The 115,343-nt window shown below is 58.6% G+C and carries 101 protein-coding genes and 1 pseudogene (1 of these 102 running past the window's edge); 50 read left to right on the forward strand and 52 right to left on the reverse strand.

All coding sequences use genetic code 11. The annotated features are described in order from the left end of the window. Positions 1-294 (reverse strand): GDP-mannose 4,6-dehydratase (locus IVA80_RS05590; RefSeq protein WP_247426367.1); only part of this gene is annotated, 294 nt, incomplete at its 3' end. Between the two features lie 499 nt (positions 295-793). Here IVA80_RS05590 and IVA80_RS05595 point away from each other — a divergent pair. From IVA80_RS05595 to IVA80_RS05625, 6 genes are all read left to right on the forward strand, one after another. Then, positions 794-1,432, forward strand: a complete 639-nt coding sequence (locus tag IVA80_RS05595) for a hypothetical protein (RefSeq protein ID WP_247426370.1) — start codon at positions 794-796, stop codon at positions 1,430-1,432. A 312-nt stretch (positions 1,433-1,744) separates the two neighbouring features. Beyond that, on the forward strand, positions 1,745-3,034 hold the full coding sequence (locus IVA80_RS05600; protein ID WP_247426373.1) for a site-specific DNA-methyltransferase: 1,290 nt from the start codon (positions 1,745-1,747) through the stop codon (positions 3,032-3,034). 14 nt (positions 3,035-3,048) lie between these two features. Continuing rightward, the gene (locus IVA80_RS05605; protein ID WP_247426377.1) at positions 3,049-3,603 is read left to right on the forward strand and encodes a DUF5681 domain-containing protein; all 555 of its coding nucleotides are present in this window, start codon (positions 3,049-3,051) and stop codon (positions 3,601-3,603) included. Next, the gene (terL, locus tag IVA80_RS05610) at positions 3,600-5,024 is read left to right on the forward strand and encodes a phage terminase large subunit (RefSeq protein ID WP_247426380.1); all 1,425 of its coding nucleotides are present in this window, start codon (positions 3,600-3,602) and stop codon (positions 5,022-5,024) included. Before IVA80_RS05605 ends, terL begins: the two co-directional genes overlap by 4 nt. Positions 5,025-5,440: 416 nt before the next feature. Next, on the forward strand, positions 5,441-6,274 hold the full coding sequence (locus tag IVA80_RS05620; RefSeq protein WP_247426383.1) for a YqaJ viral recombinase family protein: 834 nt from the start codon (positions 5,441-5,443) through the stop codon (positions 6,272-6,274). Then, complete coding sequence (locus IVA80_RS05625; protein WP_247426386.1) at positions 6,258-7,415, forward strand: ERF family protein; 1,158 nt, start codon at positions 6,258-6,260, stop codon at positions 7,413-7,415. Before IVA80_RS05620 ends, IVA80_RS05625 begins: the two co-directional genes overlap by 17 nt. A 641-nt stretch (positions 7,416-8,056) precedes the next feature. On the opposite strand, the gene IVA80_RS05630 is transcribed toward IVA80_RS05625, so the two are convergent. Beyond that, the gene (locus tag IVA80_RS05630) at positions 8,057-9,298 is read right to left on the reverse strand and encodes an acyltransferase (protein WP_247426391.1); all 1,242 of its coding nucleotides are present in this window, start codon (positions 9,296-9,298) and stop codon (positions 8,057-8,059) included. A gap of 205 nt (positions 9,299-9,503) precedes the next feature. On the opposite strand from IVA80_RS05630, the gene IVA80_RS05635 reads away from it, so the two are divergent. The 3 genes from IVA80_RS05635 to IVA80_RS05645 all read left to right on the forward strand — a co-directional run bounded on the left by IVA80_RS05635 (position 9,504) and on the right by IVA80_RS05645 (position 12,204). Then, positions 9,504-9,923, forward strand: a complete 420-nt coding sequence (locus IVA80_RS05635) for a hypothetical protein (protein ID WP_247426393.1) — start codon at positions 9,504-9,506, stop codon at positions 9,921-9,923. A 197-nt stretch (positions 9,924-10,120) separates the two neighbouring features. Further along, complete coding sequence (locus tag IVA80_RS05640) at positions 10,121-10,450, forward strand: hypothetical protein (protein WP_247426396.1); 330 nt, start codon at positions 10,121-10,123, stop codon at positions 10,448-10,450. Between the two features lie 584 nt (positions 10,451-11,034). Beyond that, positions 11,035-12,204, forward strand: a complete 1,170-nt coding sequence (locus IVA80_RS05645) for a glycosyltransferase family 2 protein (protein WP_247426399.1) — start codon at positions 11,035-11,037, stop codon at positions 12,202-12,204. A gap of 120 nt (positions 12,205-12,324) precedes the next feature. Here the strand turns inward: IVA80_RS05645 and IVA80_RS05650 are convergent, their stop codons facing one another. Then, positions 12,325-12,717, reverse strand: a complete 393-nt coding sequence (locus IVA80_RS05650) for a DCC1-like thiol-disulfide oxidoreductase family protein (RefSeq protein ID WP_247426402.1) — start codon at positions 12,715-12,717, stop codon at positions 12,325-12,327. Further along, entirely contained in the window at positions 12,698-14,350 is a 1,653-nt protein-coding gene (locus IVA80_RS05655) for a hypothetical protein (protein WP_247426406.1), read from the reverse strand. Before IVA80_RS05655 ends, IVA80_RS05650 begins: the two co-directional genes overlap by 20 nt. A gap of 420 nt (positions 14,351-14,770) precedes the next feature. On the opposite strand from IVA80_RS05655, the gene IVA80_RS05660 reads away from it, so the two are divergent. Next, entirely contained in the window at positions 14,771-16,234 is a 1,464-nt protein-coding gene (locus IVA80_RS05660) for a lipopolysaccharide biosynthesis protein (RefSeq protein WP_247426409.1), read from the forward strand. Between the two features lie 183 nt (positions 16,235-16,417). On the opposite strand, the gene IVA80_RS05665 is transcribed toward IVA80_RS05660, so the two are convergent. After that, on the reverse strand, positions 16,418-21,658 hold the full coding sequence (locus tag IVA80_RS05665) for an Ig-like domain-containing protein (RefSeq protein ID WP_247426412.1): 5,241 nt from the start codon (positions 21,656-21,658) through the stop codon (positions 16,418-16,420). Positions 21,659-22,668: 1,010 nt separating this feature from the next. Here IVA80_RS05665 and IVA80_RS05670 point away from each other — a divergent pair. Beyond that, a complete protein-coding gene (locus tag IVA80_RS05670; protein ID WP_247426416.1) occupies positions 22,669-23,667 on the forward strand; it encodes a glycosyltransferase family 2 protein in 999 nt (332 codons plus the stop codon). Here the strand turns inward: IVA80_RS05670 and IVA80_RS05675 are convergent. After that, on the reverse strand, positions 23,656-24,846 hold the full coding sequence (locus IVA80_RS05675; protein ID WP_247426420.1) for a glycosyltransferase: 1,191 nt from the start codon (positions 24,844-24,846) through the stop codon (positions 23,656-23,658). The genes IVA80_RS05670 and IVA80_RS05675 overlap by 12 nt on opposite strands. Positions 24,847-24,864: 18 nt before the next feature. Between IVA80_RS05675 and IVA80_RS05680 the strand changes: the two genes are divergently transcribed. After that, positions 24,865-26,004: a glycosyltransferase gene (locus IVA80_RS05680; protein WP_256467345.1), complete on the forward strand. Its 1,140-nt coding sequence runs from the start codon at positions 24,865-24,867 to the stop codon at positions 26,002-26,004. 64 nt (positions 26,005-26,068) lie between these two features. Here the strand turns inward: IVA80_RS05680 and IVA80_RS05685 are convergent, their stop codons facing one another. After that, entirely contained in the window at positions 26,069-26,887 is an 819-nt protein-coding gene (locus IVA80_RS05685) for a glycosyltransferase family 25 protein (protein WP_247426425.1), read from the reverse strand. A gap of 277 nt (positions 26,888-27,164) precedes the next feature. Here IVA80_RS05685 and IVA80_RS05690 point away from each other — a divergent pair, with 277 nt between their 5' ends. After that, positions 27,165-28,832 (forward strand): putative Ig domain-containing protein, encoded by a 1,668-nt coding sequence (locus IVA80_RS05690; protein ID WP_247426429.1) that lies wholly within the window; start codon positions 27,165-27,167, stop codon positions 28,830-28,832. A gap of 10 nt (positions 28,833-28,842) precedes the next feature. On the opposite strand, the gene IVA80_RS05695 is transcribed toward IVA80_RS05690, so the two are convergent. Next, on the reverse strand, positions 28,843-29,973 hold the full coding sequence (locus IVA80_RS05695; RefSeq protein WP_247426431.1) for a polysaccharide pyruvyl transferase family protein: 1,131 nt from the start codon (positions 29,971-29,973) through the stop codon (positions 28,843-28,845). Between the two features lie 310 nt (positions 29,974-30,283). Here IVA80_RS05695 and IVA80_RS05700 point away from each other — a divergent pair, with 310 nt between their 5' ends. Beyond that, the gene (locus IVA80_RS05700; protein ID WP_247426433.1) at positions 30,284-31,084 is read left to right on the forward strand and encodes an FkbM family methyltransferase; all 801 of its coding nucleotides are present in this window, start codon (positions 30,284-30,286) and stop codon (positions 31,082-31,084) included. Positions 31,085-31,165: 81 nt separating this feature from the next. On the opposite strand, the gene IVA80_RS05705 is transcribed toward IVA80_RS05700, so the two are convergent. From IVA80_RS05705 to IVA80_RS05730, 6 genes are all read right to left on the reverse strand, one after another. Further along, on the reverse strand, positions 31,166-32,122 hold the full coding sequence (locus IVA80_RS05705) for a GDP-L-fucose synthase (protein ID WP_276006876.1): 957 nt from the start codon (positions 32,120-32,122) through the stop codon (positions 31,166-31,168). Beyond that, positions 32,103-33,185 (reverse strand): GDP-mannose 4,6-dehydratase, encoded by a 1,083-nt coding sequence (gmd, locus tag IVA80_RS05710; RefSeq protein ID WP_247351167.1) that lies wholly within the window; start codon positions 33,183-33,185, stop codon positions 32,103-32,105. The genes IVA80_RS05705 and gmd (IVA80_RS05710) overlap by 20 nt, the downstream gene beginning before the upstream one ends. After that, complete coding sequence (locus IVA80_RS05715; protein ID WP_247426435.1) at positions 33,182-34,738, reverse strand: lipopolysaccharide biosynthesis protein; 1,557 nt, start codon at positions 34,736-34,738, stop codon at positions 33,182-33,184. The genes gmd (IVA80_RS05710) and IVA80_RS05715 overlap by 4 nt, the downstream gene beginning before the upstream one ends. 13 nt (positions 34,739-34,751) lie before the next feature. Then, positions 34,752-35,852 (reverse strand): glycosyltransferase family 61 protein, encoded by a 1,101-nt coding sequence (locus tag IVA80_RS05720; protein ID WP_247426437.1) that lies wholly within the window; start codon positions 35,850-35,852, stop codon positions 34,752-34,754. Between the two features lie 170 nt (positions 35,853-36,022). Continuing rightward, complete coding sequence (locus IVA80_RS05725) at positions 36,023-37,372, reverse strand: glycoside hydrolase family 16 protein (RefSeq protein ID WP_247426439.1); 1,350 nt, start codon at positions 37,370-37,372, stop codon at positions 36,023-36,025. Positions 37,373-37,581: 209 nt separating this feature from the next. Continuing rightward, a complete protein-coding gene (locus tag IVA80_RS05730; RefSeq protein ID WP_247426442.1) occupies positions 37,582-38,706 on the reverse strand; it encodes an acyltransferase in 1,125 nt (374 codons plus the stop codon). Between the two features lie 141 nt (positions 38,707-38,847). Here IVA80_RS05730 and IVA80_RS05735 point away from each other — a divergent pair, with 141 nt between their 5' ends. Continuing rightward, the gene (locus IVA80_RS05735; RefSeq protein ID WP_247426445.1) at positions 38,848-40,164 is read left to right on the forward strand and encodes a hypothetical protein; all 1,317 of its coding nucleotides are present in this window, start codon (positions 38,848-38,850) and stop codon (positions 40,162-40,164) included. Here the strand turns inward: IVA80_RS05735 and IVA80_RS05740 are convergent. After that, positions 40,154-41,254: a glycosyltransferase family 2 protein gene (locus tag IVA80_RS05740; RefSeq protein ID WP_247426447.1), complete on the reverse strand. Its 1,101-nt coding sequence runs from the start codon at positions 41,252-41,254 to the stop codon at positions 40,154-40,156. The genes IVA80_RS05735 and IVA80_RS05740 overlap by 11 nt on opposite strands. A gap of 289 nt (positions 41,255-41,543) precedes the next feature. Here IVA80_RS05740 and IVA80_RS05745 point away from each other — a divergent pair, with 289 nt between their 5' ends. From IVA80_RS05745 to IVA80_RS05770, 6 genes are all read left to right on the forward strand, one after another. Next, the gene (locus tag IVA80_RS05745; protein WP_247426450.1) at positions 41,544-41,948 is read left to right on the forward strand and encodes a hypothetical protein; all 405 of its coding nucleotides are present in this window, start codon (positions 41,544-41,546) and stop codon (positions 41,946-41,948) included. Between the two features lie 432 nt (positions 41,949-42,380). Then, positions 42,381-43,364 (forward strand): NAD-dependent epimerase/dehydratase family protein, encoded by a 984-nt coding sequence (locus IVA80_RS05750; RefSeq protein WP_256467346.1) that lies wholly within the window; start codon positions 42,381-42,383, stop codon positions 43,362-43,364. Between the two features lie 642 nt (positions 43,365-44,006). Beyond that, the gene (locus IVA80_RS05755) at positions 44,007-46,424 is read left to right on the forward strand and encodes a polysaccharide biosynthesis tyrosine autokinase (protein ID WP_247426456.1); all 2,418 of its coding nucleotides are present in this window, start codon (positions 44,007-44,009) and stop codon (positions 46,422-46,424) included. 236 nt (positions 46,425-46,660) lie between these two features. Beyond that, positions 46,661-47,392, forward strand: coding sequence for a hypothetical protein (locus IVA80_RS05760; RefSeq protein WP_247426458.1), 732 nt, complete (start codon positions 46,661-46,663; stop codon positions 47,390-47,392). 265 nt (positions 47,393-47,657) lie between these two features. After that, positions 47,658-48,908 (forward strand): hypothetical protein, encoded by a 1,251-nt coding sequence (locus tag IVA80_RS05765; protein ID WP_247426461.1) that lies wholly within the window; start codon positions 47,658-47,660, stop codon positions 48,906-48,908. Between the two features lie 54 nt (positions 48,909-48,962). After that, entirely contained in the window at positions 48,963-49,634 is a 672-nt protein-coding gene (locus IVA80_RS05770; protein WP_247426463.1) for a hypothetical protein, read from the forward strand. Positions 49,635-49,772: 138 nt separating this feature from the next. Here the strand turns inward: IVA80_RS05770 and IVA80_RS05775 are convergent, their stop codons facing one another. Next, positions 49,773-51,383 carry an undecaprenyl-phosphate glucose phosphotransferase gene (locus IVA80_RS05775; protein ID WP_247426466.1) on the reverse strand — a complete coding sequence of 537 codons (1,611 nt, stop codon included), beginning with the start codon at positions 51,381-51,383 and terminating at the stop codon, positions 49,773-49,775. A gap of 456 nt (positions 51,384-51,839) precedes the next feature. Between IVA80_RS05775 and IVA80_RS05780 the strand changes: the two genes are divergently transcribed. Then, positions 51,840-52,133 carry a hypothetical protein gene (locus IVA80_RS05780; RefSeq protein WP_247426469.1) on the forward strand — a complete coding sequence of 98 codons (294 nt, stop codon included), beginning with the start codon at positions 51,840-51,842 and terminating at the stop codon, positions 52,131-52,133. Positions 52,134-52,217: 84 nt separating this feature from the next. Here IVA80_RS05780 and IVA80_RS05785 read toward each other — a convergent pair whose 3' ends face one another. Beyond that, positions 52,218-53,651, reverse strand: coding sequence for an undecaprenyl-phosphate glucose phosphotransferase (locus IVA80_RS05785; protein ID WP_247426472.1), 1,434 nt, complete (start codon positions 53,649-53,651; stop codon positions 52,218-52,220). A 651-nt stretch (positions 53,652-54,302) separates the two neighbouring features. Between IVA80_RS05785 and IVA80_RS05790 the strand changes: the two genes are divergently transcribed. Continuing rightward, positions 54,303-55,040 (forward strand): metallophosphoesterase, encoded by a 738-nt coding sequence (locus tag IVA80_RS05790; RefSeq protein WP_247426476.1) that lies wholly within the window; start codon positions 54,303-54,305, stop codon positions 55,038-55,040. A gap of 85 nt (positions 55,041-55,125) precedes the next feature. Here IVA80_RS05790 and IVA80_RS05795 read toward each other — a convergent pair whose 3' ends face one another. Further along, positions 55,126-55,389 (reverse strand): hypothetical protein, encoded by a 264-nt coding sequence (locus tag IVA80_RS05795; protein ID WP_247426479.1) that lies wholly within the window; start codon positions 55,387-55,389, stop codon positions 55,126-55,128. Between the two features lie 491 nt (positions 55,390-55,880). Here IVA80_RS05795 and IVA80_RS05800 point away from each other — a divergent pair, with 491 nt between their 5' ends. The 8 genes and pseudogenes from IVA80_RS05800 (at position 55,881) to IVA80_RS05835 (ending at position 61,045) form a co-directional block, all read left to right on the forward strand. Beyond that, a complete protein-coding gene (locus tag IVA80_RS05800; RefSeq protein ID WP_247426482.1) occupies positions 55,881-56,147 on the forward strand; it encodes a hypothetical protein in 267 nt (88 codons plus the stop codon). A gap of 128 nt (positions 56,148-56,275) precedes the next feature. Then, on the forward strand, positions 56,276-56,647 hold the full coding sequence (locus IVA80_RS05805) for a hypothetical protein (protein ID WP_247426485.1): 372 nt from the start codon (positions 56,276-56,278) through the stop codon (positions 56,645-56,647). A gap of 61 nt (positions 56,648-56,708) precedes the next feature. Beyond that, positions 56,709-56,891: pseudogene (locus IVA80_RS05810) on the forward strand (transposase); the annotation flags it as partial. A gap of 78 nt (positions 56,892-56,969) precedes the next feature. Continuing rightward, positions 56,970-57,116: a hypothetical protein gene (locus IVA80_RS05815; protein WP_246230636.1), complete on the forward strand. Its 147-nt coding sequence runs from the start codon at positions 56,970-56,972 to the stop codon at positions 57,114-57,116. Beyond that, complete coding sequence (tnpB, locus tag IVA80_RS05820) at positions 57,113-57,460, forward strand: IS66 family insertion sequence element accessory protein TnpB (protein WP_247426488.1); 348 nt, start codon at positions 57,113-57,115, stop codon at positions 57,458-57,460. The genes IVA80_RS05815 and tnpB overlap by 4 nt, the downstream gene beginning before the upstream one ends. 73 nt (positions 57,461-57,533) lie before the next feature. Beyond that, positions 57,534-59,109 (forward strand): IS66 family transposase gene (locus tag IVA80_RS05825; RefSeq protein WP_247426814.1). Its coding sequence is split into 2 segments (ribosomal slippage): positions 57,534-58,310 and positions 58,312-59,109, totalling 1,575 coding nucleotides; the frame shifts between segments, so codons are not numbered across the junction. 1,050 nt (positions 59,110-60,159) lie between these two features. Further along, positions 60,160-60,315 (forward strand): hypothetical protein, encoded by a 156-nt coding sequence (locus tag IVA80_RS05830; protein WP_247426490.1) that lies wholly within the window; start codon positions 60,160-60,162, stop codon positions 60,313-60,315. A 571-nt stretch (positions 60,316-60,886) separates the two neighbouring features. Continuing rightward, positions 60,887-61,045 (forward strand): hypothetical protein, encoded by a 159-nt coding sequence (locus IVA80_RS05835; protein ID WP_247426493.1) that lies wholly within the window; start codon positions 60,887-60,889, stop codon positions 61,043-61,045. Between the two features lie 68 nt (positions 61,046-61,113). Here IVA80_RS05835 and IVA80_RS05840 read toward each other — a convergent pair whose 3' ends face one another. Both IVA80_RS05840 and IVA80_RS05845 read right to left on the reverse strand, forming a co-directional pair. Then, positions 61,114-61,632, reverse strand: a complete 519-nt coding sequence (locus IVA80_RS05840) for a hypothetical protein (RefSeq protein ID WP_247426497.1) — start codon at positions 61,630-61,632, stop codon at positions 61,114-61,116. A 130-nt stretch (positions 61,633-61,762) separates the two neighbouring features. Beyond that, on the reverse strand, positions 61,763-61,936 hold the full coding sequence (locus tag IVA80_RS05845) for a hypothetical protein (RefSeq protein ID WP_247426500.1): 174 nt from the start codon (positions 61,934-61,936) through the stop codon (positions 61,763-61,765). A 779-nt stretch (positions 61,937-62,715) separates the two neighbouring features. Here IVA80_RS05845 and IVA80_RS05850 point away from each other — a divergent pair. Then, entirely contained in the window at positions 62,716-63,033 is a 318-nt protein-coding gene (locus tag IVA80_RS05850) for a hypothetical protein (RefSeq protein WP_247426503.1), read from the forward strand. A gap of 719 nt (positions 63,034-63,752) precedes the next feature. Here IVA80_RS05850 and IVA80_RS05855 read toward each other — a convergent pair. Beyond that, a complete protein-coding gene (locus IVA80_RS05855) occupies positions 63,753-63,989 on the reverse strand; it encodes a hypothetical protein (RefSeq protein WP_247426506.1) in 237 nt (78 codons plus the stop codon). Positions 63,990-64,284: 295 nt separating this feature from the next. Continuing rightward, on the reverse strand, positions 64,285-64,728 hold the full coding sequence (locus IVA80_RS05860; RefSeq protein ID WP_247426509.1) for a hypothetical protein: 444 nt from the start codon (positions 64,726-64,728) through the stop codon (positions 64,285-64,287). Between the two features lie 982 nt (positions 64,729-65,710). On the opposite strand from IVA80_RS05860, the gene IVA80_RS38310 reads away from it, so the two are divergent. Continuing rightward, entirely contained in the window at positions 65,711-65,845 is a 135-nt protein-coding gene (locus IVA80_RS38310; RefSeq protein WP_256467347.1) for a hypothetical protein, read from the forward strand. Between the two features lie 268 nt (positions 65,846-66,113). Here IVA80_RS38310 and IVA80_RS05865 read toward each other — a convergent pair whose 3' ends face one another. Together IVA80_RS05865 and IVA80_RS05870 are read right to left on the reverse strand one after the other, a co-directional pair. Continuing rightward, on the reverse strand, positions 66,114-66,482 hold the full coding sequence (locus IVA80_RS05865) for a hypothetical protein (RefSeq protein WP_247426512.1): 369 nt from the start codon (positions 66,480-66,482) through the stop codon (positions 66,114-66,116). Between the two features lie 1,953 nt (positions 66,483-68,435). Then, positions 68,436-68,774 carry an H-NS histone family protein gene (locus tag IVA80_RS05870; protein WP_247426515.1) on the reverse strand — a complete coding sequence of 113 codons (339 nt, stop codon included), beginning with the start codon at positions 68,772-68,774 and terminating at the stop codon, positions 68,436-68,438. A gap of 1,150 nt (positions 68,775-69,924) precedes the next feature. On the opposite strand from IVA80_RS05870, the gene IVA80_RS05875 reads away from it, so the two are divergent. The 3 genes from IVA80_RS05875 to gmd (IVA80_RS05885) all read left to right on the forward strand — a co-directional run bounded on the left by IVA80_RS05875 (position 69,925) and on the right by gmd (IVA80_RS05885) (position 72,539). Continuing rightward, entirely contained in the window at positions 69,925-70,317 is a 393-nt protein-coding gene (locus IVA80_RS05875; RefSeq protein ID WP_247426518.1) for a VanZ family protein, read from the forward strand. Positions 70,318-70,653: 336 nt separating this feature from the next. Next, positions 70,654-71,112 (forward strand): transglutaminase-like cysteine peptidase, encoded by a 459-nt coding sequence (locus IVA80_RS05880; RefSeq protein WP_247426521.1) that lies wholly within the window; start codon positions 70,654-70,656, stop codon positions 71,110-71,112. Between the two features lie 335 nt (positions 71,113-71,447). Further along, the gene (gene gmd / locus IVA80_RS05885; RefSeq protein WP_247426524.1) at positions 71,448-72,539 is read left to right on the forward strand and encodes a GDP-mannose 4,6-dehydratase; all 1,092 of its coding nucleotides are present in this window, start codon (positions 71,448-71,450) and stop codon (positions 72,537-72,539) included. A 170-nt stretch (positions 72,540-72,709) separates the two neighbouring features. On the opposite strand, the gene IVA80_RS05890 is transcribed toward gmd (IVA80_RS05885), so the two are convergent. Continuing rightward, a complete protein-coding gene (locus IVA80_RS05890) occupies positions 72,710-73,468 on the reverse strand; it encodes a methyltransferase domain-containing protein (protein WP_247426528.1) in 759 nt (252 codons plus the stop codon). Between the two features lie 612 nt (positions 73,469-74,080). On the opposite strand from IVA80_RS05890, the gene IVA80_RS05895 reads away from it, so the two are divergent. Then, positions 74,081-76,045, forward strand: coding sequence for an acyltransferase family protein (locus IVA80_RS05895; protein ID WP_247426532.1), 1,965 nt, complete (start codon positions 74,081-74,083; stop codon positions 76,043-76,045). Between the two features lie 129 nt (positions 76,046-76,174). Here IVA80_RS05895 and IVA80_RS05900 read toward each other — a convergent pair whose 3' ends face one another. From IVA80_RS05900 to IVA80_RS05915, 4 genes are all read right to left on the reverse strand, one after another. Beyond that, positions 76,175-77,482, reverse strand: a complete 1,308-nt coding sequence (locus IVA80_RS05900) for a WcaI family glycosyltransferase (protein ID WP_247426535.1) — start codon at positions 77,480-77,482, stop codon at positions 76,175-76,177. A gap of 59 nt (positions 77,483-77,541) precedes the next feature. Beyond that, a complete protein-coding gene (locus IVA80_RS05905; protein WP_249809714.1) occupies positions 77,542-78,516 on the reverse strand; it encodes a GDP-L-fucose synthase in 975 nt (324 codons plus the stop codon). 270 nt (positions 78,517-78,786) lie between these two features. Further along, positions 78,787-79,059: a hypothetical protein gene (locus IVA80_RS05910; protein ID WP_247426538.1), complete on the reverse strand. Its 273-nt coding sequence runs from the start codon at positions 79,057-79,059 to the stop codon at positions 78,787-78,789. Positions 79,060-79,269: 210 nt separating this feature from the next. Then, on the reverse strand, positions 79,270-80,184 hold the full coding sequence (locus IVA80_RS05915; RefSeq protein ID WP_247426540.1) for an ABC transporter substrate-binding protein: 915 nt from the start codon (positions 80,182-80,184) through the stop codon (positions 79,270-79,272). A 339-nt stretch (positions 80,185-80,523) separates the two neighbouring features. On the opposite strand from IVA80_RS05915, the gene IVA80_RS05920 reads away from it, so the two are divergent. Together IVA80_RS05920 and IVA80_RS05925 are read left to right on the forward strand one after the other, a co-directional pair. Beyond that, the gene (locus IVA80_RS05920; protein ID WP_247426543.1) at positions 80,524-82,023 is read left to right on the forward strand and encodes an undecaprenyl-phosphate glucose phosphotransferase; all 1,500 of its coding nucleotides are present in this window, start codon (positions 80,524-80,526) and stop codon (positions 82,021-82,023) included. A 40-nt stretch (positions 82,024-82,063) separates the two neighbouring features. Next, positions 82,064-83,179, forward strand: a complete 1,116-nt coding sequence (locus IVA80_RS05925) for an acyltransferase (RefSeq protein ID WP_247426546.1) — start codon at positions 82,064-82,066, stop codon at positions 83,177-83,179. 25 nt (positions 83,180-83,204) lie between these two features. On the opposite strand, the gene IVA80_RS05930 is transcribed toward IVA80_RS05925, so the two are convergent. Then, positions 83,205-84,161: a glycosyltransferase family 2 protein gene (locus IVA80_RS05930; protein WP_346347970.1), complete on the reverse strand. Its 957-nt coding sequence runs from the start codon at positions 84,159-84,161 to the stop codon at positions 83,205-83,207. A gap of 41 nt (positions 84,162-84,202) precedes the next feature. On the opposite strand from IVA80_RS05930, the gene IVA80_RS05935 reads away from it, so the two are divergent. After that, a complete protein-coding gene (locus tag IVA80_RS05935) occupies positions 84,203-86,170 on the forward strand; it encodes a right-handed parallel beta-helix repeat-containing protein (RefSeq protein ID WP_247426552.1) in 1,968 nt (655 codons plus the stop codon). A gap of 2 nt (positions 86,171-86,172) precedes the next feature. On the opposite strand, the gene IVA80_RS05940 is transcribed toward IVA80_RS05935, so the two are convergent. The 11 genes from IVA80_RS05940 to IVA80_RS05990 form a co-directional block, all read right to left on the reverse strand. Continuing rightward, positions 86,173-86,736, reverse strand: coding sequence for a putative colanic acid biosynthesis acetyltransferase (locus IVA80_RS05940; protein WP_276006899.1), 564 nt, complete (start codon positions 86,734-86,736; stop codon positions 86,173-86,175). Then, on the reverse strand, positions 86,723-87,892 hold the full coding sequence (locus IVA80_RS05945; protein ID WP_256467348.1) for a glycosyltransferase: 1,170 nt from the start codon (positions 87,890-87,892) through the stop codon (positions 86,723-86,725). Before IVA80_RS05945 ends, IVA80_RS05940 begins: the two co-directional genes overlap by 14 nt. Positions 87,893-87,899: 7 nt before the next feature. Continuing rightward, positions 87,900-89,135: a hypothetical protein gene (locus tag IVA80_RS05950; RefSeq protein ID WP_247426557.1), complete on the reverse strand. Its 1,236-nt coding sequence runs from the start codon at positions 89,133-89,135 to the stop codon at positions 87,900-87,902. Beyond that, on the reverse strand, positions 89,132-89,962 hold the full coding sequence (locus IVA80_RS05955; protein WP_247426560.1) for a glycosyltransferase family 2 protein: 831 nt from the start codon (positions 89,960-89,962) through the stop codon (positions 89,132-89,134). Before IVA80_RS05955 ends, IVA80_RS05950 begins: the two co-directional genes overlap by 4 nt. A 36-nt stretch (positions 89,963-89,998) precedes the next feature. Continuing rightward, a complete protein-coding gene (locus IVA80_RS05960; protein ID WP_247426563.1) occupies positions 89,999-91,429 on the reverse strand; it encodes a lipopolysaccharide biosynthesis protein in 1,431 nt (476 codons plus the stop codon). Positions 91,430-91,884: 455 nt separating this feature from the next. Continuing rightward, on the reverse strand, positions 91,885-92,652 hold the full coding sequence (locus IVA80_RS05965; RefSeq protein ID WP_247426567.1) for a hypothetical protein: 768 nt from the start codon (positions 92,650-92,652) through the stop codon (positions 91,885-91,887). A 5-nt stretch (positions 92,653-92,657) separates the two neighbouring features. Beyond that, complete coding sequence (locus IVA80_RS05970) at positions 92,658-94,910, reverse strand: polysaccharide biosynthesis tyrosine autokinase (protein ID WP_247426570.1); 2,253 nt, start codon at positions 94,908-94,910, stop codon at positions 92,658-92,660. Between the two features lie 264 nt (positions 94,911-95,174). Next, positions 95,175-95,789: a hypothetical protein gene (locus IVA80_RS05975; RefSeq protein WP_247426573.1), complete on the reverse strand. Its 615-nt coding sequence runs from the start codon at positions 95,787-95,789 to the stop codon at positions 95,175-95,177. Positions 95,790-95,921: 132 nt separating this feature from the next. After that, positions 95,922-97,325: an O-antigen ligase family protein gene (locus IVA80_RS05980; RefSeq protein WP_247426576.1), complete on the reverse strand. Its 1,404-nt coding sequence runs from the start codon at positions 97,323-97,325 to the stop codon at positions 95,922-95,924. Positions 97,326-97,355: 30 nt separating this feature from the next. Beyond that, positions 97,356-97,937 carry a hypothetical protein gene (locus IVA80_RS05985; protein ID WP_247426579.1) on the reverse strand — a complete coding sequence of 194 codons (582 nt, stop codon included), beginning with the start codon at positions 97,935-97,937 and terminating at the stop codon, positions 97,356-97,358. Between the two features lie 161 nt (positions 97,938-98,098). Continuing rightward, entirely contained in the window at positions 98,099-99,301 is a 1,203-nt protein-coding gene (locus tag IVA80_RS05990; RefSeq protein WP_247426583.1) for a polysaccharide biosynthesis/export family protein, read from the reverse strand. 274 nt (positions 99,302-99,575) lie between these two features. On the opposite strand from IVA80_RS05990, the gene IVA80_RS05995 reads away from it, so the two are divergent. The 3 genes from IVA80_RS05995 (at position 99,576) to IVA80_RS06005 (ending at position 101,891) form a co-directional block, all read left to right on the forward strand. Beyond that, positions 99,576-100,112, forward strand: a complete 537-nt coding sequence (locus IVA80_RS05995) for a hypothetical protein (RefSeq protein ID WP_247426586.1) — start codon at positions 99,576-99,578, stop codon at positions 100,110-100,112. A 74-nt stretch (positions 100,113-100,186) separates the two neighbouring features. Continuing rightward, the gene (locus IVA80_RS06000; protein WP_247426590.1) at positions 100,187-100,462 is read left to right on the forward strand and encodes a hypothetical protein; all 276 of its coding nucleotides are present in this window, start codon (positions 100,187-100,189) and stop codon (positions 100,460-100,462) included. 160 nt (positions 100,463-100,622) lie between these two features. Then, the gene (locus IVA80_RS06005) at positions 100,623-101,891 is read left to right on the forward strand and encodes a hypothetical protein (protein ID WP_247426593.1); all 1,269 of its coding nucleotides are present in this window, start codon (positions 100,623-100,625) and stop codon (positions 101,889-101,891) included. Positions 101,892-101,902: 11 nt separating this feature from the next. On the opposite strand, the gene IVA80_RS06010 is transcribed toward IVA80_RS06005, so the two are convergent. Beyond that, positions 101,903-102,526, reverse strand: coding sequence for a transglutaminase-like cysteine peptidase (locus IVA80_RS06010; RefSeq protein ID WP_247426596.1), 624 nt, complete (start codon positions 102,524-102,526; stop codon positions 101,903-101,905). Positions 102,527-102,718: 192 nt separating this feature from the next. On the opposite strand from IVA80_RS06010, the gene IVA80_RS06015 reads away from it, so the two are divergent. Then, positions 102,719-103,453 (forward strand): metallophosphoesterase family protein, encoded by a 735-nt coding sequence (locus IVA80_RS06015; RefSeq protein ID WP_247426599.1) that lies wholly within the window; start codon positions 102,719-102,721, stop codon positions 103,451-103,453. A gap of 5 nt (positions 103,454-103,458) precedes the next feature. Next, positions 103,459-104,178, forward strand: a complete 720-nt coding sequence (locus IVA80_RS06020) for a hypothetical protein (RefSeq protein ID WP_247426601.1) — start codon at positions 103,459-103,461, stop codon at positions 104,176-104,178. Positions 104,179-104,192: 14 nt separating this feature from the next. Here the strand turns inward: IVA80_RS06020 and IVA80_RS06025 are convergent, their stop codons facing one another. Next, positions 104,193-104,660: a hypothetical protein gene (locus tag IVA80_RS06025; RefSeq protein ID WP_247426604.1), complete on the reverse strand. Its 468-nt coding sequence runs from the start codon at positions 104,658-104,660 to the stop codon at positions 104,193-104,195. A 159-nt stretch (positions 104,661-104,819) separates the two neighbouring features. Here IVA80_RS06025 and IVA80_RS06030 point away from each other — a divergent pair, with 159 nt between their 5' ends. Beyond that, the gene (locus IVA80_RS06030; RefSeq protein ID WP_247426607.1) at positions 104,820-105,212 is read left to right on the forward strand and encodes a hypothetical protein; all 393 of its coding nucleotides are present in this window, start codon (positions 104,820-104,822) and stop codon (positions 105,210-105,212) included. Positions 105,213-105,931: 719 nt separating this feature from the next. After that, positions 105,932-107,092, forward strand: coding sequence for a hypothetical protein (locus tag IVA80_RS06035; protein ID WP_247426611.1), 1,161 nt, complete (start codon positions 105,932-105,934; stop codon positions 107,090-107,092). Positions 107,093-107,103: 11 nt separating this feature from the next. Here the strand turns inward: IVA80_RS06035 and IVA80_RS06040 are convergent, their stop codons facing one another. Then, positions 107,104-107,373: a hypothetical protein gene (locus IVA80_RS06040; protein WP_247426612.1), complete on the reverse strand. Its 270-nt coding sequence runs from the start codon at positions 107,371-107,373 to the stop codon at positions 107,104-107,106. Positions 107,374-107,602: 229 nt separating this feature from the next. Between IVA80_RS06040 and IVA80_RS06045 the strand changes: the two genes are divergently transcribed. Further along, entirely contained in the window at positions 107,603-108,040 is a 438-nt protein-coding gene (locus IVA80_RS06045; RefSeq protein WP_247426613.1) for a hypothetical protein, read from the forward strand. Positions 108,041-108,158: 118 nt separating this feature from the next. Here the strand turns inward: IVA80_RS06045 and IVA80_RS06050 are convergent, their stop codons facing one another. Both IVA80_RS06050 and IVA80_RS06055 read right to left on the reverse strand, forming a co-directional pair. After that, positions 108,159-108,437 (reverse strand): hypothetical protein, encoded by a 279-nt coding sequence (locus tag IVA80_RS06050; RefSeq protein ID WP_247426615.1) that lies wholly within the window; start codon positions 108,435-108,437, stop codon positions 108,159-108,161. A gap of 363 nt (positions 108,438-108,800) precedes the next feature. Beyond that, positions 108,801-109,175: a hypothetical protein gene (locus tag IVA80_RS06055; protein ID WP_247426618.1), complete on the reverse strand. Its 375-nt coding sequence runs from the start codon at positions 109,173-109,175 to the stop codon at positions 108,801-108,803. Between the two features lie 177 nt (positions 109,176-109,352). On the opposite strand from IVA80_RS06055, the gene IVA80_RS06060 reads away from it, so the two are divergent. Then, positions 109,353-109,718, forward strand: coding sequence for a VanZ family protein (locus IVA80_RS06060; RefSeq protein ID WP_247426620.1), 366 nt, complete (start codon positions 109,353-109,355; stop codon positions 109,716-109,718). A 32-nt stretch (positions 109,719-109,750) separates the two neighbouring features. Here the strand turns inward: IVA80_RS06060 and IVA80_RS06065 are convergent, their stop codons facing one another. From IVA80_RS06065 to IVA80_RS06075, 3 genes are all read right to left on the reverse strand, one after another. After that, entirely contained in the window at positions 109,751-110,035 is a 285-nt protein-coding gene (locus IVA80_RS06065; protein WP_247426622.1) for a hypothetical protein, read from the reverse strand. Positions 110,036-110,325: 290 nt separating this feature from the next. After that, positions 110,326-110,748, reverse strand: a complete 423-nt coding sequence (locus IVA80_RS06070) for a hypothetical protein (RefSeq protein WP_247426624.1) — start codon at positions 110,746-110,748, stop codon at positions 110,326-110,328. Positions 110,749-111,028: 280 nt separating this feature from the next. Beyond that, a complete protein-coding gene (locus IVA80_RS06075) occupies positions 111,029-111,184 on the reverse strand; it encodes a hypothetical protein (RefSeq protein ID WP_247426627.1) in 156 nt (51 codons plus the stop codon). 650 nt (positions 111,185-111,834) lie between these two features. Between IVA80_RS06075 and IVA80_RS06080 the strand changes: the two genes are divergently transcribed. After that, complete coding sequence (locus IVA80_RS06080; protein ID WP_247426631.1) at positions 111,835-112,008, forward strand: hypothetical protein; 174 nt, start codon at positions 111,835-111,837, stop codon at positions 112,006-112,008. Positions 112,009-112,133: 125 nt separating this feature from the next. Here IVA80_RS06080 and IVA80_RS06085 read toward each other — a convergent pair whose 3' ends face one another. The 3 genes from IVA80_RS06085 to IVA80_RS06095 form a co-directional block, all read right to left on the reverse strand. After that, positions 112,134-112,580, reverse strand: a complete 447-nt coding sequence (locus tag IVA80_RS06085; RefSeq protein WP_247426634.1) for a hypothetical protein — start codon at positions 112,578-112,580, stop codon at positions 112,134-112,136. Positions 112,581-112,721: 141 nt separating this feature from the next. Then, on the reverse strand, positions 112,722-114,449 hold the full coding sequence (locus tag IVA80_RS06090) for a chemotaxis protein (RefSeq protein WP_247426637.1): 1,728 nt from the start codon (positions 114,447-114,449) through the stop codon (positions 112,722-112,724). Positions 114,450-114,454: 5 nt separating this feature from the next. Further along, positions 114,455-115,343: the 3' portion of a chemotaxis response regulator protein-glutamate methylesterase gene (locus IVA80_RS06095; RefSeq protein ID WP_247426640.1), read on the reverse strand. It continues 203 nt past the right edge of the window; the window shows 889 of its 1,092 coding nt (coding positions 204-1,092); its start codon lies off the right edge, out of view — the gene reads right to left on this strand; the stop codon is at positions 114,455-114,457.

Below are 115,343 nucleotides of genomic sequence, written 5' to 3' on the forward strand. Positions count from 1 at the left end.
GCGGTAGTTCACGGTGATCCAGTAGCCGTAGAGCTTGGCGACGCCGTAAGGCGAGCGCGGATAGAACGGCGTCGTCTCCTTCTGCGGAATCTCCTGCACCAAGCCGTAGAGCTCGGAGGTCGAGGCCTGGTAGAACCGCGTCTCCTTCTCCATGCCGAGGATTCGGATCGCTTCCAGCAGCCGCAGCACGCCGATCCCGTCCTCCAGCGAGCACAGCTCGGCGCCATGCATCTTGATGGTCGCGGTGAGCCCGTTGCTGCGGATCACGTGGGTGTTTTCGCTCGTCGGCGACATATCAAACAGAATCCGATCTATTGTCCACAGTCAACAATTTAGATCTGGCGCGGCGGCTTTCGCCGGCTGGTCACAACCGAAATGAAGACTGCCCTGCTCCAGCTGTGGAAGTTCACTTGGATGAGCGTGGGCCAAAACGGAATGGGAAGGGCCGGAATCTTGCACAAGGCGCTGTACCTGTTCAGCAACTGGAGGCGATCCAGATTCTTAATTCACCAGCCCAGGGCGCGCTGTGTTTAGGAACCTCCCAATCGCCATCCCTGCAATTTTTGAATATGCAGCGTGATTTTCGCCAGAATGCAGGGATACCGCGATCTTAGTCTGCCGAAACAAGCATATATCTGCACTCACTAGGTGGCATTCTCCCTAATTGGAACAGCAGGGAGGCTTCGTGACCGGCAGCAGGGACGGTGCTAAACTCGAACAGAAACATCGGGCAATCCCCCTGGCAGCCGGCGGCTGCGCTTTGACCTGCCAGCGAACGCGCCTCGAGCAATAGGTGACACAGATGCCGGCCAGGCGATCGGATGATGAGACGGTCAACGAACTGCTGAAGTTGGCTGGTGTTTCGACCGGTGATCGCAAGGCGCGTGCTTGGATCGAAAGTGCGTTAGCAGCTTCTCGCGCTCTCGCCGCCCAAGAACCGCGACCGTCCCCCGCCAAACACAACGCACCGCTGGAAGCAATTGAGCAGGCCACTGACCGGTTAATAGCCGCCCTTAACGCATTGAGAAATCAAGGACATGCCCATGTAGGTTTCTGGAGATTTGCAGCGCGCGGGCCTCTTGGCGCCCCCAGCTTCGAGACGCCCGTCGTCATGTCTACCCTGCAAGTCATACGCCGCGCGGCGCGCGCGGCGCGCATGACCCAAACGGGTCGCCCGCGGAACTATCGCAAACAGCACTTGGTGAACCTGGCGCTCGCATTTTGGGCAAGGTTTTCGCCCAAGCGACCGAGCAGCGACGCGAAAAACCAGTTCGTGGACTTTGCCAGCGTGTTCTACGAGCGGGCGACAGGAGTGTCGATCGAGGGCAAGGGACACGGCATTGAGAGGCAAATCAAAGTGGCGTTGCGACGGCTGCCGATTGAAGCGCAGCGCGCAACACTGCTGCACGTAAGTCCGTCGAAGACTGCCTGAGCTCATTCTTCTCACGGGTTCGGCATCCTGTGCAACTTAGGGCAGTGTGCTTCGCCTTCGACCAAGCCCGCAGCAACGCGAGCCGGGCAAAAACGTGCCAAGGGGTCGACGTCGGCAATCGTGAAGATCTAGTTCTTCCAAAGTCAGTGCGCGCCTGGAGCCAAAGATTGCCTCCTGGTAGCACTGCAGCGATCGTCGCTGGCCGTCGGGGCCGCCGACGGGACAAAATTCACCGCAAATCGTCTTGAGTTTCGTCCTTCACTTGCGGTCCACCACGGGCATTGTTGCACTTTGCAATCACTGGAGTGCTCGATGTCAAAGACCGACTCGGACCGACTGACGGTCGAACACTTGTCCCCTCAGGACCTGAGGCCGAACGTCAGCAACACCAAACTTCACCCCAAACGGCAGATTGAAAAGATTGCCAAATCGATCAAACGGTTCGGCTTCGCCAACCCCGTGCTGATTTCGGATGACATGGAAATCATCGCGGGTCACGGCCGGGTGGAGGCTGCGAAGCATCTCGGGCTGAAGCTGATCCCTGTTGTACGCCTGTCCGGCCTCACCGCCGTGGAACGCCTCGCCTACACCCTCGCGGACAACCGGTTGGCAGAGTTTGGCCGCTACGACCGTAAGCAACTGGCGATCCAGCTCGAGCAGCTCACGCATCTCGCATTTGACGATGTTGAAGTGACAGGCTTCTCCCTGGGAGATATCGACATTCGTCTCGACCGACCCGTGGAGCAGAACGGCCACCCTGTCGGTCCCGACGACGCATTGCCAGCGCCAGAGAGGCGGATAGTGTCGCGCCGGGGTGACCTCTGGAAGCTGGGTGGTCATTACCTCCTGTGCGGCGATCCCACCAGCGCCACCGATGTGCGACGCCTCATGGGCGGCCAGCAGGCCGAGGTGGTTTTTCTTGATCCGCGCCGGAATCTTGGGGCCAGCGCGAGGTCGGAAATGGAGGTCACTGAGGTCCTCTCGTCCTCCCTGCGGCTTGCAAAAGGAGCCTCCAAGCCGGGGACGATCATATTCGTGTTTTTGAGTGGGCTGAATTACGAGTTGTTCACTGCGGCAAGAGCCGAACAGCTGCCGCTCGAAACCGTAGTGGTTTGGGCGAAGCGCGGTGCTGGAATGGGTGGTCTCTATCGATCGCAGCATGAGCTGATCGCCGTTCTCAAGAATGGCGACGCTGCCGATCTCAGCTCCTCCTCGCTAGCCCAGCACGGTCGTCATCGCAGCAATCTCTGGAAGTATGCCGAGGGCGCCTCCTTAGCGGGCCACGACGAAACGTTGTCGATGCACCTCACCTGTCGGCCCGTTGCGCTCATCGCCGACGCCATCCGGGACGTGAGCGGCCAGGGCGCCATTGTCCTTGATACGTTCGCGGGTAGCGGCAGCACGCTGATTGCCGCCGAGAAGACCGGGCGACGCGCCTATCTGCTCGAGGTCGAGCCCGCCTGCTGCGACGTCATCATCCGTCGCTTTCACCGCTACACCGGCCAAGCCGCACAATTGGGTGGTGAAGGCCTGACCTTCGGCGACGTCGAAAAAAACCGGCTTGCCGACCGCATAAGGCTTGAGCCCCTCGATCAACCATAACCCAAATAGGTTGCATGGCACGCAAGTCAAGCACGCAAGGTTCTCGGCCCGGCAAACCGGCCTTTAATCCTGTCGCCCCCTCCTTGCCTCCTGCGGACGAGCCGTACAAGGTTGGGCCAGGACGTCCGCCAAAACAGCATCAGTTCAAGCCCGGACAGAGCGGCAACCCCAAGGGCGCCAAGCGGAAGGCGCCATCGCTCATCCCCGATCTCAAGGAGCTATTCGAGCGCGCATTCAACCAGAAAGTGAAGCTGGCGCAGGGGGAGCGGGAGCGAGTCATCACTATGTGGGGCGCCGGCATGCAGCAACTCGCCGTTCAGTTTGCGAAGGGAGACCGGCATGCGCGTCACGATGCTTTCTGGATCGCCGAACGCTTGGGCTCTGAGTTTTTGGGGCCAAAAAAGATCCTCGGTGATGTTCTCACCGGAGATCGTCAGGCCATCCTAGACGCTTATGTCGCACGGCAAACGCAGCCTTCGGTCTCCTCAGCGCCGTCCCCGGTGCTCGCATCACCTGAGTTGTTGGATGACGAGCCACCAGACGAAACCGACAAAGTGTCACGCACATGACCGCGCCGACACGTATCGAGCCAGCTCCAGACCTCGTCCTGCAAGCATTACTTGCCCATGATTTAACGGCGTTTACGCAATTTGCTTTTGGCGTGGTGCGGCCGGGGATCCTGTTCAGACCGAACTGGCATCTCGAGGCCGTCACCTACAAACTGTCCCAAGTCGCTGCAGGTCGCATCCGACGTCTCATCATCACGCTGCCCCCGCGCTCGCTGAAGTCGCTGTGTGCATCGGTGGCGTTGCCGGCATGGTTTCTCGGACATTCCCCCTGGGAACGCGTGGTCGTGATCTGCTACTCCGATCTTCTTGCGCGCACCCACGCGAGCGACTTCCGCCGCCTGGTGAATGATCCGCTCTATCTCGCTAGCTTTGCCAGAATGCGCATTGATCGTGAGACCGACCGCGAGATCGTAACCACCAAGCGTGGCAAACGCATCGCGACCTCGATCGAGGGAACCCTCACAGGGCTCGGGGGAAACCTCATCGTCATCGATGATCCTCTTAAACTTGGCGACGCCATGTCGGACACGGTGCGGGCGCGCGTCATCGAGTGGTACCGCTCCACCCTGCTTTCGCGCGGCGATGACAAGACCACCACGCGTATCGTTGTGGTCATGCAACGGGTCCATCAAGACGACCTTGTCGGCTACCTGCAGGAGCAAGGTGGCTTTGACGTCCTCAATGTTCCTGCAATTGCGCAACACTCGCAAACCTATGACCTCGGTCGTGGCCGCACCTACAGGCGACAGCGGGGTGAGCTCCTCCACCCTGCGCACGAGTCGGTCGAAGTGCTGCGCGAACTGAAGCGTGAGATGGGGCCAATCGCTTTTTCGGCACAATACCAGCAGAATCCGACCCCGCCTGGCGGCACGATCATCAAGAAGAGATGGCTCGTGACCTACGATCAGATCTCATCTGAGCCTGGCGATCGCATCGTTATGAGCTGGGACATCGCTCTGAGCGAGACCGAATCTGGCGATTATTCCGCCTGTGTCGTTCTGCTGGTTCGCAAGGAGATCGTATTTGTTCTCGAGGTGGTGCGTGGCCGGTTTCCGTTCGAAACCTTGAAGCGAAAGATCATGGAGATCAAACGGAGGTACCGATCATCAACGCTTTTGATCGAGGTCTCTCCGATCAGTCTGGGCCTCATTCAGAGTCTGCGCGAGCAATCCATCAATGTGACGCCCTACAAGCCGGGCACTGACAAGCGTGCGCGATTGATTGCGCAGACCGATCTGTTCGCCGGCGGATCAGTCCGGCTTCCCGGACGCGCCGGATGGCTGGAGGAATTTGTGGCCGAGCTGCTCGCATTCCCAGGTCGCCACGATGACCAGGTTGACGCGCTCACCCAAGGCCTCGCTTGGGGCCGTGAGCACTGGAGCAGTCGAACCTTCATCGGCACTTACCGGGGAGCCTGTTAGGTTGGGTGCGCGCGATGGGGCGCCGTCGTGCGGCGGCACGGCTCCGCCTTCGTGAGAACTGCTCGGCGGCGGCGGTGCTGCCGGGGTTGGTCAGACCTTCTGCTTTTTTACTTCCCGGCGTTCCGCAGACGAACACCCGGACCGCCGCCGTTCTCATCGATGAATTCGACGCCTCCCGCCTCAAGTGCCCGCCGAAGAGCTTCCTTATTCGCGGCAGTCACCGGGATCTGTCCATCCATAACTTCCACCCTGCGGACGGTCGCGACGCCCACTTTAGAGGCCTTGGCCAGATCTAGTGCGCTCCACCTTAGCAAGGCGCGGGCTGCCCGCAGCTGTGCGCTAGTGAGCTTCATGATCAGCCTTGACTTTTTCATATGATATTGTATAATTAATACAATGCATGAGGAGAGCTCTTGATGTTTGATAGCACCAAACAACTAGCTGATTCATCGGGCCGCCGCGCCTTTGTCGGTGGCTCGGACGCCAGGATCATTATGGGAGTAGATGAAGACAAGCTCGTCCGTCTTTGGCGCGAAAAGCGGGGGGAGGTCGAACCCCAGGACCTGAGCCAAGAACTGATTGTCCAACTCGGCAGCATTACTGAGGACCTCAACCGAACCTGGTACGAGCGCAATAGCGGCCACACGGTCGAAGCCATTCAGCAAAAGGTCCGACACCCGATCCACAAATGGATGGGCGCGACACTCGACGGTCGCGTTCAGCAGACGGGAGCCGTGTTCGAAGCCAAGTTCATGCTGCCCTGGAATTTTTCTGAGGAAGCAGCCGCCGAAAAATATGTGGCTCAGCTGCAGCACAACATGTGGGTCATCGCCGCCCGCTCGGCCGTGCTCTCAATCATCACCGGTGGCGGCAAATGGGTTGAGATCACTATCCATGCCGATCCACTCTATCAGCACCTGCTGCTGACAGCCGAGAGGAAGTTTTGGCGTTGCGTTCAGAGTGGCGAGCCGCCTGTTCTGTTCAACATCGAAACGCCACGACCCCGGCTTGAGGCGATCAGGGTCATGGACATGTCCTCCTCCAATCACTGGGCGGAGCTGGCCGCCACCTATCTTCGAACCCGTGAGGCACACGGAGAGCATGAGCTCGCCAAGACTGAACTGAAGAAGCTCATCCCGGAGGACGCCAAGGAAGCCGCAGGCCACGGCATCAAAGCCAAGCGCTCCAAGTCGGGCGCAATCAGCTTCGAGGCGCAGCCTACGGAGGGCGACCATGCAGCAATCCAGTGAGCGGATCGGCGCCATCGCTGCAGCCCTCGCCCGGGCCCAAGCCGAACTGACGAACCCAGAGAAGACACTGACCGCGGTTATCCGCTCGCCGTTTCCGCGCGAGGACGATCGCACCTTCCGTTACGCCTCCCTTGCCTCCGGTCTTGAGATCGTTCGCAAGACCTTAAGCCAGCAGGAGATCGCCACCATCCAGACCACCCGGATCGAGGCCGCCACGGCCCAGATCCATCTCACGACACTGCTTGCCCATTCCTCCGGCGAGTGGATCTCGTCGGAGTGGCCGGTCTGCGCCGCCAAAGACGTGGAGGCGCCGCACCGGATGGGGGCAGCCCTCACCTATGCACGGCGCTATGCGCTGTTCGCCCTGGTCGGGATCGCCGGGGAGGACGATCTGGATGCTCCCGACGCGCTGGGCAGCCCATTGAGCGCGGAGCCGCAACCACGTCTCGGCGCAACAGCCAGGCCGGCCAAGGGCGTTCTCAACCGTGCGACGGTGCTAGACCCACCGCGCTCGGCTGAGCTCCGCGAGCAGCTGTTGAGTCAACTCGAAGCTCTGCAGGCTGACGAGGCCCTCCTCGCCTGGGCCAAGGCCAGCCTGCCGTTCAAGAACACCCTTCTGGAGGCGGATGCCCGGCTGGTCGAGTCCGCCTATCAAACCAAGTTTGAGGACCTCACCAGTTCGCCTGGCATCGAGGTCGAACCAACCGCCGAGCCATCGCCGGAGTTGCTCACGGGTGCCGCCGCAGTCACCGACCCGGCGCTGCAACCTTCGGGACAAGAGGCTGGGCTCACTTATCCCAAAGAACCTCCCCGCAAGCGAAGCAGGGCCCATTTGTTGTTCGTCCGACAGCAGCCCTGCTTGGTTTGCCAGCAAACCCCGTGCGATGCCCACCACCTGAAGTTTGCCCAACCCAGGGCTCTCGGCCGCAAGGTCAGCGATGAGTTCACCGTCCCCTTGTGCCGCGCCCATCACCAGGAACTCCACCGGCACGGCAATGAAAAAGCCTGGTGGGTCAACCTGCAGATCGCGCCATTGCCAGTGGCGCAGGACTTGTGGTCGGCGAGCCCCGTCCACGATTCGGCCAACATCACGCGGGCGGCATTGCCCGTGAACCTTGGACCGGAGGGCCTACCGCGATGAACGAGCCTTTCCAAACGGCGCGGCAGCCGACCGCGATCGCGCTGCCGGTCGAATTGGCGGTGTTGGCGCCGCCCTATCGCCCGCCGCGAGAATCTTGACGACTGATGCGCTGCGGCAGGCGATCTTCGCGGACGTCGTGCCACGCCACGATCGGCCACCGAGTGGGCTGCTGGTGATCGAGGTCACCGAACTCTCCTGGAAATCCAAGGCTAAGGAGTGTTGCGCCACAAACTTCTGGAAATCTATCCGCAAAAAGCGATCTTACGGCGGGTCGACCTGTGCGGAATTGCCGCCGAGTGCGGCGGTAGCGGATCGGGCCGGCTCAAGGCCCCTCGCGTCGACTTGAGGCCAGGCCCGGCATAGACACGCATCGGGACAAGATCAGAGCGACACAGGCTCGATCTTCGCAACCCGCAAACTTCTAACTCCGACCGTATTTCTCCGGCAAAAGTGGAAGGTGCGACGGCCAAAGCGGTCCGCTTGGTCCACGATATCAAAGTGCTACACGGAGGCCTTAGCGCTGGAGCCGGTCGGCGAGCGCGAGATGTAGGCGGGACTGTCACAGTTGTCGATGCAGCAAGGGCGCGTCCCGGACCCGATAGGCCGCTCGGATCGCCACGCGTCCCAATAGCAAAGGTCTTTCAGGACGATGAAACGGCCTTTGCGTCGGCGTGGTCACGAACGGACGCCTGTTCGCCCGCGCGCTCGTTAGACTTGGAGTTGCGCAACAAGAACAGAGCTCTCCAATCGAGCCGGTGGCCAAACTCAATATAGCGATAGCTCAAAGCGCTCAGCGCGAGCACTATTGCGAGATACGGCAATGACAATCGAAGCGTGTCTTTCAACGAAGAAGTATCCGGCGGGATCATTTCGACCATGACGATCGAATGCCATGCATAGATGCTGTAGCACATGCATCCTATGACTTGAATTGCCCATGATTCGAATACACGATTTGCCGACCATGCCCCGCACAGCACCGCAAGCAACACCATGGAAAACCCGGCGCAAAATACCGTTGTATAGAGAATGCTCACGGCCCAGGGGCCGTGATCCTTGAGAAATATGGCCGCAATCATCAGCAGCCCCCCGGGCAGCAGCCCATGCGAATGGAATTGCCTGAGCGAGGCGCTGTCCCTGGACTTGACATAAAGATCGCAAACCAACATTCCGAAAATGAATTGGTAGCACGACCCGAAGATGCCGCCCACAAACGGGCGAAATATGCCGATCCGGTCGACCGCGATAAGATTTCCGGCCACCACGAAGGCTGAGCAGACGATCACGCTCAACAGCACCAGCCTTTCGAGGCTCCACCGCGCGATCAGAAGGATCAGCAGCGGAAACAAAAGGCTAAACCAGACTTCAACACCGACGGACCACAACACGGGATTGGACGGAGGCATAAATCCGTGCGGCACAAAAATGAAAAGTGTCGATAGGAGTCCGCCAAGCTCCATATACCAGCCATGCGATCCAGCGGGAGATTTGGCATGGAGTGCAACCGTCACGAGGACGACGATATAGTAAAGCGGAAGCAACCGGGCAGCGCGATGCCAATAGAAATCCGGAAAGTCCGCCAGCCGATTGATCGCTTTCTTTTTCGTGCGATAGGGAAGGTACAGAACGAATCCAGAGAGCACAAAAAAGATATTTACGCCCAAGAAGCCGTGCTTCGCGACAGTGGCAAGAAGACCATTGGGATCGAGCTCGCCGGGAAACGACGGCGTGCTCGATGTAAACGGAACGAACAGGTGAAAGACGATCACCATCATAATGGCGAGTCCACGAAGGCCGTTAACGGCCCCGATCTTCTGCGCGCCGCTTTCTGCGATCGCGGCGGAACCTGGAGATTGTAATAACAAGATCGGCGATCTCGGCATTTCGTGGTTTGCTATTTGCAATACTGGCCAGATTGAACGGCCTGTCAATCGACAGTGCTGCCACATCAATCATCAGGACACGATACTGAACGAGCGCGGCCCAGGACGAACGCGCGAACAACGTGCCTTCAAATAGTCAACTACGGGATATAGACGGCAGGAGGCTTGCTTTGGGGCATAATTGTGAGAGCGCACGTATAGCTTGATGACAGGGCTCCTTATCATATTTGTTCTGCTCGCGATTGGCTTCGCTGCCGGCTATGGCACGCGCGAGCTAATCTCGCGCAAGCGACACGCGGAGTACCTGCATTTACAGCCGTACATTTCGCCCGCGCTCAGACCCAAGCAATCATCTTCTGATGAACGCACCAAGACGCTACATGCCGCGTCTGAACCGCCAATGGCTGAAAGACGACGGACGAACCACGACATCACGCGCTCGTTTCAGGACATTTCCATTCACGACCGCAAGCCAGAAAACCCGGCAAGGCCTGCCGGCGGAAACTTGCATCTGGTTCAGGCTCATCGGCCTGAGCCGGACGCTGGATCTTTGCAGCCCGCGAATTTCGAACAGAGCCTCGAGGAGTTGGTCGCACTCCTGCAGCGCCGCAGGCAGGACGTCTAGTCCACTTTACTTCCGAGTCGGTTGATCAGAAGTCTTTCGCCGTGTCTGCGAGTCGCTTTTTACAGCGTGGTAGTGCCGACTGCTTTGAAGCCGCTGCCCATTTTCGCGAAAGTGGCAGCCACAAATTGACTAGCAGGCGCAGTTAGAAAGTGGTATCTTTCTAGCGGCTCTGTGGTTGAAATGCGACGATCCCCCGTGTGCAGGACATCCTTGGCGCACATGCAGGAGGGTGGATTTTGATCTTGCTGTTGATAGCAAGCGGCGTGGTGGGTCTTCTTTTGGGACGCGCCTTTCGCGCGTTCGTCCTCATTCCCGCAACGATGCTAATCATGGTTCCAGCGTGGTATTTGGGCACTGAGCAGGGTTTGTTGACTGGTGCGGTTTCATTTGTCGTCAGCGCTGTGGTCATGCAGGTGGCGTATTTCGCGAGCCTGCTAACCAATCTGCTTCGCCAGAACCTCTCCCTGCTCGATCAAGTACAGTCGGAGGCATCCCCGCCGTTGCCTGAATCACGAGTCGTACTCTAGTCAATCACTGGCGCGACAGTGGGCATGCATGCCGAGGATTTCGTCACATTGCGACGTGCCCCGGATAAGCCTCAATCTCGTTTGGTCGCGCGTGCCACGGATGATATTTTCCACGTCGACAGGGCCGTCGGTCTGCCCGTCGACCGGTTGCATTGTGGTCCCTGTCGGGATTTGCCAGTCGGTGCACCGCCGGTCATAGTCCGGCGTGCGAACACTTCGAAACCGTCAGCGGAACGTCTGGTCCCCCGCCACCTCAGCGCACGTCGCATTCCACACTGGACGCCACCTGAGCTCGATCTCCTCAAGAACTAGTAGCATTAAATCAGCAGTGACTCGCGCTGTTTGGGGATTGATGACAACGGCGAGGCGGATCTGGAACCGGCGCCTGTGAAATCCCCGGCCGATATTTCTCCATTGTGCAGAACAAGCGCAGAGATGGCCTCGCCAATGGACTTATGAAATGCAGATCAATTCGCTGAACCGATATGACTGCCGTCGATGGCACCTATCTTCTCTTCGCCGTCTTTGGCGTGTCCTGTCTTAAGATTGCTCCAACGTGTGTTTGGTTGACTGGAGGATCCAAGATGGAACTGCTGGCGAGAGCAGCGGCAGCAGGACGCCGTAGCGGCGCATGGGACGCATCGCAAGAGTCGATCGAAACGGATCAAGCGGCTGTAGCTCTCTCGATGCCAACACGATTGCGGCCGAAGCAGCGTCCCGGTCCCGTCATTCACCGGATCGATACCCGGCCGCTCGATATCGGCGCCGACGAGATCGTGGCGGTCGGCAAACTCCGCAATGAGATGCTGCGACTACCCGATTTCCTGCGCCACCATCGCCGGCTCGGGGTCAGACGTTTCCTCGCGATCGATGATCGCTCGGACGACGGCACGCGAGAATTCCTCCTCGATCAGCCAGATGTTCACGTATTCGAGATCCGCGAGCCGTTTGCAGAATCACGTGGTGGCGCGCATTGGACCAGCGCCGTGCTCGACCAATTCGCGCCGGGACGGTGGGCGCTGACGCTCGACGCCGACGAGCTCTTTGTCTACCCCGGCTGCGAAAATTTTGATCTTCGATGGCTGTGCCGCTACCTGGAGAGCGCAGGCGCGGATTGCATGACTGCGGAGATGATTGATATGTATCCACGCGTGCTCGGCGGCTCGGAACGCTACCGCGCCGGAGAGAGCCTTGTCGCATTCTGCCCCTACTTCGATTCAGATACCTATGTGAAGCGCCGTCGGCGCGGCTTTCCGACGAACTACCTGATTGGCGGAGCGCGAGCGAGACTGTTCTATGATGAGCCGATGCCGTCGAAGATCGCGCTCTACGACGCGCTCGTACGGCTGCTTGAGCCCTACGGACTGGAGCGGCTTCTGCCTGCAGTCAACATCACCCGCTGGGAGCCACCGCTGCTTACTAAGGTGCCGCTCGCGCGCTGGTTGCCCGGCCGTCGCTATATCGCCGCCGGTCACCTGATGGCCCCGCGCGGCAAGCCAGGGGACGTCACCGGCGCCCTGCTCCATTTCAAGTTTCTCCACGACTTCACAGACAAGGTCGCCATCGCCGTCCGCGAGGGGAATTACTACCGCGGATCGGTCGAGTATAAACGCTACGCGGAGCGGCTCGCCCAGGATCAGTCATTCGAACTCACCTATCCAAAAAGCCGGATCTACCAATCGTCGGATGATATTGTCAGTTGCGGTCTGATGCGCTTCTCCCCGGCCTACCGGGCCGCGATGCGACAACCCTAACCATCGCTTCCGAAACATTGGGCGCGATAGACTCCTTTTCTCGACTCGTCACCGGCTCCATCGTTCCACTTGATGAACTTGTTGGAAGACCGGTACCTGCCGTTCTGGAGCATGCACTGATCAGAGCTCACCGATCAGCTTGCGGCCGAGCAGCCGAAGGAGAAGTTTCCTTCCACGCACGAGCGTCGGATAAATTGCCCGTGCAAGGCGCGGCCGGGAGAACACGAGCCGATTGACCCGGTTGAAAAATGTCGCTTCGCCGGCAAGCGTTGCCAGCAGATACATTGCCTCGGCCCCATAGTGATACCGCCCACGCCAGCGAACCACCATGCCTTCATTAAGATCGAGGTTGTGCGCGCGGATCTCGCCTAAGATCGGATGTTCCGAACGCGCGTCGATCAGGTGGACACGCTGCCCCTGCTCCCGCAACTGATACAGCAGGACATAACGGCTGCATAACGGGCATTCGCCGTCATAAACCACCCAGATCTCGTCATCGCCATCTTGGGTCAATTCGATAGTCCGTCTGCTTCCGCACGTCGCGCACAAGTTTGCCTTCGGCAAGACCGAGGCATACCGACTCTACTACGTAGTGATAGGCGACAATGTCGTCCATGCTCAGCTTGTTGAATTCGCTGTACATCCATGGATTGGCGAGCATGTGGTGCGGATAGGCATAGAAGCTGTTACTGTCCTTGACCCAGGGATAGATGCGGAAAAAATGGTCTGTCTCGCGGACCAGTTTCTCCACAGCGTCCATGGCTACTCCTGTGTCCTGACGCGGAAGAATCTCCGGGCCGCAGGTGGTCGCGTCGTGCCAGGTGGTAAGGTCGTGGTTGTTACCGCCAACGCGAGCCCGGAAATGGTTTTCGGGGATGTACATGGTTCCGGTCCCGATCATGTACGAGTAGATGCCGAAATAGGTGGACGGGGCGAGGATCTGGCGGCCATCCCGGGTCTCGACGAAGAATCGCGGGCTTGCCAGCTTCGGCCCGTCCAGCCAGCCTAGGAAGTTGGTGTAGAAGAAGAATCGACCGCAGATGACAGCCACGACCATCACAACCTTCATGGCCGGGGTGAATCCGTCGCGCGGCAGCCTGCGCGCCGCGGCGACGATGAAAAGGTTGAGCGCAATCCAGAAGAAGAACAGCGCCCCGAGCGTGAAGTACACACCAACGTGGAAGACATCGAACAACAGACAGAAGAACGACAACGCGCGCGTCGAGATCGCGGCCAGCGGCGACAGCAGCTGCGCGCCCAGCACAAAGACGTTGAAGAGCAACTGGTTGCTGACGATCGCGTCCCAGGTCGTCTGCAACGCGCCCGGCCATAGGCCGAGCGGGGCGTCGCCACGTTCGAGCCCCATCAGGATCGAGGTCTGCGTGGGGTTCGCAAGCAGCCAGGTCCACGGCTTCTCGCCGCCTGCCTGCAGCTTCGCGATTCCCGACCAGAAATAGCTGCCGAGATGCGCCCCGACGGCGCACGCCCAGATCAGGCCGTAGGCGCGATCGCGGAGCTCTTTCACGCCATCAGCGGAAGCGAACACAGTCCGCAACTGCGGCACGCGATCCATTGCCCAGGCACTGGTGAGGACGATCGTGCCCAGCACGCCAAGGACGCAGAAGTTGCCGACGTCGAGCATGCCAAGATAATCAGTCTCGGTGACGAAGATGCCGGACACGACGCTGACCATTTCGCGCCACGCATGATAGAAGTAGAACAGCGGTAGCAGAAATGCTGGACGCCAGATCGCGGCGATGCCAGCTACGACCGCAAGCAGTGCGCCGTACCGAAAGAACAGGATCCTGTCGCCCGAACCGAAAAGCATATTGGCAGGGCCTGCGAAGGGCCCCAGTGAATCGAACAGCAACTGCACGAAGATCGCCATTCCGATCGCGAAGGCGGTGATCCGCAATGGCGGCGAGAAATCCCGGTAGCGAATCGAGTTGAAGGCGAGCGCGCCGGCAAATGCCGCGCAAACCAGCACAAACGCGTAAATGTCAGACCAGCGCGCGAGATGCGTGACGGCCCGCCGCGAAATCGCAGAAAGAACGATGGCTACTGCAAGAAGGAAGAGAGGTCCCGCCAGCGACGAGATGCCAGACCGGATTCCTTGCCGTGATGATGCAACGGTGTATAACGCCATCCCGCCTCGGACCTCCGGAACTGCGCGATCGCAGATCAACCGAACATTATCGAACCGCTTGCATCCTGCAAGCGTCGCACGCGCCGCCTTGGCCTTCCCCAGCGGGAGTGCTCACAAAATCATCTTGCGGGAACCTGAATATTGCAAATTGAAATGTGACAAACTGCGGGCATTGATGTGACTGCGGGTCTCCGCACCGACATTGGTGAACTTTCATGCAATCGTTCGAAGTTGGTCATCCGCCTCGCCTCACAGTCCGCCGTCCCACGTCGCTCGATCACATCTTCCGTTGGTGTCAAAGCCGAGCTAAAAGCCGGGACGGTCGGAACCGTCATAGTCGAGAGCGATAGATTTCCCGCCGACATTTGCAGGCAGCCGCAAGACCGAGCAAGAACTGTTTGAGATCGCGGGGTGAACTCGTTGGACAGAGACAGCAAGTCGCAGGCCGCAACCAACATCCTCATAACGGGTGGGGCCCAGGCCTGGAAACTGTCGGCCGGTTTCGTTTTGACGATATTCTCGACGCGAAATCTTACGCCGTCTGACTTCGGCCTACTTGCCATGTCCGCGACGGCCGCAACGTTCCTCGGGCTCATCAAGGACCTCGGCGTCGGACAGGCCATCATTCAACGCCCGCAAATCGCCAAGGGCCAGATCGATGCGCTGTTCTGGTTGTCGGTGCTGGCTTCCGCGGCGTCGGCCCTCGCGCTGACCTTGAGCGCGTATCCGCTTTCACTGTTTTACGACGATCCCAGGCTTCGACAGCTCATCGTCGCAATTGCAGGGCTTAGCTTCATTGCAGGCCTGCCAACCGTTCCCGCCGCCCTGCTTGCCCGAGAGTCTAGGTTCAAGGCCCTGGCAGTCTTGGATGTCGCAGCGACAACAGCGTCCATTGTCGCGGGGATCGTTGCTGTGATGATCTTGAGAAATTATTGGGCGCTTTACCTGTCCACGCTCGTTCTCACGCTGGTTTCGACCGCTGGGATCTGGACCTGTTCGGGCTATCGTCCTAGATATCCTCACTTGGATAGCGAGACGCGGCAAATGGCAAGATTCGGCCTGCACGTGTCCGGGTTCAATCTGGCCAACTATTTCTCGAGAAACGCGGACAATATCCTTATCGGCAAATTCCGCGGCGGCGACGAACTCGGCCTTTACGATCGGGCGTATAAGCTATTGCTGTTCCCGATCGTTCAACTGCACAACCCGATCGGGCAGGTGATCGTGCCGCTTCTTTCGCGGCTTCGTCTCGATAAGAAAGAATACCTGAGCACTTACGACGATGCCCTCTCCATGGTCATGCTTGTATGTCAGCCAGGCATCGTTTTCGCCATCCTGCTCTCGGAGCCGCTCTTCAGAAGAGTCCTCGGAGTGCATTGGGTGGGTGCAGCCCCGATTTTTTCGTGGCTGGGCCTTGCGGGCTTGATCCAGGTCGCGACCGCGACGGCCGCCTGGTTGTTTCTCAGTCAAGGCCGTGGGCGGGAGTACTTCAGGCTGGGCGTTTGGACCGCTCTGATCAACGTGATCTCATTCGTCATCGGCCTTCCCTGGGGCGCCCTTGGGATTGCCATCGCATATACGCTGGTGAACTGCGCCATCGTGCTGCCGCTTTACGCGACATCGGTCGGTCGCAACGGCCCCGTGACGACGAGGCGGCTGATCGAAACGACCGGTCCGCATTGGATCGGTTGTCTCGTTGCGGCGGCCATCACAAGGATTTCGATCATCTCGTTGCTGGATGGAAACTCTCTGGCTGAACTGGCTACGCTGCTGGCGCTTGCCTATGCATCATATCTCGTAGCCATCAGCTTCTTTGCGCAGAAAAGGGCACTCGCGAGGCGTCTGTTGCGCTACGGCTATCGAAGGGCAGCCCCGCAAATCTAGGCAAAACTTCCCAGACTGCAGGAACCGCCGCAAGCCGGGACTGTCAGCCGATCGGAACCTTAACAGCAGTCAGAGCAACGCGCGCTGAGCCGCGATTGAGTTCACCTTGCTGAATTCGCCCTGCCGATCTGATCAGGCCGGCTGACTGTTGACGTCCGCAGTCATCCGGTTTCGCAAAGACCTTCAGCGAAGGAGGAAGTTGTGCAATTCCACCAGATGGGCGTCGATGGGAGCCACCGCGTCAACGACGTCGACCTGATGAAGGCCGAGGTCGGCCTCCGGGCGAGTGGCCTCCAAGACAGGCGTTATCCCTGCCGATTCATGGAACGCCTCGCTAACGAACTCATAGGCGCCCTTCGAGGCGGCGGACTGCTCGAAAACAAAACCGTCGCTTCCCAGGCGCGCCGCCATGACAGCCGCTGCAGTCGCACTGGGCTGCGACGCCGGAACCGGCGTGAAATTAAAGCTGGCTTTCGGAGGATCGATCACCAGCGTGCCGCCTTCTCCGTCGTTTGAGATATTGAACGTCGACTTTGTGTAGTCACCGACCAACGAAATCTGTGCGGTGTGATTTTGGGAATCGATCACGGTCAACACGCCACCGGCCGTGTTGCCGGAAAACGATGCCGACGTTCCCGCTCCGTAAGCGATGTCCTTCAGATCGATATGGTTGGAATTGGCAGCGGTGCCGTCACCCGCCAGACCGATCAGCGTTCCCGTAAATTGCGCCGCATGGTCCAGCACCAGATTGCCTGTCGACGCTTTGAAAGTGATCGACCCGGAAGCCGCGCCCGACAATTCGAGTGTGGCGCCGGCGTCGATCGTTGCGGCCTGCGTCATCTTGTCCAGGTTCAATACGACATTTCCGGAAATCTTGAGAATGGTCGGTGACGTATTGATCACGCCATCGCCATTGAGGTCCTGAAAAAAAGTCGTCTCGACCGCTTTAAGAGAAGGGTCGGTCGGGGACAGCTTGTTCAGGAGGTTCGAGATATAGTTGCCATTGCTATCCGTGGTCCACACACAGAGTTCGCCGGTGGCCGGGATCTTCCAGGCCACGTCATAACCGCTGGACGTCTGCTCCACGCCTACCGGCGTCCATACGCCGAATTGTCCGGACACAACCGCGATACCATCAGATTTCAACGTCGGCCCAGCGCCGCTCGCCATCGAATCGAGCAAATAATTCTTGCCGACCAGAACCAGGCTAGTCGAGCCGGACGCCTCGACCGTCGTGCCTGAAACCGGCTGGGACGCTGGTGGAAGACCAATCACGCCATCGCCGTTGAGATCCCGGTGGAAGAGCGTTTCGCTTGATTCAAGCGCCGGGTCGGTGCCGGATATCTTGTTCAGGTAATTGGATAGGTAGTTGCCGTTGCTGTCAGTATTCCATATCGCAAATTGGCCGGTGGAAGGAATCTTCCAGGCGACAAGGTAGCCGCTCGATGATGCTTCCGCACCCACCGGCACCCATGAGCCCAGCTGCCCCGCGACAACCGCCGCTCCGCCATTTTTTAGCAGAACCGATGAACCGCCTGTCGACAGATAGAAGTAGCTTCCCACTTGGGTGAGCGTTGTCATACCGGCCGCTTCAATCACCGTTCCGACTGTCGGGCTGAAGGCGTTCGAGAGCGCACTCAGATTGCCAGCCACATCAGTTGCGGTCCCGGTGAACTTATGTATACCTTGCGTAAGCGACCCGGTCGTGATGTTCCAGGCGCCATTGGTCCCCGCCACGCCTGTGCCGAGCAAGCTCGAACCTTCGTACAATTTCACCGAGCTTCCGGCTTCCGCGGTACCGGAAATGATCATGCTGTTCGAAGCCGCGGGTGCGCCCGATACGATGGTCGGCGCAATTGGTGCAACCGTATCCGTCGTTACGTTCAAAGCAGCCGAGGGCGCGCTGAGATTGCCGGCGGCATCCGCGGCCTTGGTAGTAAGGACATGGCTGCCGTCCGCCAGGGTTCCCGTCGCAAATGACCAGGCTCCATTAGCATCGGCGCCTGTGGTTCCGATCAGCGTCGCACCGTCAAAGATCTGCACCGTGCCTCCTGCCTGAGCGGTCCCGGCCAGATTTACGTGATTGACGTTGGTGACACCGTCGCCAGCAATATTGCTGTCGGGCGAGAACGACGTGACTGCGGGGACGGTCGGGGCAACCGTGTCGATCGTGATGTCTACACTGGCGGAGCGCGCGGTGATGTTGCCCGCGCCGTCCGTAGCGGCAGCCGCGAACGCATGGCTACCATCGATCAGTGTTCCCGTAGCATAGCTCCACGTGCCATTGTTGTCGGCGATCGCCCTGCCGATCTGATTTGCTCCGTCGAACACCTCGACGGTCAGACCTGCCTGCGCGTGGCCTGTCAGGATCAGGTGATTTGAGTTGGTAAGGCCCGACGCGATCGAACCGTTGTCATTGGTGACCGCGATCGTCGGCACGTTGATAGGCGTCGTGGCAATCGGCACATTCGTCGCGGATACGAATGAATAGTCGGCCGATGTCAAGCTGGTGATGCCGGCAATGCGCAGCGTATCTGCTCCACCCGCGTAGTGAACGGTCCACACGTCGTTCACATGGGTCAAATAGGCGCCGCTGTCATAGCCTTTCAGGATCAGCTTGTCGTGTTCGGCAGTCGCGCTCGTGAAGACGTGGAAATCCGCGATCGTATCGTTGCCGCTGCCTGCATTGTAAATGAACGTATCGTTCCCGGCTCCTCCGAAGAGCCAGTCATTCCCGTCGGCGCCATCGACGATGTCGTAACCGCTCGAGCCGACCATGCGGTTTGCCATTTGGTTGCCGACGCCGGTGAGCCCTCCCATCAACAGCGTCAGATTTTCGACATTGGCCGGCAGCGTGTACGATGTCCATGCCTCCACGCTGTCGATGCCGCCGCCCGCATTCTCGACTATCTTCTGGTTCGTGTTGCCGATGACATAGGTATCGTCGCCGTTCCAGCCTACGAGCGTGTCATCAATATTCACCGCCGTGAGCTTGTCGTTCGCCGCGGTGCCGTAGACCATGCGGCTGCTCGCTTTTCCGCTGATCCAGGACGTAATTGTCCCGCCGACAGGGAGCGTTGCGGGCAATTGGAAATCGTCGCTGCTGAACGCCGAGATCGTCGTGTTGCGGAACACCAGCGTATCCTGGTTCGTCACCTTCAGATATACGTCGCCTCCGATCTGGCTCATCACCGCCTGCACGTCGGCGAATGAGGTGAAGGCAAAGCCGTTCAACTGCACAACGTCGTGTCCGGCGCCCGATCCCGGCGAGAAGTCGGTGATGATGTCCGAACCGTCGCCGGAGTTGACTACGAAGGTATCCGCGCCGCCGCCGCCGGTCAGAATATCATTACCGAGTCCGCCGGTGATAACGTTCGCCGCGGAATTTCCGATGATGATGTTGGACTGGATATTGCCGCTGGCGTTGATCGCCGCCGAGCCGGTGAGCGTCAGATTCTCGACGTAGCTGGAAAGCGCGTACGTCACCGAGGAGCGCACCGTATCGACGCCTCCGCCATAAGCCTCGACAACCTTCGCAGCCGAATCGGTCACCACGTAGGTATCGTCGCTGGCACCGCCGATCATGGTATCGGCGCCTCCGGCGCCACCGATCAGATCATTGCCGGAAGTGCCGGTCAGCGTATCCGCAGCCGCGCTTCCCGCGATCGTGTTGGTCGGGGTACCGCTCGTGAGAAGAGCGTAGTTGGCAAACGTGTACTCCGGCAACTGATAGGCCTTGATCGAATCGATGGTCATCGTCGCCGTCGATCCTGGAGCGGCGTTGCCCGGCCAGCTCCCGCCCATCGCGAGATTGGCGATCATGTACATCGCCGTATTCATGTCGGCGGGTGTGGCCTGCTGTGCGACCTCCTTCCCGTCGACGAAAAACGTCAGGTCGTAAGGCGTCCATTTGAGCGCAAATGTGTGTTCTCCGGTGGTCAGGTTGGCTGTATTTGCCCAACCGCCATTCGTCGCGGGCGCGTACGGTGAGTGAATGGCCCAGTGGGCCTGGTCAGGATCCTGACCAAAGGCTTCGAGAACATCGATCTCGGTATTGAGATTATTGGCAGTGCTGGGCAACAGCCAAAACGCCGGCCACGCGCCGGTTGTGCTGGGCAGCGTGGCCGTCATCTCGAAATAGCCGTAGGTCTGGGTAAAGCTGTTCTGGGTCGAGATCATGCCCGACGAGAAAATGGCGCTCCCAGTATAAGGTGTGGCACTCGTGGGCAAGGGCTGCGCCGTGATGACAAGGTGGCCGTCCCGAATCGAGAACGGATTAAGTCCAAGCGACGTCGATGCCTGAGTTGCCGGCAGCCCGGAAAAACTGGGATCGACGTACACTTCCTGTTCGCCGGCCAGCCCGTAGCCTGCTGCTCCGCTCCAAGCATAGCTTGTGCGCCAGGTCAGGCTGGGATCCTGCCCCGCGGAGAGCGTGTTGAAGTCGTCGTTGAAGGTCTGGACCAGTCCGGTCGGGGGACTGACGATGTTTACATTGGCGGACGTGAGATTCTGGAGGCTGGCGTTCTCGAGCCTAATGGTTTCGCCGCTAGCGATCGTCAGGACCAGGTCGGTGCCGACCTGTTTCATGGCTGCCGCGACATCGGCGAAGGTCTTGAAGCCCGTGTTATTGAGCTGCAGGATGTCCCCTCCCGTGCCCGCCTGAAAGTCGGTGACGATGTCGTTTCCGTTGCCCGCGGTTACGACAAAGGTGTCGCGACCGGCCCCACCGGTCAGCACATCATTGCCTCGACCGCCGTCGATCATGTTGTCGCCGGCATTGCCGACAATGATGTTATTGAGATCATTGCCGGTGGCGGGAGACGGAACGCTATCCGTCAGGATCAGGTTCTCGACGTTCGGCGCATTGACGAGGCTGTATCCATTGATGTTCCAGACACGGATCGTATCGATACCCTCTCCGGGCTGCTCGACGACCTTGGTGTTGTGGTCGTAGACGTAGTAGGTTTCGTCCCCCGCACCGCCGATAAGGGTAACGCCCGCGCCGCCGGCCTCTATGCCGTCATTTGTTGCTCCGGTCGTCAGCGTGCCACCTGCAGGAACAGTGCCCGCCCAGTTCCACGCCGTACCGCTTGCCGGCAACGGATTGTCCAGCGCGACATTGTCTGCGACCAAAGCCGAAAGCGCGACATTCTGCAGCGTAAGAGTTTCGGTCGACGACAGAGTTACGACTATATCGGAGCCTACTTGGGTAACCGCGGCCAGGAATTTGGCGAACGTCGCAAAGCCGTAATTCTGCACCCGCAACACATCGCCGCCTACCCCCGCCTGAAAGTCAGTGACAGTGTCGGAGCCATATCCTTTCGAGATGACGAACGTGTCCGCCCCTGCTCCTCCGGTCAGAACATCGTTTCCGGTGCCGCCAAACAGGATGTCAGCACCGGCACTGCCGCTGATTCCGGTCATTGATTGCTTGCTCCCTTTGTAGGTCAGCCAACGACAACCGCGTTCAAAACGGCCTTACGGATTCGAAACAATTTGAAGCATGAAGAGGAATTCAGTGACAGCTTCAAGACCGCGCATCGCTCAAGGGCATCGTAAGAATACGGGGCATCGTTTGAGGTCAGCGGGTTCCGCAGCAAAGAGACTTCAACCAGACGAGCCGCCGCGTCGTTCCACTGCGCGAGATCCTCTCCCGGAACCAGGCACGGAACTGGAACTCTATGGCGGTTCCAAAGAATTCGGCTGCATCGCGTTCGGACTCGAGGCGAGTAATAAGGGAGTTGTGCAGATGCAGGCTGCAGGCGGTCACGGCACGGCGATGTTGCTGCGAAACTATTGTCCCGATGCAAGTTCACCCGCGGGATAGAATCATCCCTGATGCGCTTCCGAAAGAACTTGTCCTGTCGAAGATTTCGCCAGGACGGTCCATTCGTACAGACCAAGGTTGCAAGGACCGAAGGTCCGGATCGTCCCAGACAACACGACGCTATTACGGGAACCGAAACGTTCTGCTCCCATTCTCGCGCGCCTTGCCTCAGCGTGAGCGACATCGACGCATCATCTGCGGGAACATTGCGCAGACGAATCTCGGGATTTAGAAAGAGCGTGACGCAACCGTGCGCCCCCTGCCATGAAAGATCCAGCGTCATCGGATCAGCCGATGCACGACGACATACAGCAAGCCATCAGGCGAAGACCGCAACAGCAACTCTCACTTATAGCTTCCATTCGAATTCGCTTCCGATCTTCAGGCGATCGGCTACACAGCAGGCACGCAAAATAGATCGCCGGTTTTAAGGCACCTCAGTAGTCAGACTCGCTCATTTGCCGAGGCACCAAGAGATCAAGTCAAGAGGTCACGAGTTGGCCATTCTTTTGGCCGACCGTTGGCTTGTCCCTTGGCGTGCATCAATAAATAGCGTTCCCGCGCCTGCCAACGGATTGAACAGATAAACGCAAGTGGCAGCTAAACCGTGTCTAGAAAAGTCCTGATCGTCGTACCGGTTTTGAACGAGGCGTCCCACATCGAGACGGTTGTCCGTAACCTGGCCCGGGACAGTCTCCACGAAGACCGCACAATAGTGATTGCAGATGGTGGCAGCACGGATGGGACGCCTGACATTGTCCGCGCTCTCGCCAGTGAGATTGATGGCGTCAATCTATTGCATAATCCCCAGCGGTTACAGAGCGCCGGCGTCAATCTGGCCGTCCAGGTCTACGGTGCGGGCGCGCAGGCCCTGGTGCGGTGTGACGCCCATTGCGAATATCCGGCTCATTACGTTTCGAGCCTTCTCAAGACCCTGGACGAGCGCAAAGCCGACTCGGTCGTGGTCCCCATGGACTCGCGTGGCGACGGCTGCCTACAGAAGGCCGTAGCCTGGGTCTCGGACACGAAGGTCGGTTCGGGCGGATCGGCACATCGCGGCGGAACGCAAAGCGGCTTTGTCGACCACGGACATCATGCGGCCATAACCGTTGACGCGTTCCGCAGGGCGGGTGGCTACGACGAAACCTTCACTCATAATGAAGATGCGGAGTTTGACTGCAGGCTGCGTGCAATCGGCGGCCGGATATTTCTGGATTCGGACATCCGTCTTTCCTATCGACCGCGATCAGGTTTCGTGAGCTTGGCGAAGCAATACTTCAATTATGGTCGCGGTCGATCGAGAACCGTGAGACGGCATCCCGGATCGTTGCGACTGCGTCAGTTCCTAGTGCCCACTCATGTTGCACTCACGGTTTGCGCCATCCTGCTGTCTCCGGTGGCGCCAGCGCTGTTGGCATTGCCGGCGGCCTATCTGGCGATACTGGCACTGACCGCAGTGATGATTGCAGGAAAGCATCGCTCAATCTGCGGACTGCTCGCCCTGCCGGCCGCTGTCGTGATGCATTTCGCGTGGGCGCTGGGCTTTTTCTGGGGCATCCTGTCGATCCGCCAGACCACCTGGCAGATGACCCCTTCAGTTTCGTGAAGCCTCAAGAACCTGGACGCTGGCATCTGCACCCACGCGCTGGCCCGCCTTCGCATAGGCGGCCTCGGTCAGGCGTGCGATCGAGGTCCACGTAGGCACGGAATCGCGCAGATCCAGCATTCCTTGACCCTTGGAGTTTCGATAATCAGGATCGCTGATCAAGCGCTCGAGCGACCGGGACAATGCGACGGGATCATCTGGCGGAACGAGCGTCCCGTCTGCCTGATCGCTCAGCCATTCCGAAAACGTTCCAAGATTCGACGCGACAATCGGACGTCCCGCTGCGATCGCCAGCATCAGCACACCCGACGCGTCGATATCCCGGTACGGAAAAGCCAGGATGTCCGCGCGCGCGACCAGCGAAGTGACTTCATCTTCCGGAACGAAACGCAGGTCGAATTCGACATGCTCTTCGAGCTGCAGATCCTTCACCATCGCAAACAGCGGCTCCATCGGCATTTCCGGCCAGCCCACGACCTTCACCACGCAACACCTCCTGACCTCTCGAGGCAGCAGCGCAAGCGCGCGAAGCATGACGTCGACGCCCTTGTAGGGCTTTATCTTGCCGAACAGGAGTATTTGAACGCCCCCGGCCGAAGGCTCGTCGGCCGGCCGGGCGATATGATCCGTCAGCAATCCGTGCGCGATAACCGATATCCTCTCGTCGAGGATACCAACGCGCAATAGGCGATCGCGTGCAACGGTCGTATGAACGATAAGATGGTCGAAGCAATGCAGAATCTTGAGCGCGCCAATCCGCTGTATCCGCGAGCTCGGATTGTTGTTGAACGGATTCGAGTCATGGACGGTCAGCACAGTTGGCGCGATCTTTCTGAACTTGGGAACGAACTGGCTGTCAACGATCGCCAGCGGCGCCCACTGGAAATGGATCACATCGGGCGGCGCTCTCCTGAAGCGCCTGATCAGCCGAGCCATTGATTCAGCGTGACTGAGCCCCTTCAGTCCCAGCTGCACATTGCGCGGAAGTTTCTTGAAAAAGCGCGACTGCATCCCAGGATAAAAATGCCGGTCAAGAAACCGCACTTCGTCGACGGACGGCTTCTGCCCAAGCTGGCGCCCAACAATGCTGGCTGCATGCCCAATATCGGTCAATCCTTTGGCTAATTTAAGATCATACGGCCAGGTAAACAGCGACGGATCGATCAGAGCGATTTTCATGCGATTGTCTCACCAACCATGCTTGCGGACCGTGAAATTACTTCTGGCTCATCAACGCATGGATTGATAGCCTTCGGTGACACTGGCGGATTTCCTGAGCGACACACGTTGAAGATTAGCATCGTCATAACAGTCTACAATTACGAACGGTATGTCGGATTGGCAATCGACAGCGCGTTGAATCAGACGCGTCCGGCGGATGAAATCGTTGTCGTCGACGATGGCTCGATCGACGGTTCCCGTCAGATCATCGCCGGGTATGGTGACAAGATTCGAGCCGTATTTCAGGCAAACCAAGGCAACATCGCAGCATTCGAGGTCGGGTATCGCGAAGCGACAGGCGATGTGCTGCTGTTCCTCGATGCAGACGATATCCTGATGCCGACAGCAGTGGAAAATGTCGTCGCACACTGGCGCGAGGGTGTCTCGAAAGTTCAATTCAATCTAGAACTCATCGACGGCGCTGGCACGCCTCTTGGACGCTCTTTTTGTGCGTTTCCGGAGTCGTATACATCACAGGACGTGCATGCAGCATTTATCCGGTCGGGAACGTACATCTGGCCGGTCATGTCGGGAAATGCGTATTCCAGAGCGTTTCTTCGCCAGGTCATCCCTCTCAACCCGCCCGTTGGATACGACGGCGCTCTCAACTCGATTGCGCCTCTTTACGGGGACGTCGTCACGGTACAGGCAACCTTGGGGCAATATCGGCTCCATGGCCGAAATATCAGCCGGAACGACGCGCAGGGCCGCGCGCAGCGCTTTCCCGATTTCCCCAGGCAAATCGGGTTTCGCGTCGCCGAGTTCGATATCCTGAAGGCGCATTGCGACAGGACGTCGGTACATGTGCAAGCTGCAAGGCCAATCGATAACGAGATCGTCTTTGTCAACTATCGCCTAGCGTCGCGAAAATTGGGAGTCAGGTATGTCGCGCAGGACGCGGACACGTCGAGCTCGCTTCTGCGTCGTGGCATATGTCTCGCCCTAACCGAGACGACACGATGGCGGACCGCCGCCTCTCATATCGTCTGGTTCACTGCGTTATTCTTGAGTCCGACCTGGCTTGCATACCTGCTGATCATGCTCCGGTTCAACAGGGCAGAACTCCTGAGGCCGCTCCAGAGGTTCGGCAGCGTCATCCGACGCAAGCACGCCTGAATGCGGCGTGGCCTAAAGGCAACCCACCTCGTCAGATCCTCGTCGCCCGCCCTCCAAGCGTCAATCACAAGCTTTCGATCCTGCGGATTGTCTCCGGCATTGGCCCGTAAAGATTGGTTACGCCGGCAAGGCGGGCACGAATCCGCCTGTCGGACTGGCGAAGGCGAATATTTTCCGACAAGCGCAGAACGTATTCCTTCGATTTCCACGCAAACCACGCCGCCCTGTCAAGCGCTGTCGGCTCGCGGAGCGACTCGGCCGCTTTTGCAATCGACGATGGCAGCGTCAGCTCAAGGCACGGAAATGGAAACAAGCCATAATTGTACAGCCCATTTGCCCAGAAGCGATCCATCTCCCAGTCGACTGGCCGATGGATCGTCGTCACGCTGTCGATGAATCGACGCGCGGCGCGGCTGGAGATCAGATAGGCCTGCGTTCCCATTGGCGCGCGCTCAAACCGCACCAATTCCCGCTGATCCAGCCAGGCCACATGCTTGCTGGGCGCCATGTGTCGCCCATACAGCCGAAGATAACCGATCTCGGCAGCCTTGCAAATATCCGGAAGCGATCGAAAGCTGAATCCGGCATCGAGAACGACGTCGTCTTCCACCACAAGTGTCCATGAATCGTCGGTGTCCGATGCCCCTATTTGCGCCATGATGCTCATATGGCTCGCGGCGCAGCCGATCTCGGCTCGTGAAAGGCCCCTGCCCCAAAAGCGGATGGCCAGCGCTTCATCATATTGCGGCAGGCCCGTGGCTGGCACACGCAGGGCATCAAAGAAGGTCCACGGAATACCAAGCGAATCCAGATTTGCACTCGCGCGCTCGCGGCGCTGGGAACCGGGCAAACTAATCGCCACAACTCTGAGATCGCTGCCCATTGGTTAGTCAGTCCTGCGCTGTCAACTTGGAACCGCATTGCACATGATCTCGAAAGGATTAGCGCGAACTTGTCTCTGCTGACAAGGAGGAGGCAAGCGCCCAGGCTGCCATGCTCGCGACGATGTTTCACATTGTTATCCCGTCAGGACGAAATCTGCGGCTATACGCTGAAAGGGTCCGCATTCGGACGCCCTGGTGCGAACCGAAGGGTCCTCACTTGCGAGTGAATGCGTACGTCGCGAAAATCATGACGGTCTTAAGCTAAGAGAGGCGTGGATGCCATCAAAGCGTCGAATCAACGGCACCATGGCAGCAATCTTCGTCGCATCGTTGGTTGTTGCTGGCTCAGCACTTTATCTAGGCCTGAGCAACGATGGTGTGCGACAACGCCTGCGATCCATCACGCCCTTCAAGCGAAGCAGCCAGATCGTCGGTGGCGCCGTCGTCGGCCAGAATGGCAGTGGGTTCTATGCCGGTTATACGCTGTCCTGGGGTGACGATTTCGACACCCTCGATATCGTTGGTCCGGCAAACCCGCGCGGCAAGTTCTTCCCGACTGGCGCCTATCATCCAGGCATCCGCGGCAATACCACGTCGCTAGGGACGGCCTTTGATGCCGACCCGCTATCGACAGGTTACAAAGACCGTAACCGCGGCGTTGCGGTCGGCTTCGACAACATGTCGGTTTCCAGTTCGGTGCTGCGGCTCGGGGCGCGCAAGGCAACAGTGCGCGAGCAGGCATTCCTTACACCGACCGACCGGTCCATCAACGGTGGCGTCCGCCCGCACCTCTCCGCGATGATCCATACGGCCGGGGCATTTGCATACTATCCCACCACCAACGCCGTCATCATCGAGATACGTGCCCGGTTCAGCTCCAGGCTTACAAATCCGGCTGGCTTTCATCCAGCATTCTGGACCTATTCCGTCGCACCCGTGCTCAATCCAACCGGCAACGAGTGGGATCTGGAATGCAACTCTCAAGGGATGCACTTCAGCAATATCGTCCACACGTCGGGGGCAATCTCGACCGACAACAGCGCCGGACCGTTCGACTATATGGACGATACGTTCCACGTCTTCAGCTTCGTCTTTCGAAACGGCGGAAGCACCCAGCTCTACGTCGATGGTGCCCTTCGGTCCCAGTTTGTTGGCGTGGACTCCAATAGCAAGAATATGCCCTCATTTGTGCTGCTGACGTCACACATATTCAACAATACGTTCGCCGGCGAGGCGTATGACGCCGCGGCGTGGGCCGGCTCGGCGACCGCCTATCTCGACGTGGACTGGATCCGCGGCTGGCGGACGGCAGGCGTCGCGCATTGGAAGCCGCTGGTTTCTGTCGAAGGCCTTAATGTCGATTATGACGGCATCGGCAAGGTCGTGCTCCCGAGCGCCAAGGCCCTCTGGGGAGATGCAAGCGTCACCGAATTCGTCCAGGTCGTACCCTACGACAGCTCCGAACCGGGCATGGCAGAGCAGACGACGTTTACGCAATTCCCGGCAGGAATTTCGTACGACGCGGCCTCGCGCACGGTCAGGGCGGACTTCACCGCCGGCACGGGCAATGCCGGGCGGTCTCACGTGGTCGTCTATGGCTACAAGCCTGATGGCTCGACGATGGAACCCCTGCGATTTTCCATTAATCGCGGCCCACGAATGACGACCGGCCCCCTTTCGGCCGCCGCGGGCGACCGCTACCGCCACGATATCTATGGGCAGTGCGACGCCGGCGTCATGATGCCGAAGATCCTGTCCGTCAAAGGACTACCGCAGGGTCTCTCCTTTGACGCCTCCACAGGACTCATCACCGGCGCACCAACGGCAACAGGGGTCAGCACCCTGACAATCTCCTGCACAAACAACGCGGGCCAGACAACAACGAGGGCGACCACATTTACTGTCGACGCGCACGATCCGGCGAGCCGCCTGGACGGAAGATGATGCTCGACCGTCATCCTTGATCCGACGACGCCGGAGCGCCTTTGCATATATCCAGAAAGGTTGCGACCGCCTCGTCCACACTCGTGCTCAATGGTCGGCCCAACTTCTCGAAGGGCTTGCTCCAGGCATCGACAAAAGTGCTGATCTTTCCATAATTGTTGTCAAGGACCGAGTGCGGGAGATTTAACAACACGCAAAATATGTGCGTGTGAAGCCGGTCCGTGATCACATAAGCCGACGATCCAACCTGCTTCATTCCACGCGCTACACGGTTCGACGCCAAAAGGTGAAACCATCGAATGCGCACGTCGAGCTCGGATGGCATCCTGCCTTTGAACACGAGAAGGGACGTCTCAAGCAGCGCCTTGAGAAACAACCACTTTCCCAGGCCGCGCTGTTCCGTCAACCAGTCCTCGACAACTGCAAAGCTCGGAAGCGGACGAGAACGCGCCCGCTCTACCTTCTCGTGATCGGTTCGAAGCAGCAGCAACAAATTCCTCGTTATTGCCGCTCGCAAGCTCTGCGGCCCCAGGCAAAATGCCATATCCGGACAGAGATCGACGCGCGCCGTGAATTTCTCTCTCGCGACCTTCAAACTTTGCACGTCGCGAACCAGAATCAGGAACTTTTTGTGAGCGTTAATGATGCCCGCGGCGTGCTGGAGGCTTGCCTTCGAGGAGAAGTGTATGGTTTGCGGCAACTGGATGATCTGGCGGTCGGGAAACTCCGATAGAAGCCTGAGACGAAACTCTTGATGACTTGGCCACAGGTCACCGAAATTGCCGCCGCCATGGATGAGGATAGGTCCGGCAGGAACCGCTCGTTCAAAATCCTCCTTTGCCCAGGTGTCGTAGGTGCACACGTAGGACGGCGCTCTGCCCAGCTTCTTTTGCAGATAGGTCTCTTCACCCAACCATATGGCGCTGTCTCCCACATTTGGATGGTTGGGGAAGTCAACCAGCGCAAAGTCGTCGACGCCTTCCAGATAGGGCCCGATGACCCTGTCGATCTCACTCTGCAATTCCGTGATGAGGGTACGAGAACCCTTCATGGGATTTTCGGCCATCGTCCTGAACTCTTCGCTGCCGCCGGCCGCATCACAGCATCGAACGGCTTCTGATGCATTACCCAACATCCGCATTCGACAAATCCACTTCCGCGTTCCGCGAGGTACTTGCTACTGCTCTCGCGTCCCCTGGTGTCCCTCGCCGGCGCGGACCAGATCAGATTCCAGAGAACGGAATAGATCCGCTTAGCAGCCGAAGGCAGTGTCGGCAACGCTGCCGATTACCGACAGCACGGCACATATTCATGACAAAAATCGAATCTATTGAAGTCTTAAGGTAGGCAAATGTGTTCATCGCAACGAACATAGGTAACGAACCTACCCGGGGTGCCGCTTCTTGCAGCAAGCGGCACCCGGATGCGTTAGCGAGCTCGGAGTCAACCGCATGATTGGTTTGTTGAAGGACTATGTGAAGTCACGCCTGCTCGATAACGACCTTATGATATCCGGCACCTCAAACGAGAAGGAGCTCAGGGAGTACTTGCGGGACCTCTTCCCTGTGGCAACGGACAAGAAATTGATTCGACTGGGCGGACCGGCTGATGGTGGCTATCTGGTTCCGGACGACCTGGATGGATGCGTCGGTTGCTTTTCTCCCGGCGTTTACAACGTCTCTGATTTCGAGCTCGGGCTCGCCAGACGCGGCATACCGTGTTTCCTGGCTGACTTCTCGGTGGATGCACCCGCGATCCAGAATGATCTGCTGGATTTCGAAAAGAAATTCCTCGGCAACGAAAACAACGCCAAGTTCATGACTTTGCAGAACTGGATGTCGAGAAAGGGCCCTCAGACCGGCGACCTCATTCTCCAGATGGATATTGAGGGCGGTGAATACGAGGTTCTCATCGAAACGAGCTCAGAGTACCTGAACCGCTTCAGGATCATGATTATCGAGTTCCATTCCTTGGACAGACTTCTCAATCCCATCGGTCTCAAACTCATCGGAGCCGTTTTCAAGAAGATCACCAAGCACTTCGACGTCGTACACATCCATCCAAATAATTACTTCAAACCGATCGAATACAGGGACTTGAAGGTCCCCCCGATCATGGAATTCTCGTTCTTGCGCAAGGATCGCGTATCTCGTCGGACGCCTGCGAGAAGGTTTCCTCACGACCTCGACAGGAGAAACGTCGCAAACAGAGACGACGTCGCGCTGCCGAACTGCTGGTTCACCCCGGAGTGATCGCCCCGAATCGCGCCAACTGCCGACAACGGGCGCGCGTTCACGCGACCGTTGGCCCGCACAACGAAGCGGTAGCGGTCCCTACTCCTCCGCCTGCGCATTTTCGCTGAGATACGCCTGATAGGCCAGCGTGAGCCCATCCACGAGTGAGGTCTTGGCCCGCCAACCCAGTTTCGCCAACCGGCTGACGTCGAGCAATTTGCGCGGGGTGCCGTCGGGGCGCGAGGTGTCATAGCTGATCTCGCCGGAATAGCCGACGATCGCCGCGACCACGCGAGCAAATTCAGCGATCGTGATGTCCTCGCCGGTGCCGATGTTGACGAGATCGCCGCTCGAATAGGTCTTCATCAGGTGGATGCAGGCGTCCGCCAGATCGCCGACGAAGAGAAATTCGCGCCGCGGCGTGCCGGTGCCCCACACCTCAACGTTCTTCGCCCCCGACATCTTGGCCTCGTGGAAGCGGCAGATCAACGCCGCGACGACGTGGCTGTATTCAGGATGATAATTGTCGCCGCGACCGTAAAGATTGGTCGGCATCACGCTAATGAAGTTTGATCCGTACTGGCTGCGATACGCCTCGATCATCTTGATGCCGGCGATCTTGGCGATCGCGTACGGCTCGTTGGTCGGCTCCAGCGGGCCGGTCAGCATCGACTCTTCGCGCAGCGGCTGGGCTGCGAGCTTTGGATAGATGCAGGATGAGCCGAAAAACATCAGCTTCTCGCATCGATTGACGTGCGCGGCGTGAATGACGTTGGTTGCGATCGCCAGATTATCGTAAAGGAACTCGGCGCGCAGCGTGTTGTTGGCGACGATGCCACCGACTTTGGCGGCAGCAAGGAACACTGCCTGCGGACGCTTTGCAGCGAACCATTTGTCGACAGCGAACTGGTCGCGCAGGTCGACCTCGCTCCGCGACACCGTCAGCAGCTCGACATTTTCCTCTGCCAGCCGCCGCACCAGCGCGGCGCCAACCATGCCGCGATGGCCGGCAACGAAGACGGTCTTACCGGCCAGTTCAAACGGAGTGCTTACCATTGGCAACCTCTCGCCTGGCCTCGAGCAAATCGCCCGCCATCATTTCCTTCACCAGTTGCGCGAACGGGGTCCTGGGTTTCCAACCGAGCTTCTCGCGCGCCTTACTGGGATCGCCGATCAAGAGATCGACCTCGGTGGGACGGAAATAGGTCGGGTCGATCCGCACCACGATCTTTCCTGACTTCTTGTCGATGCCGGTTTCCTCGACGCCCTTGCCCCGCCATTCGACACTGCGGCCGACTTCGGCAAAGGCGAGCTCCACGAACTCCCGCACCGAGCGAGTCTCCCCGGTTGCTAGCACGAAATCGTCGGGCCCGTCGGCCTGCAAGATCATGTGCATGCCTTCGACATAATCCCTGGCATGGCCCCAGTCGCGCTTGGCCTCGATATTGCCGAGATAGAGCATTTCTTCGAGGCCCGTCTCGATACGGGCGACGCCGCGCGTGATCTTGCGGGTGACGAAGGTTTCGCCGCGGATCGGGCTCTCGTGGTTGAACAGGATGCCGTTGCAAGCATACATGCCGTAGGCCTCACGGTAGTTCACCGTAATCCAGTAGCCGTACAATTTTGCGACGCCGTAAGGCGAACGCGGATAGAATGGCGTCGTCTCCTTCTGCGGCACTTCCTGCACGAGGCCGTAGAGTTCGGAGGTGGACGCCTGGTAAAACCGCGTCTCCTTCTCCATGCCGAGAATCCGGATCGCTTCCAACAACCGCAGCGTTCCGATCGCATCCGCGTTCGCGGTGTATTCCGGGCTCTCGAAACTGACCGCGACGTGGCTCTGCGCGGCCAGATTGTAGACCTCGGTCGGCCGGATCTGCTGCATCAGGCGGATCAGATTCGTTGAATCCGTCATGTCGCCGTAATGCATCAGGAACGGCACGTTGCCGGCATGCGGATCCTGGTAGAGATGATCGACGCGGGCGGTGTTGAACGAGGACGAGCGCCGCTTGATGCCGTGGACGGTGTAGCCCAGGCCGAGCAGATACTCGGCGAGATAGGCACCGTCCTGACCAGTGATACCCGTAATCAGCGCGACGCGGCGCTTCGACCTTTCATTCATATTTGCTCACCCGGCTGCACGGTTGTCATTGACGATTTTCCCAGTTTCCCAAATCTATTGGCAATTGCGACGAGGATTCGCAGGATCTCAAGCTCGGGCCCAGTCGGCGAGCCTGCCGCTCGCCAGACTCCAAACAGTGACCCGACATAGGCAAGAACGCTCACGAAAACTACAGCGATCAATCGAGCATAGACGTGAGACTCATGGCCAAAGAATGTGACGAAAGCCCAATTGGTCAGAAGACCGGCAATGATCATTGCGCAGGTGGACAGCACGGTCCTCAGATTCACGAGAAATTGCCGGGAGACAGAAGTGTCGATCAGCTCGCGGACGAGGACCATGTTATATACGACACCGCCGAGCGTAACCGCCACGCGAGCGACAAGCAGGCCAAGTATCCCTCCTACCCACAAGCCGGCAACGATGACAGGCAGCCTCACGATCAGGATCGCAACGTCGCGATGAAACAATCTGCGGGTCTGCCCAAGAGCCAGACCAAGGGGCTGGACGGTCGCGCTGAGCGTATGCAACGCAATTGCGCCACCGAGAAGCTGGATCACGATCGTCGCGCCTGCCCAGGCCTTACCCAGAGCAAGCGGCACGAATTGATCGGCGATCAGCGCGAAGCCGAACCCCGCCGGAAACGCGATCGCGCACAGCATTGATTGCGCCGACAGATAAGCTCGCTGCAGGGCGGCTTTGTCGTCCCTCAGCTTGACGAACGCGGGAAACAGCGTTCCTGCGAGCGGGTTTGTGGCTTCTCTTGTCGGCGTGGCGGCCAGGTCGCTGCCCAGCACATATCCGCCCAGGGCGGATTTCCCGAGAAAATATCCGATGATGATCTGGTCGAAACGCCAGTTCAGCGTGCTGACGGCCTGTCCGAGTGATAGCCACACAGAGAACGACCACAGGGAGCGACTGCCCTTTATCCGGAATTTTGGCCGGAACGGCCGGATCAAATAGGAGGCGACGACGTCGACGAGATTGGCGGCGACGGCCCCGGCGATCAGCGCCCAATAGCTCTTGAAGCAAATGGCGATCCCAGAGGAGACCAGAACGGTTGCGAGCGCCCGGCTGATGCTCGTCACAAATTCCTGCCAGAAGACGAGTTGACGCTGCATCATTGCGAGCATCGGATTTCGAAGACCGGATATCGCAATCGAGCAGCTCAGGACCAACAGGATCGGAACCAAACGGCCGTCGCCGTAGGACAATGACACCGGATAAGCGAGTAACGACAGCAGGAGTGCGAGCAAGCAAGCGCGAGCCATGCTCAACGTCCACGCGGCGTGGAATTGGTCTTCAGTTGGGGCCTTGTGGTGAATGAGCGCCGATGTCAGGGACAGTTCGGTCATCGACGTCAGGATAGCAATGATGGCCGTCGCGACGGCAACCAGGCCGAAATCTTCCGGCGTGAGCATTCTCGCCAATATGAGCGTGTTCATGAAGCCGAGACTGGCGACTACCAGCCGGCTCACGCCGATCCAGGCAGCTCCGATGGCGATTGAATTTTTCGACAAAGGAAGCCCCGCATGCGCACCAGTAGCGACCATTTTCAACGCTCGTTCATTGACAGATGGTTTCCAGCGCGCGCTCGAAGATGTCAGGCGCAACCTCGAAATCGAATGGACTGGGTCCAAACGTGCCCTGCGGGCGCGTTCCGTTGCTGGGTCCCACAATGTAAGAATATTCCGCGCCCGCGGATGTTGCGATCGTGTAGTAGTAGGGATGCACGTGGTCTGAGGGTATCAGCTCGAGGACCCTTGTCCCCGGTGAGCAGAATACGAGATTTGTCAGGCCTGCACCATGTGGGCCAACGACAATCGAGCATTCCGAGAAAAACGTCGCTTCATCCTCGACATCAGCAAAGTCGTAGACTTGGAAGCCGAACTTTTTCAGCACAGGCATCAGCTCTTCTTCGTTGGCGACCTTCCTTTGCCCTTTGCGCGGAACGTATACGCGCCTGTCGTGACGAAGCGGCGACTTGGCTACCTGCGAGCGGAAGAACTCAGTGAGCCACGGCGCATAGTTCCGCCGCAAGCCCGGAAACGAAGTGCCGATCACGAGATCGGCCTGGATATCGTCCTGGCCTGCCCACACGCACTTGTGCATTGAAATTCCAAGCCGGCGAACGAGTTTGGCTGCTGTTTCGGATGTCGGTTTGGGCAAATAGATATAATCCACGTCATCGAGCGATAGGCCACTGTTCCGGAAAAGCGCCAGGCGTCCCAGGCAATCGAGGAGGAAGTGCCCATAGTTCCCTCCGGCGAAATCACTCGCCAGCGCGAGACAGGTGCCGCTCAGCGGCAGCGGTGTTCCGTAGGCAATTGATCTTGGATGGCGCGAGAAAGACGATCCGTACCAGGTGCTCTCGTAGAGCAGCGATCCATCTTCTGTCACGAGCCAACCGTCGGGACCGAGGATGCGGGCGTTGTTCAGGCTGAGAACGCCCAGCTCAGGCATTCTATTGTCAACGCTTTCACCGAACCCTGCGTCGCGGCTGCCGAATCGAATCGGCGCCCTCCGCGCTAGCACCTCTTCTTCGACTGCAGTCAGCCAGGTGTGCGGATGTTCGCTTCGCCACGTGCGATGATCGCAGAGCCGGCTCGGGCTGCCGCGCAATGCACCACGGAGGATTTGCCTGACGGCCCGAACCTTGGAGTTCATGGACGATTACCTTTGCAAGACACCGCTTGTGGCGGGTAAGCCCACACGAGGGGGCTCACCTGCCACAGCCAAAGCAAAACTCAGACCGACATCGGACAGCTTGCCGATCCGAACCAGCGCTACTCGGCCTGATCCAGATCACGATGAGTTGTACTTGCGCCGGATCCCGATCAGCGTCCCACATGCAGCGACAATAGACGGCAAGATCGGGCTTTTTTTGGTTGGATCAGCGTAGTGTCGCAGGCAACGGGGACTTCTTTGGGGCCAACCTCGCCCGCAACGTCAGCCGTCAATTTGCTGCCCAGCAGATAGTTGCCCTCGCGCGGCACGGCCGGCAGCGCAAATTCGATTACACTGACGCCACCGTCCCCTTCCTTGCGAGAGACCGGTTGCAGCGGCTTCTTCGCCGATGCAACGATGGCGCCGGTCGTTTCGTCGAAGATGTATACCTGAAGCGTTCGATTTGTCGGATAGTCATCCGGAATCTTGATCGGAACTTCGATCTTGAGCGGATCGGTCGTGTTCAGCGACAATACCCCTGCATTCGGCTTCTTGTCCGCTACCACCTTCGTCACGTCGAGGAATGTCGGCTTCGGCATATCGTTGAGCGCTGCCGTATATCCAAAATCGTTCGGATCGGGTGTCACGTCGCTCGGACCACATTTCCGGCCTCCCCGCTCGGACGTTGTGAACTGGCACACACGAACGTAGTCGATCTTGAACGTCTGCGGGAAAGCCGCGTCATCGATCCCGTGCCGGCCTGCCCAAGCCGCTCCGCCGACAGCGAAATTAAAATCGATATGCGCCGGCGGCCCCAGTTGGTCGTCCTTCCTGAGCCACTGGTACGTGCGCGTGTAGATGAGGCGGCCGTCCCAGAAGAACGAAATGCGGTCAGGCGCCCAAACGAAACCGGCAATATGCCAATCCTTATTCAGGTCCTCCTTGCTGACCATGTCCTGAAACCTGAGCACGAACGAGTTGTCCACGTAGGTGTAGGACTGCGGCGTCCACTTGTCCTTGCTCATGGCGTTCGAGTGCAGCATGTTCGGCTTGTCTTCCACGCCGTTGATGACATACTCGAAAATGTCGATCTCCGGTGGATGCCAAAATTTTCCATCGATGTCGTAATCGGCTTCGAGCCAGAATGCCGGCCACGATCCCCGCGCATTTGGAAGAAAGACCCGCGCCTCATAGTAGCCGTAATAGAATGTCTGGTGGCTTCGGATCATCGCGGAATCGAACGTGTCCGACGCCTCATTCTTTTTTGCAGTCAGACTCAGGACACCTCCGGACACCACGTGATTGTCGCGGTAGCGCTGCTTTTCGTCGTTGAACCGGTCCATCGTTTCGTTGTTGTAGATGTACCGGGTCGCCCATTTGGTTCGATCAAGCTTGTCGCCATTGAACTCGTCCGAAAACACCAGCTCCCAGCCGGCGCACCACGCTGGCGTTGCCGATCCGAGCGCAAGAACTATCGAGGCAACACAAAGGACTTGCCTGCGCGCGACTGCGATCATCATCGAGATCCTTTCGGTTCGGCTGTTGGCTCCGGCGGGGACGCTGTGCCGGCCCAATGCGCAAAGACGATGGCAACGGTGACGCTGCCACGCCGCGAGCCGGCGCGCTCAAGCACACGGCCCTGCTGCTTTTTCCCGAGTAGATGTTCAACTTGCGATCGTTTTGAGGCGATGACTTGTCGACTGCTCAAGGACATTTGACTGCTCCCCAATCAGGTTCCCTCGTTCGCTGTCGCGTCCTCCATGATCGGCCGAACTACCGGCTTCACCTTCGAGATCTTATCAATCCGTTTTCGAATCTGTCCCGTCGCCTTCACTTCAAGGAACCGATGGCTGATCGTTGCAACGATAAGCGACGGCGGAAGCGAGAGCAGGAAGAACACCAGTTGCGACCCGTGGCCCAACGCATCGACCATACCGGTTCGATACATGATTAGCTTGATCCCGGCCATGACGAGCGGCGGCCAGAGATAGAAACTGAAGCTGATCGTACCCAACCACTGCATGACCTGCCAACGGAGCATTCTTCCGAACGGACCGTTTCCGAGGGACATGCCCAGCAGGAAAATGGTCCCAAAGACGCCACCAAGAACGACAAATGGAAAAGCAGAGATCCAGTCATGGAATGAGAGATGCGCCGGCGTGACAAAGCCCACGTAATCCGTTGCGCTGACAAGCTCGAGGCCCCTCCAGACAGTCAAGAACAGCACGAAGAAGATAGCCGGGCATTTCGCCAAGGATTGCAATAACGTCGACGATAGACACTTCTCCGCAACAAGCACGCCGCCGATCATCAGGAGCGCGCGGGGGTAGTACACGACGAAGATCAGCGAACCGGCGGCCAGCGTCAACGCCAGCGGCCGACTGAAGCCGCTGATCAGGAAGACGACGGCGCATACGCCATAGAACAGGAATTCGTATCCGAGCGACCACGCAGCAGGATTGATTTGAATGACGTCAATAAATGGAGGCGGTGCCAGCAGATTTGCGCCCACCAGCAGCAGACTTTGACCCTTTCCTGAAAGCCAGCCGAAAATCGCAATCGCGATAACCGTAACCCAGAGGACCGGAAGAATCCTCGCATAGCGGTCAAGGATAAAGGTCACGACCGAGGATGCTCGATACAGGCTTGGCAGAATGACGATTCCGCTGATGCCGAAAAAAAACTCGACACCGAACTTTCCGGTCTGCAGCGCTTCTCCAAACAGCCCCCTGGCAAACAACTCGAACGTCGGGAGTCCGGAATGAACAACGTGATAGACGAATACCATGAGGCAAAACAAACCTCTGGCGCCATGAACGTAAGGGTTAAATCTTGCGCTCGTGTCGTGTTCCATGTGGAAGTTGCTACCGGCTCTAGTATAGAGGGTTAACAGCCTCACGAGCGAGACCAAGGTCGATCGCGATTGTTGTCCCGCGCCGCCCAAGCGGACACTACCAACGGAGGCGCAAAGAAACAGGAATCGACGAGTCCGAACATGGTGAGCCTCGATACATTCCCAGCCAGAAGCTCGTCTAACAAGCGCGCTACAGCAGCGTCAAGTGACGAGAGCAACAGCGTCATTTTCGCGCATATCGCCTTCATTCTGTGCATTTGCATGCAGCGCTTCGGACTCCTCGTAGGAACCGGACAGATCTTCTTTTCGTTGTTCGGATTCTTTGCGCTCGTCGCGTGGGGACGGTGGGTTGGTCTTGTGCGCCTACGCGGGCCGCAGACTCTCGCGTTCGGACTTGTCGTCATCTGGTTTCTCGTCAGCGCAGTCGCCGCAGCCGAATCTCCTGATCGCGGTGTGGAGACCAGCCCGGCGTCGCTTGCGATGGTTCTTGTCACGAATTCGATCTTCCTATTCGGACCCTCAACAAGATTCTCGAACGAGGCCGTCCTTCCCACTTTCCTGTTCTATGTTCGCTTGTGCGCCGTTCTGGCCATCGTTCAGATTGTCTTCCAGTTCGGCGGCATACGCATCTTCTCATTCAAGGATGCAATCCCGGCGCTTGATCCGATCCTCGTTGAATCTGCGTACAATCAAAATGCGGTGGAATTTTATGGGTCCTTGAATCGACGCGCGAACGGGTTTTTCCCGATGGAGCCCGGAGCACTATCCCAATTACTCGCTATAGGTGTAATCGTCGATGTCTTCCTTTTGCGGCGATTTAGCTATCTCCCGCTGTACGCCATCTCATACGTCCTGACTCGATCCGGATCGGGCCTCTTGGTGCTCGCCGTGTCACTCGGCGTCTATCCCCTGATTGCTCCGCTCAAATCGCTGCGCGTTATCGCCATTGGAGTGATCGCTGTCTTGATGATCGGAACTGCCTACCTCGTTGCGCCGGAACCCTTCGATCCTATCGTTAATAGATTGGACGAATTCGGTTCAACCAAGTCGAGCGGCTATGCACGCTACGTCGCACAATTACAGACCTGGAACTATCTCTTTCAGACCGACAGAGTGCTTATCGGCTCCGGGCCCGGCGGATTGGAGCGGTCGCCTGCCTACTTTGGCGGCAGCGGAAATCCCGTTCTCAAGCTCGTCGCAGATTATGGAATTATTGGGCTTATACTTTTCCTGTTTTATCTCCTCCTCTCGATATTCAGGAAAGACAACTCGATGCTCGCATTGACGATGCTGGCTTGCTATCAGCTCGGCGGCGGCAACCTCGCCATGGCTCCATTTCTGATCATGATGGCAATGCTGTGCGTATGGTCGCAGCCGCCAGGCGCCCGTCTGAGGTCGATCCACCGTCCAGATTCCGTCCAACGGATGCAGTCCAGCCCTGCCCCAATCATCGAATGACGCGGAATACACCGAGCAAAGCGCGCAACCATTTCGGCCGCTGGGCGGGCACGTACCGCAAGCTCACGAGGGCACGTCGAAAGTACCGCGGACTGATCAGCACGCACAAAATCCAGCCCAGCAACGATATGCGCTGGGATCTAGAGAACCCTTGCGGAGTCGCAACGGCCCGAAGCGCATCGGCCGCGATACGCAATGCGCTGTCCTGGGCGATTGGATGGAGATCTGGCCGCAGCTTGAACGACGCGGTCCGCAAACAAAGAAATATGACATTTCTGTTGAGCGCATCGGACGCCACCAGTAGTTTCTCGGTGCTCGCGATCTCGGTAAAGAATTTGTAGCGCCGCCGCGTGAGGTTGATCTCTCTCGCAAAGCGGGTATCGTCCAGTTGAAGGAAGGCCCCGTGATTGAGGCCGTGCACGCGATAGTCAGCCAAGGGCTTTGTGATCGTCACGATATGACCACACGCGGGAGCGGCCGCCAGCAGATAACTGTCCGGCGCCCGGTCGACAAAGTCGGATTCAAAGCCGAAAACACGCTCGACAAACCATCTTGGGTAGGCATTTCCCGACCCCGGCGGCGTCGGATAGGCACCGGTCATCGTCATCCACCTGAGAATGTCCTCCGAGGCTGGACGGGAGAAGAACTGCGGCAGGACATTTCCAGTCGGCTGCCCCTTTGCGTCGATAACGCGCATCTGAAACTGATATTTGCTCGCAACCTCCGACCACACGGATGCAATCTCCGTCATCACATCGGGATGCAGCGCATCGTCCGAGTCGAGAAATATGATGACGTCGCCGGAGGATCTGCGAAAGCCGTTCACACAAGACGGCATCTGCCCGGCGTTCGCCTGGCTGATGATCGCGACCTGGTCTGCAAATTCGTTGATGACGTCAAGCGAAGTGTCCGTCGAACCGTCATCAACGACGACCACTTCGACTTTCGGCCATCGTATATCCAGTGCGCTGCGGATCGCAGATCCCACGTAAGCGGCGTAGTTGTGATTCGGAATGATGACGGAAAGGCTCGGTAGGTTCGCCAGTTCGGCGCCCCGCACCACAGTGTGTCTTGGTGTCGGCTTCAGCATTGGACGCCGAGAATACTCGTGTTGAGGATACTCATCATATGACTGCCGACACATGTTCAACAGATGTTCAGTGACCAAACACTCTGTCTACGAAAGAGTGCACTCTCTAGCATGGGCTTTCCATCGCAAGGAAGAGGCAGGTTTCGATTTTTGCGATCAAATGGAACAATTTGTTTGTCATTCTGTTGCCGCAACTGCAACGCTATCCATGCAGAATGAGCAGTGAAGATGTGTAGTAAAGATGCGTGACGACCGATCGACGAGCTCAGATGGTTTCGTGGCGATATCCGTGGCGGTCGTTTCATCGCTACTCGCAACGACGGCCGATGCACAACTTTTCAGCTACGGCCGTACATCTCCACCGATGTATGGCGGCTCCGGCATTTCGACTCGGCCTTCGAGTTCAATCCGGCCCATGGAAGGCACTTACGCTCCAAATCACAAGACGCCGGACGGGAAGCTTTGCATATCGGTCAATCCGCTGACGCACCCGCAAACTATGAATCCTAAGATCATCGACCAAATGGTTCTGGTTCAAAACATTTGCGGCGAATCGATCCGGGTTCAAGTTTGCTATGCCGGCAGTTCCGATTGCATCGTTGTTCCGCTCGCAGGCTACCAGAAGCTGCAGAGGACGCTGGGAGTCGCGGCTGGGTCAACCAGCTTTCAATTTGAGTATCGCGAACTCTATTGAGCTCGCCGATGCAGACGAGCGGTCCTGGCTGGAATGCAGTCCACAAATATTACGAGCAATATGCGAGCTTCTCGCGGGCCCGCTCCTTTTGTCCACCTCATGCTGCCAAGCATCGTGGCATTGTCGATGACTCTGGCAGAACCGATGATCTCGAGAACGTCAGACGCACTGCGGGTCACAATCATGTTATCGCCGCATGATCAACGGATGGCCAACCAACTGCTGTCCCGATTGTCCGCTTATGTGCAGCAGCGGCAAGCTTTCGGCACCCAGCAAACGCTCTGCACATCAAGCCATCGTGCGCTTTGGAGGCACAGCTCTTGCAACGGCACGTAGTGCAACTCATCGATCTCCTTCGCTCAGTCGATTACGCCCGGACTGAAATTCTTCCCACTTGATTCGGTATCCTCACTCACGTTGACCCTCGAGCACATGTCCAATCCTACTCAGGCTATCGTATTCGGAGGCGCAGGCTTCATCGGTACACATCTGATGACGCGTTTGGTCGTTTCCAGGAGCTATAACCGGATCGTCTCGGTCGATATCGGCAAGCCGAGGGCGCAGGTCGATGGCGTCGAATATGTCCATCATGACGTCCGTGAGCCGATCGATCCGAAGCTCGGGGGCGGAATGCCTGCCGATATCTTCAACCTGGCTGCGATCCACGTCACTCCGGGTCACCCGGAGGGTGACTATTATTATACAAACGTGCTCGGCGCGGTGAACGTCTGCCGATTTGCGAAGGAGACGGGCAGCCGGAATGTCATCTTCACCAGCTCGATATCCATCTACGGCCCGACCGAAGCCCCGCTCGACGAGGATGCGACGCCGGCCCCGGTCAGCGCCTATGGACGCTCCAAATTCTCGGCCGAAGCGATCCATCGCCTGTGGCAGTCGGAGGCCCCGGACAGGCGGCTCACGATCGTTCGCCCCGCCGTGATCTACGGACGCTACGAGCGAGGCAATTTCACGCGATTGTCGAGGCTTCTCGAGAGGCGGGCCTTCATCTATCCCGGCCGAACCGACACGATCAAGTCGTGCGGCTACGTGAAGGATCTGGTCTCGTCTATGTTGTTCATGGCGCTCCGCAACGACAGTCTCTCGATCTACAATTTCTGCTACGAGCACCGTTACACCATCAGCGAGATCTGCTCTGCCTTCTCCCAAGCCGCCGATTACGCCAAGCCAACCATAACCATTCCGGTATGGCTGATGAATCTCGCGGTACTTCCATTCGAGATACTGCACGCTGTCGGCATCAAGACCGGCATAAATCGCGACCGGATCAGGAAGTTGTGGTTTTCTACAAATATTTTGCCGAAACGGCTGGTCGCAAGCGGGTTCAGATTCGATTACGACCTGGCAAGCTCGCTTGCGGAATGGAAACTGGAGTCCTCCATCAAGGATTTTGATTGAGACGTCGACCGCTTGATTTTTCGAGCATCCGGACGAATTCAATTCACGTAACCGATGCTCGCCATCGCAGCGGATGCGCCGAAAACGGGCTCCCCGGTAGTCGTGCCGTTCGCGTTCGATTGGAAGGCTGAGACAGGATGCGTTTTTGCCCATTGCGGTTTTCGATCCACCTGCTCGCCATCGGCCACACTCAGGCCGATATTGCATTGCAGAATCTGTGGGGTCGTCCGCGTTGTTCCATCTGTTAGGCACGGGATCACGTCCTTATCCAGCAGATCGGCGAAAGATGACGTAAGCGGTGCAAATTGTCTTAATCCTGAAAGTCGCGGTCCTGGGCGGGTTGGCGGAGATGTGCATTATGACGATTTTGCGGCGAGCGGAACCGGCAATGGCGCCCAGCGGCGTTGCCAAAAATTGCTCAGCCTCCAATTACTCAAGCAATCTGACTGGCTGTTCCACCGTTGGTGTCGGCGGCGCCGGTCAACTCTCGACCGCCGCGACCTCGACCACTGTATCCGCCGTGTCGAACTCTTGCTGACGTCAGGCCGTTGGATGCGACGCTTTACACGTTCACGGATTCAGCGCGGCGGCAAGGCGAGCCTGCCACGCGTTGCAATCTACAACACGTTCACGTAGGGCCGGATGCTTCAAACCAAAATCACATCTCGTGAGATCGAATCCACTGCGGCCGAGGCCCCGTCGCTGGAGCAGACGATCTCTTCTGCGCTTGCGCTGGTCAGCCGGCAGTATCCCGTGATGATCTTCACGCTGCTCCTGTGCATCTGTCTTGCCGGAGTCTACGTGTTCACGGCACCAAAACGATATACCGGAACAGCTATCCTGATGATCGATAGCCGCAAAATGCAGGGCCTGCAGACGCAAGCGCAGACAACCGGCACCGACAACCCGATCGACTCGGCGATGGTTGATAGTCAGGTCGAACTCCTCAAGTCCGAAGCGATCGCTTCCAAAGTCATCAAGGACCTGAAGCTTGTGGCGTCGTCAGAGTTTATGAGCGACGGCGCCGGAGTGCTCAGCACCATCAGCAACACGATTTCCGGATTATTTTCCGAATCGAAGCCTCCGACGCAAGAACAACTGCTGCGCGGAGCTCTCGCTCGTTTTGCAAACGGCCTCAGCATCAAGCGGGTCGGTGTGAGCTATGTTATTGAGATCTCCTTTCAAGCGTTATCGCAGGAGCAGGCCGCGCAGATCGCCAACGCGGTCGCCGACGACTATATCGTGGACTCGCTCGAGTCGAAATATCAGGCCTCTAGGCGCGCGGCGGTCTGGCTGCAGGACCGATTGAAGGAACTGCGGTCGCAGGCGTCCACCGCCGAACGGACCGTCGCCGACTTCAAGGCCAAAAACAATATCATCGACGCAGGCGGGCGACTGCTCACCGAGCAGCAACTCGCCGAAATCAACACTTCGCTGACAACTGCTCGTAGCCAGCGTGCCGAGGCCCAGGCCAAGCTCGAACGCATCACATCGATATTGAATGCGGACAACGAGGATTCAAAGGTCATTCTGAGCGACTTGGCGACCGTGAGCGAGACGATGGGCAACCCGGTGATCACCAAATTGCGCCAGACCTATCTCGAGTACGCGGCCAAGCAGGCGGATTGGTCGAACCGGTATGGATCGGCCCATCTGGCCGTTGTCAATTTGCGCAACCAGATGCGCGAAATTCGACGCTCGATTATCGACGAACTGCGACGTACGGCCGAGGTGTACAAAAGCGACCTTGAAATCGCCAAGTCACGCGAAGAGTCAAGCCAGAAGAGCTTGAATGATACCATCGCGGTGTCGAACAATACCGGCCAAGCGCAAATCATCCTGAGGGATTTGGAAAGCAACGCGCAGAGCGCCCGCGCGTTGTCTGACAACTTCCTGCAGTTGTACATGGTCTCGGTTCAGCAGCAGTCGTTTCCCATCACCGAAGCGAGGGTGATCACCCAGGCTGCGTCGACTCTTCCCAACAAGACCTCGCCGAAGACGACACTCATCCTGCTTGCAGCGTTCGTGGGCGGATCGATTCTTGCGGGCATCGTCGCAGTCCTGCTCGACATGATGGATCGCGTCTTCCGAACTGCTTCTCAAGTCGAACGGTTCGTGCACACAAGCTGTCTCGCTTCAATTCCGGTCATAGAGCAAGGTGCCGTGAATGCTACTTCTACGCAGCCCAGCAAAGCGGCCTGGCGGTTCGGCAAACGCGGCAAGTCCAAACCGCAGCAGGCGCCGCCGGGTTACGGAGGACCCGGCGCGATGTTGCCACTCCAGGGATCGGCACCGGGTTCTAGCCAGGCGCGGCCGCATCGCGACCGTTTGCTTTCGACTGAGGAGAGCGTCGGGCGATACGTGATCAACGCGCCGTTTTCGCGGTTCGCGGAGGGATTTCGATCAATCAAGCTGGCCAGCGATCTTGCAAATTACGGTTCAGCGTCTAACAAGGTTTTGGGAATTACCTCCGCCCTTCCGAACGAGGGCAAGTCAACCATCAGCGAAGCGCTGGCACAGACGCTTGCCCAAAGCGGCTGCCGGACACTGCTGATCGACGGTGATATTCGCAATCCGAGCCTCACCGCAAGACTTACGCCGGCTGCGCCGGTTGGCTTGATCCATGTCATCGTCGGCCAAGCCGACTGGAAGGATGTGGTCTGGATCGACCCGCAGACAAATCTGCATTTTCTTCCTTGTGCTATAACTTCGCGCTTCTCGAATTCGAGCGACCTGCTGGCGTCCCCGCAAATGGAGCACCTGTTCCAACAGCTGCGCCAACACTATGATCGAATCGTTCTCGATCTTAGCCCGCTGGCGCCGGTCGTCGATGTTCGGGCGACTGGAGGGCTGGCCAATTCCTATATACTCGTCATCGAATGGGCGAAGTCGAAAGTCGATATCGTCGAGCGGGTGCTAAGTGAAACGCCGATTGTGCGCGACCGCTTGCTCGGTACGGTTCTTAACAAAGTGAATGTCTCGGTGATGAGCCGCTACGATACGTACGGCGGAGCCTACTATCGTAATCGGTACTACAAGAGGTATGGTTACGTCGATTAACATAAACGCTTCATCTGGACGTGGAGGGTGTTCTACGGCGGCCGGATCGGATCTGCCCCGCCGGACTTGAGCGACAAACCTGATCAAGAAGAGGGATTCGATGCGGATTTGTTCGCCTTCGCGCAACAGAGCGGGCGCGACCACGGTGCCGAGCCCGTCTTTAAATCAGCCAGTGCACGTGCGGGTGCGAGTCATTGGTCCGCAGGTGACCGTTTCACGGCATGGAACCGAACCGAATGCCCTTGTCTGGCTGTTCCGCCCCAGCGGCGACAAAGTTCTACGGTGCAATGAACCATGTTTTTGATCTGACCGTCGAGTACGACATGAAGAATTTGGCTCTAGCGGGGCTTACGTCTACGTTTATACCCGTGCGGGTAATCGTGCTCTGCGTTGGTCTCTTGGTCCTAACCGATCGTTCCAGCCGAGCCGAGCCGCCGCGTCCGGGCGTTTTGAATTGCGCGTCGGGCGTTACCGCCGAGCAGCGTCGACGTTGTGACGAAGAGGCCTTCAGGCAGGTCCAGTCCGGTAGCCAATCGACACAGCTGGAGGGCGGATGGCGATTGGTGAAGAGCAAAAATCCTGACGGCGGCGCCGATGCCATTTCAGTGATGCATGTCGTCGATAGCGCCAAGTCGGATACGCGCCTTGCAGGTTTGAACCTGCAATGCGGGCAGGACGGCATCGAAGTTGTGTTCATCGTTCTCGAGCCACTGTCCCGCGCGACGCGACCGAACGTGACGTTGATAGCAGGAGAAAAGCACACAGAGTTCCAAGCATCTGTGATCCAGGGCGGCTTGGCATTGCTACTGCCCGCCGACGCCGCGAAGCTTGCTACCATTGACTGGCAAAACGCAAACGAGCTTTCGGTCGAAATCGGGGCGCCGCCGACTGCTATCCGTGGAGCGGTGCCGATCGCAGGACTGGCTACGGCTCTGGGTTACTTGCAGCACAACTGCCGCGCTCGATAATCCCGCCGACGACCAGAGCTTTCATGGCGATCAATCCCTGCAAACTGATTGCGTTTGGACAGATTGGCGCGCCGCCGACTGGCGATAATTCACACTGGCGACAATCATCGCAGTCAGCAAGACGGCGTCGCCGTCGCATGCTCCGCTGTGCGATAGCTAGCAACGTCCGGCCTTTGTCACGATGAACTCACTTTCCGCTTCAAAGTCTCACGGTTTATCGATTGCTCATTGCGTTCTAATCGCATTATTGGCAGCGACTCCGATCTTGGCAAACGCAAACGGCATCTTTGCATGGCACGTGGTTGCGCTTGTTACTGCCGCGATGTTGGCCATTGCGGCAAGAGGACCGGAAGCTGGCACATCTGCCGCGCAGTCGCTGAAGCAATTTTTGCCGGTTTTTCTGATTCCGGTCATCTGGATGGCTTTGCAACTTATTCCGGTGCCTACTTTTTTACTCGCAAACCCTATCTGGTCCGCGGCTTCGATCGCTTTGAACCAGCCATCGCTACCGGGCCGCATCAGCGTTGATCCCGGTGCGACGTTGCAAAGTCTGTTTCATTATCTGGTCGACGTGGCGCTGCTGGTGTCGACCGTCATCATCGCCAAGGATCGCCAAAGGGCCGACACGATCCTGATCGTATTGTGCGTGGTAACGACCTTCATGTCGGTCGAAGTCCTGCTCGGGCGACTTGATTTGTTCGCTGGAACGATTCCCGAAACAGGCACGGCTACGAGCCCGTTTCCCGCAGCAGCCGCTTTGGCAGTCTTGGCAAATGGCGCGCTCGTTGCCAGGGCACTCGAACGCCACCTGCACCAACAGGACATCCGCAACCTGGCCTCGGCCCAGTTGTGGATCGGGGTTCTTTCCGGACTATTCGGAATGGCCGCGGCGCTTGCGGCAATGTCGGCCCTGGAACGAGGCGCTTTGTTGGCGGTCACTGGCTGGGGGCTCACTGTCCTCGTTTTTATCGCCGCTGTTCGCAATTTGGGATTTCGCTCCTGGCCATCGGCAATCTTGTTTTCATTCCTTGCAGCTATCGCCGGTCTCATGGCGGTGCCGCACTCTCGATCCGCTGGTTTGGATCTCCTCGGTTTCGTAAGGCTTCCTGCGGACGTGGTTGCACCGGCAAAACACCTGCTCTTTGATGCACCGATATTGGGAAACGGCGTCGGAACATTCGGGCTGACTTCGCTAGCCTATCAGGAGTTTGGCACCGCAGCGTCGGCGGCACCTCCTTCGACCGCGATCTTGATCGCTATTGAGTTGGGACGGTTTGCGATTGTGATCCTAGCAGGCTTCGCCGCCCACCTTTTCTTCGTTACCTTTCTCGGCGCGGTTCGACGAGGTCGCGATTTCTTCTTTGCGGCCGTGGCCGCCGCCGGCGTTCTGGTTGTACTTTGCGAGAGCTTCCTCGATTCAAGCCTCTCAAGCCGCACGATCCAGACCATCGTATCGGTGATGATCGGACTCGGACTTGCACAATCTGCGGGTCGGACCAGCGGCGCCAACCACTAGGAGCAGTCTGCCCGCGCCATAACATTGTCTTTCCAGTAAGTTAGTCGATCAAAAATGACCTCCTCGAGCAAATTTCGCATTCTTCTGACTGCGTTGGCGCTGATCATCGGATCCCACGCGATCGTCTCGGCTATGGCGGAGGTGACGGCGTTGGAGCGCGCGACATTTCCTGCCGATGCATCCAGGATCAGCTCGCGCTGGACTGGTGATGTGCCCTCCTTGCTGACAACACTCTCTCCTTTCGGATCGGAGCTGCAGAGCAATCATGCCTTGATCGCCGCGCTGCAGGCGATCCAGTCAGGCCAGCAGGAGCCGGCGACCGTACGATCGACGGGGCACGCCGATGCCGTCGACAGAGTCAGCCGGACATTATCAATCTCGCCTTACAATCCTGAACTCTGGTTGGCGCTGGCGCTGCTTCAAGCGCAGCGCGACCCGCACGACCCAGTCGTGGTTGAGGCGCTAAAGATGGCGTACTTTATCGCGCCAAACGATGCGCGGTTGATGCCAGTGCGGATCGACATCGCGAGCCGCTTCGATGCGCTTGCTATTCCAGACGTCAAGGACCTAGTACGCAACGACGTTCAGCTCATCTTGACCCGCCGGATTGCGTCGAAATGGGCACTGGTGTCGGCTTATCGGCGAGCATCAGACCGCGGCAAGGCTTTCCTGAAGGATGCTATTGAATCGATCGACCCCTCATTCCTTGCGGCACTGCGCCGTTGAGCGCCGTGTGCAGTGTGGTGAGCGGACCATGATCTGCACCGCTCACAACCTCCTGAAGCTGTTCACCCTCGCAACCGCAACCCCGAGCCGGAGAACCTGCATCAAATCCCCATCGCAATCCCTATCTGGGACGGACTCCTAGACTTCCTGATACATCAGCGCTGCTGCGGTCCGAAAAATAATCCGGATGTCGAGCCAGATGCTCCAATTTCTCGCATACCAGACGTCGCACTCGACGCGCTTCTCCATCAGATCGATAGTGGGCGTCTCGCCCCGCAGGCCGTTGACGTGGGCCCAGCCGGTCAGGCCGGGTTTCATGTGATGGCGGCAGACATATTTGCCGATTAGCTGGTCGTAGTAGCTGTCGTGGGCCAGCGCGTGCGGGCGCGGTCCGACCAAGGACATCTCGCCTCGCAGCACGTTCCAGAGCTGGGGCAGTTCGTCAATGCTGGTCTTGCGCAAGAAGCGCCCGACTCGAGTAACCCGCGAGTCGGGCCTCGTGGCCTGCGTGATCGCGAAGCCGTTCTCGGTCACGCGCACGCTGCGGAACTTCCATATCTCGAACGGCTTGCCTTTGACGCCGCGACGCGACTGCCGAAGGACGATCGGACCCGGCGTATCCAATTTTATCAGGATCGCGGCCGTGATGATGAGCGGCGCCAGCATCAGAAGGGCGAAGGACGCACAGCCAACGTCGAGACAGCGCTTCTGAAGCCGCTTGAGGAGCGTCAGGGGTGATCTCTGAATCTCAATAGCAACGGTTCCGCTGACCGGCAGAAACGGCCGCGAAACTAGATCCGCGATCGGCAAATCGGGCAAAAGGCGAATCGGCTGCGGAACCATCCGCAAGTGCTGGCTGAGCTTCCGCAGCATCGGCAACTCGTTCCACTCGATTGCCACCAGGTACTCGTCAACGTCGGCGGCGCGCGATTGCCGGATCACATCCGAGATCTGCTGATTCCAGACCTTGTCGTCCTGGTCCATTTCCGCGTTGAGCACGAAGTGACGCACGACATCGAAACCGTGCTTGCGAAGATCCTTGAAGCGGTTGGAGGTGAAATCCAGCGGCGCTAAGCTGAGCAGGATGACCTTCCGGTCGAGCAACCGCTCCTTGGCGAAGGCCGACGACAGGCAGTAGCGCCAGATCACGCGGTGTGTGATGAGCGCGACCGCTCCCAACACTGCGAACAGGATGATTGTCCCGCGGGATAGGTCGGACGCCGACTTCAGCAGGAAGGCGAGGACGGCGAGCGTCGCGAGCGCGAACAGCCAGGCGCCGAGGAGCTTGCGAGTTTGCCAGAGCGTATTCGACAATCTGTGGCTATCATAGGCGCTCTGAAAATAAGCGGCCACGATGAACACAATGCCGACTATGACTCCAGCACCGATCCAAGCATCCGGATCGATCGGCAAGTTCATGAACTGGCGATAGAGCGCGCTCGCAGCCCTGCAGCTCAGCAGGATGAGCAGGAAGTCACCCGCGATGATGAAAAGCTGAAACGGTCTCTGCAGTGGGCTGCCGCGGTTCGACGTCGATACGCGGAGATTATCTGAGCCGTATGTGGTTGCAGGCATCTCGAATCCCTTCACTTCAACGGCGATAGCCGCACGAACCCAAAAGCGAACAAACACAACGAATTTGGGCGAAAAGGGCGAGATCAACGCGAGATGGGCCTGCATCAAACTGATGCGATCCAAGCTTGGATTCGCGGGCTGCAAGCAGAAGTTGCTTGCCAAAAACAGCGACATTGTGGCGCCGCACCAACAAAATTGACTCGTTCCTTGCACTGCCAATTATGAGCCGCTGGTTCGATCGCAGGCGCAATCAATCAATTCGTATCGAGCGAATGCTTCCACCGTGGCCATGCGGGCCTGAATGCGTGCGTGTTGAGGGCTTAGAGCTGTTGCGCCGACATCGTTCGTCGGCTGTTTCTGACGATATTGTGCTCCGCCTTGAGGCCTGAGCGCCCCAAGCGAGCGGCTCGGTGCGGCCAAGCGCTTCCGCCCGAAGGCGTGACTCGTCGCGTCAGTCGCAGGCCGTAGTTGCCCGGAATCCACAAACGACGATTGTTGCCGTAGCCGACTTTTGCCCGAATTGATAAAGGTAGCCGTGGCGCAACTCACATAATCCGCGATGCCCCCTTTCCTTCCGAGGCTCCGAGGAATTCTTTACCCTCTCTCAATCCTGCTTTTTCGGTAAGACCGATGCTGAAGATGCTTATCATATTGAGCGTGTGGCTGCTGCTCAACGTTCTGTTCGTGCTGATTGTGGTTCCTGCCCGCAAGTCACGCTCTCGACTCGACGCGTCGGGAAAGACTCTTGCGCCGGTGCCGATCGACGAGCATCAAGACCGGTTCGATCACGACGAACCATCCTCCCTTCGCCATGCCTTCGTATCACTTGCAATGGGAGCCTTTTTTGTCTTTGCCTCTCCGCTGATCGCACTACGTGATGCAATCGTGCGACTTTGGAAGAGGGTGCGGGGACATGAGACTTAGGACCGCCGAGCAATGAGCTAATGCGAGGTTAACGCCGAGACTGCGGACGATCCTGGTTGCCTCTCCATAGGCTTCATGCAGGCGCTAATAGGCCTCCTTCTGGAACAGCACAGTGGATGCGGTCCGCGCCATTATTTTAAGGTCGAGCCAAATGCTCCAGTTCCTCACATACCAGACGTCATATTCCACTCGCTTTTCCATCAGGTCGATGGTCGGCGTTTCGCCACGGAAGCCATTGACCTGAGCCCAGCCTGTGAGGCCGGGCTTCATGTGATGGCGGTATACGTAGTTGCTGATGAGTTCGTCGTAATAATTGTCATGGGCGAGCGCATGCGGGCGCGGCCCGACCAAGGACATGTCGCCGCGCAAGACGTTCCAAAGCTGTGGCAATTCATCGATGCTTGTCATTCGAAGGAAACGCCCGATCTTGGTGACCCGAGCATCCCGCTTGGTGGCCTGGGTAATCGTCCACCCGTTTTCGCAGACCGTCATGGTCCGAAATTTCCAGATCTCGAAGGGCTTTCCGTTGAACCCTCGGCGCGACTGGCGGAAGATGGCAGCTCCCGGCGAGTCGAGCTTGATCAGAACGGCGACTGTCAGCAGCAGTGGTGTGAGTATGACGAGCGCCAACAAGGCTATCCCTACATCGAGACAGCGCTTTTGCAGGCGCTCGAACACGGTAAGCGGAGGTCGCTGGATTTCGATCGCCACCGTGCCACTGACCGGCAAGAACGGGCGCGAGACGAGATCGGCGATCGAATTGTCTGGTAGCACGCGAATCGGTTGGGGCACTGCGCGTAGATGTTGCCCAAGTTTGGGCAACATCGGGAGCTCATTCCAGTCGACTGCAAGAAGGTACTCGTCGACGTCAGCCGCGCCGGACTGGCGGATGACGTCGCGGATCTGCTTCTCCCAAGCGCTGTCGCCGTTATCGCTGCCAAGCACGAAGTGGCGCACGACATCGAACCCGTTCCTGCGCAGGTCCTTGAACCGGGTTGCGGTGAAATCAAGCGGCTTTAAGCTAAGCAGCACAACCTTGCGATCCACCAAGCGCCCCTTCGCAAAGCTCGTGCCGAGTGCAAGCTGCCATGCGAAGCGGAGACTGACCAATCCGAGACCGCCGACCGCGGCAAAGACGATGATGGTGCCGCGGGAGAGATTGTCCGTCGATTTCAGTAGAAACGCCGCGACGGCAAGAATCGTCAGTGACGCGAGCCAAATGATGACAGCTTTGCGCAACTGCCAGACGAGATTCAGCAATCGATGTGTCGCGTACACTCCATGGAAATAGGCGATCGCAACAAACACTGCGCCTACGATTAGTCCTGCACCAATCGACGCACCGTCAGCACTGGAAGCGACAATGCCGCTATAGAACAGGGAAGCCGCGGCATAGCAAAGCAGGATCAGCAGGAAGTCGGCCGCAATGATGAAGACCTGAAACGGGCGATGCAGAACGGCGCCACGCGCTGACGCGACTGGCTCGACATCATCGGAACCGTACGTTGCTACAGCCATTTAACCTCTACATCTCGATTGAGATTGCTACCAGGAGCAGACGCAATCCCTGCAGCGCGGGATACTCGTCGCGACCGTGAAGATTGTGACCTTCGCGGCAGATCGTGTTAAGTGATCGCAGCGATATTGTGGCATTGCACGCATGATTTTTGCGGTGCAGGGATGTGTTGTGTGACCACGCCGATTTTTTGATCCGTTATGCCTGCGATTTGCATCGTCAGCCTCAAGACCGTTACAAACTTGTCGTAGTCATATTTTGACGCACTGATGTCGTGCCAGATTAGCTTCGCAGAAGCGTATGCGTAGCTCCTTTGCTCAGTTCCAGCGTATGTGACAAAATTCATGGGCAACTTTCAATTGTATTCTGTGCAATCTTCAATTGATGGTCCGATCCGGGACGAACGAAGCCCACAAAATGATCTAAAAAAGATGTTACCGCGGGAACAAGCTCGGTTCCGGAAACTCTGGACTTCCGCATCGCCTGCCGTGGAGTCGGTGCTCGCGTTCGCCTCACGATGCCCCCTATAGAAGGCGCACCTCAGAGAAGGCGCACCTCGCATTGAGAACTTTTCAGCGTAACATCTCGACCGGTCTCGAACCCACTCCTCCTCACTAAAACTCGGTCAACTGCTTTTTGGACCTAGGCTCCTCATGTTTTCTCTTTTCCGATCTCGTCCGCCTAAGAACAAGCCGATGCTACCGGAGGGAGTTCGCATTTTCGCGATCTCGGATATTCATGGCTGCTCGCATTTGCTGCAGCCCATGCTGCGGGTGGTCGACGCCGACGTTGCCCACAGCCGGCCGCGCTATGCGATCGAGGTGTACATGGGCGACTATATCGATCGCGGCCCGGACACGCGCTCCACCCTCGACATTTTGGTCGAACGGAGCCGTCGGGGGAATGCAGTTTTCCTCAAGGGAAACCACGAGGCATTTCTGGTGAGAGTGTTCGAAGACCCGTCCCTGTTCGAAGATTGGATTCGCATCGGCGGCGCCCAGACACTCATGTCCTATGGACTCGCGCCGCCAGATCTGAAGCGCGACGATCCGGCGTCGATACTGCGCGATTTGATCCGCGCAATGCCGGGCGAGCACCTGGAGTTCCTCGACGATCTGCGGCTGAGCTATACCTGTGGAGACTTCTTCTTTGTCCATGCCGGCGTTCGCCCGGGCATAGCTTTAGCCGAGCAAAGCGAAAGCGATCTGCTCTGGATACGCGAAGAGTTTCTGCGGAGCCAAGAACAGTTCAGCAAGTATATCGTTCACGGTCACACTCCGGTCCGCACCACCGAAATCCTGGCAAACCGCGTCAACATCGATACCGGCGCCTACGCGACGGGCAATCTGACCCTCATGAGTATACAAGGCAGCCGGATGCTCGCGGTGTGAACAGCAAATGTCTACTGATTCGTCAGGCAGATCGCTCCTTGAAACGAACGAGTGGAGTTCGGAGGTCATGAGCTAACGGTGCCACCTAGATGAGCGCGAGCGGCCTTTCTCGCCGTGCTCGCGTGTCGGCCATCCAATTGCTCCAGGCCCGCTCATGCTTGGTGTAAAGCTCCAGCCATCGCTGCCCAGGCTTGTTCTGATCGATACGACGGTCAGGGCCCGGACGGGCGTCGGGATTATCCAACGTCTCGAACTCGATGGTCTCCGCGATGGTCAAACCGACAAGGACTCGCTGTCCGGCACCGTCCACGATGTACCGTCGCGGGGCGTCCTTTTTCGGCTCGGTCATGTCCTGTACCACCTGTTGCCGCGAGAACCGCGGTGCCGCTCGCAAGCTGGACGCGGCCTAAAAGGCACGTCGCGCGTGGCCGAACGTTGAATTGGGGATCGATCGGGCCGTTCGGCGCGAGGTGCCGCAGGGCTCGTTCGTCGTCGTTCGTTGGAGGCGCCCGCGAAGCGCATATCCTAAACCGACGCCGACGAAGAAGATCAAAGCGGAGACAAATGCAGAAGCCATAGGAGTCGCCCCGAATAGTGCGGTGCTCATCAAGAGTGAGTAGTGTGTCGACATCATGATTCTCGGTGAATCCTGGCGCCGAAAGATTGCTCACGCCTGATCTTAACCTGGCCAGGTTGCTCTCAAGTCTGTCTGTCCGAACCGTCCGGGGCGGATGGCGCGCCGGAAAAACGGATTACGCGGCCGTTCTGCGGAACGTCGCGCTTGCAACCTTTCAGAGGCCGTCGCATTATTTCTCGCCCATTTCGAGAGGGATCAAACCAATGAACTTTCGCACCCTTGTTCCATCCATTGCTCTTTCTGTTCTTGGCCTCGCTTTGATGACGACCGCAACTCCAGCCGCGGAGCTCGCGCTGGCTCCGGCACATCATCGGGCGGCCGACGTTCGAACCGGTTACGTATTTTGGGATGATGTTTATCCGCCTGCGGTCTATGGCCCCAATCTTCGCTCCGTCGAGGAAGTCTCGGCGCTCAAGGCGGAAGCGCGGCCCGTGTCCCAACGCTGGTGGGGGTATTGGTACGCTCGGTGAACGGGCAAGCGTTTAGCCAGTAGCTGCATTCAACCATGAACCGCCGCAACACCGGGGAGCCGATAGCGGCGGTTTTGGTTGAGCTCTGCTTGAGCCGATCCAACCATGACGATTGAATGGGCGGCTGCATGAAAATCAAAACGGCGGCCGCGAGCCTATGGTTTTTCGCTGGATACGGGTTGCAAGCGTATGCTGCGGCCGCGGGTGAATGTGTCTCCCGGCCCGAGCGCTTCGTACTTCATTCTGACACCGTGTATTGGACTGTTTCGATCCCATCCGGGACGGAATGCCTGCAGGGCCTGCGCGGCAAAACACAGCTCTTGGACGAAGTTAAGCTGGTAGAGGCGCCGAGCGCCGGTATCGTGACGATCGCCGGGCCGTCGTTTCGCTACCAAGGCCCTTTGGGCCCAGGAACTGACCGGTTTCGAATTGCGGTGTCGGGCGAAAACCGCAGGCAGCGCGGATCATCGGTCATCATTGTGGACGTGACTGTCAGGTAGAGCGTATCCGTCCGGTGAAGGCCGCCTTGCCGAATGAGGCGTGTTGTTGAGAACTGTCCTTATGGACAGTGATAGGCGCAGTGCCCAAGTCGAACGGCTTGAGGTGGTGGACACGGGCCGGCGGCGACGCTGGTCCGAGGATGAGAAGCTCAAGATCGTCCTGGAGAGCTTGCAGGCGCCGCGCCAAGTTGCGGCAACAGCGCGGCGGTATGGCGTTTCGCGCTCATTGCTGCTGCGATGGCGACGGTCGTTTCAGAGTGTGCCGAGGGATGTCCACCAACCTGGCTTCGTACCGGCAATGGTAGTGGCGGAATCAGGGCCGATGCCTTGTCCAGTCGCGCCGACAAGCAGCGGCGGATCGATCGAGATCGAGTTTGCGGCCGGGGCTCGGATGCGGATCACGGGTACGGTCGACGCGGCGACGCTGAAGGCCGCCGTGGCGGCGCTGGCAGATGGAAGCCTGCGGTGATCCCCATTGCGTCTGGCGTGCGGGTGTGGATTGCGACCGGCCACACCGATATGCGCCGCGGCATGAACTCGCTGGGCTTACTGGTGCAGGAAGCCTTCAAGCGAGATCCGCACGGCGGCGACCTCTACGTGTTCCGCGGCAAGAGCGGCAAGCTGATCAAGATCCTTTGGCATGATGGGCTCGGCATGTCGCTTTATGCCAAGCGACTGGAGCGCGGCCACTTCCTCTGGCCGTTGTCGGCTGATGGCGTGGTGACCATCACCCCAGCCCAGCTTGGCCACCTGCTTGAGGGCATCGATTGGCGGATGCCGCAACACACCTGGCGGCCGCAGGCGGCCGGCTGATCGCTGGGATTTGAATCGCTGGCACAATTGGCAGTCCGGACAGAGCCGGCGTCTTGTGATTCTCTGGTCGGCGATGGGCGCCGATGATTCTCTCCCCAACGATGTGACCACCCTGAAGGCGATGCTGCGCGCCGAGCGCGCGGCCCGGTTGGCCGCAGAAGCCGAGGCCCACGCGGGGACCTTGCTCATCGAGAAGCTCAAACTCACGATCAAGAAGCTGCGGCACGAGCAGTTCGGACAATCCTCCGAGCGCGGCGCATTGCTGGACCAGCTTGAGCTGCAGCTCGCCGATCTCGAGGAGAACGCCGCGCAAACCGAGACCGCCGCGCAGATGGCCGCAACCGAGAAGATTACGGTGCCCTCGTTCGAGCGGCGCAAACCGGCGCGCCGGCCGCTGCCGGAGCATCTGCCGCGGGAGCGTCTTGTGTATCCAATGCCTGCGACTTGCCCATGCTGCGGCGACAACCGATTGCGCAAGCTCGGCGAGGATGTGACCGAGACGCTGGAGCTCATCCCGCGCCAGTGGAAAGTGATCCAGCACGTCCGTGAGAAGTTCGTCTGCCGAGCCTGCGAAGCGATCAGCCAGCCGCCGGCCCCCTCGCACCCGATTGCGCGTGGGCGCGCGGGACCCAGGCTGCTGGCCCATGTCCTGTTCGCCAAGTATGGCCTGCACCTGCCACTCAACCGTCAGAGCGACGTCTACCAGCGCGAAGGCATCGACCTCGACGTATCGACGCTGGCGGACTGGGTGGGCGCCTCCGCGGCAACTCTGATGCCGCTGGTCGATACGATCCGGAGCCATGTCTTTGCGGCCGAGCGCATCCACGCCGACGACACCACAGTGCCAGTCCTTGGCAAAGGGCAAGACCCGGACCGGCCGGCTCTGGACCTATGTGCGCGACGACCGCCCGTTTGGCGGTCCCGATCCGCCGGCGGCCGCGTTCTTCTATTCGCCGGATCGTGGCGGGGAGCATCCGGAGCAGCACCTGGCGGGTTATGCTGGGCTGATGCAAGCGGATGCCTATGCCGGCTTCGGCAGGCTCTACGAGGCCAATCGCAAGCCAGGTCCGATCGTCGAAGCTGCATGCTGGGCACACGGCAGGCGCAAGTTCTTCGATCTCGCGCGGCTCAGCAAGGCGCCGATCGCCGCCGAGGCGGTCAAGCGCATCGATGTCCTGTTCGCCATCGAACGCGAGATCAACGGTCTCGCGCCGCAGGAGCGCCTGCGCGTGCGCCAGGAGCGCAGCCGCCCTCTGATCGTCGAACTGCAGGCGTGGTTGCGCGAACAGCGCGCCAAGCTCTCCAGGAACAACGATACGACCAAGGCGATCAATTACAGCCTCAACCGCTGGGAGGCATTCACTCGCTTTCTCGAAGACGGCCGCCTTTGCATATCGAACAATGCCGCCGAGCGCGAGCTACGGGCTGTCGCCGTCGGCAGAAGAAATTGGACCTTCGCCGGCTCCGATGAGGGTGGCCGACGTGCGGCGGCGATCTACACCCTCATCGCCACCGCAAAGCTCAACGACATCGATCCACAGGCTTGGCTCGCCGACGTGCTGGCTCGCCTGCCGGATCATCCCGCCAGGCGCATCCACGAACTCCTGCCTTGGAACTGGCGCCCTCAGAACGTCGCTCACGCCGCCTGAGCGCAATCGGCTATCCGCCCAAAGCGACCTGACCACGGGCCGTCACCGGATGCGTACGGTAGAGCCGTGTCGCTGAGCGGCGAACTTCCGATACGGGACCACAGCCCCTTTGTTGCACTGGATAGCTCGATAGCGGTGTTGTTGAGCCCGCGAGCGAGTGAAACTTCGTCCCCACGGAAGGCTGCTGCTCTTTGCCTGGAAGGCCGCTACTTCGCCTGGGCTCCCCGATCCCAGGGCCGCTTGCCATCCGCACCCCTGTCCCAAGGGCGCGTTGTTGGGGCGCTCTTCTCCTCCGAGGCCATCTGCGCGCGATCGGCCTGCACCCGTTCGCGATCGGTTAATGGCGCCTTCGGAGCTGGCGATTCGGTCTGCGCGAGTGCCGGTGTCGTGATGAGCAGTGACATGAGGAGGATTTTTTTCATTCGCGGCTGTAACACAGCGGCCGCGGGCTGTCTGATCTATTCGCAGCCCTTCAGGATGAAACGATCTGTTTTGCCTGGCGTATACCCTTAATGGTGGATGACCGTATAACCGAGTTTTGCATTAACGCAAAGCATCGCTCTTGCCTCGTAAGTACGTACGCGGTGGCGGCGCAAAGGGTCACGAGCCGAGTCCCTAACTGGGCAGCAAAGGTGCAGGAAAGGTGCAGGAAAGTCCAGGATTTGCGTGCTTAGGACAAGCTACTTCTGATCTTCGTTGCTGGTACCGGTGCCGGGACTACCGATTGGTAAGCCGTTGGCGGCATGACCCACGCCAGTATTTCGCTCAGCCTGTGCAGCAGCCGGCGACGTTCCGTTTGGCGTCGGGGGCTGGACATTCGGATTGTTCTGCGAGGCATTGCTGTGGCTAGCGCCAATCGTGGCGTCCTGCGATCCCATGCCTGAGGGAGCTGAGGCTCCGGGATTAGTGGTGCTCGAAGAGGTGCCTGTGCCAACGCTAGAGTTCGCCGCCGATCCCGCGCTGCCCCCGGCTCCTCCGCCTGCACCGGCACCACCGCCGCCTCCTTGCGCGAAGGCCGGTGAGGACAAAGCAATGCATGCGAGTGCCACGATGGCGGATTTTCTGATCATGGATGTTCTCCCTGAGTTTGAACAGCAATCACGACAGACGCAGGAAGTTCCCTTCGCTGCCGCGATTGCCCTCAGCCGCGAGCGACAGGCCAGACCGCTCCGGTTGCGCCTAAGTGCGCAAGCCAAGCCATCCTGACACCCGACAGCGCCCTGATTTGGGTCAATTGCACACTAGCCGCCGTGCCTAAGAAATTCGCCACAAGGCGGTGCTGGAGCCTTTTCTTCCGAGGTGTTCGCGCACGTCGCCGCGGTGCAGCTTGACCCATGTAAATTCATAGGTTGTACTGCTATTGCATTGCATATTGTTCCTGATTTCTTGATCAAGGTGTATTCTGGAGGGGCGTGCAATGAGCAATCATGCTGCCGCATATGATCGGGCAATTTTGCTGAGACAGCGTGTCGATACGCCAGAGCTTACCGAACTTCAGAGACTTAGACTGCGCCTGCGCAGGGCCGAAGCGACTACGGTCCGCGCAGGGTTATTTCATGACAAAGACCGATGTGGCGTAGCTGGGCGGCACGACGGAAGCCCTAAATCGTCAGGTGCTTCCATCCGCGAGAAAACGCACCACGTGGCCGGCATGTCGTGAACGGCGGCGGGCTGTTGCGCCGAGAACTGGTCCCGAATTGTGGCACAGTTCGATCGCGCACATCATTGTAAGCGCGCGCTGCCCCATCACGCTTGCGCTTTCACCCGAGAACAATTGATGCCGAACAATATCGAAGACCTTCAGATGCTGCGGTTGATCACAGCCTTTCAGAATGTGAAAGACGAAGCTACTCGCCGCATGGTCCTCATGTTCGTCGAAGAGCAGGTGGAGAACGAGAAGGCCAAAAAACTTGCGGCGGACGCCGGCAAAACGTAGCCCGCTGCAGTCCCATCATCAACAGAAAAGCGACCAGGCAACTGTCGGACTAAGAAGGGAGGACGTACTTAGAATGATAGTTTCAACTCCCCGCTTGACAACCACTTTACTGGTCGCTGCCGGCGCAAAGCGTCACGCGCTTCGAGTAATTCACGAAGTCTTTGAGCGTTGTCAGATTGTGTCTCCTGCCACTCGATGCGATCTTCTGCAGTCCATAAGTATGACTCGCGATTGAACCGAGCTTTCTCAGCCTTATCAAATTCCGCGTATAATTCGATATCGCGCTCAACCTGGTCAAGTTGTTCCTGGAGAGCTCTTGGCATCGTTCCTTCGGCTTTTCCTCTAGCCGCTTTGATCTTCGGCGTCACCGGTGCGGCGATCAGTAAGCGTTCTTTCGCCTCGGTAATGCGTTGCTTCGGTGGCTTGCTACTTTCAGTCATTTGGCTTTGATCTGTCGCTTTTGGGGCGAGAGCCGGTGCCCGGGCCGCCGCTCGCTCGCTTAAAGTTCCCTCTACTGATTGCACCTCAAATTTGGCCGCAAGATGAGCAACAACATTGACGTGACTGGAATCGTACCCGAGCTGCAAGGTACTGATTCGACCGGAGGGATAGCTCGCGCCGGGTCTCGCCCCGCAATGCGGCGAGCGAGACTTCGACCGCCTTCTGACGATGGGTGTTCAGGAGCCTATGTCGCAGCACGCCATAGCGTTGCATCTCCTAGGTTAGTTCAGCGATATCGATGGCAAGGAGCCATTCGATCGCTGACCGTGGAGCGATGTCCTGAAAGATGGCTGCCTGAAGCGCGCGATACTGATCAAGACTCTCTGAGTGCGGGTCGATTGGTACGGCGGTGACGATTTGTGGCTGGCGGCAGTCGAAAGGCCCGTTCATTGACGCGGCGCCTCCGAGCTATGTTGTGATCCAGAAGCTTGATTGATCGTGTTTGCGTCCTATGTCCTTGGCGCGCGAGGTTCTCTCCCTCTTCGAAGCGCTGCTGAACGGCGCGCAGCTCCGACGGCTCCTGTTACTAACGGAAATCAATAGCTTCCGACGAGCAGATGGCAATGGCGTTCCGAACCAACGGAGAAGGTCACGGCCAGCTCTGTTGAACCGATCATTCTCGTAGAACGGCTCGCATGATGCAGATCGAAAATTCGGAACCTGCCATCAAAGCTTTCCTTGCCGAGATCCTCTCGGTCTCTATCCGAGTGTGGATGGATCTAGGCCAACACGTCTATGACGTGGGTCGCCTTCAATGACGCGGTCACGCTGCTAGCACGGTTCACAAGAAATTAGGCCGCGGGCGAGAAGCCCGCAGGGCTATCCCGGAGCATGCGTGCCCGGCTCCATCGATATTCCAATGCTCCAACACCCGCGTCCGCTCCAATGAGCTGGACCGCATTGCGGCCGAGCTGCGGTGCGCCCGCAACAGTTAGCTGCTGATGCAATGAGAGCCGTAAACCGACACGTACCGCCAATGCAGAAAAACTGACAGCGTATCCCAATGCCAGCGCGGTGAAACCCGGCGGTCGTTTAGCTTGCGACCGCCGAGTCTAACTTGCATCTCGATCGCCGGGCAACTTAACACTTTCGGCATATATCTGTCGGCTGGCAAACGCGCATATTATTACTGTGATTCGCTGACCATTGTTTTCACGTCGAGAATGTTCATGCGAGCAGTATCCCGCGATGATTTCCGAAGCTTATTCGCCCTTGATCCATTCGCGGCCCGGCATAATACGCAGCACGATCGTGCATCTCGGCTGCTGAAGCTATTGACGTCGGCCCGAACTACCTCCGATGCTCCCGTCGATCAGTGGCCAGAGCGCGTTGAGGCACCTGAACCCGAAATTGACCGCAGCGTCATCGGTGCTCGCGCGGTGGCGGACGAGGATGCACATTATGACCATGCCAGCGCGTTCCTCCACGCCTTGCTCAACGCGTTGGATCAAACCCAACATGAGGCTTCGTCGATCGGCCTGCTCTAGCCAGTGATTTGGCTGATGACGCTACCGCGCCCAGGCCGTGTCGCTTGATGCGCGGAGGCTTTCGCTATCGCCGTGCTAACCGCCGCATTAGCTACCCTCTTCCGCTTTGGGTACTGGGTATGTCGCTGTCGTTTTCCGCTCTGCCTCGCGCACCTTGACGCGAAGGCTCTCCAATTCGTAGCGCTGAGAAGTGAGCCATTCTTGGTGCTCATAGTAGCGCAGTGGCGTCGACCGCTCGAACTCGGTGTTCACGCATCTTGCACAAGCCTCCACTCCACGCTTGAAAGCTTGGATCATGGCCGCCGCTGGACCAATCGGAAAACGATGCACTCGTGAATGAAGTGCGACGAGGTCGTTTCCGCACTTACTTATGTGAATCGTTTGTCGCTTTAGCCGAAAGTTAATGACGGCGGCCGGCGAATTTCAGGGCCACCGCGGCGACGACAGACTTCAAGGCCCAAGCGTGAATGCAGTTTTGCGGCGGCCCGCGGCAGCAAATCCAAACCGATTCCCGCTCCGCATCGTCTACGCCTGACAACGGCACCGAATGCGGTGACCGCGTCGAGCCGTGATCTTGAGGATCGATTGAAGAGCGCGATGTCCGGATCCGTGCGCGGGGATCGACGGCGGCGCAGCGGCGGTTGACGGAGCTGTGCTCAAAGATCATTATGCGCGGGCGGATAAGGAAGATAAGCCGGCCGCTTAGCTTCTCTCCCGCGTTAGCCGCGCTTCTTCTGAGAGGACAGCTTGAATTCCACGACGTCGTGCTGATCGCTGGGATCTAATTGCTCCTGTCGTTTCACGATTTGCTCAAGCTCAAGAGCTTCGATGGCGAGTTCATCCGCTAAGCGCTTAAACAGCGCGCGCTTTTCTACGTCCGTCGCCAGCTGACTCATATGGGCAAAGTCTCTCGCGTCGGCGCGGACCTTCTCCAATTGTGGCCTGAGGTCCTTCATGTTGTTCCGGCTCAGATTCTAAACTCACCTTCGGCGCAAACAATAACCAAGATGGCCCATCGATTGGATGACGAGCCACCATCACTGCGGCGTGTTATTATTTCGGTTGCGATCAGAGTTCTTTTCGTCTTCGTCCTTCCATTCGTTCAAGTGTGGGAGGCAGTCGGACGGCGCTTCAGAGGGCACTAGGACTAGGATGGCGTGGGCGCGCTGAACGCGACAGCGCTCTTGGTGCGAGGACCGCCTCGAGCGCGCTCCACGATATTGTATCTCTGCTCGCCGCTGCGCTCGCAGACTACAAACCGTTCTTGATCCGACCGAGGACGCGTTTGGCCGAAACGATTGTTCGCCGCTCGACTTGCGCTTTGGCGTCCAGCACCTTATCGCCAGCTCGCGCGGCGCGCAGGCGGTTCACCTCGTCCGAAACACTGGTGCCCTTCCCAAACGTTCCGACCAGACGACCATTTGTTGCGTGACCAACACTGATGTTTGCTTTGGCCTGTGCTGCAGGGGCTGATGTGTTTCGGGTGGACGGGCCAATGATCAGCTGGTCCTCATTGCTCGTGCCGGTCCCAAGGGCGCCGATCGGCAGACCATTTTGAGCGTGACCAACCCCGGCATTTCTTGCGGCCTGGGCTGCCGCCCGCGACTTCGCCGGCGTGGCGGGCTGAACGTTGGGATTTCTCGGTTGGCTGCTAGTGCCCAGATTTGCGCCCGTGGCGGTGTCTTTCGTCCCCATTCCTGGGGGCGCTGAGGGACCAACGTTGCCTGCACTCGTCCCCATCCCAGCAGGCGCCGACGGGCCAGCGTTGGCACTGTTCGCTCCCGTCCCCGTGCCCGCACCCGCGGACCCCGCATTTGCGCCGCCTGCTTGCGCCAGGACCAACAGAGATGAACTCGCGACGATCGCGGCGAGAACCAAAGGGATGGCATGGGACATCGGACAATCTCCTTTGCCAAACCGTTAACTATGATCCCGGAGCGCGGTTCCTCCACGCCGTGGCTGGTTCTGGCGCATAGTGCTGGACCACACGCGCGCCCCTTGGTCACAGCGCACCCAAACCGCGCAAAACGCGCGAGCTACCATTGCCGATTTCAAGGCGCCAACCGCATATTGTCAGCAAGCCTGACGGAAGTGACGCCTCTAATGTAACACTCGGGTTGCTTCTGCTAGCCGGACCTTCTTCCTCAGCTGCTCAAGATCCTTGATCGCGTCGAGTAGTTGCACCAGGTGGCGGATGACATGTGCCAAGTTGGGCTTTCGGCGTTTGAAAACTCGATTTTTTTGTCCCATTGCTACACGTCTCCTCGCCACGAAAATCACTGGTCCGACCGATTGGCAAGGAGCGTGCCATCTGAGCGTCCGCCGAGCGCTCCGCTGATGAGAACGCCAATCGCGCTCCCGCCCCAATCTAACAGGCAAGGAGAGCGCACATTCGAGGACGATTATCTCCCCTCCCGGTTGCGAGTACCGTGGGCAGCAAACTACGAGACGGCGACCGTTGCGGAGCAAGCAACACCGCCCTGGGCCCTCCGCAACGAGGTCTCTCACCGATGAATGGTCCGATCAGTCCACCACGAGAGCTCTTGACGACCGCAGTGCCGGTGGAGTTCGAGGATTTGGCCCCTCCACTTCTACTGCCCGGCGATAGCCTTGAATGCTACCAGATGCTGCGGCAGCCGATCTTCACCGACCTCGCTCGCAATCTGTGATCAAGTGGATGCTGGCGATTGACGTCGCAGAAACTTCCTGGGAGATCCAGCGCTACCGGATCTGGCGCCACAAGCTTGTCGGGACGTATCGCCAGCACCAGAAACGCGCTGCGGCGCATCAATTTGATCGGGATCGCGCCTGAACTCCAAGATCAAGCAGAATTCCATTCGGGCCCAGAGTGCGTTGAGCTGGCGGCTTGATCCAATACTGCCTGCGAAATCGAGGAGCGCCTCGCGCACTCGATCGGCGTGGGGGTGCATGCACCAGCCTCAGGTATCTTCGACATTTTGAGGACCTGTTGAACGCCGCACAGATCAGGAGATTGCTGCTTCTCAAGCAAATCAAAAGCCACCCAAACCTTTTGGTGCGCAAGGTCTCCATGGCTCGGCGATCAGACGCGTTGAAAACAGTTAGTCCCTTGTCCTGCACGGCTTGATCGGTCTGCAACTGCAACGGCGCGTGTGGCCGCCCCTGTCTTGCGGTCGCGGAACGGTTGGCACCGGTTTGCGGATCGTGGCGGCAATTGGCCTTGGCGACGGCACTGGCGTCTTGGGGCGTAGGATTTGCTCGGAAGCGTTGGCGGTGATGCCGGCAATTCGTTCTTGGACCATCCTAAGCTGCTCGGCGGCATCCACTCTGTCTCGCACCATTTGTGCCTGGACCGCCGTAAGCTGCTCTGAGAGCTGACCAAGGTCGCGAACGATCTGATCTTGGCTGGCCTTGAGCTGCTCGATCGCTTGCTGCACGTTGGTAAGATCGCCCGACGTTCCCTGCAGCATCGGCGCCAGCTCCGGCGAGATGGGAGCGGCTGCTGGGGTCGCATCGTGCGGTGTAGTCTGGGTCAATGGCCCCGGTGCTGAAGTGCCACATAGGTTGCAGTCGTCTGAGTGGTAGGCAGAGCCGAGGAGATCTCGGGTCTTCCCTGCGGCAACGACGAAGGTGAACGGCATGCGCGGACCACCGATACATACTTGCTCTGGCCGCATCGCCGTAAGATGATTGCGCAGCGAGAGCAGCCACACAGATGCCGCTTGCCAACAGCACGCCGATCAGGCCGCGCAGTACCGGCTTCCCCCCGATGAGCGCGCCCCCCGGTCAGGTGGTCGAAGCCATTTCGTGGGATTCTTCGGATGAGAAGGAGGGCGCGTGCCATCCTGATCTAGCTTGGAAAGCTGTTCATTGACACGCGCGAGTTGTTCATCTGCACGTGCGATCTGGTCATAGGCGTGGACGAACCGTTCATCCGCGCGCGCAACAAGCTCGACGTCTTCTGGTGAGAGCGCCGGACTACGAATCTGTGAGCCGGGATATATCGGTTTAAGGGCGAATGCATTGGCGTTCTCCATCGCACCCAATGTCACCCGAACCGAGGGCGAGCATTAAATCGGGTAAGCCCACAATCCCCAACGCGGGTTTGACCAAAGCAAGGCCACAAGATGAAAACCAGGGGCGGACTTTCGGCGACAGCTCGGCGGACAGGGCTCGTCGGTGCAATATCTCCACACCCGAACCGTGACTGAGGATTATTAGCTCACCAACGTCGCCCGGAGCTTGATCAAGTTGAAATCTCCGAGGAGCGTGTCAGGTCAGGTGCGATAAAGCGGAGCCGGGTGGTTCGGGGAAATACTCGATCGACGCGACGATATTCCGTCTCGGCAACTTGGCAACGAAATGTCACTCGTTACGCTTGATGCTCGCGAGAAGCCTTAAACCTGGAACTGTCGATCAGAAATGGCTCTGCGCGCGAGGGCCGGCTTGACGAGCGATGCGGGAAGCCTCAGCTCTCAGCCAGTCTATTTCGCGCAGAGCAGCGCTTACGATTAGATAGTGCACGATTTGGTCCTTCTTCACGAGATCCAACTAAACGACAAGTGACGTCCGGAGATTCAGGAGCGCATCGCGTCGATAGCGTGTGCGATTAAAATGCCCACGCTCAAAACAATTAGAAAACTGAGCAACCAGGTACTCACGTCCACCTCCTGGCTTGGAAGTGAACCTTCCGGTTTATGCACAGTCAAAGGCATCGCGCAGGGAACCGCGATTTCAGCGGCGGCTGAGGATTCATTGCCACACGGGCGGCTATCGTCGGAACGCAAGGAAAAGGAGCGTGCCGACGACGGCGGTCGCGAGAAGTGGAAACCAAATGTCTGGCACTTCAAGGACTCCGACTCACTGCGTCGGATTAAGTGCGAGCTGCGCTCACGATTCTCCTGGTTTTCACTATTCTCCACAGCTCAAAAGAAGTGGCTGCAGCTCGCAACGAATATTTGGTATTATGTTCGTGTCGGGCGCCGTCAGCATTCGAAGCTTTTCGATCTCGCGTGTTCGTTTAGCAAGGCGAGGCAGACTGGTGGGTGGAGAAGCAAGACAAAGGAACGCATTTTTGCTTTGGCAGTAACGAGGCTAAGGCCGCATTCGCGCAGCTATGCAAATCGCAAAGCGTTCATTGTTCAGACGCCTAGCGGCCGAGTTTGCTCTCTGAGAGAGAAACCCGTGCGCCGCGGGCGAGAGAGCGAGACCGACATCCGGGCGCGGGCTTGCGCCTTGGCTCACGATCTGTGGCCGCCCGGCCTGACTTTCGACAGACAGCCCGACCTGGGCGTCCCGCGGGGGCTCCCTTCAAACCGCATCAGCTCGCTGCGGCCACGGCATTCCTCGGTGCGCCGCCTAGCCCCGCACACCCCCAAGCTATGATATTCCTTCGGCCGGCTGAGTGCAGCTGCCCGCGTTGATTAGGTCATCTGCCGCGTCTGATCAAAAGCTGAGACAATGAGGAAATCATCCAGCTTCCGGCCACCTCGAAGTTGCGGCTTGAGCCATCGCGGCACCCTGCCCCGCCCCGACCAGGTCTCCGTCGGATTCTTCGGATTCCGATACTTTGGACGAACGGGCGGGTATTGGCGGCGCTTACGCTCAAACCGGGTGACTTCGTGAGCCATTCCGATCAGTCGCAGCCGTTCCTCCAATCGGGCTTTTTCCGCCAACATTGTGTCGCCAAGTTTGACGGTCACCTCGTCGTGAATTTTCAAAAGCTCGTCAAGCGAGAGCAACTTCAGATGATCGATGTTCATAGCTCCATCCCCGGTTCTAAGAGCATTAATCAATCAAGCCCAAACAGCGGGCAAGGCACGGCTTACAAAGCGATCCCACAATCCACATTTAATTGCAGCAACCAGCAGTGATAAAGGCAACAGAGCGGTAATACCGTGGCGAGCGCGAAAAGCCGCGGGGCATTTAATTCGCGCACCTGGTTGCGATCCTTAATTCTGCACTGTCGCCTTTTGGCAAGCCGGGCACCGCGCTGGGGCGCGGACCTACGCCAACGTAAAATGGCGCAAAACTGGGAAAGAAATTGTCAGCACGAGTGAGGAGATTAGAGCTGGCATTGAGAAACAGGTCCGTAGAGTGGGCGAGTTCAAATTGAACAATGGAAATTGACCGTTTTCTAGCGCTCCGGTTGGAAAGGAGACCTGATCCGCGAAGCAGATGCATTTAATCGCGGTGATGTGCTCGGATGTGGGTTAATTCCACAGAACTGCTTAAAGGATCGAGCAGGGTGCCCGGCAAGCGTTCTGGTCTTCGAGGTCGGGCGGATGACACGAGAGCTTTCGCCATTAGAAAAGTCAGCTGCGGATGCACTGAGGCGAGCGCGGCGACTTCCAGTCGGTCCCAATCGGAACGATCTTCGGCAACTTGCACGGGGCCTTCTTTGGCTGCACCGCAACGGAATGGATGCGCTCACCCACCGGCGCAACACCGATATTGCGACCGCCCCGGTCGACATCAACCATCTCGCTCCAGAGCAGGATGTCGACATCGCGGATTGAGCCGGACAATCCTGCCTTCGATATTCGCTAGATGTATCGCCAGAGCGCGAGCCACAGCTCGACAGGCAATTCGCAGCTTGATCCGGTGGCGGTCTCCAAAAAGCCGCAGTCCGCTGGCCCCAAGCCTATCACGCTCTCTAGCGCTGAACGCAGATCAAGACCTGCAATCAGACGTTTTAACCGTCCTTCACGTGCGGCAGTCCGCCCCCCAATTTGCAGGCACAGTTGCAGGCTGATTCTCGATCCTTCTGCCTAAAAGAAGAGCTGATTGCGAAGAGCTGATTGCGTTTGCCCGAGCGCAGTAGCTCCTTTGCCTGATCATCGATTGCTGAGAGTCGCTCCAGCTGCCAGCCGTATGTGTTGCGGGCTCGTGGCGTTCCCGCTATTGAGAAGCATGACAAGATTTTATCTCATTGCGGGATGGCTAGCGCTGGGGGCCATAGCGTTCGTGACGCTTGGTCCCGTCCATGACAGACCCCAAGTTGCGCCGCCTCATCTGGAACATTTCGCAGCGTTTCTGGTGTTGGGCTTAGTATTCTCACTGGCCTATCCAAACCGGTCAATCCATGCAGTCACAATCGCGGTTGGCGGCGCCATCCTCCTTGAGGGTCTACAACTCCTGACGCCCGACCGACACGGTCGCCTGGTAGATGCAATGACCAAGGTCGCCGGGGCTGCTTCTGGCATTATGCTGGCTCGCGTTGCGCTCAACTCTTGGCAAGCTAGATTAAGAAGCGTGCCTGCGGTGAGCAACATTTTGAGGCAAAGCGAGCAGGATCAGCGTTAGTCGCGCTCGTTGTCCACATTTCATTATCTCATTATCCTCTTTGAGATCGTCTTGACGACAGCGGCGCCCATCTTCCTAAAGTTGCTGCCCCATCCTGAATGCTACATGCATTAGCTCAATCTGCGTCTCTGAGCGCGTGTCCTTTATTCGCTCCTTAAAAACAAGTCTCGATGCTGCTGGCCTCGACCACATGCCCAAGCAGCAGTCGGCCAGTATGCTTTGGGCGAAGCGACAAAGCTTCACATTTGGGCAAGGATTGCCTCACAATTGATATGGCGTTTTCATTATCGCGTCGCAATATAGAGGGATCGTCCAGCCCATCATGAGGCCCAAGCGATGATCCGACATGCTGCACGCATGCTGGCGCTGGTGTATTGCGTTTGCAGCCAGCCAGCCTACTCCAGTCTCGAAATGCAGCAGGTCGTGCCTCCGCTTTCATTCACGCTGTTCTGCATTAAGTACCCCGAGGATTGTCAGGAACAGCGGGACCGCCGGACAACGGACTTCCGCTCTCGAGGGCAGCGCTGGCGCGAGCTCAACCAGATCAACTCGAGCGTCAATTCTGTTATCGCGGCCGAGAGTCTATTGGCAAGCCGGAATGACTATGACTGGCAGATCTTCCCCTCTGACGGAAACTGTGGCGACTACGCCGTAACGAAACGCCATCTGCTGCTTCGATCGGGCTGGCCGAGTTCGTCTCTCCTTTGGCAGAAGTCGTTGTTCGCGCGACGGGCGAACATCATTTTGTCTTGCTCGTACGAGAAGGACGAGCCATTTTCGTTCTGGACAATCTGAGCGGAGTGATCATCCAGTCCAATGAAGCCTTGGACAAGTGCGTTTTCCTGCGCACTTAATCGGATCTGAACCCTCAGCTCTGGACGCGCGGACTTGGCGAGATCTTAGCTTAGCCGCGTTCTTGCGCTTCGAATTCGATCACGTCGCAAACCTATCGTCTTCCGAGCCTACAGCTACCAATCAGGCAACCAGCGCTCTGCGCTTGGTGGGCGAAATGCCGGCGATGCGCCCGGCTCGTTAATAATAGTCAACAATCCGCTTGAAAATGGTCTACTGCGGGTAGCGTCGGGACAGGCTTTTGGGTAAGAACACGCACCAATTTCTATGAGATTTGCATGACCAAAAAGCGCGCACTAATTACCGGTGTTACGGGCCAGGACGGGGCCTACCTGGCCGAGCTGCTTCTTGGAAAGGGCTATGAAGTCCATGGCATCAAGCGGCGGACCTCGCTCTTCAACACCGACCGCATCGACCACCTTTACCTTGATCCGCACGAGCCCGATCCGCCGTTCCGCCTGCACTACGGCGATCTGACGGACTCCTCCAGCCTCATCCGGATCGTTGCCCAGGTGCAGCCCGACGAAATTTACAATCTGGCTGCCCAGAGCCATGTGGCCGTGTCGTTCGAGGAACCCGAATACACTGCGAATTCCGATGGGCTGGGGACGCTGCGGATTCTCGAAGCCATGCGCATCGTGGGGCTCGAGAAGACGGCGCGCTTCTACCAAGCGTCGACTTCCGAATTATATGGCCTGGTTCAGGAAATTCCGCAGAAGGAGACGACTCCTTTTTACCCGCGCTCCCCTTATGCGGTCGCCAAGCTCTACGCCTACTGGATCACGGTGAACTATCGTGAAGCCTACGGCATGTATGCCTGCAACGGCATTCTGTTCAATCACGAGTCTCCGGTGCGCGGCGAGACCTTTGTCACCCGCAAAATTACTCGCGCCATGGCGCGGATCCATTTGGGACTGCAGGAACGCCTTTACTTGGGCAATCTGGATGCACTGCGCGATTGGGGCCACGCCCGCGACTATGTCGAGATGCAATGGCTGATGCTGCAGCAGGAGACGCCGGACGATTTCGTCATCGCCACCGGCGTGCAGCACTCGGTGAGAGAATTCGTCGATGTGGCGGCCAGCGAAGTTGGAATGCGTATCCGCTGGGAAGGCACGGGAGTGGACGAAAAGGGATACGATGCAAAGACTGGAAAGTGCATTGTCTCTGTGGATCCCCGGTATTTCCGACCGACCGAAGTCGCCACCCTTCTAGGTGACCCTACCAAGGCGAAAGAGAAGCTCGGCTGGGAACCCAAAACTTCATTCGAGAGCCTGGTTCGCGAGATGATGAAGGAAGATGTTGAATCGGCGAAGCGGGACGAGCTGATCAAGCAGCACGGCTTCCGCTACTTCGCGCGACACGAATAGCCTGTCGGCAGGTCGTCATCGCGATTAATAAGGATTAATGGATTAATAAGGAAGTAAGCGCTCTCGCGGCGCTTACCTCTGCTCTTGCCAAGCGAAGTCACCGCGGTGTCATCCCTCTTCAGGGCAAGCGAACCGCATTTTCCACCGGCAGTGGGGAACGAGGCGTTAGACTAGAGACCGGACCGACGTCTCGCTGCTCTCGCCAAGATCCCAAGGTTTCCGAGCAGATGCCTTGCCGCTATCGCCGCACTCTTGCCTTCGGTGACTTCCTGGAGCTTGTACTCAAAGTAGTCGGGCAAGACGCGATCCAGATCGAAGGGGCTGGTTAGAGGGGAAAAACCTTCGGGACAACAATCGCCGCGACAAAACACGAGAAGGTTCTGTCGATACCAGGGCCGAATTCGGCTGTCGTCATATATCTGCGGTCGGACGCAATCGAAGGCGCTGTAACCATGGCCGCTGAACCGTTCTGCCCAGTAGGATGGCCACTGCTCGTTCAGGTGGTTTCTACCGCCTTGACCCTTGACGGCAGCAGAGAACAGTACGATTGGCGCAGCGTCTACGAGCGCGGAGACGAAATCATTTGCGCTACTCTCGGGCAAATGCTCGGCGACCTCTAACGAACACGCCAAATCGAATTTGCGGCCGATATCGGTGATGGATCGAAGGTCCATGGATTTGAAGCTTTCCGACGGAATTCTGAGCTGATCGCGAGGCACATAGTCGCCGTCAATTCCGAGATAATCGCTCACACCGTTCCTAGCGAATTCGTCCAGCCAAGCGCCGACACCGCAGCCGACGTCGACGACCGAATTCACTTTGAAAAGTCGAAGCACCAGCGGGACGATCACTGACGCAGATTCGAAAGACCCGACTGACTGCTCCTTGAAGAACTGCGCACCGTAATGCTCAGCGACAGAATTCTCCATATCGACACCTCCGGACAACCAGCTATCGACACCTCCAGACAACCAAGGCTGCGCCATGCCGGCGCAAAACGTCAAGCCCGTCACTCATTGGAGTTGGCAGCAAAGATTTGACCTGTGCGGTCAAGTTCCGCGCCGCCACATTTGTGACACGCGACCTCGGGCTCGCGGAGGCGCTCCAATAACGCGCGTTCTATCGCGACTATACGTTCTCGTGCTTTCGGCACGGGCCTTTTTCAATAGACCTCTCACCGACTTTGAAGCGCCTGGGCCGTATTGCGTAGTTCATTGAGCGCGTCGCCGCGTTGCCGTCACGCGAGGACCGGTTTGCGAAGCGTGCGTCTGGTGGCGCCTATTTCAACATCTTGTTCGAACGCGTCTAAGGCTGAAGTCACCCAATGACGCGAACCTGTCGGCTTTGGTCCGAAAGCGGATCTGGTCTGCTGATTACTCTCGGCTCCTGGTGGGCCGCGCCCGTTCTCCCTCGCGTACCCGGCGACAGTCGCCTTTGCCTCGGCGCCGCCCTACGAACAACCGAAAACGGCCAAACTCCCCGAACGAAATGCGCAGTACTGAATCTTCCCGCGTTTTGATGCAACGTGTGCAGAAATAGATATGCAACCCGTATTGCGAGCGGCGACCCATTTCAGAGCTGATGTCGAGGGGCTAAGGGCGATCGCAGTTCTATCCGTCGTTGCCTTTCACTACGGAGTTCCAGGCTTAACCGGCGGATTTGTCGGCGTAGACGTTTTCTTCGCCATATCCGGTTTCCTGATCACGCAACTTCTGCTTCGGGAGATAGCCGCAACCGGACAGCTCGATTTTCTTGGCTTCTATGGTCGCAGGGCTAAGAGACTCTTGCCCGCCGCCCTCGCCGTCACGCTGGCAACCTTGATCATCGGATACTTCGTGCTGGCGCCCTTTGAACAGAAGGAGATAGCCAAGTCGGGCACAGCTTCTGCGCTGTATGCCGCCAATTTTTGGCTCCTCCACCAGTCCATGAACTATTTCGCCCCCGAAAGTTCGCTCAATCCCTTCCTTCACACGTGGTCACTTTCAGTCGAGGAACAATTTTACTTAGTCTGGCCCGTGTTTCTCCTCATTGTCGGTCGGTTCAGCCAAAAGGTCCTCCTGCTAGCTTTACTGATCGTAGTGTTTGGATCGTTCGCTGGCTGCATCCACCTGACTTACGGCAAGCAAGCTTGGGCGTTCTATCTCGCGCCCCCTCGAGCATGGGAGTTTGGAGCAGGAGCTTTGATCGCAACAAGACCCTTCGAGCAGTGGGCAAAGCAGCCTGGCGCGAGCTCAATGGTTGGATGGTTGTCATTTGCGATTCTCATCCTGTCGTTCTTTGCTATCGACGGCTTCATGGCGTTCCCGGGAGTAGTTGCCGTTGTTCCAGTGATAGCTACAGCACTGCTGCTGCTCACGGGGGACAATCCTGCTGGACCGTCGGCTTTGCTCAGGACGCAGCCGTTTCAGTTCTTCGGTGCCCGGTCCTACGCCATTTACCTCTGGCATTGGCCGATTGCAGTTCTCGGTACGGTGGTTGTCGGCAGCACGGCACTCGCTAATTGCCTTTTCTTTGTCATGACAGTCGTTCTCTCCTCGCTCAGCCTCGCCTGGCTCGAATACCCGATCAGAGCTAGTCACTGGCTGGCACAACGATCTGTCCGATCAATTGTCATGGGTGGCGCACTTACGCTAACCGCCACGGTTGCCGGCGTCCTCTCGTTCGCGATTGCGCAATACGTCACGAATGGCGCGCAGGCGAAGATAGTCGCCGCGACTTCGAGATATTCACTTTCGAGCGAGAGTGGTTGCCTGGCCGGGTTCACGACAAAAAGTCCTATCCGCTGCGTGTTCGGCCCATCGAGCTATACAAAGACAATTGTGCTGTTGGGAGATTCTCACGCCGATCAATGGACGACCGCGCTTGCGACTATTGCTGAACAGAGAGGATGGCGGCTTATCACTTACCTAAAGGCCTCCTGTCCTGTCGCCGACATCCCGGTTTCCAAAGTCTACAGTTTGCGACTTCGGCGGCTTTCGCCCCAGTGCGCAAGCTGGCGCGAGCAGGCAATCGCTATGATAAAAACTCAAGATGGCCCTGACGCAATATTGTTGGCGCAGTTTTCGAGCGGAAACGTCAAGGGACCATTTACCAATCTTGGCCCTCACGCGGTGAGCATTGAGACGTGGGAGCGTGGATTATCTGGAGCCCTCAAGAAGCTCGAGCCGGCCAAGGCCAAGCTCATTGTGATCCGCGACAATCCCACTCCTTACCACCCGGTCGGAAATTGTCTCGCTCGGGCGGAATGGCGCGGTCTACCATTCAGCACGTGCAGCCGTACTCTTTCGCTCACTACAAGCAACGAAGTGTTCGAAGCAGAGCAACGTGCCGTCTCGTCCATCAACAACGCGCGCATGATCGACCTAACATCGTCGATTTGCACAGACTTGATATGTCCGGCTATTCGTGACGGCGTCGTTGTCTATAGAGACGCAAACCATCTCACAGTCGATTTCACGCTAGTCCTTATGGATCGTCTCGCTGCAGAACTAAAAGCTGCCCTCTGAGGAAGATCGTATCGGTCAAGCACCGCAGCGAGCGAGACTCGGGTGTGAGGGCTCATCGCGGTGCTTACTTCCGGTTAATCTCTCGGTTGGCAAAGCTAGCCGCGGCGCAGCTGGTCGAGACCAGGCACCTCAGGGCGCACGAACCGCATCCTCCACCGGCAGCGCAACGTTGTCGTTAGCGCCTGCCGAGCCGCTTTCCTCGTTCTCAGTTGAGTTGGACTCGCCAGCCATGACTTCCGCCCACCGCCGAACGATGGTCCGCCGATCCCATCGATCCAGCGCGCGCTTTCGTCCTTCATCGCCGTAATGCTGGCGAAGCGCGGGCGCCTCACTGAGCTGGCATATTGCAACTTCCAGAGCGGACGAATCTCCGGGCGGGATTACGATGCCTGCGCCGGTCACTTCCGCCGCCAGCCCTGTGCCCTCTTCGGCCATCGCAATGACCGGCCGAGCGGACGCGAAGATCGCGCCAAGTTTCGAGGGCAACACCAGATCGGCGGCCTCCGCCTTCTGCGGAATGAGATGAAAATCGGCCGTCGCCATCAATTCATTGAAGCTCTCGTTGGGCTGGAGTCCGAGAAAATGGATGTTGGAATGTCCGGCGGCCATTTGCTCGAGCTTCAGCTTATGAGGTCCCTCGCCTGCCAGAATGAAGTGAATATGCGGATGGCCTTGCTCTAATCCGATCGCGGCCTCGATCACCAGATTAAGGGCCTGCTTGTTCGACATCGTTCCGGAGTAGAGCGCAACGATATCGCCCTCGCCAAGCTTCAGCTTCCGGCGATATTTCGTCATTCGCGAATCTGGGCAGATCGCGCTGGTATCAATCCAGTTTCTGACCTCAAGCGCTTTGTTTGGAGCCAGCCCTTTGATTACTAGGCGCAGCAGCATCGCCTCAGAAATGGTTGAAACGTGATCGAACGACTTAAGGATCGCCGCTTCCGCTCTCAGCATCCACTTGCGCAGCGAATAGTTACGCAGCAGACCAAGGTCAAAGGCCGCGTCGACCTCGAAGTCCTGGACGTGAAGCCATGATTTGGCGCCGACGCGACGAGCGACCAGTGAGACAAAAGCAGCCGACATCAGAGACGGCGCGACGGCGACCATGACATCGGGTCGCCAAGAGAGCGCGTCGATAAGGACCGGCACCGCGCTCGACAGCGCGAACGACGCATGATGGATGAGCCGCTTTGCTCCCGATGGATGTCCGGGCACATAGATTGGCGTACGCGTTACCCGAACGCCATCGATATGCCGCGATCTGAAGTAAGAATTGCTGAACCCCGGAGGAGTCTTCCAGGCGGGATAATAAGGCGGAGCCGTGATCACTCTGACTTCATGGCCTCCGGCGGAAAGGCTTTCGCAGAGCTCAGTGTTGTATTTCGCCACTCCGATCAGGTCGGGGGCGTAGTTGATACCAACCAAGAGAACACGCATAAAGCGCAATCCAATTTAAAGTTTTGGGTTTGAAAATTGTTGTAGTCCAAACGATTTGCTCAGCTGGATGCGTTCACCTCCAGATGACGGCCATGTCCCTTTAGAAAATCGGCGTAAGCGGCAGCAAGACCTGGCCGCAGAGCGATGTTCGGTCGCCAACCAAGCCCTCGAATCCTAGAACTATCGAGCAGCTTTCGTGGCGTACCATCGGGCTTGGACGTATCGAAGACGAGCTTGCCCTTGTAACCCACGACATCTGCGACCGTTGTCGCGAAATCAGCGATCGACAATTCATCGCCGCTGCCGACATTGATGGGCATGTCGCTGGAATACTGTTTCAGCAGGAAGACGCAGGCGTCGGCGAAATCATCAACGTTCAGAAATTCGCGGCGCGGCGTCCCGGTACCCCATACCGTCACCGTTGGCACGTTCGCCAACTTTGCTTCGTGAAAGCGCCGGATTAGCGCCGCCGGCACATGGCTATGATCCGGATGGTAGTTGTCGCCAGGACCGTAGAGATTGGTAGGCATCGCCGAGATGAAGTCATCCCCGTGTTGGCGACGATGGGCCTGACACATCTTCAAGCCCGCGATCTTCGCAATCGCATACCACTCGTTCGTGGGCTCCAACGGCCCGGTGAGCAATTCATCTTCGCTGATCGGTTGCTTGGCATGCTTCGGATAGATGCAGGACGAGCCCAAAAACAGCAGGCGCCGCACGCCGACCGCATGGCTTGCACGAATGACGTTCAGCTCAATCGCGAGATTGTCGCAAAGAAAATCGACCGGAAAGTTGTTGTTGGCGGCGATACCGCCGACCTTTGCGGCCGCATGAACCACGATCTCGGGATGGTTGGCCTCAAGCCAGCGCAGCGTGAGCTCCTCCTTTGTCAGGTCGAGTTCGCGACGATCGGCCGTAAGAATTGTGCAATTCTCGGAAGCGAGGCGCCGCACGACGGCCGAGCCGACCATGCCGCGATGGCCGGCCACAAAGACCCGCTTACCGAAAATATTGTAGGTTGATGCCCCTGTCATATGACTACTCGGGCCTTCTCTCTACGGAAAAATCCACTGCACCAGCCCCTTTTTCCAATCCGCACACACCAACGGTGCAGCGCAACATACAAGCTTTGTTAACACAATCTTTACCGGGCAGCAGCCCAAGTTGACGTCAGATCGCTTTTTTGGTGAACAGCCCCTGGTTGCGCAATCCGGCAGCAGACCATTGGCACAAAAATAGACAAAGCAGTCGTGCGGATCGCACGACTGCTTATTTCATCCAGATTGGCTATTCGGTGAGGCTGATCAGTAAGCGCGACGCAGGATGGGGCCTTCCGGCGCACAGACGCGATCCATGTACCAGCCGTACGGAGTCTCAACACGCACGAGCGGGCAGTGGCGCTGCGGCACATAACGATATGGGTAGGGCTGGGCCCAGAACGTTACCGGCGTCGCCTGGCTCTCTCCTGTCAGGAGGGCCGCGCTTGCAGGCATTTGCATGCCGGCACTTGCGCCGCTCGCTGCACACAGGGAAGTGGCCAACGCCAGAAGACCTACCCGCGCAAACATCTTGAACATTTGTAAGCTCCTTTGCCCCAACGAACTCATCAGCGAAGCCACTCAGCCCTGCGAGAACTGCTTCGGAAGTACTGTGATTCGTCAATCACCCCAGAAATCGCGGTGAAATAGCCGAAACAGACTACCAAGGGCCAAGGGTGGAACGCAACCGATCCGACGCACCGAATTTAGGCTCGGAGCGATATGGCGCAGAACTGTGGCTTCTTGGCCCTAGTTGTCTCCGCTCCAGGCGCTGGGCGCGCCAAGATCGGGCGAGCGACGATAAACGTCCCGAAGAAACTGATAGTTGACTACCTGGGCGAGCGGCACCTCCTCCTCACCCAGCTTCGCGAACATCAGGATGTCCCGAAGGGTCCTCCAGCGGCTTTCGTCATAGTCTGCGATCCGCCCTCCGGTCGGCAGGACCAGAGCTCGCTGTTGCTGCAGCTCAAACCTCAACCTTTCGGAATTCAGCCTTGCTGGATCGAGGCCAACGAGAACAGGCACGCTCCGTGCATAATCCGCATAGGCGAATTGCCATCCTCGAATGAGTCCCTGAAGGACGTGGGCGATCACAGATGGCTGGTCATGAATAAGATCATTGCTCGCAAAGTAGACCAGTCCAGGAACGTGGATACCGTAGTCTTGGGGCCTGATGACATTCAGCTTTACAAAATCCTGCCTGGAGGGATCCGGTTGCTCATCAATGGCGGCAATGATGGCGTCCACGTCATGGGCGCGCAGAGCGTCAAGGTGATCGCGGTCGGGCACCTTGGTGATCTGGCTCCGTGGAAGGCCGAGTTGAGCCATCATCGCATCGAAGATCACCTCGCCTTCGCCGGCTCTGCGGTAGCCCAGCCGTTTCCCGACCAAATCGGCGGGACGCCGCAATCCCGAGCTTTCGAGCGTGAAGATTGCGACAGACGTGTCCAGGAAGCTCGCGCCAAAGGCGGTCACAGGAGCGCCACGCCAGGCCGCCAGCAAGAACTTCTGTCCGGTCGTCACGCCGATGGCATGTTGGCGTGCGACGTTCTCGACGAAGTCGGAGGCGCCGGGATTGGCCACCAGTTGCACCGGGGACGCGAAATATCCCTGTTTCAGGGCGCTCAGCTCGCCGGCAAACCGTGCCCCATAGGAGCCATCCAACAGGAGCTTTACTCTCGCAGGCCGGGGAGCTGGTGATGTTCGGAGGGGCGCTGAATCGGGGCGCAGAACGAGGAGCACGGTGCCCAGAAGCGCGACAACAGCAAGGCCGAGAGCAACGGAGCGGCTCAACTTCAGCCTGGAAGACCGCCGGGACCGGGTTCGCGGCACTGAGAAATGTCCTAACGAGTTGTGAAATTTCACATATCAGTCGAGGCAGGATGCGCTACAATCAAGCTCGTGGGGTAAGGTTACTTTTTCCTTCGCCTTGTTTTAGCAGCGGGTTTGGCCGATAGCACGGGCGTGTTTGGATCATGAATTCATTTTAGCGGACTGGGTCGGATGACAGTTCTTTCCACTCGACCGGTGCGGGCGCCTGATTTGCCTGCGGAAATGGCTGTGGTCGAGCCGGCTGCGGCTACAGCTACAGGTTTCGCTTCGCGCTGGCTGCGACCACTGATCGTGGAGCGGCTGGCGCTGGTGGCGGATGCGGTGCTGGTCGTGATCAGCGGCATCGGCTGCGCGATCGGCTATCACCTTGCGACCGCGGGCGCGGTCGGCAAGGCCAGCGTGTATGCCGCGGCCAGCGTCCTGGTTGCACTCAATTTCACCCTTCTCATGATCGTGCAGCACGGCTATCGCCTGAAGGCGATCACCGACCTGCCGCGCGCGATCCGGATGACGCTGACGACCTGGACCGGCGTGTTCGGCGCGCTGCTGGCGATCGCGTTCACGATGAAGGCCAGCGACGAGTTTTCCCGCGGCACCACGATCTCGTTCTACCTGGTGGGCCTGATCGTGCTGGTGAGCTGGAAGGCGGTGGCGGCGCGCTGGACCGCGGCCGCGATGCGCAGCGGCGCCTTCGCCAACGCGCGCGCGGTCATGATCGCCGAATTTGGCCTGGCGGCCTCCTCCAACGCGATCGTCGACCTCGGCCAGCACGGCTACCGGCTGCTGCGGATCGTGGAGATCCAGCCCAAGGACCTCGCCTCGCCGCTGCTGCTGTCCTCGCAGGCGCAGCGGCTCGACGAGCTGATCGCCTTTGCGCGGGAGAACCGGGTCGAGCAGGTGTTCCTGCTGATGAACTGGAGCCGGCAGCACGCGATCGACAGCATTCTGGACGCGCTGAAGATCCTGCCCATTCCGGTGCATCTGGTGCCCGACCCCCACGCCGCGCGTTTCCTGCGCCATCCGCTGGTCAACACCGGCCACACCTGGACCGCGGAGCTGCGCCGCGCGCCGTTGTCCTGGAAGGAGCGCGCGCTCAAGCGCATGCTCGACCTCGCCGGCACTGGCCTGGCGTTGCTGGCGTTCGCCCCGGTGATGCTGCTGACGGCGATCCTGATCAAGGCGACCTCGAAGGGGCCGGTGTTCTTCCGCCAGACCCGCCACGGCTTTGGCGGGCGCGCCTTCCAGATCTTCAAGTTTCGCACCATGGGCGTGCTCGAGGACGGCCCGAAAATCGTGCAGGCGAGCCGGAACGACCCGCGCGTGACCGGCATCGGCAAATGGCTGCGCAAGACCTCGATCGACGAGCTGCCGCAGCTGTTCAACGTGCTCAAGGGCGACATGTCGCTGGTCGGCCCCCGCCCGCACGCGGCCGCGCACAACTCGGAATATGAGCAGATCATCGGCAACTACGCCTTCCGCCACCACGTCAAGCCCGGCATCACCGGCTGGGCCCAGGTGAATGGTTATCGCGGCGAAACCCGCACGCTCGACCTGATGCAGAAGCGCGTGGAGCATGATCTGTGGTACATCAATAATTGGAGCTTGTGGCTCGATCTGAAGATTGCCACCCTCACTGCGATTACTGCTCTAGGGGGAAGCTCAGCGTACTAATATCCGGCTATCAAAACGAATCGTCCTTGGAATGTCGCAAATGCTGAGCGTCGCGCCCACTGCTAATATTAACCCGAAGAAGAGTGAAATAATTGGCATACAATATCTCAGAGGAATAGCAGCGCTCGCGGTTGTCCTAGACCACTCCGCAGGAATGGGTGCCTTCGAAAAATATTTTGGCGTGGTTGTCTTTGACGATTTCTTGAAGTACGGAGCCCACGGCGTCGACATATTCTTTCTGTTGAGCGGCTTTATTATTGCGTACGTGGCGCTTCGTCCAGCAACCTTCCATCCAGAATTAACATTCGGCCAGTTCTTCTTAAGGCGAGCAATCCGTATCCTGCCGCTAATGTGGTTGGCAATCGGCTCTTATGCAGCTCTCCGCATTCTTGGTGGGGCAACAGCAAATTTGCTTGACTACTTGCGTGCGGCGACTCTGTTTCCAGTCGGGCAAGTCGCCCCTCTTAACATCTGGACCCTAAGGCACGAGATGCTGTTCTATGGGTTGTTTGGACTTAGCTGGTTAGCCTACAGGCGGATCCGATACAGCGTATTTCTCTGGTTCGCTGCTCCACTAATGGCGGTTGTGTCGGCTGACTCGAGCAAAAACGAGTTCTGGAATTTCCTTTTTAACCCCGTCAATCTCGAATTTGGTGCCGGGTTTTGTCTGGGGCTGCTGTATCTGCGAACAAACGACATAAAACCAACAATTCGGTACCAACTTGGGATCTTGGTTGCCGCAACGCTACTCATGATTAGCCTAGCTTTTCTCTGTGGCTATGAGCTTGGTACGCTGAAATCTACCATCTTCGCTTGTGCATGCTCCGCACTCATTGTCGCTCTCGCCGCATTCACCCGACCTGTGAAGTGTAATCGTTTTGGCGTTTTCCTGGGCGAAGCCTCCTATTCCATATATCTCTTCCACCCACATATTATTTCCGCCACCCTCCGTCTCCTTAAGTACATTGCGCCGACGATGCCGCCGCAGTGCGCAATCTTCGTCGCGGCGAGCAGTGGAATTGTTGGCGGGATCATCATTCATACACTCGTCGAAAAACCGCTCTTAAAGCGGCTCAAGAATGGCTTTTCGCTTCGGCGCACGTCTGAGCTTCCACTTCGACGAACTGAGAACGTAGACTATCAGAGGCTCGTCTAGAGTGGCCCCTGCCCCTCTGCGCCAATCACCGAGATGGTTTCAGAGCTCGGGGGAGACCATAGCGAGAAAAGTAGACTATCATCTTCAGCAGGATCCAAGATGTACGCCAATGAAGCGCTTTCAGGTTTTGGGCCCGCACTTCAGACCGCAACGTCCCAAATGACGTCATGTCACCATCTTTGGCGGAAAACACCAAGGCGCGCTCGATAGTACGGATCAATTCCCTTCCCAAGAAATCCAACAACTCCTGTGTTCGACCGTACTTTGCAAGGAGCTGGTTCCCAGCTTGGATGCGATTATCACTCTGCATGGAAACCCGTTCGCCGGAGTGCTGCACAAAATAGATCAGAGGCTCTGGGATGGAGGCGAACTTGTAACTGTCGGCTAGCCGGTACCAAAGATCCCAATCCTGATATGATTTGAGCACTTCGTCGAAACCGGATACGCTCTCTAGTGCGTATCTCACTACGGAGACACAGCTGGTCGTCGGCGGACAATATCCATCCTGGAGCAATGCTGTTTTCATGTCCAAGGCTGGCTGCTTTGCCAAACGCACAAAGTTTTGCTCGGTCGAACTAAAGGTATAAGTTACTCCAGAGTAAACGACTTGAGCCCCGCTCTCAACGTGTTTGCGAACGTGCTTAGCTATCTTTCCGTTATCCCAATAATCGTCATCGTCCACAAACATAACGATGTCCGATCGGCCGGACCTCCATCCCAAATTTCGCGCCTCGCCTCCTAGCAAAAGGTGCGCCCCGGAAATGACCTCTACCTCTGGCAGCCCGACCCGACTGACCATTTTTTTGATGGAGTCTTTCTCTGCCGGATCGGAGGCGACTATCTTGATCTCATCTGCCTGCTGGGTCTGCTCATGGAGACTCCTAAGGCAGCGTTCAAGAAGCACAGGCCTTCTAAAGGTGGGCACTACGACACATGCGGTCGGCATCAGTATCCTCATCCATCCATTTTGCCACAAGCTCATGATGATATTGTGAGCCAATTATCGACTGGACAACACCTTCCATGGCTTTTTTCTTTCGATTGGCATCTGCAGTAGTAGCACTGGGACTCAGTTTGTTTGCCACACCCGATCGAACTTCGGCCCATACTATTTTCGTTCGCCCGGAATCTTCACCAGCCGAGAATACATTCGCGAGCTTGTCCGACGCGATCAAAGCGCTCCCCGAGATTCGGTCGAAGTTAACTACTGGCGAAGCGATAACGCTGGAGCTAGCTCCTGGCATTCACCGGATTTCTGAGCCTATCCTTCTGAGTGCCAGCAATTCGGGTAGTCCAGGCCGTCCGCTAATCATCAGAGGCGCACCAGACGGAAGCAGCCGGCTTCTGGGCTCACTCATAACCTCAAGCCGCCCTGCAGTACCGAGCGATACCCCTTACATTCATATGCCAGAGGGAACGAGGCTCGTTACGCTTCCAAAACAACCTATTGAATTCTACAAAACACGGAGGAGCACGTATACCAAAGTCGCAAGCTCCGGACTGGAAGTGTTTCAAGGCGATCACCGTCTGACATTCGCTCGTTGGCCCCGTCATGGCTTCAGCGAGGACATCAGTGTAGACGCGGGTGGCGCGTCCCCCATTGTCAAGCTGCCCCCGGAACAAACAAAGCAGCTATCACTCGAAAGCACGATGTGGATATCCGGGTACTGGGCACGTGATTGGGCCTATGAATCTGTCCCCGTGATGAGGTTCGATTCATCGAGCCAGACCTTTGTAGCCGACCGACTTCAAACGCCGCTTCAGACACGCAATCGCTTTCGTTTTTTCATCGAGAACATTCTTAGTGCTCTCAATTCTCCAGGACAAATGGTCCTTCACGCGCCTGATCAGCTTTTCTTCATTCCGTTCGGAGGCGAGAAGAGCGATGTGTCAGTCTCGATAGCGAAGCACGTCTTTGTCTTGGAAGGTGCAAAGAACATCCGAATCGAACGATTGCAGTTAGGTCAAACACTGGGGGAAGCTATTCGTATCATTGGCTCTTCCGACATCGAAGTACGAGAGTGTTCGATCAAAGGCACCGGCACATGGGGGGCAGTCGTTTCCGCTAGCGCACGAGTTTCGTTCGATGGTTGCGTCATCTCGGAAACCGCAGAAGGCGGTATTTCCCTCGATGGAGGGAACAGACGAACGCTTGCTCGGTCCGGCAATTTCGTCAGGAACAGCGTAGTTGTGCATTTTGGACTCGAAAATCCCGCTTACCGGCCTGGCATTCAACTACAAGGAGTTGGAAATACGGTTGTAGGCAGTCTTATCGCCCATGGACCACATTCCGGAATCACGATCTCCGGCAACGATAATAACATCGAGAGCAATGAACTTAGTGACTTGCTTACGCAAACCGACGACGCCGGCGCGATCTATATGGGGCGGGATTGGACCATGCGCGGCAACTTGATCACTGGCAATTTCTTCCACGACATTCTGCCGAACTCCAAGAAGACGGCCGTCGGCGTCTACCTGGATGACCAGTTTAGCGGGACAACGATCGACAGGAACGTGTTCTATCAAGTAAACCTACCGATCTTGCTTGGTGGCGGACGCGACAACAAGATATCTCGCAATCTGTTTCTGGCTCCCACCAAAGCGGCCATTTTGGCCGACAACCGAGGCATGACATGGCAGCGTTCGATGGTCCCGAGCGAGCTAGAGAAGAAGCTCGTTGCAATGCCATTTCAATCGGAAACGTGGCGGGCTCGATACCCGTCGCTCGCTGCCATTACCACCGAACAAAAGGGCGAGCCTGGCGGAAACGAAATACGGTCTAATGCCGTGGCTGGCGGGGCATTGAACCGTTTCCTGGGAGACGAGACGGAAAGATTGGTCAACTTGAGTGAGAACCAGGATGGACTAGCACTACCCGACGAAATTCGAGCAAAGTCGGCTCGAGAGACTGTATCGAGATTTTTGTCGCTGCACCCCGATGTGTCGAAGACACTCGCTCTACCAGCCTTACCGAAACGATTGGAATAGAGCTACGGGCGAAATTTCCGCGTCTTCACAGTCTTTGCAGGATTCCCGATACAAACCGACCAGGGATCTACGTCTTTAAAGACCACAGCGCGGGCGCCGATAACAGCTCCTTCTCCCACAGTGACACCCGGACCGATGAACGTGTCCGCCGCTACCCACGCTCTTCTCTTCAGAAGGATAGGTTTGGTTATAAGCTGGAAATTCGGATCATCTATATCGTGCGTGCCAGCACAAAGGTGAGCCCTCTGCGAGACGACGACAAAGTCTTCCAAGACAATCGGAGCTTGAGAATAGCACAGCGTACCCCAAGCAAGCACCGAGTGTTCACCCATCGTGAGATAAGGTGGGAACCAAATCTTGGCGGATCCATAGATGCGAGCCGTTGGTGCAATCTTTGCGCCGAAGAGACGAAGCAAGAAACGTCGCCACGGATTTAGCGGTGGAGGAGTCCACGACGCCAGCAGCAGCCAAGTGATGCTCCACAACGCCCGAATCAATCTATTCAACAGTGGGAAGCTCGGTTCGCCGACCACAGAATTGCTATGCTTTGCATCAAGAGGTTTCATCAGAAAGGATTTCCGTTAAGACAGAGGTCAAATCCTCAGCCGCACGCTTGACTTCAAACTGCTTCAAGAAGCAAGTGCGTGCGAGTTGTCGCATTCTGGCTTTGTTTGCCGAGTCCAATCGCAGGAATTGCTGCAGACAACTCACTGTTCCTGCCTCTGTGTCCTCGGCGACCAAGCCACATCCTGACGCTTCGATCTCTCTCCAGATGTTCACCTTGTTGGAGATCAGCACCGGTACTTCACAAGCCAGCGCCTCGGCGACGGCAATCCCGAAATTTTCTTGGTGAGAGGGCAGGACGAACGCCATAGCGCCCCGAAAGGCGTCCCACTTTGCGTCACCAGTCAACATGCCCGGCCAGTGTATCCGACTGGAGACTCCAAGGCGCCCGGCCTCCAACTCCAACGCCTGGCGCCAGTTCACTTGATCGGGCCCCGCAATAACGAGATCCAACTCCTTAAACTCGGAGGCGATGGCACCGAAAGCCCGTACCAGGATGTCACAACCTTTCTTCGGATGGATCCTCCCGAGAAAGAGCAGGTAGTCTCGGTCCTCCAGTTTGGGGACAAGTTTCCTGAACGATGGATGCCGCGTCTCGTCAATCTTTGGAACGTCCGCCGTCCCAAATGCAACCACGCGCTCTCGATATGAGTGCCCGTGGAAGCTTTGGCGGGCGAGTCTGCGCTCCTCGTCGCACGTAAACAGCACGTAGCGAGCGTCCCGCAAGACGCGGCCTTCTGCCAAATGCCAGTAGATCCGCTTCACAAAATGCTTTGTTGGATTTGCCTTCCTGAACCAAGGATCCAGCATGCCATGAGCAAAGACTACGTAAGGTATTTGCTTCGCAAGGCCCATCCAAGTGCCGACCGATGAATAGTTCCAAAGCCCCTCCACAATGGCCACATCGTACTGCCCGGCGTGCCGACGTAGCCACGACACAAATGTCGTCGAGTACCGAACCCTAGAACGCATTCCGCGCTGCCCAAGCGCGTGCACCTCGAACGGAAAGGAGCGTAGGTACTGCGCATCAGGTGGATCGAGAGAAGCAACCGTGGTCTGATGCCCCTGATTCCGCATCTCCTCGGCGGTACGGAGCAGTGACTCTATCGGCCCCCCAAATCTCTGGTCAACCGAGCCTATAATCCTTAAGATTTTCATCCCTGCACTACTTGAGACCCGACGAAACTGGACCGGTCGATCGTCCTAATGGATACGATCGGACTTCGCGTAAAACATCAACTCTCTTCCTTTGCAGGGTCAATGCGCGAAGTGAGTTGTGTAGCATTATCGAGAGCGCGATGATGACGAACTTGTCGACGGTTAAGAAACCTCCGTTCTGGATTGAAAGCGCCAGAACGTAGACCAACGCCTCGGTGCTTCGAAAGCTGAAAAGAACTACGCCTGCCAGCAGAAAACCGACAAAGCCGTAGTTGATGATCAGATTGAACAATCCGTTGTGCGTCATTTCTCCCGCAGTGAGGTCACGCGAGAAGGAATAGCCCATATCCTGGAACGGAGCCAACGGGATTCCAAGAGGATACAGCGGAAGTATCTTCGGGATTGCTTCCAGTGGGCCGAAGATACGTCCCATGATCGACACGTCATAGTCGCCTCCATTCAAGAGGCGATCTGAAATCGGATTGTCCGTCACCGTGACTGCTAGCAGGATGCTGAACAGCGAGACGACGCAGCCATAGAATATCACCGGCGAACGCAGCGTGCCTCTCATGTAGATCGAAAGATACAGGAATATGAAGAGTATGCCTGAGAGCGATCTCGAAATGACGACGATCACAAGAAGAAGCGCTACTAGGAGCTGGACCGAGCGCCTTTTCTTCAAAAGAGGACTGATAGCGAAGATGAGCGATAAGCAGACTCCACCCAGATAGGAGGGCTCAGCGAAGGTCCCGCTGGGGCGAAGATCCGAGTAGAGTAGAGCGAGTTCTCCAGGCAGAGTATTTGTGTTTTGGGAGAAAAGCTCCATCGGGATTCCGAAATAGGCGTGCGATCGAAGATATACTGTCTGAATGATCACCATCGCTAACGTGCCGAGACCGAATAGCCAGATGGCGAGCAGAACCCGCGTTGATATTCGCGAGTTGAAAACAGGCAACGACCACAGCGCAGATCCAGTCAGAAGAAAGAACGCAACCGCCTCTCGCGCAGCTCTGAGCACATCTTGACCTGACGCGCCGCCATATGATGCTGTGGCAACGATCATCAGCAGGCAGGCAATCGAACGAAACACGAAGTTTTGCTGCCACAGTGTTCGATAATTGGACCTCCCTGCTATAAAGAGAGTCAACGCCGCCGCCGCCGTCGAGACAGAGGCGTAGTAGGAATAGCCTAACTGAATGAAGGGCAGGACGAACAGGAACGTTGACGGTAGCAGCACGCTCATCGCAGCCGGAGTATCTTGAGGTATCTAACTGCAAAATTAAGTGGCCAGAGTGGCCCACCAAATTGATAGCAAAACCTATACCATTCCCGCCAAGGAATGCCCTTCGCGTTTGTGGTGATAAAACGCCAATTGCTCCAAGTCAGTGAGCCGATAGAGGCCTCGAACTTTCGGTTTGGCTCCTGCTGGGCGACCGGTTCTTTTAGCTCAGTAATTTTATATCCTAATCGCTCGGCACGCAGGCCATAATCTATATCCCCGAAAGCGTGGCGATATTTTTCGGAATTGATTCCAATCTCCTTCGCCGCGACGGCTGGAATGAGGACACAGTTTCCGTTCATCGTGTGGCATTCGGTTTCCTGCTCGGTCAAGAACCGAAAATTGAGTCGCGAAACAATCCTCGATCTGACGAGTCCACCGTAGGATACGGCACGGGTGTGAGGGTCGACTGTTCGCCCCACTACTATCGTCCGGGGATTGGATGCGCGTCGATACTCCTTCAACAGGTCTGCAATCGCAGAAGGCCGCAGCAGGGTGTCGTCGTTCAGCCAAAGAAAGAAATCTGGGCTGAGCGCAAGTGCACTTTGCCAAGCCAGCCGCATACCTCCGTTCCAGAAAAGCGATCCCGATCCCTTTATCAATATGGCGTCAGGGTGTTCGTTGCGTACCGCCTCCAACGTACCGTCGGTTCCATCATCGACTAGCACCAACTGAGCGCTGAATGAATTGTCGATCGCCGCCGGAAGCGCGCGTAGCGATTCTAGCGTGACGTCCTTGCGGTTGAAGGAAGTCACTAAAACAACAAGCTTTGGAAGATTTGTGCCGACCATTGTAATTTCTTTGGAGTTTAGTGTTGGAAGGTATCTTTAGCCTTTTTGATAGTCAGGCAGAAAGCGAAGCTTAATCGGAGAGAGGTGAACAGCCGCAGCCAACGCCATCCAGGGAAGAAGGGATGCAGAAAGGACGATCAGAGCCTCTGCAACAGGCCCAAACGAGTTTCCCGACGCAAGTCGGCTTACACCTAGCGCTGTCAATCCGACCAGCGACGCAATTAGAACGCCAGGAAAGCAAGCTCGAACATAATCTTTGAAGCAGAAAATGCCGTCGCGCTGAGTTATCCAAACAATGATCGGAACGGCTATCAGCAGCGTCGCGATTGAAAATCCAGCTGCTGCGGCCGCGGGCCCAAAGAACGAGCCGATCAGAGCCCCCCCGCCTCGCAGACCAACATCAGCGACGCCCCACCACTGGAGTTCCTTCACTCTTCCTTGGCTCATCATGAACTGACCAAATGGCCCCATCAGTCCGAGTGCAGCGAGCGAGGGAGAGAGCCAGGCGAGTATCTGACCCGCCGTCGTCCACTGGTGCCCAAGCACTAGCGTCGTTGCTGGTTCTGCTAGAAAGGGCAGCAGGACTGCTAATGGAACAAACAACGTGCTGGTGAGGACGAGAAGGTCGCCATAGATCTTTCGAGTATGATCGACATCTCCTCGAACGCGGCAAAGAAGCGGAAATTGTACCTGAAGGTATGGATTTAAAACAAACGAGACAGGCATGCCGTACAGATTTTGGGCACGATTGAAGGACCCCATCGCGGCTGAACCTGACTGATACCCCACGGCAACTGACCCGATATTGTTGGTAACAAAGTTCAAAACGGCATATGCACTAACTCTGAAGCCAAAGAGCAGATAGTGAAGGCGCAACCTGACGGAGGTATCGATCTTCGGCGCCCAGCGTCCAAACAGAATGGCGATTCCTGAGGTTGCGATAGCTTGCAGGACCCCTCCGATGACGACGGACAGCGGGCTTCGTGTAAGGTACGCAAGCAGCATGGATACAAGCCCCCCTATTGCTAACCCACCAACCTCAGCGAAAAAGATGCCCCTCAGATTGAAGTCCCGCCTCAGCATAGCGGCATGTATCGAACCGATTCCGGATGCAAGCAGTCCGAACGAAGAAAGATACAACAGAGGTTTCAAATCATCTTCATGATAGAATTGGCTGACAAGCGGAGCAGCGAGCAGCACCACTGTCGACGCCAACACTGAAAGGCCGGCGTTGTACCAGAAGAGCGCGTTTCTATCGGCCAGCGGAAGGTCCTTGGATTGTATAGCCGCTGAGGAAAGACCAGAATCACGCAGCGACGTGAGCAGTCCGGTGAACGTGGTTACCATCGCAACCAAGCCGAAATCATGCGGCGTAAGCAGCCGTGCCATCACAGCTAATAAACTGAACGAAATGATGAACGATGCAGCTCTATTGGCATAAGCGTACGTAGCTGCACCTGCCAGCATACGCCTGTCCAGGAGTGCACTCATCCGGGGTTGGTCACCTTGCGACAACACGCGTTATCTCTGCTGGATCGAGTAGCGAAAGAACTTCATTGCGCGCATTGTCCCCAAAATAGTATCGGCTCTCTTATAGGGCTGCAGCGTTAGTTCGTTGCATGCCTGCGAATTGAAATAACAGACCTTAGCCTTGATGACCCGCGGACATTTGTTTCTGATGCTAACGACATGATCTAGCATTTGCGGGTCAACGACGTGGGGAACGGCAGCCGCCTCAATGTCAAGGCACGGGCGGCCGAGAGCATCGCGAACAACTGGATCGACGGACTGCTCGGCAGGCCCCTGAAGCGTAAGTCCCGACCGGTTCGGAGGGCGCGTCTGTCCCCAGACCGTTGATGCAGACGGCAGAGTAACGAGAACTGCAATCGCAAATCCGCGAAGCCCGAAGAAAGTGCTTCCCATTATCGGAACCACCGTTCATCTAAGGCAACGCCGGGCACGCTGACATCGACACGAGCCCGAGCCAATACCTTGGCGAAAGCTTCGCGCGAGGCTATATCCGCCCGCCCAAGATTTGCTAACAGCCGCTCCCTCTGATCCCAGCCAACACCCGTCACATTGGCCGCAGCCTCTGCAATGAAGCCGCTATCGACGATGCCGGAGAATTCCCCAACCACGCTGTCTTGCGTCGAGTGCTCGAGCGCCGGGAAAATCGCAAGCGCTATCCTGTTGCGGCGAAGCGCGATCCAGCCTTCTTGCGGACCAGTGGCATACGACTGATCGAGATAACTGAGGCTCTTAGCCTGAAATCCACTGCGCGATATTTCCAAAGAATAGGCCATCAACCACAGGAAGGAATTGGTCGGACTGAGGGAAAGCGCGGCTCTAACCTTCACCTCAGCCGATGCCATCTCGCGGTCAGCCTCCTCCGAGTTCTTCCGCTGCATGGCCTCTTCAGCTACGCGTAGCGCAATGAGCGCATCTGCTAGCGAGAAATCCGGCTGCAGGATGGCCGGGCGCAGCGCACCGTTCATGCGCACTTGCCAATCTGGAAGTACGCCGGGCTTGAAATGTTCGTTAGCGATGATCCGTGCAGCTAGGTCGCGGACCGGACCCGTTAACCGGAATAACGGCCATGCGAACAACGACCAGACCAGGCAGGCAAGACCGAGCAGCAGCAGCAGGGTGCGTAAGTACATCCGCCGTTTCGGTTGATCGCTACTCAACATACCCGCTACTCAACATACCCGTAGCGGGCATAATACTTTTGGTAGTAGTAGCGGCCGTGGTAAGATTCATAGCGCGCCAGCGCTCTTGTGTCGGCCTTGTTCAGGACCACGCCGAGCAGCTTGTTCTGAATCTCCGGCGCGCTGCGCAGATTGTGCTTGATGACATCTATCTTCGTCGCGCCCCACTCGACCACGAACACATAAGAGTCCACGAAGGTCGAGGTGACGCGCACGTCGACTACGGGCGCCATCGGCGGCATGTCGAGCACAACATAGTCGTATCTCCCGCGCAGCAAACTGATTACGGCGTGCATCGCCTTGGACGCAAGGATCTCGTTTGTGTGTAAGAGCTTCGAGGTAGGTCCGGCGGACAGCACCGCGAGCCCGGTCTGCGGATCGACGCTGATGGCATCCTGAAGCTGCACCTTCTGCGCGACGAGGTCGATCAGCCCCACGCTCGCATCCGGCCGCAACGCGCGGGACAGAGAGGGGTTGCGTAGGTCGCAATCGACCAGCAGCACCTTGGCTCCCGAATGCGCCATCAGCTGCGCGAGGTTGATCGAGAGCGTGCTCTTGCCCTCGTTCGGTAGCGTCGAGGTCACCGCCAGCACGCGGTTCTCGCGCACGACAGAATTGAGATCGACCGCCACCTTCAGCGAGCGCACCGCCTCGGAGAAGCGCGACAGGGGATTGTCAACGACATAGCGCAAGAGGTCCGGCTCGGGATTGCCCTTCTTCCGGCCAAGCTTACTTGACAGCGTCGCGGCCGACGCGGCGCCCAGCGCGGGCAGTATCGCAATGCAGTTCGCGCCGAGCTGCTCCTCGACCTGCCCCGTGGTTCGGAACACTTTGTCGGTGAGCTCGCGCGCCATCGCCACGCCGAAAGCGAGCATCAGACCGCCCAGCAGGCTGAGGGCGAGGATAATCAGCGTCTTCGGATAGCTCTTAACCAGCGGCGTGGTCGCCGCGCTGATCACGCGCGCCTCGGTGATCGGGAACGACTGCTGCTGCACGCTCTCCATGTAGCGCTGGAGGAAATTGTCGTACATCGCCTGATAGGACTGCGCGTTGCTCTCGAGCTCGCGCAGCTGCACCTGCGCCTGGTTGGTGAGCTGCGATTCCGAGACGACGTTGCTGAGGCTAGATTTAATGCTCTCCTCGCGGGTTAACGCGATATCGTAATCGCTCTTGTACGATTCCTGGATTCGCTTCAGCTCATCTACGATGTTCTTCTTGATCTCGGCCATCTGACGGCGAAGATTGACCGCGGCCAAGTGATCCGAGCCGTATTTCATCGACCAGATCGATTCCTTGGAGGCCATGTCGACATATTGGCCGCGCAACTTAACGATAGTGTCGTTCTTCAGCGCATCAGCGACGCTGGCGTCCGGAATCTCCTGCTTGAGGATGTCGTTGATGCGGTCCATCCGCGCCTTGGCTTCGGCGGTGGCCGCATGAGCCATGATGAGCTGACTGTTCACCTCGGCAAGCTGCTGCTCGTTCATCAGGCGACCGCCGGTATCGACGATGTTGTTGGCAGTTTTGAAGTCGACCACCGCTCTTTGCGCGGCGGAGGCCTGTGTGCGGAGCTCCTTGATGCGGTCCTGCAGCCAGACGCTCGCGCGGCGGGTGGCTTGGTACTTCGCCTCAAGCTGGTCGACGATGTAGGTGTCGGCGATAGCGTTGGCGACGCGCGCCGCTTTAACAGGGTCGCGCGAGGTGTAGCCGATCTCCATCACATAGGTGAGGCCGAGGCGCTTGATCGTGCGGTTCTTCTCGAATCGCTCCAGCGCTTTGCGCGTCAGTTCGAACTCGGACGAAGCGTGCCCATCGGAAAACAGGCTAGCAACGGCGCCGATCACCGAGCCGAGCAGTCCACCACCGCCGCCGGTGAATTCGGGATCATCGGTCAGGTGCTGATCGCGGATCACGGCGAGACTGATGTTCTCTGATTTCAGGATCTCGACCTGGGTCTCCACCGTCGCCGAATCTATTGCGACGTCGCCAAGCATCGATTGCTGCTGGAACAGCTGCACCTTGCGGGTGTCGATCACCATCGAGGCGGTCGAGGTGAACAGCGGCGCGGCGGTGAAGAGATAGAGCAGCGCCAGGATCACGCAGGCCGACACAATCGCGACCATGGTCGGGAACTGGCGGCGGATGATGTTGAGATAAGAGGTCAGCGTCTGCGACGGAGAACCGTCAGCCTCGGCGAAATCACGGTTGATCTCCGAGGTCGGCTTGTTCACCTGCAACATCTAGCAATTCCTGAAATGGATCGATGTTTCTAAAAGCTGGAAGTCTGCCAACAGCCCCCGCGGCGTTTCGAAACGAACCGGATCTGCAAAGCCCACGCCAAGCGGAAGCCTAGCACAATGCCGGCTGCAATTGAACGTTGTTGATGCAGCGCACCGTGTCGCCAGCTCAGGATCTTGCGAAAAGCTTAACGGCACAAAAGCAAAGCGGCGCCCGATGGCGCCGCTGTCGAAAGGTTGCATGAGGCGGCCGTGAGGCCCGCCCTGTCAGCGCGGGCTGACGCTGTTGGTGGTGCCGCTGACACCGGCGCTCGCGTTGGGCGTTATCGTGTTTGCATAGTGCAGGCCGCCGAAGGTGCCGAGGGTCCCGCCCTGTCCGCCGTTGGCAAAGCTGCCAGCTCCGGTCGGGCCGCCCGCGCCGGAGCCGCCGCCGCCCGCGCCGCCGCCGGTCGCGGCGATCTGGACGTCGCCGGTCGCGGCCTGGTAGGCGGCGATCACGTCAGGATTGCCGGTGCCGGCAATCGCGGCCTGGATTTCATTGGCGAAGGCCTGGTCGCTCTGCGCCGCCATGCGGGCGAGCTGGGCGAGGCCGGCCGTGATCGCGCGGATCTGGTCCTTGCTCGTCGCGGGGTCCTTGAGCAGCCCGATCAGCGCCGGCACCGTGGTGGGGTCGGACGCGCCGAGGTCGCGCACGCGCGAGATCAGCTGCGGACCACCCGGATATTGCTGAAACAGGATGCCCGGCGTCGTCTTGAAATCCGCAATGACCTGCGCCGGCAGCTGACGCTGCGGCGGATACACGGCTGCGCTGGCGGCGCTCGAAATCGTCGCGGCGAGCGCCGCGGCTGCAGCCACGCGAAGCGCAAACTTGATAACGCCCATAATTAACCTCCAAAAAAAAGCCCGGTTTTGCCCGCCTGGCACCGCGGGCAAATGGCTGTACGCTGCGGAACCTAACCTATGAGTTGCGGCCCGTCCACTTATTCTAAAGACTTCGTAAACGGCACAACTGCTTCAAATATAGACACTTTTGTGAACCTCACGGGTGCGGAACGATTGCGCCAGGCCGGCTCCGAAAAGCGCAAAGAATGGAATGCTGTAGCCCGGCACCTGGAGCGTGAAATCGAGGCACGAATGCAGCAGCGACAGCGTCGCGGTCGCCGCCGCCGCGAGCGGGATGATGGCGTCCCGCCGCCGGCCGAACACGCCTCTCGCCAGAATCATGAGCATGATGGCCCAGGCCAGCGCCACCAGAAGCGCCATCGGAATGCCCACCTCGGAGGCAAACTCCAGCGGCGTCGAATGCGCGGCATCCCAGATGCCGCGAATCGAGATGCTGGGGCTGCGGTACGGCGGGAAAGCCCATTGGAAGGTGCCCATCCCGGTGCCGAACCAGGGGTTGTCGGCGATGATCCGAAGCGTCGACTTCCAGGCCTCCACGCGCCCCTCGTCGACCAGGCCCTGGCTGTCGAAACGGCTGGAGACCCGCCCGCCCAGCAGCTGCAACAGGCCGAGCGCGACCGCGAGGCCCGCACCGAGCGAGATCCAGATGCCGGTGCGCGGCGGCAGGTCTTTTCGCAGGACCAGCGTGAACGAGACGATCATCGCGAGCAGCGAAAGGCCGACGCCGGCGCGCGAGCCGGTCATAAACATCGCCATCAGGCACACCAGCAGCGCCGCGAGCTGAGGCAGCACGTCGCGCGGCGGGATCTCGCCGACGTCGCGCCACAGGCGCCGCCACCGGATGTGCCGCTCAGGCAGCCGGCGGCGGACATCCTCGAGGATCAACAGCATCCAGATCACCGCGCAGGAGCCGAAATAAGCCGCCGCCGTGTTGCGGTTGATGAAGGTGCCGGTGACGCTGCCGAGATACGCCGTCTTGTCCCGCCACAGAATCATGGTGGGCTCGATCAGGAACGAGAGCACGCCGTAGAGCGCGTAAGCCGCGCCCGAGATGGCAATAACCCACAGCATGCGGCGCGCGCGCTCGCGGTCGGCACCGATGGTGATCCCGAGCAGGATCGCGAGAATGTTGGCGAGCGGCGCCCCCAGCGCGAAGAATGCCTCGTTCTTGACGATCGACGCGGATGGCGCGATCGGCATCCCCAGCAGATCCGCGGCCTGCTGCCAGATCGGCTGGAACGGCGCGACCCAGGGCTGGTCGGACAGCTGTTCGTGCAGCACAAGAGCGTAGGCGGCGACGATGACGCCGATGCCGGCGATCATCCACATATGCGGCTTTCGCAAGTCGCGCGTCGGCGCGAAGATCAATGCCGCGCCGAGGCACAGGCACCAGAACGCGATCGCAAGGTCGTTGGTCGAGCCGAACGGAAACGGCGCGCCCGCCACCACGAAGAACAGGATGAACGTGGCGGGCAGGCTCCACGACCAGCTGATATTGGGAAGCCGAAGGCGCATCGTCGTTCAGGCCGGCCTTTGCTCTAGCTTCTAGAAGAAGCAATCGATCGGATAGATCTTCAGATCCACGTTAAGGCGGCTGTTCCGGGTCTGCGCCCGAAATGCATAGAATGTCCCCAGGCTATCACTGCCCGGCTCGAGTTTTATTCCCGGCGTTAATTCATCGGGCGGCACCAGAAGGCCGATATGGCGGTTGATGCCGCTGATCTCGACCCGCCCCTCCCCCTCGCCAAAATGGCCGTCAACCCGGGTGACCGTCACCTTCGGCAAGCCGCGCCGCTGATGGCAGACCTCCTCCTCCCACAGCTTGGTCTGCTGGACCAGCGACTTGTCTGGTCCGTCAGGGACAACAAGATCCGGGAAGGATGGATGCAGCATCCCGAAGAAGCGGCTCTCCCTGGCGTTCGCCGACAATCGGACGGTGAATGAAACTTCGCCCTTGGCACCGCGGAGGCGCTGGAACATCGGCGCATCGGGCTCGGCTGAGACCACCACATCGATCCGGTGGCGTACTCCGAGCTCTCCAACTGCGCCAGAAGCTTCACCAAGCAGAGCGGGGCCAGCGATGACAAGAACGAGAAATGGCCAGAATGCTAGCCGTCTAAAGCGCATGAAGCCCTCGCGACACTGCGGGGTGACCGATGACCGGCGCGCCTTGCTCGGTAGTGCCTTGATCCATAGCCCGACAGTACCGATTGGATCGCTAAACAACAAAATGGCACCGGGACAAAGCCCCGGTGCCATCGGTTTCGGTAGATCAGGCTGGCTCCGCCTTACGGCGCCAACTTGATGTTGTTGCGGAAGATCAGCGCGTCGTTCGAGAGATTCACGGCATCGCTGCCGGTCGCCATGATCACACGCAGGTAGGTAAGGAACTTGGCAACTTCAACGTTGCGCGAGTTCGAGACATACAGGACGTCGCCGTTCTTCATCATGACCTTGGTCGCGAGGAAGAAGCCACCCGGATCGCGGAAGTTCACGTTGAAGATGACCGGGACGGTCTCGGAGGTGTACTTGCTGACGTCGATGCCGAGCTGGGCTGCGACCTCACGCGGCTCGCGGCGATACAGGAACACGGCTGCCGGATCCGCCTGGGCGTCCAGAAGGCCGCCCGCCTTGCCGACCGCTTCGCCAAGGTTGATGCGCCAGGCATCGAAGTTGAACTCGCCGCTCTGTCCGCTGGCACCGAACGCCAGGAACTTCTGCTGCTCGCGGTAGACGTAGATGCTGTCGTCCGGACGAACATAGATGTTGTTCTCCGGGCTCATGACCAGGTTTTCGAACGGCACGGTAGCGCGCTTGCCGGCACGCTCGAGCATGACCCAGGTCTCGAAGCCCTGGCCCTTGATGCCGCCGGCGCGAGTAATTGCATCGAGCACCTTGTCCTTCGCACCCGCGGCGCTCGCCGGATAACGCGCCGGCGAGTTGACCTCGCCGAGCACGCTGATGAGCTGGGTCCGCTGCGACGACATCGCAACCACGACCTGCGGCTCGATGGCGCGGTTGGCGATTTTTTCAACGATGGAGCGCTGGATTTGGACCGCCGTGAGGCCCGCTGCCTTGACCTGGCCGGCATAGGGCACCGTGATGAAGCCGTCATTGTCGACCGCCTGATCGGGAATCGTGACGAAGTTACCGGGCCGCACGCCGGCTTCCGCCGGGATGAACAGACCGCCCGCCGCCGCTTCGAAGATGGTGACGCTGACCACGTCACCGATTCCGAATACGATGCTGGCCGGAGGCCGCTTGTCCGTGAACGCTCCCGCCAGCCCCTTGGGCTCATGGGTGTGCAGGATCTTCACCGTGGCCGGGTTGAGCGGCACGAGCTCGTAGGCCGGGGCGCTGTCCGTCTGAATGTGGTTGTTAACGTCGTCGGTTAACGGTCCTGAGCCGGGATTGGTCGAACACGCGCCGAGCGCCAAAGCCACGGCCAAAAATGCCGGTTTCAATCCATAGGTCTTAGCAAAGGAATGCATCAACGCGCCCCGATCGTCCCAAATTACCTCAAAGTGGTACGGGCTAGCGGGCGACGCGACAAGGGTTCCCAGGCCGAAACCGATGGTTAACGACGCAATGAGTCCGCCAGTGTTGCGCTCGCGCCACTACTTCGGAACCCAACTAACCCTTTGTGACTGTTTGTTGTAATTCGTGTGCCCGATCGGTAGGCATACGCTCAACCGAAGGGCGAGGCGTTCTCAACCCCACCAGGCTCTGCTATTGCTCCGGGTATCTCAATGAGGAGCTCCGGCGTTGCTGTTACCGCTTGTTTCGCTCGCACTGACAGGATGGCTGCTCGGCGGAGCAGGAGTGGGGATCGGTTCTGGCCCGTCGGAAGCCCGCTCCATTCAGGTGGCATCGTCCGCTTCGATCTGGAAATACACCCGGACCCAAGGCGGAAAAGAGGGTGAGAGCTTCGCCGCCATTACGAAAACGGCGGACACCGCCCAATCGGACCCGGACTTTGCCGGCCTGATCGTCCGCTGCGCGCCCAAGGGCAAGATCGACGTACTGGTGGCCGTGATCCGGCCCTTCCCACCCCGGAGCCACCCCCAGGTGACGATCACCTCGAGCGGCGGAGGCACCCAGACATTTGACGCCAGCATGGCCGCCGCCGGCGCTGCCGTTCTGTTGCCCGACGAGGTCGCCGCCTTCGCGGGTGGAAAGTGGCAGACCACGCCCTCGCTATCTCTCGTCGTCAAGGAAAGTGGCACTGAAATCAAGGGCATGGTTACCCTTCACGGCCTCAGGGAAGCCTATCATTCGCTGCTGGCAAATTGCGGCCAATAGGCAGAATTTAGCCATACAAGTTAAGGCTCTTTTCAGGGGACGGAACCTAAGGTCCGGAGCACGGAGTGTTTCGGATGACCGAGCTTTTGATATTCAGCTTTCTCACAGGCGCTGTGCTGGGCCAACGCTTTCGAGTCTTTGTGCTCTTGCCGCTAACCTTGGTCATGGTGCTCGCCGCCATTCCGGTTGGATTGATGGCCGATGTCAGCTTCCTTGAAGGTCTGAAGAACCTGGTGCTCGCCGCCATGGCTCTCCAGGCCGGTTATCTCTTCGGCTCGGCCGCACGCTTTGGCCATGCCGCCGCTCGTGCCGCCCGCATGTTTGGTCGGCCGGTCAACACCCTTCGCTGACCTGTTCGGCGGGAGATTCAAGAGTTCGCCTGAGAACCCGCAAGGCAAAGCTTCGTAGCGTGTGAGGCTTTCCGTTCGTTGACCGCACAGCTCTGTTTGAAAACCGATCGGCGGCTTGTATGGTGACCTGACCGGTTCAGGATTCCTTCGAGCGCGCTGTTTGTCCCTCGCCTATTTTGCCCTCATCGTCGCTATTGTTTCCGCTTCAGTTCTCGAAATTGCCGGCGCCAAATTCGGCGCGCAGCTCGGGATGATGGCTGCGGCGCTGAGCCTATTGGCAGCAGCCTTTAGTGCACGAAAGGCCGACTACGAGCACTATCTGCGCGCCACATCGTGGGGCCACTGGGGTCTGATTGCCATTCCGCTTTGTATCGCAGCCCAGCTGGCGCCGCTCTGGCTGAACTGGGCGCATCCGATCTGGGCGAGTACTCACGAGGCCCTGGGCGGCCTGCCATTTGGGCCGGTCACGGCCGATATCGGCTTGACGTTGAACGCGCTGTTCTTGGCGCTTGCTGCTCTCTCTCTTGTCGGCGTTACGATCGTGGTGGTCCGCGACCGCGGCCGCGCCGAGCTAGTTCTTTTTGTCCTGAGCGGCCTAGCAACGGTCTGCGCCCTGGCTTTGGATCTGCATTGGCTCTCGCCGGGACTTATGGGCGCCGCCGCGTCCGACCTGGCGACAACCTTTGCCGGCCTCGGGATCATGCTGAATTTAGCCGTCATGCAGTTGGCTGCGGAGCGGGCCGAAACGCGTCATTCAGTCGTTCGCTCGATTGCGATCGGCCTTTGCGGTCTTGTGGGCGCTCTGGCAAGCGCTCTTGCTATCTTTGGCTTGTCCGGCACGAACAGCGCGATCGCCGCGGCCTTTGGCCTTGTGCTGATCCTGCTGATCCTTGTCATCCGTAGGCTTGACTTGTCGCCGTTGGCTGCCGGCGCACTGTCGGTAGCCGCATTGATCGGAGCTACGATTGTCCTGACCTTCCTCTTCGAGAAGAGTTCCGGACCCATCCTCTTGCGGCTTGTCGCGGATATGGGGGCTGAAACGAGAGCCGCGCTTGAACGAATGTTGGCCGACACACGATGGTTCGGTGCGGGCGCGGGGACCTTTTCGGCCGTTGGCAGGATCTATCAGAGCGATGCCGGTGCGGCTCTATTGGCGCCGTCGGCGGCCACAGCCATCTTCGCCGATATGGGATGGATCGGCCTCTCCGCCGCGGTGATGGTGAGCGTGATCGCTGTGATGCGCTTGTCCTTCGGCGCTCTGCAGCGCGGTCGCGACTCGTTCTTCCCTGCGGCGGCGGCGGCCTGCCTTCTCTTTGCGCTGATCCAGAGCTTTGCAGGTACAGGATTGCTGCGCCCGGCAGCAATCCTGTGTCTTTCAGTGATCTTGGGGCTGGGATTGTCGCAGAGCGTCAGCCAGTCCTCACGATAGAGCGCCGGTCATCAGGCGTCGCGATCGCCGCCGAGCGAAGCCCAGTAGTTCGGATTCTTGGGCATCTGGATGCGGACCCAGCGATAGGACTTCTTCGACCAGGGCAGGATATGTCCGGTGAGGCTGTCCAGCACGAGATCGCCGGAGAACGTGCGCACCACGACCACGAGATGATGCTCACCCCAGGTCGTCACGACCTCGCTGAGCAACAACGAACGCGCCGGGAAGCCCTTGGCGATCAGATCGTGGCGTTTTGTCACGGCGTAATCGTTGCAGTCGCCGCTCGTGGGATGCAGCAGCCACTTCTCCCCGCGCAGCCCTTCCAGGTTGGGCTCCGGTCGGATCGCAATATTGACCCGATGATTGATCTCCTGAAGCTGGGCCATACGCTCCGCCGTGAGCTTCAGACGACCGCCCCTGAACACGATTTGCTGCGGTCGCGGCTTACACTCGTCCTTGTACTTCAGGCAAAAGATCGTAAACGCCATCGGCGCCAGCGTCGGCTGGTCGAACTTGATGTATTGCATGGCGCCGCGCAGCCCCATCGGCGCACCAACAAAGGCGGCCTCGGCGCTGTGCTGACCCCCAGCAAACAGAGCGGCGGCAATCGCCAGGAACTTTACAACTTTGCGCATGTCGCGCTCCCCGTTTTTGTTGGGGAAACCCTACGCGAGACGTCTTGAAATACGGCTCAAAGGCCAAGCGATCCTTTAATCAAAACAGCCGCGAGTCCGTCAGAAACAATTAAGAATACCGATGCGTAACTTGTTCTGCTATGAGCGATCACAACGTCCGTTCATGACGCCAGACGCGATTCGACCGACCTGATGGGCCTTTCCAAGCGCTTTCGTAAGATCAAGCCTCGGCTTCCCGACGGCGTGAGGATCTATGCCATCGGCGATGTGCATGGACGCGCCGACTTGCTTCAGTCCCTCTTAACCGTCATCGACGCCGACCTTGCTCGATCTGCTCCCGAACGAGCTATCCAGGTGTTTCTTGGCGACTATGTCGACCGGGGCCCGGACTCACGCGCCGTGCTTGATCTCCTGATCGCGCGCTCGAAGTCGCACGAGACGGTTTGCCTCAAGGGCAACCACGAGGTCTTCCTGCTCGAGGTCCTCAAGGATCCGGCACGCCTGCAGGAATGGCGCCATTATGGAGGCCTGCTGACGCTTGTTTCCTACGGGATTAACCCGACGATGAATCCGACGGGCGAGGAGCAGATTGAGTTGATCGAAAGGTTGAGGCGCGCGCTTCCGCCGGAGCATCTCTCATTTCTTCAGCAACTTCCCTCCTCCTTCGTGTGCGGCGACTTCTTTTTTGTTCACGCCGGCGTCAAGCCAGGCGTAGCCCTCGAGCGTCAGAAGGAGGAGGATCTGCTCTGGATACGCGAGGAATTCCTCGAGTCCGAGAGACGCTTCGGCAAATATGTCGTCCATGGTCATACCCCGGTCAGCGCTCCAGATATTCGCTCAAACCGGATCAACATCGACACCGGCGCTTACGCGACCGGCAACTTGACGCTGCTTACGATCCAGGGCGATAGTCTGCTCGCGATTTAGGGCTTTTGCAGAGCTGTCGGCCCGACTCGGGTCCGCCGCACCTGAGTATTTCGAGTTCAATTATGAACCGCATAATTTTGCTTCGCGTCGTCGGCTTCTGCATCGCAGTGGTCTTGCTGCTTCATGCAGGATTGGGGTTTTACGGCGATCTCAGCCGGCCGAACTTTCGGGCGAGCGATTTATTCCTGGGCGAGATTCCGCCCGACAAGGCCAATGTAGCTACCTCAGGTGTTCTGGCGGCCTTTTCGTTCGATGGCGACTTGCGTGCGAACTACGCGGCAGCGAAAGCCGCGGACATTCTTCACCATCCCTCGGCCAATGCGAACGGCAGAGCGACCGAGAACAAGGCGGCCCAAGACGCTGTGGTTGCCGCCTTGAAAGTATCGCCCATCCGCCCCGCGCTATGGCTCACGCTCGGCACGCTGAAAGTTCAATCCGGCGAGCCGATAACGCCTGCGTTGAAGGTGTCTTACTTGGCCGGGGCCGTCCCGATCGCCGTTGCCTTCTCACGGGTCCAAACCGTGACATCGAGCGCGGCCGCAACCGACGAAGAGATCAAGCTCCTTGCGCAATCGGACATCCGCTCGGCGCTTGCTCATCGCTCGCGATACGAGCCGCTCCTGATCGCGGCCTACGTGCAGGCGACGCCGCAAGGCAAGTCGCTGCTTCTGGAGGCCACGCAGGTGACCGATCCCAAGTTCAATGAGATTTTGCGGCGCTACTGACGTTCGGGCGCGCTCTAGCCTCCGGGGCTTGGCTTGCCGTGGACAGCTTTTGGGGCGATCGGTACAAAGTCCTGTTCGCGGCGCGGTTGATCCGATCGCCCCTGGTAGATGAACATGCCCTTCTTGGTCGCGATGATGTCGCCTCGCTGCAGACTGTCATCATTGAGAACACGTTCGGTTGCGACGATCTCCGGATCTTCCGGAAACGGCATATAGGATTCGGGGTGTTCGCGCCGCTCTCGCGCGACCTCCTTGCCCCGCCGCCTTGCATTTTCGATTCGCTGCCGCCACTCGTCACGCGTCAGTTCGGGTTCGCTTGGCGGAAGGTAGTCATTGAGCGAGGGCTCCGGCTCTGTTTGAGCAAGGCAGGAGGGCGAATAGGCCAGACAAAGGGCGAGCCCGCCGGTAATGGTGACGGCTCGAGACAGCGCCGCAAACCGCCTTGTGTAGGCTAGCGAGTGGTCACGCCGAACCGGTCGCATACTGATGGCTCCAAAGACAGGACATAAGGACGACCATTGGCTGGCCGGAAGTCCGTTATCTCTTCCTCTTCAGTCTGTACCCTTGTTATACCCTTGCCGATTGCAAGAAAGCCAATTCGCGGGCAAGATTTATGCTTTAGCTCGCGAGGATGTTAGCCCGTGCTCCGCAAGGTTGCTTTCCTGGTTCTGGTGATCTGGTTTGGGACTCAGTCTGCAACGGCAGGCCAGATCGAATACCCGCAAGTCATCCATACTCAATACGAAGCAGTCGATCAGAAGGCCGGTGGTCACTTCGTTCTCTGGTCCGAGCGTGAGAAGATCTTCTATGGCCTCGACCAAAAGCTTTTCCCGGGAGCCCGGTTTGTCGACATCACCCAGGTGGCCCCGAGCGTGGGTTCGATCACGCTAACCTATGTCGAGGTGCGGACGGTCGGCAACACGACGTCCGACTATCTGTATTTGGCCGGCAACGTTCGTTTTCGCGTCAGCGGAATGACGCTCAAATCCAGCAACTTCCCAATCGGCGGAGGGATGACACCGAACATCCAGTAAAGGCACTATCTCCGGCTTGATCCGCTGCCCCGAGTCCTGCTCCCGTAATATGGTCGGGCGCGCCCACCGCTGACGGGCGGCGCCTGGATTTGGCTGGGGATGTTCCGGGTGGCCGTCGGCTGCGACGGTTGCGACGGATTCACGATGATCACGTTGCGATTGGGCGTCGAGGGATCATTGGTCCCTTGGGCCCAAACGCCCGAAGGCGCCACGAGTGCGACTGCAATCAACGCTAAGCTTTTCATGCGATGTCTCCCAACCGGGAACGCCGGAAGGCAGCGAGCGTTCCTTCACAGTTCCATGAGGCGATTACCTCGGCACCGCAACGAGCTTGCCATCCCTCCAAACCCCCTGTGCAGCCGTACCGGCGCGGAGGGTCCCCGGAGCCAAATTCCGGACAGCCGTGGGTCGTGACGCGCTCTGTGTCGTGTGCGTCTTGTTGGTGGTCAAGATGCTGGAGCTGGTCAAGTTGGACGGGTCCTTCACACCCTGTGCGAAGGCAGGCTGCAGGAGCAAGGCCAGAAGGCTAAGGGCTAGTGGGAGACGGCGCATGGTCAAATACCGGAAGAGGAAGCTAGCCGAAATGTCACAGGTTTTGGGCCAAAAGCAAGCATCTTGGCGCACCATAGCGAATTCATCGTCTGCGGAAACGCAGCCGGAGGCGGATTGATACAAAATGCTAGCGAAACGGCGCTGTCCGCGTTACTTGATCGGCCTTAATGACCGACAACGCCCCCAAGGCAGAAGCGATCAAGGCCGACTTCGTACGCCTGCTGTCTGCTCGGATCAACGAGATCGCAGACAACCCCACGCAGATGCGGGAGATGGTTTATGAGCTGGCCCGGGTCAAGCTCTTAGAACAATTCACGCATGCGGATGTGCGAGAATCTCGCGAACTCCAGCAGATCCTGGAACAGGCGATCCGAGAGGTCGAACGGTCCTGCGGGCTCAACGCTGCGCTCTCGCCGCCAAATGTCACGCCGGCCGGCGTTTCCGATGCTGTGCCGCTTAGCATTCCTTTGCCTCCAGCCATCCCGAAGGCGGCAGAACCACCACGCCGTGCTGTCGCGCCGTCTCGACCGCCGGGTGGGCCCAAGCGAAACGGCGCCTTCAATAGCCTCATCCGTTTGAGCGCGATCCTCTTGCTCATTACGGGTACCGGGGCAGCCCTCGTTTCTTGGCCACGAATGAAGGCGCAATTCACCGCGCTGTGGCCGATCGCAACGCCGTCGCAGCGCTCCATCGGTGATGTGCGGCCTCAAGCGACTGCCGCTCCCAGCCGGTCTGAAAGCGAGACAGCCGAGCGGCTTCCGGACGGCCAAAAGGAAGCGCCTCCACAAACGCAACCGTCGATGCCCTTGCCGACGACCTTCGGCGTTTACGCGTTAAGCGACGGCCAGCTCCATGAGCTCAAATCGGTCCCCGGAAAAATTCCGGATCGCCGGGTCGCGATCTCGGCTGCGATCACGACGCCGAGTGCGACCACACTGACCAGCGGAGATGTTAGATTTATCGTCTTCAGGCCTGACGGCGGCATCGAAATGAATGGGACCGAAGTTCGGGTGGTGGCAAAAGTCTCGCGGGCGATGGGCGTCGACGCAACCGGGAAAGCGGCGATGGTCAGTGCCGGCGATTCCTGGGTCATTCGCAGCATGTCCTTCCCCTACAAAGTGGGCCCCGTGGAGGATCAACCGAGAATGTTGTTGCTCCAGCCGGAACAGGACGGCTTTACGCTTACGCCCGGCCGCTACGTCGTGGTGGTCAAGGGTATGGGCTATGACTTCAGTGTGGCCGGAATGGTCACAGATCCCAATCAGTGCGTGGAACGCATCAATGCCACGAACGGCGCGTTCTACTCGCCCTGCCCGCCGCGACGCTAGTCACAGAGCAGCTATTTGCTGCCGTTGGCCGCATCGGCTGGCGCGTCGTCAACCTTGCCGTTATTCGCGACGCACTTCTTGAAGTAGTCGCGCTGGTCCTTGGCCGTTCCCTTGCTGCTGCCGGCGGCCGGGTTGCCGATCTGTTTTGGCGGAAAGGCCTTGGCCACCGCTGCGTCGCAGGTACGGGCCACCTCAGCAGTTATGGCTGAAGCCGTCGCGGGCGCGGCGAGCGTCAATACAAATGCAAATCCGATCAATGTCTGCGCATTTCTGGCGGGCACTCTTCGCTCCTTTGCCGATCCAAGGCCTCTCTTGGGGAACCATACCAAAAAGCATCGAGGCGCCAAGCGTAAAGCCGCGCAAGCGATGCCCCATTCTCCTTTGAGTGCCCCGTATCACCAATTCCCTCCGGACGGCCTTGCATCGATTGAGGGCCTTCTCTGTTGATCCCCGGAACTGTCGTTGCGCCTGTCGATTACAATTCGATTACACGCGCGAAAGGAAACGACCATGTCAAACAAGGTAGCATTGTTCCTGATAGCCGCTGTCGCGTTGGGGCCGGTTTCGGTCTGGGCCCAGGGCGGTGGCGGCGGTGGAGGCAGCGGTGGAGGCGGCTCGGGTGCCGCGGGAAGTGCATCGTCGTCTTCCTCCTCGGCAGGCGCAGGCACCGGCACTGGTGCGAGTTCGGGCAACACGGCCGTCGGCACCTCTTCGCAGATGTCGACGCCCGGCATGGGCACGGCCGATCAGGCGACGCAAACGGGCGATACTTCGTCACAGCCCGGAGCGGGCACGCGGCAACTCCCGAACGCCCAGCCTAACCAGACCACCGGGAGCGCCAACGAAACACCCGCACAGGCTCAAGCCCGTCGCAATGCCGGGGTGGGCCATGCTCCAAATGGCCAGCCGATCGGCTCGCCCGGAACAGGCACCGGCGGCAACGACTAGCCTGGATGCTGGAGGAAGTGACCCAATGCCACCTGGCGGGGTCTGAAAAGATGTGCGCGCGCCCTCAGGAACAGCTGGAAGATTGGCCATCCCACGCCTTCCAAGCCGCTACCAACGGTCAGACGTAGCCTGAATTTTCCGTCTGCTCTGCCCGGCTCTGCGCCATCCACACCCGCCAGGCCCCTTCGTGCTTGGAATAAAGCTCAAGCCATCGGATTTCGCCGGCTGCAACGGTCCCTCCGCTCACATCATGTTCGACCACTGGATGAGCATTCATCGATGGAAGGTCCAGCTCTTCAAATTCCGCCGTCTCGTCCAGCGAGAGGCCGATCAGGACACGCCGCCCTTGTTGATCGACAAAATACCTGCGCGGCGCATTGCGCCTCTGATCAATCATTGCGACGGCCCTCACTGATGATCCAGGGACCTGGAAGATCTTTCAGCCGCCGGCCATAGGTACAAGCAAAAGCAGTCAGAAGCAGGACGCAAATTGTCGTGCCCAGCAATGTAATCACATACGCCATCTACGCTTACCCACGCGGCCCCGCAAAATCGCGGCGGCTAAACTCTCGCAATCAAACCGCCAGGCTTCTAAGCCACGGCCCCAATGCTCACAAGGACAGCGACAAGTTAACCTAACCGCAGATGGTTTATTCCGGCGCCGCTGTGATCGAGATCAAGACAGGATCAATCTGTCGATCGCGCCGATCCTTGCCATCACGATGGACGCTGGCTTCGGCCGGCTCCCATTGAGGCCGGACTATAGGGCGCATAGAGACGGTATCGCGCTGATCGCTTGCGGGAGCGCCACGCCCGCACACCGTAACCGCAGCAAAAGCCAGCCGCAAAAATCGAAGCCAAAACCAAGACTGCCGCCATTTGGAATGTTCCCACGTTTTTCGGAACGTCCCTCCCGAAGTATTTCATCTCGTCGTTGTGACGACATCAAGATCGACGCCGCTGAAAGTTTTGTCAGACGAAGATGAAGTTTGTGCAACGTATTGCCTGAAGATTGGTCGTCACGTGAGAGAACGGCAGCATCCGCCCTGCGCTCGGGCCCAGCACGCGATCCCGTGCTGCGGCGATCGGCGAGCGATTTCGCAATGACGGCGAGCATTTCGCCATGCAGGTTCAAGAAGCAAAAGTCCCTCAACCAGTGCAGGCTTGATCGAAACGCTTCGCCGCACCGTCATGGGCACGAAAGTCTCCGCGCGCCAGATCGTCATCGAGGTGACCGTGCGCGAGCAGCGAGTACTTTAACGATATTCTTGTCTTTCGAAGCGAAACGCCCCTCGGCCGGCTATGCTGGGCGATGCGCCGAAATCACCTCTTCGCAGCTGCGGGAATCTGCCTCGCCCTGATCGTCTACGCCACCTTGGCAAGGCTTGCGGGGAGGCCGGCGCTGGCGGGGCATCACGAGGCCTATTGGGTCGTCGTGATCGAGCGCTTCAGCGCCTATGGGCTGTTGGGCTTTCTTCTGTCCTTCCTCCTGCCCGGACGGATCGCTTTGGCCTGCTCATTTGTCGTGGCTGTCGCGATGGGGTTGGAGCTCCTGCAGGCGCTCATACCCGATCGTGATCCCGGCTTCCTGGATGTGCTGCAGAAAGCGGCAGGTGGCACCGTCGGTGTGATCCTCGCCCAGACGATCTTGGCCTTCTTGCCCAGACCCCCGTCCTGAAGTCGGCGGGGCAGGCATACGTGCGGGGAAATTTAAGCCGACCCGTGCCTCCTGCGGAACTCATCCGGCGTCAGGAGTTCTGCCATCTGGAGATGCGTCACCTGGAGCGCCTCGATGGCGCTATCCAGATCAAAATCGGCCTCGCGGACAGAGGCGAAGAATTTGGCCGTCAGCGCCAGATCGAGTTTAACGCGGGTTGCGCCATCGCGACTTTTGCGACGGTCGAGCGACAAATGGATGGCCCGCATTCTGGCTTCTGCAGGCGTGCAGCCACTAAGCGTCGCGAGTTCGTCATAAGTCATCCAGATCTGTGGCATGTTTCAGTCCGTCCTTTACAGGAGCATCAACTTATTTTTGGTGCTTAAAGGTACGGTTGCCGCGATGCGGTTGCCGACGGTTTCGCAACGACAGAGTCAACGCAGGGCTAAGACGAAGAACGACAAGTGTGCCGAGGCCACCGGCGGGTTGCATACAGCGAAGATCGCTCCATGCTCACCTGATCGATCCACCGTTGCTCAATAACCGGCCGACATCGATACCGGGGCCGATGCCACCGGAACCTGACGCTGCTATCCAATCAGGGCAACAGCATGCTCGCGATTTAGCGTCAGTTGGTGGGACTCGCCGGGGGCCGGAATTCCGGGAAGCGGCTCAGCATTGCTGCCTTCAGGAACCTGAAATGGGCGATCGAGGCGCCGAGCTCCTTGAGCCGGCGCTGGCCGTTCAGGATCTCCTTGTCGAACAGATCCTGGTGGTGATTGTCCAGCGCCTCGCGCTCGAGATATTCGTCGTCACCATTGCCGATAGTCACGGCGGCGCGCGCCAGCACGTCTTCCACCCGGCGATTGAGACCCGACTGCTCGTGCTCCGCCGCATGCAGGGCGTCATCGATCGCAATCATGATGGCTTCAATGCGCGTGCGATCCGTTTCGGCGTCGCGTTCGGGCGAGCGCGCGCGGAACGTCTGCTCTCCCCCGAAACGATCCTTCAGGAAGCTATGGGTGCGGGCCCGCAGGAAGAGCTGAAACATGCGTGCATTTTCCGGTTCGAAGCGCCAGACCAGAAAATGGGTCCGGGACGGTTAATAAAGATTGAATCCTTCGCGCCGCTCGGTGCGGCTTTGCGCCATCCAGGCTCTCCAGGCGCCCTCCGTGGCGCGTTGTTCGTCGGGCTCGTCATGGCGTCTTCCCGAAATCCCATCATGGCCCACTCCCTTGCTGCACGCAAACCGCAACGCGGTCGCTGATTTTCTCGTCATGCCAGGGATCTTTTGGGCAGCACCTTGCATGCGAAGCGATCGGGCTCGTGCGTCAAGCGAAGAACCAGAGGAACAATCGCACCAGCAACAGCGTGATGAAATACACCCAGCCCGCCATCGCGATCAGCGCGACGCTGAAAAAGGCGCCTTCAAACGCCCGTTCTCTGAGCTTCGTGAGAGGAAGTGCCGCTCGTGCTTTCCGAAGCATCTCGGTCTTCTTGATTTGTTGAGTTTGACGTGTTCGTGGCCGCGTGCGCGACCATAGCCGAACGAATTCGACGATCTCGTGACGACTCGTCTGAGAGAAGCGCGATCCTGCTCGTCGCAGATCCCTGCCGCAGGCATGCGATGCAAGTGAATCTATTCTCGTTCGAAGCCGCCGCGATCAACGCGGAGCGCGACTCAATTGAATGTGATTCTTCGAATCTGCGCGGTGCCCTCGCGACAATCATTCCTGGTCGCGCACAAATCTTGACGCCGGGACCACGGGGTCGCGCGATGTCCGCCACGGGAAGACGGAGCGCGTGATGCGCCCTGCCCCGGCAACCCGGCTTCGCATCAAGGAGCGCCGGAGGCGGGCTGGAGGGGTGGTCGGCGGTCCAGAACCGGCTTGCTCCGACGTCAACAGGGTTTATCTCGAAAACCCCCGTGGTTATACGGAGCGCTACGCGCCGATTTCATCCCGGTAAGGTTGAGCAGTTAGCTTAATCCGCGTTGTTTGTTGCGAACGTCAGCGGATCGCATATCCATCTTCGCACCGGGCTCCCCAGGCCCGGCCCCACCCAAGCAAAGCCGTCGAGCGAACATGGGTCCGCTTGGCGGCTTTGTCTTTGTGTCGACGAGAGGATGAATTCGGTTATGGCGCGCAGGCCCTGGTCGTTCAAGGAAGACCGCCGGCTGATGGAGTTGGCCAAGTCTTCGACTTCGCTGGAAGAGGCAGCGAAACTTCTCGGGCGCCCGCCCGATGCGATCAAGCGCATGGCCTTGCGCCTTGGCCTGTCGTTGAAATCCAGGGGCTCCAAGAAGGGATAGCGTCAGCCGCGCGCGACAGGTCTGCTGCGCGCTACGGTCCGCGAGTGTTGCGCAATGCATGGACGAAACGAAGTCCCTGTTTCGCCATCTGCCCGCGCAGCTCGCCGCCAGGATTAACTGGCACCTCAAGACCCAGGCGCCTTGGTCGGCGTGAACGGATGACGCGGCCGGGAACGGCTGTCGAGACCCTTGGGCAGCTTGTCGGCATTGAGCTTCACGACCGCGCATTTGGCGTCGTCTGCCGGCGCATCTTCCTGGCTGTAAATCAGCGTCGCATCGAACTTCACGTCGGGCGCTTCCTTGGCCGTTCCCGAACAGGTCGCAACAAGGCCGTTGCACACACCCGAGAGTTTGACCTCGACCTCATCAGGGCCAAACACGCTCGGCGGGCCGTCAGCATGCCGGTTCACGGTCAGGACGGCCGAGAAGTGCCGCTCATCGACGCGATAGGAACCACCATAAGCAAAGAAGCTGTCGCAGCCCGAGATCCGGCCCTCGACCAGGTCCACGACGCCGGTGCCCTGACCACGGGGAGTCCTGAACCAGGCAGCGTACTTACCGTCTCTCAGCATGAGACATTTCCCAACGTGAAAATTGGGCTGTATTTGCAACCAACTCTGGGGCGCGACAATGACCGAACTGCCTGCCCTTGGAGCAGGGTTAATCCCCCGAAAACCCAATCCATCGAATTGCCGCGACGCCGGCGGCAAACGTCAAAACAATTCTATGCCGTCATCCGCGGTTTCAATCGCCTCGACCCGGCGCGTGGCGACGATCGACGCAAGGCCAAGCGTTTGCAGGAACTCGCGGTGAACGTGCCGCTCGCGTTCCATCGTGTAGCGCGCGAAGAGATCGTCGAGCATTGCCTGATCCTGCGCCTCCGGCCGCGGCCGCTGCGCGCCCGCGCAGGCGGTCTCGAGGCGCGCGGCAGCCGCAGGCAAGGCCGCGGAGCTCTCTCCGAGCGAGTTCATCAGACCTTGCGCCGAATTCATCAGGCCTTCGAATTCCGCGCCTTCGTCGACGAGCCGGCTCATTAGCTTGCCAAGCCGTTCGTTGCCGACCTCGACCTCGCGCAGCGCCTGGAGGATCTGCGGCTCGAGCTTGGCGAGCTGCGTGGGATCGCCCTGCACGCGCAGCTGCTTCAGCTCGTTCGCCGAGCGTTCGATGCCGTCGAGCACAGGCCGCAGGCGCCCTGCGCCCGCTGAAACCTGGTCGGCGGTCGCCTTGAGTTCGTTGGCGATCACGACGAAAGCGCTGCCGCGGCTGCCGAGATGGCTTGCTTTGAGGCCGGCATTCATTCCGATCAGGGTGATGTCGACGGTCGCCTCGGCGAGCCCGGCGATCGCCTGGCGAAACTTTACCAGCATGTCTTCGACGATGGCCAGCGCCTCGTCGACCGAGCGGCCGGCGCTCTCGCAAGTGGCAATCAGGGTCGAGGCATGTGCCAGTGTCTGCTTGATGCGCGCCAGGAACGATGATGAGCCGCCATCCTCGCCGCCGAACAGCGTGCGACCGTGGCCGACGACATTGCCCGCATCGCGCAGGATCGCGCTCAGCGCACGAACGATCTGGCCAATGTCGCCGCCGAATTCGCGCTGGGCGTCTCTGAGCAAGGCCGCCTGCAACTGGCAGATCGCGCGCGCGCCGTCGCCGCCCGCGCCGCGTTCGGGAACGAGGCTCGGCGCAGATTCCGACGCATGGCCGAGGCCATGACAGACATGTTCGAGGCGCTGGCGCGTGCTGTCGCCGGCCTGCAAGGAAACGATTGCGCCGCGGACCGCCTCGGCGATCTTCCTGGTGCTGGTGCTCGCGAGGTCGGCGAGCTGGCTGCTGTTGCGGCGCTGGTCGCGCAATCCGGAATAGGCTGCGCCGAGTTCGACGCTCTCCGACACCAATTGAGCCCGATAACGGTTCTCGAACTCCCTCTGCCGGCAGGACGCGGCCGCAACGGCTTCCGACAGGCGCTGCTGGTCCCGCGCGCAGCCCTCGATCGAGCGCTGCACGGCCTTGCCGAGATCGTAAGCCTCGTGCGTGAAGGCGAGAAAGCCCTCGCGGTCGCCATCGAGCGAAGCCGCCTCGATCCGCGCGCTGCGCGCGATGATGGTGATCATCTGGATGTGCTTGAACAACGGCTTGAGCAGCGAGGACGCCTCCGCCGTGCTCGTGCCGATGTCCGCAAGCAGGAGGCTCTCGGCCGGCAGCACCTCTGCCAGCTCGCTGAGCCGCGCGGCGATCTCCTTCAATGCGGTGGCGGCGCCCTCGATCTCGGCGCCGGAGAGTTCCTCCGAGAGCGTCGCGAGGCCCTGATTCAGCTCCTTGAAGATGAGGTGACCGCGACCGAGCTCGTGACCGACCCGCGCGAAGACGTCCTCGATCCGCGACGAGACATCCTCGATCGCTGCGATCGCCTCAGTGAGCGTGTTGGCCGGAATGGCGGACATTGCAATCAACCTGCCACCGCAACGTGTCCGGCCTGGTACCAGAGCATGATCTCGCGCGGGATATGATGCAGCGAGACGACCTTCTCGACACCGCCATGCGCGATGGCTTCCTTGGGCATGCCGAACACCACGCAGCTCTCCTCGTCCTGCGCGCGTGTCGAGGCGCCAAGCTTGCGCATCTCCAGCATTCCGCGCGCGCCGTCGTCGCCCATACCCGTCATGATCACGCCGAGCGCGTTGGCGCCGGCATGCTGGGCCGCGGAGCGGAACAGCACGTCGACTGAGGGGCGATGCCGCGACACCGGCGGGCCGTCCTTGATCGCGATCTGGTAGCGCAGGCCGATGCGCTGGAGCAGCATGTGACGCGCGCCCGGCGCGATATAGGCGCTGCCCGGCAGCACCGCCTCGCCGTCCTCGGCCTCCTTGACGCGGATCTGGCAGACGCTGTCGAGACGTCTGGCAAAGGCCGCCGTGAACCCCGCCGGCATATGCTGGACGATGAGAATGGGAGGGCAGTGCGGCGGCAGCAGCTCGAGCACGTCGTTGAGCGCTTCGGTTCCCCCCGTCGATGCACCGATGCACACGATGCGCTCCGTGGTCGGCCGGACCTTCCCCTGCACGGGCGGCGGGATGATGGCGTCAGCGGTCAGCTTCTTCTCGATCGTTCGACGCTCCGCCCGCGGGCGCACCCGCGCGCGCGCTGCCGATTTCACCGCCTCCCGCAGCCGCATCGAGCATTCGAGCAGCGCTTGCCGCGTGTCGACCTTCGGCTTCGGCACGATATCGACCGCGCCCGCCTCGAACGCCTCGAACATCACGTTCGAGCCTTCTTCGGTAAGCGAAGAGCAGATGATCACCGGGATCGGACGCTGCGCCATGATCTTGCGCAGGAAC

This window comes from Bradyrhizobium sp. 139, assembly GCF_023074175.1.
In the GTDB taxonomy this organism is placed as follows: domain Bacteria; phylum Pseudomonadota; class Alphaproteobacteria; order Rhizobiales; family Xanthobacteraceae; genus Bradyrhizobium.

Coding starts and splice junctions, on each gene's coding strand:
- IVA80_RS05600 (WP_247426373.1), top strand. CDS start 1,745: ATGTCAAAGACCGACTCGGACCGACTGACGGTCGAACACTTGTCCCCT.
- IVA80_RS05605 (WP_247426377.1), top strand. CDS start 3,049: ATGGCACGCAAGTCAAGCACGCAAGGTTCTCGGCCCGGCAAACCGGCC.
- terL (WP_247426380.1), top strand. CDS start 3,600: ATGACCGCGCCGACACGTATCGAGCCAGCTCCAGACCTCGTCCTGCAA.
- IVA80_RS05620 (WP_247426383.1), top strand. CDS start 5,441: ATGTTTGATAGCACCAAACAACTAGCTGATTCATCGGGCCGCCGCGCC.
- IVA80_RS05625 (WP_247426386.1), top strand. CDS start 6,258: ATGCAGCAATCCAGTGAGCGGATCGGCGCCATCGCTGCAGCCCTCGCC.
- IVA80_RS05630 (WP_247426391.1), bottom strand. CDS start 9,298: ATGCCGAGATCGCCGATCTTGTTATTACAATCTCCAGGTTCCGCCGCG.
- IVA80_RS05635 (WP_247426393.1), top strand. CDS start 9,504: ATGACAGGGCTCCTTATCATATTTGTTCTGCTCGCGATTGGCTTCGCT.
- IVA80_RS05645 (WP_247426399.1), top strand. CDS start 11,035: ATGGAACTGCTGGCGAGAGCAGCGGCAGCAGGACGCCGTAGCGGCGCA.
- IVA80_RS05655 (WP_247426406.1), bottom strand. CDS start 14,350: ATGGCGTTATACACCGTTGCATCATCACGGCAAGGAATCCGGTCTGGC.
- IVA80_RS05665 (WP_247426412.1), bottom strand. CDS start 21,658: ATGACCGGAATCAGCGGCAGTGCCGGTGCTGACATCCTGTTTGGCGGC.
- IVA80_RS05675 (WP_247426420.1), bottom strand. CDS start 24,846: ATGAAAATCGCTCTGATCGATCCGTCGCTGTTTACCTGGCCGTATGAT.
- IVA80_RS05680 (WP_256467345.1), top strand. CDS start 24,865: ATGCTTGCGGACCGTGAAATTACTTCTGGCTCATCAACGCATGGATTG.
- IVA80_RS05685 (WP_247426425.1), bottom strand. CDS start 26,887: ATGGGCAGCGATCTCAGAGTTGTGGCGATTAGTTTGCCCGGTTCCCAG.
- IVA80_RS05690 (WP_247426429.1), top strand. CDS start 27,165: ATGCCATCAAAGCGTCGAATCAACGGCACCATGGCAGCAATCTTCGTC.
- IVA80_RS05695 (WP_247426431.1), bottom strand. CDS start 29,973: ATGCGGATGTTGGGTAATGCATCAGAAGCCGTTCGATGCTGTGATGCG.
- IVA80_RS05700 (WP_247426433.1), top strand. CDS start 30,284: ATGATTGGTTTGTTGAAGGACTATGTGAAGTCACGCCTGCTCGATAAC.
- IVA80_RS05705 (WP_276006876.1), bottom strand. CDS start 32,122: ATGGTAAGCACTCCGTTTGAACTGGCCGGTAAGACCGTCTTCGTTGCC.
- gmd (WP_247351167.1), bottom strand. CDS start 33,185: ATGAATGAAAGGTCGAAGCGCCGCGTCGCGCTGATTACGGGTATCACT.
- IVA80_RS05715 (WP_247426435.1), bottom strand. CDS start 34,738: ATGGTCGCTACTGGTGCGCATGCGGGGCTTCCTTTGTCGAAAAATTCA.
- IVA80_RS05720 (WP_247426437.1), bottom strand. CDS start 35,852: ATGAACTCCAAGGTTCGGGCCGTCAGGCAAATCCTCCGTGGTGCATTG.
- IVA80_RS05725 (WP_247426439.1), bottom strand. CDS start 37,372: ATGATGATCGCAGTCGCGCGCAGGCAAGTCCTTTGTGTTGCCTCGATA.
- IVA80_RS05730 (WP_247426442.1), bottom strand. CDS start 38,706: ATGGAACACGACACGAGCGCAAGATTTAACCCTTACGTTCATGGCGCC.
- IVA80_RS05735 (WP_247426445.1), top strand. CDS start 38,848: ATGGTGAGCCTCGATACATTCCCAGCCAGAAGCTCGTCTAACAAGCGC.
- IVA80_RS05740 (WP_247426447.1), bottom strand. CDS start 41,254: ATGCTGAAGCCGACACCAAGACACACTGTGGTGCGGGGCGCCGAACTG.
- IVA80_RS05750 (WP_256467346.1), top strand. CDS start 42,381: ATGTCCAATCCTACTCAGGCTATCGTATTCGGAGGCGCAGGCTTCATC.
- IVA80_RS05755 (WP_247426456.1), top strand. CDS start 44,007: ATGCTTCAAACCAAAATCACATCTCGTGAGATCGAATCCACTGCGGCC.
- IVA80_RS05760 (WP_247426458.1), top strand. CDS start 46,661: ATGCCCTTGTCTGGCTGTTCCGCCCCAGCGGCGACAAAGTTCTACGGT.
- IVA80_RS05770 (WP_247426463.1), top strand. CDS start 48,963: ATGACCTCCTCGAGCAAATTTCGCATTCTTCTGACTGCGTTGGCGCTG.
- IVA80_RS05775 (WP_247426466.1), bottom strand. CDS start 51,383: ATGTCGCTGTTTTTGGCAAGCAACTTCTGCTTGCAGCCCGCGAATCCA.
- IVA80_RS05780 (WP_247426469.1), top strand. CDS start 51,840: ATGCTGAAGATGCTTATCATATTGAGCGTGTGGCTGCTGCTCAACGTT.
- IVA80_RS05785 (WP_247426472.1), bottom strand. CDS start 53,651: ATGGCTGTAGCAACGTACGGTTCCGATGATGTCGAGCCAGTCGCGTCA.
- IVA80_RS05790 (WP_247426476.1), top strand. CDS start 54,303: ATGTTTTCTCTTTTCCGATCTCGTCCGCCTAAGAACAAGCCGATGCTA.
- IVA80_RS05795 (WP_247426479.1), bottom strand. CDS start 55,389: ATGACCGAGCCGAAAAAGGACGCCCCGCGACGGTACATCGTGGACGGT.
- IVA80_RS05800 (WP_247426482.1), top strand. CDS start 55,881: ATGAACTTTCGCACCCTTGTTCCATCCATTGCTCTTTCTGTTCTTGGC.
- IVA80_RS05805 (WP_247426485.1), top strand. CDS start 56,276: ATGAAAATCAAAACGGCGGCCGCGAGCCTATGGTTTTTCGCTGGATAC.
- IVA80_RS05815 (WP_246230636.1), top strand. CDS start 56,970: ATGCCTTGTCCAGTCGCGCCGACAAGCAGCGGCGGATCGATCGAGATC.
- IVA80_RS05830 (WP_247426490.1), top strand. CDS start 60,160: ATGGCGGATTTTCTGATCATGGATGTTCTCCCTGAGTTTGAACAGCAA.
- IVA80_RS05835 (WP_247426493.1), top strand. CDS start 60,887: ATGCCGAACAATATCGAAGACCTTCAGATGCTGCGGTTGATCACAGCC.
- IVA80_RS05845 (WP_247426500.1), bottom strand. CDS start 61,936: ATGAACGGGCCTTTCGACTGCCGCCAGCCACAAATCGTCACCGCCGTA.
- IVA80_RS05850 (WP_247426503.1), top strand. CDS start 62,716: ATGCGAGCAGTATCCCGCGATGATTTCCGAAGCTTATTCGCCCTTGAT.
- IVA80_RS05855 (WP_247426506.1), bottom strand. CDS start 63,989: ATGAAGGACCTCAGGCCACAATTGGAGAAGGTCCGCGCCGACGCGAGA.
- IVA80_RS05860 (WP_247426509.1), bottom strand. CDS start 64,728: ATGGGGACGAAAGACACCGCCACGGGCGCAAATCTGGGCACTAGCAGC.
- IVA80_RS38310 (WP_256467347.1), top strand. CDS start 65,711: ATGCTGGCGATTGACGTCGCAGAAACTTCCTGGGAGATCCAGCGCTAC.
- IVA80_RS05865 (WP_247426512.1), bottom strand. CDS start 66,482: ATGCTGCAGGGAACGTCGGGCGATCTTACCAACGTGCAGCAAGCGATC.
- IVA80_RS05870 (WP_247426515.1), bottom strand. CDS start 68,774: ATGAACATCGATCATCTGAAGTTGCTCTCGCTTGACGAGCTTTTGAAA.
- IVA80_RS05875 (WP_247426518.1), top strand. CDS start 69,925: ATGACAAGATTTTATCTCATTGCGGGATGGCTAGCGCTGGGGGCCATA.
- IVA80_RS05880 (WP_247426521.1), top strand. CDS start 70,654: ATGATCCGACATGCTGCACGCATGCTGGCGCTGGTGTATTGCGTTTGC.
- gmd (WP_247426524.1), top strand. CDS start 71,448: ATGACCAAAAAGCGCGCACTAATTACCGGTGTTACGGGCCAGGACGGG.
- IVA80_RS05890 (WP_247426528.1), bottom strand. CDS start 73,468: ATGGAGAATTCTGTCGCTGAGCATTACGGTGCGCAGTTCTTCAAGGAG.
- IVA80_RS05895 (WP_247426532.1), top strand. CDS start 74,081: ATGCAACCCGTATTGCGAGCGGCGACCCATTTCAGAGCTGATGTCGAG.
- IVA80_RS05900 (WP_247426535.1), bottom strand. CDS start 77,482: ATGCGTGTTCTCTTGGTTGGTATCAACTACGCCCCCGACCTGATCGGA.
- IVA80_RS05905 (WP_249809714.1), bottom strand. CDS start 78,516: ATGACAGGGGCATCAACCTACAATATTTTCGGTAAGCGGGTCTTTGTG.
- IVA80_RS05910 (WP_247426538.1), bottom strand. CDS start 79,059: ATGTTCAAGATGTTTGCGCGGGTAGGTCTTCTGGCGTTGGCCACTTCC.
- IVA80_RS05920 (WP_247426543.1), top strand. CDS start 80,524: ATGACAGTTCTTTCCACTCGACCGGTGCGGGCGCCTGATTTGCCTGCG.
- IVA80_RS05925 (WP_247426546.1), top strand. CDS start 82,064: ATGCTGAGCGTCGCGCCCACTGCTAATATTAACCCGAAGAAGAGTGAA.
- IVA80_RS05930 (WP_346347970.1), bottom strand. CDS start 84,161: ATGAGCTTGTGGCAAAATGGATGGATGAGGATACTGATGCCGACCGCA.
- IVA80_RS05935 (WP_247426552.1), top strand. CDS start 84,203: ATGGCTTTTTTCTTTCGATTGGCATCTGCAGTAGTAGCACTGGGACTC.
- IVA80_RS05940 (WP_276006899.1), bottom strand. CDS start 86,736: ATGAAACCTCTTGATGCAAAGCATAGCAATTCTGTGGTCGGCGAACCG.
- IVA80_RS05945 (WP_256467348.1), bottom strand. CDS start 87,892: ATGAAAATCTTAAGGATTATAGGCTCGGTTGACCAGAGATTTGGGGGG.
- IVA80_RS05950 (WP_247426557.1), bottom strand. CDS start 89,135: ATGAGCGTGCTGCTACCGTCAACGTTCCTGTTCGTCCTGCCCTTCATT.
- IVA80_RS05955 (WP_247426560.1), bottom strand. CDS start 89,962: ATGGTCGGCACAAATCTTCCAAAGCTTGTTGTTTTAGTGACTTCCTTC.
- IVA80_RS05960 (WP_247426563.1), bottom strand. CDS start 91,429: ATGCTGGCAGGTGCAGCTACGTACGCTTATGCCAATAGAGCTGCATCG.
- IVA80_RS05965 (WP_247426567.1), bottom strand. CDS start 92,652: ATGTTGAGTAGCGATCAACCGAAACGGCGGATGTACTTACGCACCCTG.
- IVA80_RS05970 (WP_247426570.1), bottom strand. CDS start 94,910: ATGTTGCAGGTGAACAAGCCGACCTCGGAGATCAACCGTGATTTCGCC.
- IVA80_RS05975 (WP_247426573.1), bottom strand. CDS start 95,789: ATGGGCGTTATCAAGTTTGCGCTTCGCGTGGCTGCAGCCGCGGCGCTC.
- IVA80_RS05980 (WP_247426576.1), bottom strand. CDS start 97,325: ATGCGCCTTCGGCTTCCCAATATCAGCTGGTCGTGGAGCCTGCCCGCC.
- IVA80_RS05985 (WP_247426579.1), bottom strand. CDS start 97,937: ATGCGCTTTAGACGGCTAGCATTCTGGCCATTTCTCGTTCTTGTCATC.
- IVA80_RS05990 (WP_247426583.1), bottom strand. CDS start 99,301: ATGCATTCCTTTGCTAAGACCTATGGATTGAAACCGGCATTTTTGGCC.
- IVA80_RS06000 (WP_247426590.1), top strand. CDS start 100,187: ATGACCGAGCTTTTGATATTCAGCTTTCTCACAGGCGCTGTGCTGGGC.
- IVA80_RS06010 (WP_247426596.1), bottom strand. CDS start 102,526: ATGCGCAAAGTTGTAAAGTTCCTGGCGATTGCCGCCGCTCTGTTTGCT.
- IVA80_RS06015 (WP_247426599.1), top strand. CDS start 102,719: ATGGGCCTTTCCAAGCGCTTTCGTAAGATCAAGCCTCGGCTTCCCGAC.
- IVA80_RS06025 (WP_247426604.1), bottom strand. CDS start 104,660: ATGCGACCGGTTCGGCGTGACCACTCGCTAGCCTACACAAGGCGGTTT.
- IVA80_RS06035 (WP_247426611.1), top strand. CDS start 105,932: ATGACCGACAACGCCCCCAAGGCAGAAGCGATCAAGGCCGACTTCGTA.
- IVA80_RS06045 (WP_247426613.1), top strand. CDS start 107,603: ATGTCAAACAAGGTAGCATTGTTCCTGATAGCCGCTGTCGCGTTGGGG.
- IVA80_RS06050 (WP_247426615.1), bottom strand. CDS start 108,437: ATGATTGATCAGAGGCGCAATGCGCCGCGCAGGTATTTTGTCGATCAA.
- IVA80_RS06060 (WP_247426620.1), top strand. CDS start 109,353: ATGCGCCGAAATCACCTCTTCGCAGCTGCGGGAATCTGCCTCGCCCTG.
- IVA80_RS06065 (WP_247426622.1), bottom strand. CDS start 110,035: ATGCCACAGATCTGGATGACTTATGACGAACTCGCGACGCTTAGTGGC.
- IVA80_RS06070 (WP_247426624.1), bottom strand. CDS start 110,748: ATGTTTCAGCTCTTCCTGCGGGCCCGCACCCATAGCTTCCTGAAGGAT.
- IVA80_RS06075 (WP_247426627.1), bottom strand. CDS start 111,184: ATGCTTCGGAAAGCACGAGCGGCACTTCCTCTCACGAAGCTCAGAGAA.
- IVA80_RS06080 (WP_247426631.1), top strand. CDS start 111,835: ATGGCGCGCAGGCCCTGGTCGTTCAAGGAAGACCGCCGGCTGATGGAG.
- IVA80_RS06085 (WP_247426634.1), bottom strand. CDS start 112,580: ATGCTGAGAGACGGTAAGTACGCTGCCTGGTTCAGGACTCCCCGTGGT.
- IVA80_RS06090 (WP_247426637.1), bottom strand. CDS start 114,449: ATGTCCGCCATTCCGGCCAACACGCTCACTGAGGCGATCGCAGCGATC.